Below are 89,093 nucleotides of genomic sequence, written 5' to 3' on the forward strand. Positions count from 1 at the left end.
TATCTGATCGACTGGATGACGGTGAACCAGGCCGTGCGCGACACGGCGCGGCACTATCTCGCCTGGACGGCGCTGACGCCGCTCGCCGGCGTGCTCGCCTTCGAGATGGACGGCGTCTTCATCGGCGCCACCTGGTCGGAGGACATGCGCAACATGATGCTGCTGTCGCTGGTGCTCTATCTCGCCGTCTGGGCGGTGGCCGAGCCGCTCTGGGGCGCGCATGGTCTTTGGCTGGCCATGCTGGTGTTCCTGTCGGCGCGCGGCTTCACGCTCGCCTGGCGCTGCCGCGCCCGCACGCGGGCGGCCTTCGCCTGATCCGGACCGGGAGGGCGGGTGCCTAGGGCGTCTCGCTCGCCCATTTCTCCGTCTCGATGCCGACGGCGTCGGCGATCGACGGGAGGCCGCGGCGGTCGAGGATGCGCGACAGGCCGGCCAGGATCTCGGCCGGCAGGCCCGGGCCGCCATACACGAAGCCCGAATAGATCTGCACCAGATCCGCGCCGGCGGCGATCTTGGCGAAGGCGGTCTCGGCGGATTCGATGCCGCCGACGCCGATCAGCGGCAGGTCCGGCCCGACCAGCTTGCGGAAGCGGGCGAGCTGGATGGTCGAGAGACGGAACAGCGGCCGACCCGACAGGCCCCCGGTTTCCTTCGCCGTCGCCGCGTCGATCAGCTTCGGCCGGCTGATCGTGGTGTTCGAGACGATGACGCCGTCGATCTTGCGGGCGAGCGCCACCTCGGCGACGTCGGCGAGGCCTGCCTCGTCCATGTCGGGCGCGATCTTCAGGAGCACCGGCACGCGCCGGGCCTGCCTGTCGCGCGCCTCGAGCACGCGGGTGAGCAGCTCGTCGAGCGCGCCCTTCGCCTGCAGGTCGCGCAGGCCCGGCGTGTTGGGCGAGGAGACGTTGACGGTGAAATAGGAGGCAAGGTCGGAGAAGGTCTCGATCCCCACGACATAGTCGGCGACGCGGTCGGTCGCATCCTTGTTGGCGCCGATATTGACCCCGACAAGACCCGCCCTGCCGGCGCGCGCGTCGAGACGGCGCCTGGCCGCAGCGTGACCCTCATTGTTGAAGCCAAGGCGGTTGATCACGCCATGGTCTTCGACCAGACGGAACATGCGCGGCTTCGGATTGCCGGGCTGCGGGCGCGGCGTGATCGTGCCGATCTCGACGAAGCCGAAGCCGAGGCGCAGCAGTGCGTCGGGCACTTCGGCATTCTTGTCGAGGCCGGCGGCGATGCCGAGCGGATTGGCGAAATCGAGCCCGAACAGCTTTCGCGACAGGCGCGGATCGCGATCGGGCCTCGCCGCGGGCGTCAGCCCCGACGACAGCACCTTGATCGAGAGGCCATGGGCAACTTCCGGGTCGATCCGGAACAGGATGGGTCGGACGAAGTTGCCGAAGGCGCTCATGCGGCGAGTTCCGGGAAGATGTGGTGGCCGTCATGGCCGACCGGCAGCGCCTTGGTCCAGATCACGGCCGAGAAGTCGAGCGGGCCGTAGAGATGGGGGAACAGCGCGCCGCCGCGCGAGACTTCCCATTTCAGCTTCTCGCCCAGCTTGTCGCCGTCGACGGCGACCAGCAGGAGGTTGGTCTGGCCGCTGAAGTATTTGTCGGCCGTCTCGCGCGTCTGCTCGGCGGTCGAGAAATGGATGTAGCCGTCGGCGACGTCGATCGGCGCGCCGGTGAACACACCCGCGTCCTTGGCCTCGCTCCACAGCGTGTCCGGGGCGATCTTGAAAATGATGGTCATGAGGATCCCTAGCGGTTGGGCGGAACCTAGTCACGGCGAGGCCGCCGAACAAGGGCCGGCTTGCCGCAAGCGTCAAAATGCCGGCGAAGCCGCTGGACATGGTCCGGAGGCGGGGATAAAGCTGATGGAGAGGGATTTATTCCTTTGCATCCGGCTCCCGAGCAGGAGCCGCGCGGGCGGGCGCCCGCATCTGCGGAGGTTCCGCCATGTTGTCGCACGAGCGGATCTGGGCGGCGATCGATCGCCTGGCCGCCCGCAACGAGCTGACGGCCTCGGGCCTGGCGCGCAAGGCTGGGCTCGACCCGACGACGTTCAACCGGTCGAAGCGGGTCGCCGGCGACGGCAGGCCGCGCTGGCCCTCGACCGAAAGCATTTCCAAGATCCTCGAGGCGACGGGCGAGCAGCTCGACAGCTTCATGGGGCTGATGGCCGTGCGGATCACGCCGCCGGAACAGGCCGCCCCGTTCCGCCATGTGCCGCTGCTCGGCTTCGCCCAGGCGGGCGCCGGCGGGTTCTTCGATGATGGCGGCTTCCCGGTCGGGCAGGGCTGGGACGAGGTCGCCATTCCGCAGACGGCGCCGACCGAAGGCGTCTACGCGCTGCAGGTCACGGGCGAGTCGATGATGCCGCTCTATCGCGACGGTGACATCATCATCGTCTCGCCGACCGCCCCCTTGCGGCGCGGCGACCGGGTCGTCGTCCGCACGCAGGAAGGCGAGGTGATGGCCAAGGTGCTGGAACGCAAGACCGCGCGCACCGTCGAACTCCTCTCTCTCAATCCCGAGCATCCGAACCGCCAGATCGCCGCCCGCGAGATCGACTGGATGGCGCGGATCATCTGGGCGAGCCAGTGAGGACGGCGCTCTCGGCGCTTTGTCTCCTGGGCGGGATGGCGCTCGCCATCATCCTCGTCTCGCAATTCGGCGGCCTCGACCGGCGCGAACTCGCCGGGCTGATGGGGGAACCGGCGCCCGAACAGGTCATCCTGCCGCCTCTGTCGGATCAACCCGAACGCCCCATCCGCATGGCGGGCGAGGCGCCGGCCGCGACGATGCCGCCCGTCACCTCGGAGCATCCGGAGGCCGAGCCGGCCGAGCCGGACGCACCGGCGCCGCGCAACGTCACCGCCCCGGGCATGACGCCGGCGCCGACCGGCGACGGGCCTCTCGAACGCGAGCCGGTGTCAAAGCATCCGCCGGCGCCGCCGACCTGGAAGATCTTTTCGCCTGTCATGGTGCGCGAGGCCGGGCTGCTCGACCTCGGACGGCGCAAGGTGCGGCTCGCCGGCATCGTCCCGCCGGATCCGGACCGGCTCTGCCATCCCGGTTCAACCGGCGATCCGAAGGTCGACATACCCTGCGCGCGGCTCGCCATGGTGGCGCTGCGCAGCCGCATCCGCGCCTTCGGCGTTGAGTGCCGGGTCGCGGCCAGGGACCCGGGCGATCCGATCGTCGCGCCCTGCCGGATCGGCAAGACGGATCTGGCGCTCTGGCTGGTCGAACAGGGCTGGGCCGAGGCGGCGGCCAATGCGCCGGACGCCTATGCGGCGGCCGAGACGGAGGCCCGTTGCGCCCGCCGCGGCATCTGGCAGGCTGGCGATCCGCCGGCCGATTGCCTGCAGAACTAGGCGGCGGCTTTCCGCCAGCCGGCGGCCAGCAGGCCGGCGCCCACCAGCAGCCCGCCGCCGGTCCGGTTGACGATGCGCTGCACGCTCGGCTTGCGGATGGTCTTGCGGGCCCCCGCCGCGATCAGCGCATAGCTCGCGGCATTGATCGTCGCCAGCACCAGGAAGGTCACCTCGAACAGGATCATCTGCGGCAGCAGCGGCTGGCCGGCGACGAGGAACTGCGGCAGGAAGGCGACGAAGAAGACGATGCTCTTCGGGTTCAGCGCCGTCACCGCATAGGCGTGCAGGAAGATGCGCAGCGGCCGCGCCTCGCGCGTGTCGACCGCGCCCGGCTCGCTGACCGGGGCGCGCCAGAGCTTGATGCCGAGATAGATTAGATAGGCGCCGCCGACCCATTTCAGCACGGTGAACAGGGCCGCCGAGGTGGCGAGCAGGGCGCCGAGGCCGAGCATCGAGGCGGTCATGGCGGTGAAATCGCCGAGGGCTACGCCGGCGACGGTGGCGCCGGCCGATTTGCGGCCATGGCCGAGCGCATAGGAGATCACGAGGATCACGGTCGGGCCGGGAATGGCGAGCATCACGGCGGAGGCGGCGGCGAAGGCGAGCCAGTGTTCGAAAGTCATGGCGGGTTCCCTGAAAGACCCGGCCATCAATCCACCGAAGCGGTGTCGTTGCAAGCCCTGCCTCTGCAACTCTCGCGGGGTATTCGCCGTCAGCTCTTGTTGAAGACGAGATTGGACAGGGTGGTGGCCGGCCCGTCCGGGCTCGGGCGGCTGATCACCTGGATGCGCAGCGTGCCATTGCCGTCATTGATGATGGTCATCTGGGCCTTGGTGCTGCCATTGACGGGCTTCGGCCAGTTGATGGTGAAGTTCACCCGGTCGCCGTTGCGGCGGCCGAAAATCGCCGCCGGGCCGACCCGCGCGCCGACATAGGTGCCGCTATAGGTGCTCGTCGCCGCATCGTAGCGCACCTTGGCGCCGATCTCGCGCGTCACCACGATGGCGCCCCGGCAATTGCCGTCGATCGCCATGCGGATGGCGGCGCGATCGCCGGCCACCGTGCAGGTGACGTTGAAGATGGGCGATTGCGCATTGCGGCGCACCTGACCGCCGCCCGACCAATTGCCGTCGAATCGGTTCAGAAAGTCCTGTTCGTCGGCATGCGCTACTGCGCAGCCAAGGCCGCCGGACAGTAGGCAAAGCACAAGGGGCCGGGTCCAGATAGAGGGCATGGCTCTTCCTCCCGGGCAAGGAACGACCGGTCAGGGTCCGGAGTTCCCGCCATCCGGGAGAATGCCGATCACGATCCGTTCAAGAGAAGCGGATCGGGTACAGGCCGCCCCTAGTCCTGGGCGAGCTCGCCCTTGAGCGCCTTGGCGATGCGTTCGCGCGTCTCGGGAATGCCGTAGATCGCCACGAACGAGCCGAAACGCGGGCCCTGGTCCTGGCCGAGCAGCACCTTGTAGAGGCCGCGGAACCAGTCGAGCGAAACGCCCGGTGGGTTGCCGTCCGGGCCCTTCTTGGCGGGATCCGGGAAATACTGCCGGCCGATGTCGAAGACGATGGTCTGGATCTCGTCGGCGGTCGCGCCGGCGGGGATCTCGGCCAGCGCCGCGTCGAGGGCGATGAGCGCCTCGCGGATCGCGCCTTCCGGCACGACATAGTGCTTGCCGGACTTCAGCACGTCGTTGAAGTAGCGGATCGCATAGCCGGCCAGGCGGTCGAGCTTCTCATGCGTCGCCGCCGTCAGATGCGGCATGTAGCGCGAGATATACGCCCACAGCACGCCCTTGTCGGTGGCGTCGGAAACGCTGACGAGGTTCAGGAGCATGGCGAACGGGATCGGCGAGCCCTCGGCCGGCGGATGGCCCGAATGGATGTGCCAGGCCGGGTTGCCGAGGCGCTGCTCGACCGGCTGGCGGCCATAGGCGTCGACGAAGCCGAAATATTCATCGACCGTGCGCGGGATCACCTCGAAGGAGAGGCGCTTCGCCGTCTTGGGCTTCGAATACATGTACAGCGCCAGGCTGTCATTGTCGGCATAGGTCAGCCACTGCTCGATCGTCAGGCCGTTGCCCTTCGACTTCGAGATCTTCTCGCCGTTCTCGGCCAGGAAATGCTCGTAGGTGAAGCTCTCCGGCGGCTCGGAACCGAGCGCGCGGCAGATTCGGGTCGAGAGCTTGACGCTGTCGATCAGGTCCTTGCCGCTCATCTCGTAGTCGACGCCGAGCGCGAACCAGCGCATCGCCCAGTCGGCCTTCCACTGGCACTTGACCGCGCCGCCGGTGACGGGAACCTCGACGCGCTCGTTCGTGTCCGGGTCGATATAGGTGATCGTGCCCTTCTCGACATTGCGGTCGACCATCGGCACCTGCAGCACGACGCCGGTGGTCGGCGAGATCGGCAGGAAGGGCGAATAGGTGGCGCGACGATCCGGACCGAGCGTCGGCAGGATGATTTCCATCACCTCGTCATAGACTTCGAGCATGCGCAGCAGCGCCTTGTCGAAGCGGCCCGAGGTGTAATAGTCGGTCGCGCTGGCGAATTCGTAGGCGAAGCCGAAACCGTCCAGGAAGGCGCGCAGGCGCGCATTGTTGGCCGCGCCGAACGAGGGATACTCGTTCGAGAACGGATCCGGCACGCGGGTCAGCGGCTTGCCGATATAGGCCTGCATCATCTCCTGGTTCGGCACGTTGGTCGGCACCTTGCGGAGGCCGTCCAGATCGTCCGAGAAGCAGAGCAGGCGGGTCGGGATCTTGTCTTCAGTCAGGAGGCGGAAGGCGTTGCGCACCATGGTGGTGCGGGCGACCTCGCCGAAGGTGCCGATATGCGGCAGGCCCGACGGGCCGTAGCCGGTCTCGAACAGGACGGGGCCTTCGGGACGGTTCTGCCGCTTCAGCCGCTCGACGATCCGGCGCGCTTCCTCGAAGGGCCATGCTTTCGACACCTGCGCAGCCTGAACGAGTTCGGGCGCAAGATCGAGAACAGGGAGCGTACCGGTCGACATCGAAAACCTCTTCTGGGGAAACGCGCGGGAGACATACGAAAAGCGCGCGTGGGCGCGGACCCTAGGGAGCGCCCGGCGTCGCGTCAATGGCCGGCGTGTTCCCGGCAGCGACAAGGCGCCGGTTGAACGACGAACCAAGAGATCCTAGTTTGGGCAGACCCATCCAGACGGGAATTTGGCCCGCGTGCAGGAGCGTATCGACATGGACAAGCCGACCGGCAGCACGGTCTCCCCGCAGGAGGCCCTGATCTATGCAATGGTGACGTTGTCCGCGGTCGACCGCCAGATGACCGATCGCGAACTGCGCAAGATCGGCGATGTCGTCAACACGCTGCCGATCTTCGGCGGCTTCGACACGGACCGTCTGATCGCGGTGGCGGAAGCCTGCGCCGCGATCACGCGCGAGGACGATGGCCTGCATGCCGTGCTCGCCACCATCGCCACCTCGCTGCCGAAGAAGCTGCATGAGACGGCCTATGCGATGGCCGTCGAAGTGGCGGCGGCGGACCTGCATGTCGAGCAGGAGGAACTGCGCTTCCTCGAACTGCTGCGGGACGTGCTGGATGTCGACGCCCTGACGGCGGCGGCGATCGAGCGCGGCGCTCGTGCCCGCTACCGCACGCTCTGAGATCGTCCGGGGTCGCGTCTAGAAATAGCCGACCGGGAAATAGCGGAGATAGAGTTCCGCGAACGCCCCCTTGTCGTAGAGGCTGTCGAGCGCCCAGTTGAGCGCGAGGCGGAGGTCGGCCCGGTTCGGCGGCAGGGCAATCGCCAGCCCCGGGCCGAAGAATCGCGGCTCGACATAGGCGCCGCCGACGAAGGCGCAGCAATTCGCCGCCGGCTCCGACTGCAGCCAGAACGCCAGTTGCACCCCGTCGCCGAAGACGAGATCGACCGTGCCCGCCTTGAGCGCGTCATTGCCAGCCGCCGGCGTGTCGACGGCGACCGCCGTAGCCTCCGGGAAGAAGGCGGCGAGGTAGGCTTCATGCGCGCTGCCCTTGGCGACCGCGACCTTGCGGCCGGCGAGCGCACCGGTCTCCAGACGCGTGACCGGGCCTCCCTTGCGCGCGACGAAGCGGGCGGCGGGGCGCAGATAGACGTCGGAAAAATCGAGCTTGGCGCGGGTTTCCGGCGTGATCGCGATACCGGCCAGCGCCGCGTCGACGCGACCCGCCGCGACGGTCTCGATCAGTCCGTCCCAGGGCCGCGCCTGGATCGTGCAGGGAACGCTCAGCTCACGACAGATCGCCCGCGCCAGATCGACATTGAAGCCCGTCAGCCGGCCGTCCGGGCTCTTGAAATTGTAGGGCGGGAAATCATCCGTGGTCGTGAAGCGGATGCCGGTCAGTGAGGTGGTCGGAGGCTTGTCCAGCCGGCGGTTGGGATCCCAAAGATTGGGGATGGTGACCCCGGTCGACGACGCGTGAGCCGGTGCCGTCTGGCTCGCGGCGGGCGTGGTCTGGGCGGACGCGGTGGTGGCCGTGCCGGCGAGGCTCGCCAGCATCACGAGGGCCGCCAGCATCGCCAAACCCGTCCTAGTTGCGATGCTTGCCAACTGCAGCCGCATACCTGTATCACTCTCGACTGGTATTTACGTTAGGGAAGCCACGGCGTGGCGTGCGGCGGACTATAGACCATTTGTCGTTCGGGCAGGAGCCCGAAGGACGGGGCGACGGGGTCTGGCTTGACTATCGGGGCAGGGTGGAAACCTCGGGGGGAAGGGGAATCCGACAGCGAGTTGCGCTATGCGCTTCTCGCCGCCCGCCTCGGGCTCGCCTTCGATCCGTCGCCGCGCGGCAGTTGGGAGCGCGGGTGGCTCGCCGACAGGGAGATGGAGGACGTGGCCCATTGCGCCGCCTCCATTCGCGCCGGCCGCGCCGTCCTGATCGAGGATGGAACGTCGCGCCGACTGCTCGTGGCGCCGGAACCGACCCAGGCCGGGCGGTTGGCGGCCATGCTGGCGCGCCAGCCGGCGCTCGCGTCGCGGCTCGTTGTGACGACGCCGGCCGTGATCCGGCGTTGCCTGACCGAGGCGGCCAGCGCGCCCTTGCTGGAGGAAGCGGTGACGGGGCTCGACCGCCGCCGGCCGGAATTCTCGGCCCGGCGCCTGCTGACACCGGCCCAGGCGGTCGCCGGCCTGGTCTTCGCCCTGCTTCTGGCGTTCGCCTGCTGGCAGCAAGGCCTGCTCGTCCTCCAGATCTTCAACATCGTCGCCGGCTTTCTCTTCCTCGCTCTCGTCATGCTGCGGCTACTCGCCGTCAGCATCGTGCTGGAGCGGACATCGCGTCCGGCGCCGCCGCTCGAGGTCGATCGGGATCACCTGCCGGTCTACAGCGTGCTGGTGCCGCTCTATGACGAGGCGCACATGGTCGCCGATCTGGCGCGGGCGCTCGACCGGCTCGACTGGCCGAAGGATCGGCTCGACATCAAGTTCATCGTCGAGGCGCGCGATCGTTCGACCCGCCTCGCCATCGAGCGGCTCGGCCTCGGCGCCCCTTTCGAGATGCTGGTGGTGCCGGACCGGGCGCCGCGCACCAAGCCGAAGGCGCTGAATTTCGCCCTGCCGCTGGCGCGCGGGCGGTTCGTCACCGTCTATGACGCCGAGGACAGGCCCGATCCCGGCCAGTTGATCGAGGCCTATCTCGCCTTTGCCGCCAGCGATGAGCGCCTCGCCTGCATCCAGGCGCCGCTCCTGATCGACAATGACGATACCAACGGGCTGACCGCCTTCTTCGCGATGGAATATTCGATGCAGTTCGACGGGGTGCTGCCGATGCTGGCGGCGCTCGACATGCCGCTGCCGCTCGGCGGAACCTCGAACCATTTCCGCATCAACGCCCTGCGCCGGGTCGGTGGCTGGGATCCCTACAATGTGACCGAGGATGCCGATCTCGGCATCCGCTTCGCCCGTTGCGGCTATCGCACCGGCACGATCACGCGGCCGACCTATGAGGAAGCACCGCGCACGACCAAACTCTGGCTGAAGCAGCGCACCCGATGGCTGAAGGGCTGGATGCAGACATTCCTGGTCCATTCGCGCCACCCCGTCCGGCTCTGGCGCGAACTCGGGCCGCGCCGGACGCTGGGCTTCATCCTGACGGGGCTGGGAGCGATCGTGGCGGCGGCGATCCATCCGCTTTACATCGCCACGGCCTTCGCCCTGCTGATCGACCCCTCGGCGCTCTGGCGGGCGGAATCACCGCTCGGGTCGGCGATGATCTTCCTCAATGTCTTCAATTTCGTCGCCGCCTATGTCGCCGTCGCCCTGCTGTCGCGGGCGACGCTGCGGTTCCGCAGCAAGCGGCGCCAGCCCGGCATCCTCATCTTCCTTCCCGGCTATTGGCTGCTGCTGTCGATCGCCTGCTATCGCGCCTTCCTGCAATTGATCGTCGCGCCGCATCGCTGGGAAAAGACGAAGCATCATGGCCAGGCGGGGCGCAGCCGCGCGCCAGCGTCACCCGGCGCGCCAAGCCTGCCGGCACCGCTGCGCCGCCGTCTCGGGCCAGTCTGAACCGCACTGGGCGGATGCCGTCGCGAGGAGCTTGCGAAGGGCCGCCGCATCCCTAAGCTGGCGGCCAGTCACCCTATGGCGGCGCGGCCCATACCTGGCCGCCGCGATCCGGGGCGGGGAGCCAGACATGCCACTGAAGCCGATCGTCTACCACATTCCGGTCTGCCCCTTCTCGCAGCGGATCGAGATCCTGCTGCAGTTGAAGGGCCATGCCGACGCCGTCGAGTTCCGCGTCGTCGACATCACCCGGCCGCGCGATGCCAAGCTGCTTCGCAAGACGCGCGGCACCACCGCGTTGCCGGTGCTGGAAACGGAGGACGGCCGCATCCTGAAGGAGAGCCTCGTCATCCTGCAATATCTCGACGAGACGGTGGCCGGCGGCTTGAAGCGGCGCGCCGATCCGTTCGAGCACGCCGTCGAGAGGATGCTGATCGCCAAGGAAGGCCCCTTCACTGCGGCGGGCTACACCTTCGTGATGAACCAGGACCGCGCGGCGCGCCGGTCGCATGAGGAGAAATTGCTGAAGCTGTTCGCCCAGCTCGACGATTTCCTGCGCGAGCACAGCCCCGGGGGCGAGTTCCTGTTTGCCGAATTCGGCCTCGCGGAAGCGGTGTTCACGCCGATCTTCATGCGGTTCTGGTTCCTCGACTATTACGAGGGCTTCGAGCTGCCGGCCGAGCCGGAATTCGACAGGGTCCGGCGGTGGCGCGCGGCCTGCCTCGACCATCCCGCCGCCCGCCAGACCTCGCGCGAAGAGATCGTGAAGCTCTATTACGATTACGCTTTCGGAGCCGGCAATGGCAGCCTGCTGCCGGGGCGGACGAAGTCGAGCTTCGTCTTCGAACCGGATTTCAAAACGCGTCCGTGGCCGCCGGCCGAGAAATACGGCCCGCCGGCGAGCGACGCGGCGCTGGGACTGGCGGCCGGATCGGGCGCCTAGGTCCCTGGCCGGACCGCGATCCAGATGACATGCTTGGCGCCGCTGCGGCCGCGATGGGCCTTGACCTTCGCTTCCTCGACGGTGAAGCCGGCCTTGCGCAGGCGCTGGGTGAAGGCGGCGTTCGGGCCGGACGACCAGACGGCGAGGACACCGCCGGGACGCAGCGCCGCATAGGCGGCGCCGAGCCCCTGCATCGTGTAGAGCCCGTCATTCGACTCGCGCGTCAGCCCCTCCGGGCCGTTGTCGACATCGAGCAGGATGGCGTCGAAACCCTTACGGCCAGCGCGAATAAGCGCGCCGACATCGCCGACATGGATGGCCACGCGAGGGTCGTCCAGGCAAGCGCCGAACACCTCGGCCATCGGTCCGCGCGCCCAGGCCACCACGGCCGGGACGAGCTCCGCCACGGTGATCGCGGCGTCCGGACCGAATTCGACCAGCGCGGCGCGCAGCGTGAAGCCCATGCCGAGGCCGCCGATCAGGACCTGCGGCTTGGCCCGGCCGGCGATCTTCGCGGCGGAAAGCGAGGCGAGCGCCTCTTCCGATCCGCTCAAACGGCTGTTCATCAGCTCGTTCGAGCCGATCATGATGGAGAATTCGGCGCCGCGCCGCATCAGCCGCAATTCGCCGCCGCCATCGGGGATTTCTGCCGTGTCGAGCCGGACCCAGGGTATCAAGCGCTCGTTCTTCCGTTGCTGGTGTCAAAGTCGCCGGCACCATACACGCCTCGGTCCCGAGGGGGCAGGGCCGCTGGGATCAGGGATAGAGGTCCTTGGCCGCCCACTCGGCATGCGGCACCCGCCGCTTGACCTCGACCGTGAGCTCGGTCGTGCGCATGTGGTCGGGCGTGACGGTGCAGCTGTAGGAGAATTCGTACCACTCGCCCTTGCGACGGAACGCGCCGCCATCGCCTTGGGCGGTGTCGCCCTCGATATGGGCGCGGTGCAGGGCGTCGATGAAGGCCCGCTCGGTGATGCCATCCTTGCGGCTCGACGTTTCGTCCATCACCGCGAGGTCGCAGACCTGGACGAGGCGCGTCTGCGGATCCAGCCGCTTCAGGCTGGGATCCACGCCGGAGTCCGCTGCGATCGCGGCGGCTGGAAGCGTCGAGATCAGAGCGGACAGGATGAGGCCGTCGAGGCGCATCATGACTTCCTTTCAGTCGGATTGTCGGCTGGGATCAGCGGACCGGCGGGTTCGCGGCGGCGACGGGTCCGGTGTCCGGCCATCTGGCTCCCGGCGCGATGCGCCCGGGGCCGGCGGGGAGGAGCGGGGTGGTCTGGGTTCCTTCAGGCAATGGCGGGGAAAGCTAGTCGCCGGCGAGACGGCGGCCGGCGATGGCGTGGACGGCGTCGCCCAGCATCCAGGCGTGGAAGGCATGGCCATCGAATAGCGGACGGAAGGCGGTGTCGAGGACGTTGAGGCCGCCGGCCAGCGCGCCGAAGGCCGGCATGACGAGGCGGTTGCCGTCGGCGGCGAAGCAGCGTCGACGGATCGAGCGGCCCCGGCCGACGAGCCGGGCGGCGGGGTGGAGATGGCCGGCGATCTCGCCCGGCCGGGCGCCGGCGAGCGGTTCGTGGCGGAAGACCAGCGGGCCGACGGAGAGTTCACTGGTCGCCCAGCCGCCGAGCTCGCGCGGCGGCTCCGGATCGTGGTTGCCGGCGATCCAGATCCATTCGGCCGAGGCGGTCAGGCTCCGCAGCGTGGCGCGGTCGGCCTCGTTGAGGCGCTGGTCGCCGCTCGGATCGTGAAAGCTGTCGCCGAGCGCGATGATGCGGGCAGGCTTCACCCGGGCGATGACGGCGGCGAGGCGCTTCAGCGTCGCCATCGTGTCGTAGGGCGGCAGCATCTGGCCGCGCCGGGCGAAGGACGAACCTTTTTCGAGATGCAGGTCGGCGACGACGAGCGTGCGCTCGTCCGGCCACCAGAGCGCGCCCTCGACCAGCGGGATCAGCGGCACGGAGGCGACCGAAAGACCGGCTGCCGCCGCTTCCGTCGTGTCCAGGGCCGTCGCTGTCCGCTGCATGTCGATCCGGTATCCGCTCGTATCGGGGCCAAGGAATTGAATCGCGCGACCATTCTAGCATCCGTCGCGCTTCGACGTCCTACGCCCGGCGAAAGCGCGATACAATGCCTCGGGTCCTGCCAAGCGCCCGGGAACCTCTGGCGCGCGCCCGCATCCAATGAGCGCCGGTCGATCGCGCTTCGCGGTCGGGGGCGGACCCAGGAGGCAGGAAATGGCCAGCCAGGAACTCGCGCGCATCGAACTCGGGGAGGCCGACCTGATCCTTCGGGCGCTCCGGCATGACGAAGGCGCGATCCGCGCCATCATCCGCCAGAACAACCGGCGCCTGTTCCGGCTGGCGCGCGGCATGACCGGCAGCGACGACGAGGCCGAGGATATCGTGCAGGCCGCCTATGTCCGCGCCTTCACCCGCCTCGCAAGCTTCCGCCGCGAGTCGAGCCTCGCCACCTGGCTGTCGCGCATCGTCATCAACGAGGCGCTCGGCCGCATCCGCCGCGACCATCCGACCGTCGAGCTGACGCCGGTGGTCGAGGCGGAAGCCGGGCAGGCCGACATCATCCCGTTCCCGCTGGCTGCGGCCAACCCCGACCCGGAGAGGAGCATGGCACAGCGTGAAATCCGCCAGCTGGTCGAGGCCGCGATCGACGCGCTGCCCGAGCCGTTCCGCATCGTCCTCGTCGCCCGCCTCGTCGAGGATCTCTCGGTCGAGGAGACGGCGTCGCTGTTCGACTTGCGCCCCGAGACGGTGAAGACCCGCCTGTTCCGGGCGCGCAAGCTGCTGCGGCAGGCGCTGGAAGCCAAGGTCGGCGACGTGCTGGGCGACGCGTTCCCCTTCGGCGGCGCGCGCTGCGAGCGGATGGCCGATCGCGTCGTGGCGATCCTGGCAGCGCGGGAACCTTCGTCAGGCAGCGACATCTAACGTGATGTCGCGGGCCCGCAGGGCCGCCGCATCGACAAGGAGACGAGCATGAACGCGCTGAACAGACTGGGCATCGCCCTCGCCGGGCTGATGCTGACGACGACGCTCGGCCTCGCCGCCGAGAATGCCAAGCCGACCGATCCGCAGATCGCCCACATCGCCTATACCGCCGACAACATCGACATCAAGGCAGCCGAACTGGCCGTGAAGACGTCGAAGAACAAGGCGGTGCAGGACTTCGCCAAGGACATGATCCGCGACCACGAGGCGGTCAACAAGCAGGCGCTCGCCCTCGTGGCCAAGCTCAAGGTCAAGCCGGAGGACAACGCCACCAGCCAGGCGCTGGTCAAGCAGGCTGACGCCACGCAGGCGCATCTTGCAACGCTCAAGGGCGCCGCCTTCGACAAGGCCTATGTCGACAACGAAGTGGCCTATCACCACGCCGTCAACACGGCGCTGGAGACGACGCTGATCCCGGCGGCGCAGAACGCCGAGCTGAAAGAGCTGCTGTCGACGGGCCTGCAGATCTTCAAGGGCCATGAGGACCACGCCCGCATGGTCGCCGGAGAGCTGAAGTGACGGGCGGCCGGGGCCGCCGGCGGGCGTGCGTCGTGTTGGCGCTCGCCGGCGTGTTTCTTCTGCCGGACTTGGCGGCGGCGGAAACGATCACCGTCCAGGTGACCAAGCTTGCCTTTGTCCCGGCCGCCATCACGGCGAAGGTGGGCGACACGGTCGAATGGGTGAACAAGGACTTCGTCGCCCATACGGCGACGGCGACCGACAAGGGCTTCGATGTCAAGCTTCCGGCCGGCAAGACCGGCAGCGTGACCGTGACCAAGGCCGGCACGATCCCCTATTTCTGCCGGTTCCACCCGATGATGAAGGGCGCGATCGAGGTCAAGGAGTAGGGGGCGCGAGCCACCCTCCCAGTCATCCATCTCCGCCGTCATCCCCGCGACGGCGGGGATCCATGCAGCCGAAGCGTTGGTGGTACGAGCCTCCCCAACACCCGGCTGCATGGATCCCGGGTCAGGCCCGGGATGACGGCGAGGTGGGGGACGGCGGAGCCAAAAGCCGAAGGGCTGGGCAGGGGCCTCTGGCCTTGCGCCCGCTCATTCCACCGCCGACGTCCCCACCGCTTCGCCCATCGCCTCGCGAACGAGGTCGTCAGCGTTTTCGCGCAGGATTTCCTCGTTCGCCTGGCCGCCGACCGGCTCCTTGCCGATATCGAGCATGACCGGAACGGCGAGCGGCGAGATGCGGTCGAGCGGCTGGTGCCGGATATGGTCCTTCACCCGCGCCAGCATGTCGGAGAGGCGGCCGACGTCGAGCAGCCCGGTCGCCGCGTCCGCCCAGGTCGCCTGCAGCAGGATGTGGTCCGGTTCGTGGGAGCGCAGCACGTCGTAGATCAAATCGGTCGAGATCGTGACCTGCCGGCCGGTCTTCTCCTTGCCGGGATGGCGGCGCTCGATCAGACCGGAGATCAGCGCGCAGCTGCGGAAGGTGCGCTTCAGAAGATGGCTCTCCGCCAGCCAGGCGTCGAGATCGTCGCCCAGCATGTCCTGGTCGAACAGGTCGCCGACCGAGGGCTTCTTCTTCGCGAAGGCGGCGCCCATGTCGCCGAGGCCCCAGACGGCGAGCGCATAATCCGAGGCGACGAAGCCCATTGGCTTCAACCGCGCCCTCTCGAGCCGCCGGGTCAGCAGCATGCCGAGCGTCTGGTGCGCCAGCCGCCCCTCGAACGGATAGGCGACCATGTAGAAGCGGTCACCGCGCGGAAACGTCTCGACCAGCAGCTCGTCGCGCGCCGGCAGGACGGAGGCCCATTTCTGCAGCGCGAGCCAGTCGGAGACCTGATGCGGCAACCGGCTCCACGCGCGCTCGTCGGCAATCAGCCCGCGCACGCCGTCGGCGAGATAGGTCGAGAGCGGGAACTTGCCGCCGAAATAGGACGGCACCTTGGGCGCCTCGTTGACGGTCCGGCTGACGATCGCCTCATTGTCGCGGATGCCTTCGAGGCGGAGCACGAGGCCGGCGAACAGGAAGGTGTCGCCGGGCACCAGCGTCTCGAGGAAATATTCCTCAACCTCGCCGAGAACGCGCCCGCCCATGCCGAGGGGCCCGCCGCGCTTGCGCGAGGCGAGCCGCACCTTCAGCATCGGATCGGCAACGATGGTGCCGACATTCAGCCGGTATTGCTGCGCGACCGACGGATGGCTGATGCGCCAAAGGCCGTCGACGCCACGCCGTATCTTGGCGAAGCGTTCATAGCTCTTCAGCGCATAGCCCCCGGTGGCGACGAAATCGACGACGCGGTCGAAATTTTCACGCGATAGCGATGTGTAGGGCGCGGCCGAACAGACCTCGTCATGCAGGGTGTCGGCGGAAAACGGCGCGGCGCAGGCCATGCCCAGCACATGCTGCGCCAGCACGTCGAGCGAGCCGGCCTTCGGGCGCGGCGTATCCTGCGCGCCGATCGTGCTCGCCTCCAGCGCCACGGTGCATTCCATCACCTCGAAGCGGTTGGCCGGCACCAGCAGGGCGCGCGATGGCTCGTCCATGCGGTGATTGGCGCGGCCGATCCGCTGCGCCAGCCGGCTGGCGCCCTTCGGCGCGCCGACATTGACGACGAGGTCGACATTGCCCCAATCGATGCCGAGGTCCAGCGTCGAGGTGCAGACGACGCAACGCAGGCTGCCGGCCGCCATGGCACTTTCGACCTTGCGGCGTTGGCCGGCATCGAGCGAACCGTGATGCAGCGCGATCGGCAGGACGTCGTCATTGACCTGCCAGAGCTCCTGGAACACGCGCTCGGCCTGGCTTCGCGTGTTGACGAAAACAAGCACCATGCCGTTCGCCTGGATTGCGGCGTAGATCTCGCCGATCGCATGCACGGCCGAATGCCCGGCCCAGGGTAGGCGCTCCTCGGTGTCGAGGATGGTGATCTCCGGCTTGGCGCCGCCGGCGACGGTGACGAGATCGGACAGGTTGGCTGGTTCGCCTTGTGTCTGCGGCATTAGCCAGGCGCGCAGATCGTCCGGCTCGGAGACGGTGGCCGACAGGCCAACGGCGCGAAGGTCCGGCGCGAGTTTTCGCAGCCGCGCGAGGCCGAGCGACAAGAGATCGCCGCGCTTGGCCGTCACGAGCGCGTGCAACTCGTCGAAGATCACGGTCTTCAGGTCCCCGAAAAAGCGGCCGGCGTCGGGATGTGAGAGCAGCAGCGCCACTTGCTCGGGCGTCGTCAGCAGGATCTCCGGCGGCTTCAGCTTCTGGCGCTGGCGCTTGTGCGCCGGCGTGTCTCCGGTGCGCGTCTCGATCGCGATGTCGAGGCCGATCTCGGCCACCGGCATCTCCAGATTGCGGGCGATGTCGACGGCGAGCGCCTTCAGCGGCGAGATGTAGAGCGTATGCGGCCCGCGCCCGGCCTTGCCGGCGGGAGGGCGGGTGGCGAGATCGACGAGGGTGGGCAGGAAACCGGCCAGCGTCTTGCCGGCGCCGGTCGGTGCGATCAGCAGGGCGGAGCGGTTCTCAGCCGCCTTTTCCAGGAGCGCGAGCTGATGCGGCCGCGGCGCCCAGCCGCGACGGGCGAACCAGTCGGCGAATGCGTCGGGCAGGCTCGCGACAAGGCTTCCAGGGTCGGCTTGGGGGCGAAACTGGTGTGTCACATCCGAGAGGTAGCGCGCGGGATCGTCGTCGCCAAGGGAAATTGGAACAAAACGGGACCGCGGTTAAGCCCGGCAGGGCCATCAGGCCCGTTCGAACCGCATCACCCAGTTCTTTTCCCAATTGTCGCCGCCATCGGCCGAGAACCATTGTTCCCAGACCGGCCGCTCTCCGGCGATCCAGTCGAAGCGCACGCGCACCGGAACCCCGCCCTCCCTATCGTCGCCGAAGAACTGGCCATGCCCGTTCCGGAACTGGCCGATGGTCGGCGGGAAAAGCCGGAAGCTCTTGGTGTCCGACCAGTAGATCGACCAGAGGCCGGAAACGGGATCGAAAAGGCGCAGCGTCATGCCGGTGAAGCCGCGCGCCGGGACGAACATCGTGTCCAGATTGCCGCCATGCTCGTCCGCATGCCTCCCCTCGGGGATCGGCATCACCTTCTCCACGCGGGAGGTCGCCGGGAAAGTTTCCCACTCCGTCGAGCCGACGAGGCGGTGCTTCAAGAATTCGTTGGTGATGCTCCACTCGCCGATCAGGAAGTCGAAGTCGCTGAAATCACTCATCTGCCCCTCCGCGCCATCTGTGGATCATGACGTTGTCCCAGCGAAAAGGGAACGGCAAGGAATCCTCGCGCGGATCTCGCAGGTTCCCCTTTCATCCGGGTAGAGACCACCTAGATTGGAGCCATGCGCCCATCCGACCTGCTGTCCCCCGTTCCGGAAGGCCTCTATTGCCCGCTCGGCGGCTTCCATATCGATCCCGTGCGGCCGGTGGCGCGGGCGCTGATCACGCATGGCCACTCCGACCATGCCCGGCCCGGCCATGGCGCGGTGATGGCGACGCGCGAGACGCTCAAGATCATGGCCGAGCGCTATGGGCCCGATTTCGCCGGCAGCGAGACAGTGGCTCGTTTCGGCGAGGTCGTGACGATCGGCGACGTTACGGTGCGGTTTCATCCGGCCGGCCATGTGCTGGGCTCGGCGCAGATCGCCGTCGAGGCGAAGGGAATGCGCATCGTCGCGTCCGGCGACTACAAGCGCCGGCGCGACCCGACCTGCGCACCGTTCGAGCCGGTGAAGTGCGACGTCTTCATCACCGAGGCGACCTTCGGCCTGCCTGTGTTCCGCCATCCCGATGATGGCCACGAGATCGGCAAGCTGCTCGCCTCGCTCGCCGCCTTCCCGGAGCGGGCGCATCTCGTCGGCGCCTATGCGCTCGGCAAGGCGCAGCGGGTGATCAAGCGGCTGCGCGAGGAAGGCTACGACCGCACGATCTACATCCACGGCGCGCTGGAGCGGCTCTGCCGGCTCTATCAGGAAGAGGGCATCGACCTTGGCCCGCTGGAGGCGGCGACCGTCGAGGCCGGCCGCAAATCCGCCGGCAACACGGATTTCGCCGGCGCGATCGTCGTCGGGCCGCCCTCCGCCTTCGCCGATCGCTGGGCGCGGCGGTTTCCCGATCCCGTCTCCTGCTTCGCGTCCGGCTGGATGTCGATCCGTCAGCGCGCCAAGCAGCGCGGCGTCGAGCTGCCGCTGATCATTTCCGATCATTGCGACTGGGCCGAGCTGACCCAGACGATTGCCGAGATTGCTCCCGCCGAGGTCTGGGTCACGCATGGCCGCGAGGAGGCGCTGGTTCGCTGGTGCGAGCTGGCGGGGATCCGCGCTCGGCCGCTGCACATGGTCGGCTACGAGGACGAGGCGGAGTAGGCGACCTTGGCGCCCTGCTGCCGGCTTTCCCGCCAGAGCAGGAACATCGACGCGCCGACGATTAGTGCCGCACCCGCCCAGAGATGGCTGGGCGGGATCCAGCCGAAGACGAGCCAGCCGGCCAGCACGTTGAGCGGCAGTTTCACATGGTCGAAGGGCTGCACATAGGCAGCGTCGGCGCGGGCATAGGCGAGCGCCAGGAAACCCTGGGCCGCGGCCGTGAGCACGCCGACGGCGACGATCGCGATCCAGGCGTCGCCGGACGGCAGGGCGATGCCGGAGGGCAGCGCCAGCAGCAGATTGACCGGCGCGAGCAGCAGCAGCAGCCAGGCGGTCACCGCCTCGGGGCTGTCCTCGGCGAGCAGCTTCTTCTGGGTCAGCGACACGCCGGCCCAGAGCACCGAGGCCGCCAGCGGATAGAGGCTCGCCGTCGTGAAGGCTTCGGAAAACGGGTCGAGGATGATCAGCCCGCCGGCGAAGCCGACGATCACGGCGAGCCAGCGCTCGATCGACACCTTCTCGCCGAGGAACAGCCCGGCCCCGAGCGTGACGATGAAGGGCGAGGTCATGACGAGGGCGATCGCCTGGCCGATCGGCACGGCATGCGAGAGGCCGAGCACCCAGAATTGCACGCCGATGGCGGCGAGCAGGACACGAAACGCCTGCAGGCCCGGCCGGCGGGTCCGGAGCGACGGCAGGCCGCGCCGCGCCGCCCAGGGCAGGATGACGACAAGCGCGATGGCATATTGCAGGAAGGCGGCCGTCGGTGCCGGCAGATGCAGGCGGACAGTGGCGATCTGTTCGAGAATGTTGACGCCGGCGAAAGCGACGCCGGCCAGCACCATCCAGAGGGCGCCGGCGACCGGCGCTCCGAGAGCGGAAGGCTTGGTGAGGGTAGTCTGACTCATGTTGGTTCCCATCGGGTTCGACAACACGAAATCAGGGCATGAGCAAAAACACGCGCGCCAGCCGCAAAGGCTGGTTCGCTGGGTCTTCGCCGTTCTCTTCCATCCGGACTATGACCGTCGGCTTCGGAATTCAACCGAATCTGCTGACCCTTCCCGCTGGAACGGAAAGGCGCTCGCGGGCTTGAAGGAGATCCTTCTTACCGCCGGTGGGGAGTTACACCCCGCCCTGAGAACGAGGCCCGGCCGCAGGGCCGAGCGATCCACAGTTAGGGGTTCGGGCGCGCCTCTGCAACCCTCCCTGCCGGCGGGGCTTTCCGACCTCGCGGCCAGAACCTAGATTGAGGCCATGCAGGATTTCGCCGCTCTCCTCGATCGCCTGATCCTGACGCCGTCGCGCAACGCCAAGCTGCGGCTGATGGCGGAGTATTTTCGTACGACCCCGGATCCCGACCGCGGCTGGGCGCTGGCGGCGCTGACCGGCTCGCTTGACGTGCCCGCCGTCAAGCCGGCCATGCTGCGGGCGCTGGTCGCCGAACGCATCGACGAGGTGCTGTTCGCCTATTCCTATGACTATGTCGGCGACCTCGCCGAGACCATCGCTCTGGTCTGGGACGAGGGCGGTGTCATTTCCAGATCGTCGGAGCCGGTACCCCTCTCTCCAACTCTCCCCCACAAGGGGGAAGAGGGCGCGCCGGCTGGTGTTCTCGACGTTTCCATAACCGAAAGCCGAAAGCCCTCCCCCCTTGTGGGGGAGGGTTGGGTGGGGGGTACCACCTCGACGCCTGACGCCTCTCTCAAGACAAACACCCCCTCGCTCTCCGCCATCGTCGAGACCCTGCTCGCCTCCTCGCGCGCCGATGGACCGCGTCGCGTCGCCGCCTTTCTCGATGCACTCGATGCCGAGGGCCGCTGGGCGCTGCTGAAACTCGTCACCGGGGGCCTGCGCATCGGCGTCTCGGCGCGGCTCGCGAAGCAGTCGCTGGCCGATTTCGGCAAGGAAAATGTCGAAGGGCTCTTGGTCAACGAGATCGAGGAGCTCTGGCACGGTCTGAAGCCGCCCTATTTGCCGCTGTTCGCCTGGCTGGAGGGGCGGGCGGAGAAGCCGATATCCTCGGCCAGGGCGCCGTTCCGGCCGGTGATGCTGGCGCAGCCGATCGAGGAGACGGACCTGCCGCGCATCGATCCCGAGATATACGCGGCGGAGTGGAAATGGGACGGTATCCGCGTTCAGGCCGTCTCGGACCAGGGCGTCCGCCGGCTCTATACGCGCACCGGCGAGGATATCGGCGACACATTCCCGGACATGCTGGAGGCGCTCGATTTCGACGGCGCCATCGACGGCGAATTGCTGGTCGGTCGCCGCGAGGGCGAGGCGATCCAGCCGGGCTCCTTCTCGGAGCTGCAGCAGCGCCTCAACCGCAAGACCGTTTCCGGCAAGCTGATCGCCAGCCATCCGGCCTTCATCCGCGCTTATGATTGCCTCGTCGACGGCATGGACGATGTCCGGGCGCTGCCGTTTCGCGAGCGGCGGATGCGGCTCGAGGGCCTTGTCGCCGGCTCGCTCGCCAGCCGTATCGATCTGTCGCCGCTGGTCGCCTACGAGACCACCGACGAACTGATGGAAAAGCGCAGCTTGCCGCCTGTGCCCGTCATCGAGGGACTGATGCTGAAACGCTGGGATTCGGTCTATGAGCCTGGCCGGCCGAAGGGGCCGTGGTTCAAGTGGAAGCGCGACCCCTACACGGTCGACGCGGTGCTAATGTATGCGCAGCGCGGCCACGGCAAGCGCTCGTCCTTCTATTCCGACTACACCTTCGGCGTCTGGAAGACGGGCGAGGGCGGTGACGAGCTGGTGCCGGTCGGCAAGGCCTATTTCGGCTTCACCGACGAGGAGCTGGTCGAGATCGATCGCTTCGTTCGTCGCAACACGCTGAACCGCTTCGGCCCGGTGCGCGAGGTGACGCATAGCGCCGCGACGGGTCTGGTGTTCGAGGTGGCATTCGAGGGGCTCAATCGATCGACGCGGCATAAATCCGGCGTCGCCATGCGCTTTCCCCGCATCAGCCGGCTGCGCTGGGACAAGCCTCCGGCCGAGGCCGACCGGATCGAGACGCTGGAGGGGTTGCTTGGCCCGGACGCAGGATGAAACGCCAGCGGTGATTTAGCCGGTTTTCCGGCTGCACCGATCCGCTATCATCCCACCGAATCGAACGCCGGGTCCGTGTCGGGCGCGGTGTCACAGGAGATGACGATGAACGGCCTTCAACGCTTCATGGGCGGCTCGCCCGCCCAGGTCCTGCTCCGGCTGATCGTCATTTCGCTGATCGTCGGCGTCGTGCTTTCGGCGCTCGGCCTGTCGCCCTACGACATCGTCGAAAAGGCCCGGCAGCTGGTCTGGCGCGTCTGGAACATGGGCTTCGGCGCCATTGAGTGGTTCTGGCAGTATTTCCTGCTCGGCGCCGTGATCGTGATCCCGGTCTGGGTCATCATCCGCCTGCTCAATCTCGGCAAGGGCGGCTGAGGCAGCGCTGCCTCAGTCCTTGCGGAAGATGACGCCGGCGAGCCAGCCGGTGAAGATCGCCAGGATCACGCAGAGGACGCCGTAGAGCAGACCCTGATTGTGGGCGAGATCGAAGGTGAACTGCTCGAAGCCCATCTTGGCGATGCGGATCTCCGATTGGTCCGTCGCCAGCAGCGCGCCGTCGCGGAACAGGTAGACGGTCACGACATAGCGGCCGACCGGCACGTTGGCCGGAATGCGCATGGCGGTCTGGAAGATCTCGGTGCCGGGAAAGGTGACGCCATAGGCCTCGCTGCGGAACAGCCCGTCCTGCTGCTTCAGCCGGACGAAAGCCTTGCGGAACTCGTCGTCGGCATTGGCCGTCTCCGCGCCGTCATCGGCCGAGACCGGGAAGACGAGGTTGTCGGCGCCGATCTGGAAGCGCTTCAGGATCTGCGGCGTCGACACTTCCGACAGTGGCCGCGACGAATTGAGGGCATAGAAGGACGGGATGTTGACGAAGGTGCGCGAGGCGCTGTTCAGCCAGATGCCGAGAAAACGGGCCTTCTGGCGTGTCACCACGGTCTCGGGCGGCCCCTTGATGGCGACGACGACATCGTAAAATTCGGCGCGCGAGACGGTCGCCGCGTCGCGCTCGATGGCGCCGAACACGGTGATGCTGGTGCCGGTGAAGTTGGAGGTGATCCGCACCTCCTCGGCCGAGAGGGCGACGATCAGCTTTTCGGCGCGGGCGGGGGACAGCCCCAGGCAGAGGGCGGCGAGCGACAGGAGAAGCGCGAGCCGTCTCACCTTGTATCGCCCGTCAGCGTCGCCAGCGAGAACAACTCGGCCGGCGTGTGCACCAGATCGACGAAGAAGCGGGCGCCGACGGCCAGCACCAAGAGGGCCAGCATGGCGCGCAGCTGGTCGCCGCGGACAAAGGCGCCGACCCGCGTGCCGAATTGCGCGCCGATGACGCCGCCGACCATCAGGATCAGCGCCAGCACGCCGTCGACCGTGTGGTTGCTGGTCGATTGCAGCACGGTGGCGACTGCCATCGTGCCGGTCATCTGGATCAGCGACGTGCCGATGACGATGTTGGTCGGCACGCGCAGCAGATAGATCAGGGCCGGTACCAGGATGAAGCCGCCACCGATGCCGAGCAGCGAGCCGAGCGCGCCGATGCCGACGCCGATCGCGATGATCGGAATGACGCTGATGTAGAGCTTGGAGCGCTGGAAACGCACCTTGAACGGCAGGCCATGCGCCCAATTGTGCTGGCCGGGCTTGCGCAGCGGCGCCGGACGGCCGCGCCGCGCATTGATCATGGCGCGGATCGATTCCGTCAGCATCAGCCCGCCGACGAGGCCGAGGAAGGTCACGTAGCAGATGGCGATGACCAGATCGAGCTGGCCCCAGCGGCGAAGCAGGCTGAAGATGCCGACGCCGAGCGACGAGCCGACCACTCCCGAGGCGACCAGCACGCCGGCGAGCTTCATGTCGATCATTCGCCGCCGCCAGAAGGTGATCGCCGCCGATGCCGACGAGGCGACGACCTGCGCCGTGGTGCTGGCGACCGCCACAGCGGGCGGAATGCCGGAGAAGATCAGCAGCGGGGTGAGCAGGAAGCCGCCGCCGACGCCGAACAGGCCCGAGAGAAAGCCGACGGCGCCGCCCATGCCGAAGATGATGAACATGTTCACCGGCAGTTCGGCTATGGGGAGATAGATCTGCACGACGACAGAACCGCTGGCACAGGGTGACGTTGAGGCAGGCGCCGGCCGCGCCGGGGCGAAGCCAAGACGAAACGATCACAAAGCCTTGTCAAGACAAGGGCATGACAAGGCCACGGATGTTGGGCCGATAAAGCCTCTTGTCCCGCCTGTGTCAACGCTTGTTCCGGCGGCAGCGGTAACGCGCCGGCCGGTCGCCCCGTCTCAGCCGCGCGGCGTCGCCGTCCGGGTCACGTCTCGCATGGTCATCTGCGCGCCGGAGGCCTTCCATTCCGGCTTGATGCGCGGCTCCGAATTGGCGGTGGTGTCGAGCGGCTGCGCCTTGAAGGTCTGCACGCTGGCGCGGGCCGCCGCCAGCGCGTCCGGCTTCATCGCCTTGGCTACTTCGTCGCGCCGCTTGGCGGCGTCGCGGTCGCCCTGCTGGGCGGCGAGCGCGAACCACTTGTACGACTGCACCAGATCGACGCCGACGCCGAGCCCGCGCGCATAAAGCACGCCGAGATTGTACTGGCTGTCGGCGACCCCGAGATTGGCGGCCCGGATGAAATACTGGGCCGCCTTGCCGTAGTCCGGATCGCCCGTCGCGCCTTCGCTCATCAGCACGGCGAGATTGTGCGTGGCGCGGGCATTGCCCTGATCGCTTGCCTTCTCGTACCAGCCCTGGGCGGCGGCGAGGTCGCGCTGCACGCCGTCGCCGCGTTCATAGAGGCTGCCGGTCCGGTACTGCGCGATGGCGAGGCCGGCCTCGGCGGAACGCTGATACCATTCGGCCGCCAGGCGCGCGTCCTTCGGCTTGCCGTTGCTGCCCTCGGCGAGCCGGCGGCCCATCTCGAAGGCGGCGGCCGCGTCGCCCTTGGCGGCGGCGGTCTCGAGGTCCATGCCGGTCGTGGCGCCGGTCGCCGGGGCGCTGAAGCCGGAGGCGGGCGGCCCTTCGGGCGCGATGGCGGCGAAGCGGCTGTCGGTCGCGGCCGGCGGAGCGAAGGCAAGGGCGCCGGCGCCCTCGGCGTTCGGCGCCACCATGGCGTTCGGAGCTGGCTTCGCGGCGGGAGCGGCCGGTGCGGCGGCGGGCTTTGCCGGGATCGAGCCGGTGGCGACGGGATCGGTCGTGCCGTTGGTCGGGGCGCCCTTCGACGCCTGGCGTCCCGGCGGATCGGTCAGCTGCATCGCGCCGATGGCGAGCACGATGGCAGCGATCGCCAGCACGAGCGGCCGCTTGCGGGCGCGCAGTGCGTCGCCGATGCGGGTGAAGGTGCTCGGCTTGTCGCCATGCTTCTCGACCTCGGCCATCGCCTCGGCCGTCTCCGACTGCGCGGCCTGGGCGGCGCGGCGGGCGGCAGCGATGAAATCGGCCTTGCGGTCGCCGGGTCTGGCGGCCGGCGCGGGCGCGGACACCGCCGGCGCGATCTGCGGCGGCACGGGCCGACCGGAGCCGGGGGCGAGCGGACGATGTTCCTCCGGCAATCCCGTGCCGAGCGAGGAAGTCGTCTCCGCAGGTGTCGGCGCGGCGGCGAAGGCGGGGGCGGCGTCGCCCCGTTCCTCGATTTCCAGCTGCGCGATGCGATGCACGACCTTGGCCAGCGTGTTGTGCACGGCCTCGAGCGTATCGTGGGTCTGGCGGTCCGAGCGCTCGGCCGCCGTCTGCAGGGCGCGCATGTCGTCGCGCAGCGCCTGGATCAGATGGTCGTCCGGCCGGCCGGGCAGATTGCCTGCGAATTCCTGGAAGGTCGCGCGGGCGGCGTCGCGAGCCGCCTCGATCGTGTCCTGGCGGCTGTCGCCGAGCAGCGACTGCAGCCGGTCCAGATTCTCCTCGACGCGGGCGAGCGCATGGGGATCGGCGCCGGCCGAGACCTGCTCCGCCAGGGCGCCGACCTGCGCCTCCAGCTGCGCCAGCGCCTGATGGTCGTCCGGGCGCGTCGTCTCGTCGAGCCGGCGGACCAGGGCCTGCATCTGCTGCTCGATCGCGTCGAGGCGGACGGGTTCGCGCGCCGCGAAGTCCTCGCGCAGCTGGCTGATCTCCAAGCGCAGCCCGTCGAAGGCGTCGGGGGCAGCGGGGGCGCGCAGCGTCGGCAATTCGGCCAGGGCGTCGAAACGGCCCGCCAGCGCGTCGATCCGGTCCTCCAGCCGCGACAATGCGGTTGAATCGATGCCGACCGGGCGCGGGTCGATGTCGTCGATGGTCGAGCGGATGCCGGCGATCTGCTTCTCGAGCCGGATCAGCGCCAGCGGATCGGCGCCGCGCGAGAAGCCGTCCATGTCGCGGCGGAGCGAATCGATCTCGCGCTCGATGCCGGAAAGGTCGATGGCGGGCGCCGGCCGGGCGGCGAGCGTGTCGATGGCGGCGTGCAGGCTGGCGATCTGGCGCTCGACGGCGGCGCTGACCGCGTCGGAGCGCGAGATCGACAGCGAGGCGACGGCGTTGCGGATGTCCTCGATCTCGGTTTCGACCTCGCGCGACGGCGCGCTCGCCTCGATCGAGGTGGCGAGCTGGGCGATCTCGCGGGCGAGACGATCGAAGCGATCCGGCTCGGGCACCTGGCGGACGATGTCGTCCAGCCGCTCGATGATGTGGCCATAGCCGGATTCGATGCTGGCGAGCGTCGTCTCGCGTGCCGCGAGCTCGACCGACTGACGGATTTCCGCCAGCTCGCGGCGCAGCAGCTCGACGGCGTCCGGCTCGGGCGACCGCGTCTCGGCCAGCGCCTGGATGCGGGCCGCCAGTTCGTTCTTCAGCGATTGCCCGTTCTCGTCGGTCCGGCGCGCCTCGGCGTTGATGCGACGGCCGAGAATGGCGATGTCGTCGCGCAGCGCCGCGATGGCGTCCTCGATGGCGACGGCGTCGAACTGGTTGGGCGCGCCGCTGGTCTCGCGGTCGATCGCCTGCTGGCGATGCGAGATCTCGGCGATGGCGGCCTGCAGGCTGGCCAGCGTCTCGCCGCGGGCGTGCGACGGCGCGGCAGCCGGCGGCGCCCGGCGAACGGGCGCCGGCTGCGCAGCCTGGACGGGCGCCGGCTGAACCGGTGTGGACTTGGCGGCGGCGAGCTGGTTGGCGAGGGCGGCAAGGCGGGTCTCGATGCCACTCAGCCGTTCCGACTGGCGGTCGTCGAGCTGGCGTCCGAGCGCGTCGATGCGGCCCTCGAGGGCGGCTCGACTGGCATCCGGCTGTGGCGCGGCGGGTTTGGCGGGCTGTTCCACGCGCGGCGCGGGCTGGCGCCGCGAGGAGCCCTCGATGGTATCGATCTGTCGCGTGAGATTGTCGACGAGGGCGGACAGCGCGGCCAGGCGTTCGGCGCCGTCGGGTTCGGTCCGCCGCGCTAAAGCAGCCGGCGAACGCAGCGGAAGGTCCGAACCCGACTGGCCCGCTCCGTAACCCGACCTGCTGCCCGACTTCATGACCTGCAACCCCTGGATGCCCCGACCATCGGCATCGTCCCCATCTGTCATTGTCTCGCTGCCCGCACCGGACCGAATTTCGTCCCCGCGGCGCGGCCCGATTCACGATTCCGGCCTGCGGGGAGCTTCGCGCCGACATGGTAAACAGGCGGTTAACCGATCCGCCTCTCTTACACGCTTCGGTAACGAGGCTTAATGATTTCTGACGGAGAGCCTACGCTTATCGTGCCTCCAACGCGGTTCACCCGGCCCATTTAACAGTTATCGGAGAAGGAAATTTCCGTTACGTGACGCTAAAGCGCTTTACCTGACGCAGCGACACCTGCATGAAAAGGGCATGCATTTCGGCGGCCGCAACGTCGGTTCGTCCGTTTCGGTACAACCAAGAATAAGGATGTGTCCCTCATGAGCATGGCCCAACTTGCGGGGATTTCCCGTGAAGATCTCGACGGTGCCGGTACCCCCGACGGCAACAAGCAGACCACTTTCACGATCGGCGACCTGTCGCGCGAGTTCGACGTCACGCTTCGGACGCTGCGCTTCTACGAGGACAAGGCGCTGCTCAACCCGCGCCGCGAGGGCCTGAACCGCATCTATTCCCGTCGCGATCGCTCGCGGCTCAAGCTGGTGCTGATGGGCAAGAAGGTCGGCTTCTCGCTGACCGAGATCAAGGAGATGCTCGATCTCTACGATCTGAAGGACGGCCAGGTGCTGCAGATGCGGCTTGCCCTGCGCAAGTTCAACGAGCAGATCGAAGTGCTGGAGCGCCAGAAGGTCGACATCGAGCAGGCGCTCGACGAACTTCGCCGCACCGTCGACGTCGTCGCCGGCCTGCTGCGCCAGAAGGAAGCCGGCGCCGCCTGAGCGACGCCCGTCTCGCGAGATTGACTGGCCGCGCCGGGCTTGCCCCGGGCGCGGCTGCTAAGGTCGGCACCCTATTCTCCTCCCTGGGGTGCCGACCTTTCCCGACCCGACCCGTCGCCGGGTTCGCTCCGAAGTCGCCCCATGCTATGGTCGCCGGGGGCCAGAAAAGGGAGCAAGCCGATGCTGCTGACGTTCACCCGAGGGCCGATCGGTCCGACGCCGATGCGCCGCCTTCCCGGGCGAGCCGCCCTCGCGACGGCGCTGCTTTTCGCCGCCGCTCCATTCGGCGCTCAAGCCGAAACCGTCGACCAGCCTCCCGCCGCCGCATCGCCATCCCCGGCCGCCGAAGCCGCCCCCCGCGCCGGCCGCTACACCATGGTCCCGGCCGAAGGCGGGTTCGTCCGCCTCGATACCGAGACCGGCGACGTCTCGCATTGCCAGCGCGGTGCCGCGACCGAAGGCGGAGTCTGGCGCTGTGCTGCCATCCCCGAAAACGTGCTGGCCAAGCCGGCGCCGGCCGCCGCGCCGCCCGGCGGGGATGTCGCCGAGCTCCGGCGGCAGGTCGAAACCCTTCGCGCCCGCATCGACGAGATCGAGCGCCGGACCGAGCCCAAGGCGCAGCTTTCCGGCGATCCGGAGCTCGACCGCGCCATGAACTTCAGCGAGGAGCTGATGCGCCGCTTCTTCGGCATGGTGCGCGAACTGAAGCAGGACGCCGATCAGGGCCGGATCTGAAGCGCCTTCAGGTGGCGCGGGCCTTGAAACGCTCCGTTGCCGCGATCAGCTCGTGGATGTTGCCGGGCTCCGACATGGCATGCCCGGCGTCCGCGACGATTCGCAAATCGGCTTCCGGCCAGACCTTCGACAGATCCCAGGCGATCGCGGCCGGCGTGCAAAGGTCGTAGCGGCCATGCACGATAACGCCCGGAATGGCGGCGATGCGGCCGGCATTGGCGAGGATGAAGTCGTCGCGATCGAAAAAGCCCCGGTTGATGAAGTAGTGGGCTTCGATGCGGGCGAAGGCGAGCGCGTAATAGGGCGAGCCGAAGGCCGAAACCCGCAGCGGATCGGGCATCAGCGACAGCGCATTCCCCTCCCACATGCTCCAGGCGCGCGCCGCCTGGATGCGGACGGCCTCGTCCTCCGAGGTCAGGCGCTTGTAATAGGCGCCGATCATGTCCTGCCGCTCCTCGGGCGGGATCGGCGCCTGATAGGCTTCAAACGCCTCCGGCAGCAGCCACGAGGCGCCCTCCTGGTAGAACCACAGCAATTCGCGCAGGCGCAGCGTGAAGATGCCGCGCAACACCAGTTCGCTCACCCGCTCCGGATGTGTCTCGGCATAGGCGAGCGCCAGGCATGAGCCCCACGAGCCGCCGAACAGCTGCCATCGCCCGATGCCCAGATGGGCGCGGATAGTCTCCATGTCGCCGACGAGATCCCAGGTCGTGTTCTCGCGCAGCTCGGCATGCGGGGTCGAGCGGCCGCAGCCGCGCTGGTCGAACAGGATGATCCGGTAGGCGTCGGGGTCGTGATAGCGGCGCATGTTGGGGCCGCAGCCGGCGCCGGGCCCGCCATGCACCATCAGCACCGGCTTGCCGTTCGGATTGCCACATTCCTCGACATGGATCTCGTGCAGGGCAGACACCTTGAGCCGGTGCACGGCGTAGGGCTCGATCGCGGGAAAGAGCTGCAGGCGGTTCTGGGCGAAGGAATCGGGCGGCACGGCGTGGCTCCGGGTCAGGCGTCGGTCGGGTCGTCGGCGTCGGGTTTGCGCTCATTTTGGGGCGCGAGCTTGGCGGTGAAGACCGGCAGCGCATCGAACAGCGTAACCGGCGTCGTGCTCGACGGCGCCGCGGCGGGCGCTGCCGGAGCGGGCGCGGGCTCGGGTTCGGCCGGGACGGCTACTGGAGCAGCGGTGCCGACGACGGCGGCCGGGGCCGGCTTGGGCGCCGTGAGCGTGAGGAATGTCGATGTCAAAGCCCGCTTCAGCCGGCGGGCGGTGTAGCGCAGGCGGAGCCAGACTAGCGGCCAGTGGATGCCGGGCAGCAGCGAGAGCGCGAGAAGCGTGGCCAGGCCGCAGACAATGCCGATCAGACCTGACAGCCCGACGGGCAGTCCGAACCACCCGGTCGGTCCCAGCACGGTCGGCGTCACCGTGCCCATGCCGAGAAAACGGCCGGCGAAATCCGGCGCGAAGCGCGCGAGCAGCACATTGGCGACCGTTAGCCACAAGCCGACCGCGATGGCGGCGACGGCCGCGACCGGCGTTGCGCGGCGCATGCGCCAGCCGACCAGCAGCAGCGGCGCGAGGCTCGCCGCCGAGACCGACAGGGCGACCCCCGCCAGCATGGCGATGCTGCCGATGGCCATCCGGTTCATGCCGAGAATGGCGAAGGCGACCAGCAGAATCCCGAGGCGGGCGATGAAGATGCGGCGGCCGGCCGGCGCGCCACGTTCCACAAAGGCGCCGTAGAGATCGTGGCCGAGGGTGGTGGCGACGGTGGCGAGGCCCATGGCGATGGCGATCAGCGACGCCGCCAGCAGGCCGCCGATTAACAGCACCGCCGGCATGGCGGAAAGCCCGACCCGGTCGGGGAAGCTCACGACGAGGCCGAGCGGGTCGGTCGTCGCCTCGATTCCCGCCAGCCGGCCATAGACGGCATAGCTGGGCGCTGCCAGCAGGATCACGGCTGTAACAGCGATGCCGAGCAGCAGATGGCGCCGGGCCGGCGGCCGCTTGGCGGTCGACCAGGCCGGAAAGATCAGCGTCGGCATCGCCGCGACGCCGGCGACCAGCGAGATGGCGAAGGCGGTGATCACCAGATCCGGGATGCGCGTCGCGCTGGTCAGCGTCTCCGGCTCGACAAGTCCGATCCAGGGCATCGGCAGCCAGGTCTCGCCGAGCGAGACCGCCGCGACCGGCACCAGGTAGGAGAGGGCGACGATCGGCCCGAGCACGGCGGCGACGGCGATGGCAGCGCGCAGGCCGCCGACGATGCAGCCGAGCGCGGCGAGGCCGAGGATGATGTCCTCGGCGAGTTGCGGCGGCAGGCCGAGCATGCGCGCCGCAACCGTGCCGGCGAGGGCCGCCTCGGCCGCGAGCAGCGGCAGCAAGGTCAGCATGACGGCGATGGCGGCGAGCGCCCGCGCCGGCGCGCCGAACCGCGTGCCGAGCGCCTCGGCCAGGGTCGTCGCATGAACGGCGCGCGCCGAGGGGGCGACGACCAGCGTGGCGAGCGCCAGCCCGGTGACGAAGGCTGCGATCAGGATCAGCCCGCGGCCGCCGCCGAGCGCGGTTCCGACCGGACCGGCGATGAGGACGATGGCCGAGAGCGCGGAGCCGGCGACCGCCCAGCCGACGGCGGTCGACGCCAGGTTGCCGCCCCGCATCAGATCGCCGAAATCGAGCGAGCGCAGGCGGATGGCGACCACTGCTGCGATCGCCAGCGGAACGATGGGGAAAAGGGCTGGCAGCACCGGCCAGGCGCCGAACTGGTCGAGCGCCTCGACGAGGGCGAGGCTCGCCAGAACGATGACGAAGGCGGTCACCGCCATGGTGCCGAGACGCAGCTCTCCGACCAATTCAGCCTCTTTCGGTCCCTGTGGAGGCCGATCGGACAGGAGCTGGTTCGCCTTGTCAACGATGGTTTCCAGCGGCCTCCCAGCCGGTGAGGATTTCCTCCCGTCGGCCGGCGGACCGGTCGCGCGGGTGCATCCGCGGCCGGATCAGGCGGCTCGCCGCCCGCTCGAAGGTCTTCACGCCGCGCTTGAAGCCCATCAGAGGCTGGGCGATCTCGGCGACGGCATGGGCGGCGTCCGTCGCGTCCATGATCACCAGGTCGGCGGGGTTGCCGACCGCGATGCCGTAATCGGTGCAGCGCATCAGCCGCGCCGGCGCCGTCGTCACCATGTCGAGGCAACAGAGCATTTCCGCCCGACGGCCGAGCTGCGCGACATTGGCGTAGAGATTGGCGATGCGGTTGAGCGAACCGTCGCCGAACGGCGTGAACGGGTTCATCACATTGTTGGTCGCCAGCGAGCACGTAACGCCAAGCTCTGCGAGGCGATGAGCCGGCGCGACGCCGCGCGGCACGCTGTGATCGTGCTTTCGCCCCATCAGGAACAGATCCGTCGCCGGCAGCACGGTGACGGCGATGCCGGCAGCGGCCAGCCTTCCGCCGATGGCGGCCAGCGTCGCCGGCGGGATGGCGGATAGCTTGGTCACATGCCCGACCGCGACGCGGCCGCCCCAGTCGGCCTGCTCGGTCGCGGCGATGACGGCGTCGAGATGCATCCAGCCGGGGTCGAGATCGAAGTCGAGATGGAAGTCGACATCGAGATCGAACTGGCGGGCGATGGCGAAGATGCGGTCGATATGGCCCTGCGGATCGGTATCGGTATAGGGGCAGCCGCCGATCAGGTCGGCGCCGGCCCGGCAGGCCGCGACGAGCAGCGCCTCCGCGCCCGGATCGTTGAGCAGGCCTTCCTGCGGAAATACGCAGAGCTTGAGATCGACCGCCCAGGCGTAGTCGCGCTTCAGGCGCTGGAGGGCCGCGAAGGAGCGGAGGCCGATGCGCGGATCGATCTCGACATGCGTGCGGATGCGCATGGTTCCCTGCAGGATCGCCTTGACCAGGGTCTTCTCGGCACGCGCATAGACGTCGTCCTCGGTGAAGTCCCGCTTCAGGCGGGAAACCTCGGCGATCGCCTCGCCGAGCGCGCCCTCGGCCGAGCAGCGATCGAGAATGCAGGACTTGTCGAGATGCAGGTGGCTGTCGACGAAGCCCGGCAGGACCAGTCGCCCCGCCGCCGTTTCCTGCCGTCGGGCGCCGCCGAGATCCGCGCCGATCGCCGCGATGACGCCGTCGACGATACCGATGTCGCAGGGGCCGTCCCGGCGTTCGGGAAGCGTCGCGTCGCGCAGCACCAGATCGAACATGGCCGGGCTCCTGTCGGTCCTGCCTGCGGCGCATCCGGCCCGCGGGCGTCACCCAGCCGATCAGCAAGAGCTATGCCATGGGCGGAGGGAACAGGGCCGGCGCTGCCAGCAGCGGGGAAGGGCGATCGGCTCCATCGCGGGCATGACCGGCCGCTGCCGCAACTTTCATCGCCGGTGCCCGCTCCTGCGCCATTCCGAAAGACTTTCTGGAGAGGATGTCGGGAATTCTTCCCCTTCCGCCATCGGATGACGTAGAGGTTAGCTGTGAATAGAATGATACGGTAAGGATAGAGGCGGGATTCCTTGCTCATGCCTCCCGTTTGGGAAGAGGGCATAAGAACTACAAGCTTGTGGATTTTGGGAGGGGAACAATATGGCGTCGTCGACGACTGGAAAGTTGTCACTCGGGGCGTTGACCGCCATGGTTGTCGGCTCGATGGTCGGGGCGGGTATCTTCAACCTTCCCGGCCGGTTTGGTGCCGCCACCGGTCCATTCGGCGCCATCATCGCCTGGATGATCGCCGGCACCGGCATGTACATGCTGGCGCGTGTGTTCCAGGCGCTGGCCGAGAAGCGGCCCGATATCGACTCCGGCGTGTTCGCCTACGCCAAGGCCGGCTTCGGCGACTATATGGGCTTCCTGTCCGCCTTCGGTTACTGGCTCGGCAGCTGTCTCGGCAACGTCTTCTACTGGGTGCTGATCGGATCCACGCTCGGCCGCTTCTTCCCCGAGATCTTCGGTGACGGCAGCTCGCCGACGGCGATCATCGTTTCGCTGGTCGGCGTCTGGCTGTTCCACTTCATGATCCTGCGCGGCGTCGAGCAGGCGGCCTTCATCAACACGATCGTCACCATCGCCAAGATCGTGCCGATCCTCGTGGCGGTTCTCGCCATGGTCTTCTTCTTCAACTACACGCAGTTTTCGGAGAATTTCTTCGGCGGCGTCGGCATGCCGGACAAATCGCTGGTCGCCCAGGTGCGCGACACCATGCTGATCACGGTGTTCGTCTTCCTCGGCATCGAGGGCGCCAGCGTCTATTCGCGCTTCGCCAAGAAGCGCTCGGACGTCGGCAGCGCGACCATCCTGGGCTTTGTCGGCGTGACCGGCCTGATGGTCGCCGTCACGCTTCTGCCCTACGCCAACATGCCGCGCGCGACGATCGCGGGCGTCGCCAATCCCTCGCTCGCCGGCGTGCTCGAAGTGGTGGTCGGCCATTGGGGCGCGGTGTTCATCTCGATCGGCGTGCTGATCTCGGTGCTCGGCGCCTATCTCGCCTGGTCGCTGATCTGCGCCGAAGTGCTGTTCGCCGCCGCCAAGTCGCAGGACATGCCGAAGCTGTTCGCCGCGCAGAACGGCAACCGCGTTCCCGCCAACGCGCTGTGGCTCACCAACATCGTCGTGTCGCTGTTCATCATCTCGACCTACTGGTCGCGCGATGCCTTCAACTTCATGCTCGACATGACGAGCGTGACCGCGCTGCTGCCCTATCTGCTCGTCGCGGGCTATGGCGTGCTGCTCGCCCGCAGTGGCAAGGGCTATGAAGCGACGCCGAACGAGCGTCGCCGCGATCAGATCTTCGCCTGGATCGCCGTCGTCTACACGCTCGTGATGTTCGTCGCCGCCGGGCTCAAATACGTGCTCCTGGTCGCGGTCCTGTTCGTGCCCGGCACCATTCTCTACGTCTGGGCCCGCCGCGAGCAGAACGCGCGGCTCTTCACCAAGACAGAGCTCATCGTCTTCGCCGTCACGCTGGTCGCAGGCCTGGTCGGGGCTTTTGGCCTGCTGACCGGCACTATCACACCCTGAATCGAAAGGCAGTCACATCATGACGACTGAAAGCCAGTTCGGCGTTCACTCCGAAGTCGGTCAGCTCCGCAAGGTTCTGGTCTGCGCGCCCGGCCGCGCGCATCAGCGCCTGACGCCGAGCAATTGCGACGACCTGCTGTTCGACGACGTGCTGTGGGTCGACAACGCCAAGCGCGACCATTTCGACTTCATGACCAAGATGCGCGACCGCGGCGTCGAGGTTCTGGAAATGCACAACATGCTGGCCAAGACGGTCGCGATCCCCGAAGCGAAGAAGTGGATCCTCGACCACCAGATCGTGCCGAACCAGGTTGGCCTCGGTCTCGTCGACGAGATCCGTTCCTATCTGGAGGGCCTGTCGAACCGCGAGCTGGCCGAGACGCTGATCGGCGGCCTTTCGACGGCGGAATTCCCCGAGACGCATGGCGGCGAGATGCTGAAGCTGGTGCGCGAGGCGGCCGGCGTTACCGAATATTTGCTGCCGCCGCTGCCGAACACGCTCTACACGCGCGACACCACCTGCTGGATCTATGGCGGCGTCACGCTGAACCCGCTCTACTGGCCGGCCCGGCACGAGGAGACGATCCTCACCACCTCGATCTACAAGTTCCATCCCGATTTCGCCGGCAAGGTGAATGTCTGGTATGGTGACCCGCTCGAGGATCACGGCCTCGCAACCCTCGAGGGCGGCGACGTCATGCCGATCGGCAAGGGCAACGTCCTGATCGGCATGAGCGAGCGCACCTCGCGCCAGGCGATCAGCCAGCTGGCGGCCAAGCTGTTCGAGAAGGGCGCCGCTGAACGCGTCATCGTCGCGGCGATGCCGAAACTGCGCGCCGCCATGCATCTCGACACGGTCTTCACCTTCGCCGACCGCGATTGCGTGCTGCTCTACCCGGATATCGTCAACTCGATCCAGGCCTTCTCCTATCGCCCGGACGGCAAGGGCGGCCTCGAGCTGCACAAGGACAAGGGCACCTTCGTCGAGACCGTGCGCGACGCGCTCGGCCTCAAGAAGATGCGCGTCGTCGAAACCGGCGGCAATGACTACATGCGTGAGCGCACGCAGTGGGATTCGGGCGCCAACCTCGTCTGCGCCTCGCCGGGCGTCGTCTTCGCCTATGACCGCAACACCTACACCAACACGCTGCTGCGCAAGGAAGGCATCGAGGTCGTCACCATCATCGGCGCCGAGCTCGGTCGCGGTCGTGGCGGCGGCCACTGCATGACCTGCCCGATCTCGCGCGACGCGGTCGACTACTAGCCTCGTCTGTCGCCGAACGATCCACTGGTTCGGGGCAGTCCATCAGCCCGCCCCGTCGCCGGGGGCTTTTGTTTGCGATTCGTCGGTTGCGTGCGCCGCTCGTGTCGCGCATTGATGGCGCCACCGATTTCGGGCGATCGTGCGCCAGCACGAGCTTGCTGGGCAGGGATCGTCCAGAGGGGAAGATTTCAGGACGATGAGCCGTTGGTTCTTGCGGAATTTGAAGCGCGCTGCGGTGTTGGTCGGCGTGATCGCGGTGACACTGCTGGTGGTCCGTATCGTCGATGTGTCGCGTGGCCCGTCGCTGCAACTCTGGCACAAGCACGCTCCGCCCGAACTCACGGTGAAGCAACTCGATGCCGGATCCTGGAAGGACTATCTGGCGGCCGAGGACGCGGCGTTCGAAGACGTCCGTGTCTCCGTCACGGCCAAGCTGAAGCCGGCGCAGCAACAGGCGTCGAACCGTTATTTTGACGGCAGCCCGCTCTATCCGCCTCGTTTCCAGACCGACTGGAACCGATCCTTCGTGCTCCAGCCGGACGGCAAGCCGATCGGGGCGGTGGTCCTGCTGCACGGGCTGACCGACTCTCCCTACAGCCTGCGGCATATTGCAAAGCTCTACCGCGACCATGGCTTTGTCGCGGTCGGACTGCGCGTGCCGGGCCATGGCACGGTTCCGGCCGGTCTGGCGGCGGTCAACTGGGAGCATTGGCTGGCGGCGACCCGTCTCGCCGTGCGCGAGGCGAGGCGCCTGTCCGGCGGCGACACGCCCCTGCATCTTGTCGGCTATTCGAACGGCGGTGCCCTGGCGCTCCTCTATTCGCTGGACGCGCTGGAAGATCCCGCGCTGGCGCGGCCGGACCGGCTGGTGCTGTTCTCGCCGATGGTCGGCGTCACGCGCTTTGCCCGCTTCGCCGGCCTCGCCGGTCTGCCTTCCATCTTCCCACGCTTTGCCAAAACCGCCTGGCTCGGCGTGATGCCGGAGTTCAACCCGTTCAAATACAACTCGTTTCCGGTGAACGCTGCCCGCCAGTCCTATGAGCTGACCTCCGTCCTGCAGGAGCGGATCACCCGGCTTGCCCGCGACAACCGGCTCGCCGAGCTGGCGCCAGTGCTGACCTTCCAGTCGATCGTCGATTTTACCGTCAGCGCGCCCGCCGTCGTGTCGACGCTTTACGGGAACCTGCCCGAGAACGGCAGCGAGCTGGTGTTGTTCGACATCAATCGAAATGCGGATCTCGGGCCGTTGCTGAGCACGGCCGCCGAGACGGCGGTCGAGCGCATCCTGCCGCCGGCACCGCGCCGCTACCGGACGGCGGTGATCACCAATGCGGCGCCGGACGGAGATCCGGTCGAGGCGCGGGTTGTCGAGCCTGGCCGGACGGAGCCGCAGAAGGAAGCCCTCAATCTGGTCTATCCCGCCGACATCTACTCGCTGTCGCATGTCGCGCTGCCGTTTCCCGTCGAGGATGGGCTATACGGGACGGATCCCGATCCCGCGGATGACTTTGGCATTCGTCTCGGGGATATTGCCTCGCGCGGCGAACGCGGGACGTTGATCGTCGGCCTGGATACGCTGATGCGGATTTCGTCGAACCCGTTCTTTCCCTATGTGGTCGAGCGGATAGAAGCGCTGATCGCGGCACCTATTCCCGTTGCGCCGACGGCGGCAGCGGCGGCACCCTAGATCGTCATTCTCTCCCGCTTCCCGGCGGCGAGGATAGGAGAGCGGAAGGCGCCTCCGCGAATGGGCAGAGGCGCCTGCTGCAGCTTACTGGCTCGGTGTTTTCGCCGGCTTCTTCATCTCCGCCAGGACCTGGTCGAGATTGTAGCTCGCCGGGTCCTGCATCGGCGGAAAGGCCCTGTAGGTCTCCAGTTCCTTCAGCCACAGGATCTGGCCGATCGGCAGGATGTTCCAGTCATAGATATAGGCGGTGCTGGGGGCCGCCAGCGCGCCGCCCATGCCCAGGATCGTCTTGGTGTCCTCCAGCGCGGAGATCTCGAAAGGATCGCGCGCGATGTTGACGATCTGCGTCCAGCCATAAGTGACGTCGCCGGCAAGGCCGCAGGTCGGGCAGGTGCCGGCCATCGTGTAGTAGAACTTCCAGTTCTTGTAGCGGACGGCCGAAGGCTTGGGGCCGGCATAGTAGAAGAACGTGTCGCGCGCTGATTTGCCCTTGCCTTCCAGATAGTCGCGCTGGTCGACACCATCGAGCGTCGTCTTGACGATGCCCGGATACGAGCCGGCCTCGATCTGCTTCTTCAGGGCGTCGCCCTTCGGCCCGCCGGCGATGTCGACCAGGGTCGGCAGCCAGTCGAGGGAGGCGAAGGTCTCGGTCAGGACCGTTCCCGGCTGGATGTGGCCCGGCCAGCGCACCAGCATCGGCGCGCGCATGCCGCCTTCCCAGGTCGTCAGCTTGCCGCCCTTGAAGGGCGTCGTGCCGCCGTCCGGATAGGTGATGACCTCGGCGCCATTGTCGGTGGTGAAGGCGACGATCGTGTTGTCGAGTTCGCCCATGTCTTCCAGCTTCTTGAGGACGACGCCGATATTGTCGTCGAGCTGCTTCATGCCGACCTCGTTGATGCCCCAGTCCTTGCCGCCCTTCTCGCCGAGCATGGCTTCATATTTGGGCGACAGCATCGTCGTGATGTGCATGCGGGCCGGGTTGTACCAAACGAAGAACGGCTTGCCGGTCTTCTCGGGATCGTTGCGGTCGAGATAATCGACGACCTTGCCAGAGATCTCCTCGTCGATGGTCCTGGAGCGATCCAGCGTCAACGGCCCTTCATCCGTGCAGGTCTGGTTCGCGGACGTGCCGTCCGATGACTTGCAGGCGATAACCGGACGCGGCGGGGTCAGGCAGGTCGTCGTCGCGGGATCGACGGCGCCGGGCACTTCGGCAAGGCCGGGGACCGGCGTGTTCTTGCAAGGCGGTGCGACGGCCTGCTCCGTCGGGGATTTGTTGATGTCGGGGAAGCTCACGCCCTGCATGGCGTCGAGGTGGTAGAGATAGCCCCAGAACTCCTGGAACCCATGCGCGGTCGGCAGCGCATCGGTATGGTCGCCCAGATGGTTCTTGCCGAATTCACCGGTGCTGTAGCCGAGATCATGCAGGAACTTGGCCAGAGCCGGCGTGCCGGGACGCAGATAGCTCGGGCTGCCGGGCAACTGCGGCGGGATCATGCCGGTGCGCAGCGGATGCATTCCGGTGAAGAAGGCATTGCGACCCGCCGTGCAACTCTGCTCGGCGTAATAGGTCATGAACTTGGCGCCTTCCCTGCCAATCCGGTCGATGTTGGGGGTCTCGCCGACCGCCAGGCCACCGTGGTAGATGCTGGGCTGCATCCATCCGATGTCGTCGCCCATGATGAACAATATGTTCGGCTTTTCCTGCGCCGATGCGATGCCTGTTGATAGTGCGACAGAGGTGAAAAAGCATGCACTCGCTAAATGTATAAGCTTTCTCATGTGAGTCTCCTTATATATTGGGCGCGCTTGCCTGCGCTATTGTGAGGCTACAGCATTTCTGGGGCTCTCTGCGTCAATGAATGAAGCTTCTTTATCATTGAAATTTGGAGTTTCGATGTGTTCGGCTGCTTTATAGTGGCTTCTCGGAAGCCAGGCATGCTGACGGTGGCCAAGATGTTGGCGCGAGTTGTCCCTGGCCAATCGGCAGCGCGCACGATAGGGCAGCCATGCCTCCTGGGATAATCACAATGCGGTTGTTGCCGATCAACCCGACGCGGGCGGTCGCAGCCGACCGACGATAGCGGGGGCGGCGATTGTCGCGCCCGCCGCATCTTCCGTTTTTCCCCGAGGCGGAGACGGACGGACCACTTGCGAGAGCGGAAATCCCCTAGGAGGGAGATGCTTGGGTCGCGCGCCGTCCGGAGCTCCGACAACCGGCTCTGCGGTCTCTTTTCGCTTCCGACGGAGCCGCCCGCCTCAGCGTACGAAGAAGCCGATGACGAAGGCGTTGGCGATGTCGATGAAGAAGGCGGAGACCAGTGGCAGGATGATGAAGGCCATCGGTGCGGCGCCATGCGTCTTAGTGACCGCGGTCATGTTGGCGATCGCCGTCGGCGTCGCGCCGAGGCTGATGCCGCTGAAGCCGGCCGAAAGCACCGCCGCCTCGTAGTTCCGCCCCATCGCCGGGAAGACGACGAACAGCATGTAGAGCACGGCGGCGAACGTCTGGATGCCGAGGACGAGAACCAGCGACGGGCCGAGGTCGCCGAGTGTCCATAGCTGCATGCTCATCAGCGACATGGCCAGGAAGATGTTGAGCGACAGATCGGAGACCAGCGCCAGAGAGCGCGTGCGGGTCGGCCAGTTCAGCCGCGGCAGCACGCGCGGAATGGTGTTGGTCAGGACGATCGCCACCAGCAGGCAGGCGACGAACAGCGGCAGCTTGATGCCGAACTCGGTGAAGATCTCGTCGAGGGTGAAACCGATCAGCACGGCGACGTTCAGCACCAGGATGGTGCGCATCAGACTGATATGGCTGATGTCGTCCGCATCCACCGGCTCGGCGCTCTTGGGCAGGCCGACCATCGGCTGGCTGCCGGTCGGGCCACTCAAGCCGTAGCGGGCGATCAGCAGTTTCGCCACCGGGCCGCCGACGAGGCTGGCGACAACCAGGCCGAGCGTCGCTGCGGCCACGCCGACTTCCATGGCGTTCTGCAGGCCGAACTCCCGGTTGATGATCGGCGCCCAGGCGATCGTCGTGCCGTGGCCGCCGATCAGCGAGGCCGAGCCGAGCAGAACGGTGATGCCTTCCGGCAATCCCAGGAAGGCGACGCTGCCGGCGGCGATCAGGTTCTGGATGACGAGGAAGATCAGCGTCAGGCCGAGCAGCACCAGCAGAGGCTTGCCGCCGGAGAGGAGATCGTCGAGCCGGGCGTTGAGGCCGATCCCGGTGAAGAAATAGAGCAGCAGCATGTCGCGCGCGGCGAGATTGAAGACGATGCTCGTATCGAAGACGCGGAAGGCGACCAGCGTGACCACCGCTGCCAACAGGCCACCGCTGACCGCCTCCGGAATGTTCCAGCGCCGCAGCGGCGCGACCCAGCGATTGACGCCGGTGCCGACAAAGAAGACGACGATGGCGATCGTCAGGCTGAGGAATCCCGGAACGGCGACGGTCGTCACGTTTGTCAACACCTGTACTAGCGAGCCCGGCGGGCTATGGATCGCGTCTGCGTCGGCTCGGCGCCGTCCCTCGGACGGACCGGAGCGAATCAGCCCCGCGTTCGAAAGACCTACACGGCTGGTCTCGCCGTGGCGATTTCGAAAATGTCCGGACGGTGGTGCAGGAGCTGCGTCGTGCCTGTCATGGTTGATCTGGATCATTGTCACGTAGGATGGGTATTGATAGAAGCGGCTTTTCTTGCGTCTGACGCGGCGTCAGGATCAGGAATGACGGGGATCGCATGACAAGTGTTCCGAAGGTGGCATTGGACGAGGCGATCACGCCGATCCACTTCAGCACCCGATCGCTCCCGGTTCGGGAGCAGTTCGACGCGTGGCGGGCTTTCATGGCGCCAGCCATTGATCTCGACATTCGTGAGTCCCGGATCGCGCCCTTCGAGGCCGAACAGACGGTCTGGGACGTCGGCGGTTTCGCGTTGACGCGCGCCCGCATGCCTGGCGACGGAACCGCGCGCACCTGGCAGCACCACAAGAAGAACGCCCTCGACCATTGGTGTTTCGTCGTCGTCAACGACGGAACGGCTCCAACCGGCGTCCCCGGAAGGCCGGCCCGGCAGCTCTTCTTCCGTTCGCTCGGCGAGCGCTTCGATGGCTCGGCCGCCGATACCAGTGTTCTCAGCCTCTATATTCCGCGCGAATTGTTCGGCGAACGGCTGAACCGCATTGACGGCACGAGCAGCCAGGTTCCCGATACCGGCATCGGCGCGCTTCTCGCCGACTATTTCCTGAGCCTGGAGCAACGGCTCCCCCGCATCCCCAACGCCCAGTTGCCCCAGGTGGTCGAGGCGACGCAGGCGATGATCGCCGCCTGCGTGCGGCCGAGCGCCGAACGGATCGAGGTCGCCCACGATGCGATCGTCGCCACCTTGATGGAGCGCGCGCGACAGGTGGTGCGCCAGAACATGGGCTCGTCCAGTTTCGGGCCCGATCATCTCGCTCAGGCGCTTGGCGTGTCGCGGTCGAGGCTCTATCGGCTGTTCGAGCCGTTCGGCGGCGTCGCCCGCTACGTCCACCGCCAGCGCATGCTGGTTGCCCATGCCGCCCTGTCGGATCCGAGCAATACCAGCTCGGTCATTCGCATCGCCGAGAGCGTCGGCTTCGGCGACGCGTCGGGCTTCAGTCGCAGCTTCAAGCAGGAGTTCGGCTGCAGTCCCAGCGACGCGCGGGCTTCGTCCATCTTCCGCTCGCCGTTCCGGATGCCGCCGTCGCGCGCCGGCGGATCCGCCACGGCGGAGTTCGCCACCGTCCTGCGCCGCCTAGCCGCTTGATCCGTCGAGGCGGTCAAATGGGATTCCGCGCACAGCGTTGGGATGCAGCGCTCATCACAGCGGCGAGACGACTGGCTAAGGTTCGCGCGCGCTCGCGTGCTGACGGGAGCGTTCGGTGGGCGGAAGCCGCGTGATGATCTTGACGGCGCCCGATGCTGCCGTCACACAAGACTTGTATTACGCAAGGTAGCATTTGGATTCCGGAAATGGCGTGGCGCGTGGATAGGCACCCGTGCCGTCAGCTTTCGGGCTTTTTTGGTTTTGGGGGTTTTCGTGACGAAACGGGCCGATAGTCGGACAAGCACGGGCAGTCTTTGGCGAGCCGTCGCGTTCATCCTCGCTGCAGCGCCAGTTCTGGCTGCCTGTCAGCGGGAGACCGAGCAGGCCGCACCGGAAATCCGCCCGGTTCGCACCGTGATCGCCGCACGCGAGAATTCCGGCGAGACGGTGATTCTCACCGGCCAGGTCCAGCCCCGGAACGAAGCCAGCATGGCCTTCCGCATCGGCGGCCGCATGATCGCGCGACCCGTCAATGTCGGTGACCGCGTCGAGGCCGGCCAAGTGCTGGCGACCCTCGATCCCGTCAACGAGTTGAACGCGCTTCGCTCGGCCCAGGCGGCCCTCGCGGCGGCGCAGGGTCTGGTGACGCAGACCCGCAACGCCTTCGACCGGCAGGAGCATCTGCTGCGAAACGGCTTCACCACGCGCGCCAATTACGACCAGGCCCAGCAGGCCCGGAATACCGCGCAGGCGCAGCTCGACGATGCCGAGGCCCAGCTCGAGATCGCGCATGATCGTGTCGCCTTCACCGAGCTGAAGGCCGACGTCTCCGGCACGATCACGGCGCGCGGTGCCGAGCCGGGCGAAGTCGTCCAGGCTGGCCAGATGATCGTGCAGCTGGCGCATGAGGGCGGCCGCGATGCCGTCTTCGATGTGCCGGCGCAGGTGTTGCGCGCGGCGCCGACCGATCCGCTGATCACCGTCCGCCTGACCGACGATCCTTCGGTGAACGCCGTCGGCCGCGTCCGCGAAGTCGCGCCGCAGGCTGACGCCCAGACCCGCAATTTCCCGGTCCGCGTCGGCCTCGACAATCCGCCGGAGGCGCTGCGCCTCGGCTCGACGGTGAGCGGCACGATGATGATGGATACGACGCCGGTCATCGCCATCCCGGCGACGGCGCTCACCACCTCCGAGCAGAGCCCGGCTGTCTGGATTGTCGACCCGACCACCTCGACCGTCGCGCTGCGCAATGTCGATATCGTCCGGCACGACCCGGCGACCGTCGTCGTGTCGCAGGGGCTCGATACGGGCGAGATCGTCGTCACCGCCGGCGTTCAGGCCCTTCATCCGGGCCAGAAGGTCCGCCTGCTCGGATCGACGAAATGAGCGGCATCAATCTCTCGGCCTGGTCGCTCAACCATCGCTCCTTCGTCGTCTACTGGATGATCGCGGTGATGGTGGCGGGCATCGCCTCCTTCATTGGCCTCGGCCGCAACGAAGACCCGCCGATCACCATCAAGACGATGATCGTGCATGCCGTCTGGCCGGGCGCGACGATCGAGGACACGCTCAATCAGGTAACCGAGCGGCTCGAGCGCAAGATCCAGGAGATCCCCGAGGTCGACGACGTCCGCTCCTCGACCAGCGCCGGCAGCACGACGCTGTTCGTCAATCTGCGCCAGGACGTGACGTCGGCCGAGGTGCCGGATGTCTGGTACGAGGTCCGCAAGGGCATCGGCGACATTCGCCAGACGCTGCCCTCCGGGGTTCTCGGGCCGTTCTTCAACGATAGTTTCGGCGACACGTTCGGCATCATCTACGGCTTCACCGCCGACGGCTTCACGCATCGCGACTTGCGCGACTACGTCGAGGCCGCCCGTTCGCGCCTGTTGCAGGTGCCGGATGTCTCGCAGATCGAGATCATCGGCGCGCAGGACGAAAGGATCTATGTCGAGTTCTCGACCAAGCAGCTCGCGGGAATGGGCATCGACCGCACCGCGCTGCTGAATGCGCTGCGCGCTCAGAACGTGGTCAGCCCGGCCGGCGTGCTCGAGACCGGCGAGGAACGCATCTCGCTGCGCGTTTCCGGCGCCTTCGAGACCGAGCAGGACCTGCTCGACATCAACTTCGTCGCCAATGGCCAGCTGGTCCGGCTGCGTGACATCGCGCAGATCCACCGTGGCTATGCCAGCCCGCCGCAGCCGCAGTTCCGCGTCGACGGCAAGCCGGCGATCGGCCTTGGCATCGCGATGCGCGACGGCGGCGACATTCTCGCGCTCGGTGAGAACATCCGGAAGGCCATGGCGGAGATCACCGCAGACCTGCCGCTCGGTATCCAGCCGACGCTGGTGGCCGACCAGGCCGTCGTCGTTGACGAGGCGATTGGCGATTTCACCACCTCGCTCTGGCAGGCGATCGCCATCATCGCGGTGGTGAGCTTCGTCAGCCTCGGCATCCGCGCCGGCACCGTGGTCGCGCTGGCGATCCCGATCTCGCTCGCCATGGTGTTCGCCGTCATGAACATCGTCGGCATCGACCTGCAGCGCATTTCGCTCGGCGCGCTGATCATCGCGCTCAGCCTGCTGGTCGACGATGCGATGACGACGGTCGATTCGATGACATCGAGACTGGCGGCCGGCGAGAGCAAGGAAGACGCGGCGGCGAACACGTTCAAGACGCTGGCGCTCGCCATGCTGACGGGAACGCTGGTGACGGCGGCCGGCTTCGTGCCGATCGGCTTCGCCCAGAGCTCGGCCGGCGAATACACCTTCTCGATCTTTGCCGTCGTCGGCATCGCGCTGGTGGTGTCGTGGCTCGGCGCGGTGATCTTCTCGCCGCTGATCGGCGCCGTCCTGTTGAAGTCGCCGAAGCAAAAGCCCGATCCGAACAAGGTCAGCATCGTCGTGCGGGTGTTCCGTGCGATCCTCTTGACCGCGATGCGGATGCGCTGGATCACCATCGCCCTGACGCTCGCCGCTTTTGTCGGCGCGCTGCTGCTGCTGCCGCATGTGCCGCGGCAGTTCTTCCCGGCCTCCGACCGGACCGAGCTGATGGTCGATTTGCGCCTGCCGCAGAACGCGTCGATCTATCAGAGCGGCGATGTCTCGGCCCGTTTCGACGCCATCATGCGGGACGATCCCGATGTCGAGCGCTGGAGCACCTATATCGGCCGCGGCGCGATCCGCTTCTACCTGCCGCTCAATGTCGAGTTGCCGAACGAGTTCTTCGCCCAGGCAGTCGTGATCGCCAAGGACGTCGACGCCCGGCTGCGGCTGGAGAAGCGCCTCGAAACCGTGCTGGCGGAGCAGTTCCCGGATTCGGTGTCGCGCGTCGCGCCGCTCGAACTCGGACCGCCGGTCGGCTGGCCCGTGCAGTATCGCGTCAGTGGTCCCGATGTCGACCAGGTGCGGGACATCTCGCTGCGCCTCGCCCAGATCGTCTCGGCCAATCCCGACACCAAGCGCGTCAATTTCGACTGGATGGAGCCGGCGCGCATGGTGCGCGTCAAGATCGACCAGGACCAGGCGCGCCTGCTCGGCCTGAGTTCGCAGGCTCTCGCCGCCGCGCTGAACGCGGTGGTGACCGGCACGACGGTGACCCAGGTTCGCGACGACATCTATCTGGTCGACGTGATCGCCAGGGCGACCGACGAGCAGCGGGTCTCGCTCGCCAATCTGCAGACGTTGCAGGTGCCGCTGCCGAATGGCCGCACCGTGCCGCTCAGTCAATTCGCCACCTTCGAGCACGGCCAGGAATATCCGCTGATCTGGCGCCGCGACCGGGTGCCGACGCTGACGGTGCAGTCCGACGTTCGCGCCGGCGGTTCGCCGGAGGCAGTCGTCGCCGAACTGACGGATGAAGTCGAAGCGCTGCGGGCGACCTTGCCCAGGGGCTACGACATCGCCGTCGGTGGCGTCGTCGAGGAAAGCGCCCAGTCGCTGCAGTCCGTGATGGCGGTCGTGCCGATCATGCTGTTCCTGATGGTCTCGTTCCTGATGGCGCAGCTGCAGAGCTTCGGCAGGCTCTTCCTCGTGCTCTGCGTCGTGCCGATGGGATTGATCGGCGTCGTCGGGGCGTTGTTCCTGTTCAACCGGCCGCTCGGCTTCGTCGCCATTCTCGGCATCCTGTCGCTGCTCGGCCTGATCGCCAAGAACGCGGTGATCCTGATCGAGCAGATCGAGGCGGAACGGAAGCGCGGCCTGCCGATCTGGGATGCCGTGGTCGAGGCGACGGTGTCGCGTTTCCGGCCGATCATGCTGACGGCGATCTCGACCGTCCTCGGCATGATCCCGATCGCCGCGACGATCTTCTGGGGGCCGATGGCGTTCGCCATCATGGGCGGCCTGCTGGTCGCGACGATCCTGACGCTGGTGTTCCTGCCGACGCTCTACGTCACCTTCTACCGGGGCAGGGAAGGCGAGGCGGCGCCCGCGGCGGCAACTCCCGCGCCAGTGGCTTCCGCGGCGACCTGAGCGCGCTTGCCGGCCTCTCGAACAAAAGGGCCGCGGTCTTCCGCGGCCCTTTTTGATTTGGCTCGGTGGTCAGGCTCGGGAAGACCTTCGCGCAACACCGTCTTCATCGCTCGGATCGGATTTTGCCACCCTCCGCCGTCATCCCGGCGAAGGCCGGGGATCCAGACGCACCGGCCCGTGGTCGATAGGCCAAGCCAAGCTTTCTTGGCTCGTGTTCATGGGCCCCCGGCCTTCGCCGGGGCGACGGTGCCCGGCCCCATGGGCCCTGGGCTGTGGTCGACGGCAGCAGGCGGCCGGCGGGTGAGGGGACGTCCTCTCCGGATAGGCTCCAACCCCTCTCCCGGCCATTCGAGCCGACCTCTCCGCTGGGAGAGGTGAAGAAAGGGGATCCGTTTTCGAAGATGCTTGCCCAAGCGCGTCCAGGCCGACGCGTGTCGCCCTGCGCCAGCCCGCATCGCTCCTATGCCAGCCGGTTATTTCCGGGCGGCGCTCTCGAAGATCAGGATCGGTGCCGTCAGCACGGCGCCGGCGGCGGAACCGATCACATGGCCGGCGCCCAGCGTCGTCGAGCCGAGCGCGTTGGTGCTGGCGAGGCTCGAATCCGTCACCGATTGCCCCTGGATCAACCGGTCGCCCATCAGCTGCACGACTTCGGGGCTGGTGGCGAACTTGCTGTGGTTGAGACGGTCGCCGTTCTGCAGCGCTGTCAAATCGAGCACGGTGATGCCGGTGGCCGATTCCATCTGCGACAGATAGGGCTCGCGGGTGATGTCGACGGCGCCGAGGCGGGTCATGCGGCCCGATAGCAACCGCGACAGCCGCAGCGCCCGGTCATTGGCCGAGACGAATAGCGTGATGTGCGGGCGCTTCGGCCCCATCTCGATGACCTGCTTGCGGAAGACGTCGATATCGAGGTCGGGCGAGGCGAGGATCAGGTTCGACACCTTGGCGGGAACGCGGCCGTCCTGCAGCGCGATCTGCCGGAGCGCCTCGACGGCGAGCCATCCGCCCATCGAATGCGCCATGATGGTGACGTCCGAGACGGCCGGGCTGGTCGCGGCCGCGCTGATGACGGCGGCCAGTTCGCTGCGCGAGAAATTGGCGCTTTCGCGGTCGTAATTGTAGTCGAAGATGCTGCCGCGCGACGGCCAGGAGAACAGGACGGGCGCCACATTGGCGTCGGTGTCGTGGACGATCTGGGCGAAGCGGAAGACGCTGTCGGCATATTGCGTGTTGAAGCCGTGCACGAAGATCAGCACGCGGCGCTTCTTGCCGGAGGTGCGCTTGAACCAGGCCTTGGCCTCGTTCGGCTGCATCTTCGTCACCTGCGTGGTGACGAAATCGCGGGCCGGATCGCCGGGAACACGGCTCGGCCACTGGATCGAGCCGACCTCGCGCTTCTCGGGGATCGAGACGACCACGTTGCTGAGCGTGAGGTCCGGCCCACGCTCGCCGTTGAAATAAATGCCGGGTTCATCCGTCGGTGCGCGGGTGGTGGCGACCAGAAGATCGACCTTGTCCGTCGACGCCGTGCCCGCCTTGACGGGCGTCAGGACGTCCTGCGGCCGTGACGCGCAGGCGGTGAGAGCGATCGCCAATCCAAGGATGAGCATCGTCCGTGAAAGGACATAAACTACTGACGACACACGTTCCCCGCACGAAAACCCGATCAGCGCGACGTCCAGCTTAGCTGCCGCCCCTGACGATAGTGTTACACTGTGCGGAAGGCGTGGTGAAGCACGGCTGGCGCCGACTTCCCCACTGGCGACACGCTTTGGAAGCCAGGTTCGTCTTTCCGGCCGGACGTGGCAGTTTCGCCGCTATCGGCGGCGCGCGGCGAGGGCGCGCCGCGCGTCAGGGCGATGCGGTCAGTGTCATCTCGGTCACGCCGGCGGCGACGTTGACGCCCAGTTCGCCTTCGACCGAGATCGGCTGCAGCGCGAAGGCCTGGTCCGACCCGCCGACCAGCACATTGGCGCCGAGGCCCGGACCGAAGGCCGCATCGGCGCTGGCGCCGACATATTTGCCGGCAAGCGCGCCGACGGACGGTGCATTGTTGGTCTTCGCGACGACGCCCCAGATGAGATGGCCCTTCTCGACCGCTCCGAGCGTGAGGCCGTAGGTTGCGATCTTGCCGGTGTAGGCGCTGACCGGACCGTCCTTCATCGGCTTGAAGCTGCAGGTCATCGTCTGCTTCTCGACGACGAACAGCCCGACGCCGGACGACACATCGCAGGAAAGCGTGCCGACCTGTGTCGCCGACTGGGCCATTGCGGCCGGGGCGAACAGGAAGGCGGCCGCCAGGCCAATGCCGAGCGCGGGAACACGCAGGGCGATCAGGCTTCTACAATGGAAGACGAACGACATGACATTGCCTTTCCTGATGAGCGAAAGATAAAGAGATCAAAAATGGATGCCGAGGCCGGCAAAGACGCCTTGCTGCGTCATGTCGTAGACAAAACCGTCCTTCTCGTAGTCTGTATAGATGACACGATAGCCGAGTGAGGTCGAGATCGTCTTGGTCCAGTTGTAGCCAACCGCGGCGAAACCCTGCGCCGTGAGATTGGACCCGACATCGAAGCCGCCGACATCGCCGAGGGCATTTATGAACCAGCGATCGTTGATGTTGTAGCGCAGGCTGAATCCGACTGTCGGATCGATCCAGCTCTTGGACCTGTCGACATCAAACGAGAGTTTCGGATCGGCAGCGTCGAAATCCAGCTCGACATCCAGGTGCTGGTAGCGAAAGCCGGCCGTCGCGCTGAGCGCGAGATTGGGTATGTCGAGCGGCAGCCGGTAACCGACCAGGGCGGATGCAGTCAGCTGCTTCTGGACGAAATCGAGCGAGCCGCCATTCTGGCCGACGGACTCGTTGGAGCCGACCTTGGTCCACATCAGATCCGTCAGGAACAGCCAGTCGCCATATTCCGCCCCGAACGATCCCATCAGCGCCCCTTCGAGATCCTGCAGGGCGTCCAGGAAGGTGATGTCGACGCTCTTCGGCGGCAGGCCGAGGACGCCAGTATCGCCGCTGACGCCGGCGGCCCAGCCATAGATCGTGGCCTGGAACCGCCAGCCCTGGCCGGAGGGCGCGACTTCCTCGACCGGCGCCGGCGTGACATCCGCGGCGTAGGCCGGCGAGATCGCCGCCACCAACGCGAGCGGGGCATAAAGACGAAATCGAGTCATGATCCCCTCGTCCTGGCTGTAGCCGGCATCCGCCGCGATCGTCGTCGAGGCCTCCGCCGTCATGCCCCCGATGTGTCGAGCCGATCCCAGGCTTCGACGGAAGGACGGATCCATGAAATCCCGACGTCTGCTTGTGCAGGGAGGACATGGCCTTGTCCCTTACAAAGAGGCTAGTTCCGCTGGGGAATGTGAGCAAGATGGCCAGTCGGATTTCATGCTAGCGTTGCATGGAAGCCAGCATGCAGGGGGCTTGGCAATTTGTGCGAACGAAGAGCGCTCGAAGATAGAGAGCCGAGTCCGTGCGGTCCGCTGCCAGTGTGTTGAGGTCGGCCCAACGAGGATAACCCGGCATGAGTTCGGTGTGGATCGGTCTGGCGACCTTCGTCGCGATCTTCGGGGGCGTGCTGCTGGGGATGCTGGCGGCACACCTGTTGCCGGAGCAGCATCTCGGCACGGAGACGCGAAACGCCGTCACCGTCTCGATGGCGGTGGTCGGCACCTTGTCGGCGCTCGTGATCGGCCTGCTGATTTCCACGGCCAATACGACGTTCCTCGCCAGGACCAATGCGATCGGGGACCTGGCCGTCGACGTCCTGCGCCTCGATCGCTCGCTCGTCCGCTACGGCCCGGAGGCCGTGCCGATCCGCGCGACGATCCGCGATTATGCCGAGGCCAAGGTCGCTGAGCTGTCGACCGGGGCATTGCAGGACAAACTCGGGCTGGTCACGCTGCAGCAACTCGAGGCCGTCGGCGACCAGATCACCAATCTGCACCCGGCCGACGACCGCGAGCGCACGGTGCAGGCGCAGGCGCTGCGGTTTGTCGAGGCAATCGCGAATGCGCGCTGGCAGCTGATGGAAAAGGACAGCAGCGCCGTGCCCGTTCCCTTTCTGATCCTGCTGATCTTCTGGCTCGCCATCCTGTTCGCCAGTTTCGGGCTGTTCGCGCCCCCGAACGCCACGGCGCTGGCGACCCTGTTCCTGTGCTCGCTCGCGGTGGCGGGCGGCATCTTCATGATCCTCGAGCTGGCCGCGCCGGGCCAGGGCCTGATCCAGCCGCCGCTCACCCCGTTGCTGACCGCCATCGCGCAGTTGCGGGAGATGTGAGCGGGGGAGGAGGCGCCTTGCCGAGAAGAACCGGACGCGATGGGCTCTACGATGGGCCCGTCGGCGAGGGGGCTGGTTGGTATCGCCGGTCGGCGCCATTCTGGCGGGCGGAAGGACGTTGCTGGTGCTTCGTCCACGTCGAGGAGCGCCGTTCCAGGGGAGGAAATGCGCGGGAGGAGAGGTGCAGATCGGCGTGGATCGTCCTCCGCGGCGATGACGGCGCCTCAATATTGTGGATAGTGGGGGCAATGCTGGAAGCCCTGGGCTCGCGGGGCCGGGGACTGTGCGGCTGCATCCAGCAGCACGGTTGCACGCGAGGACGCATGATATTGTTGGTGGTCAATCAAAATTATGGGACGGCCTGAGATTCCAATCATTTGGCCATCATGGGCGAGACCGGTGGTGTTTCGGCGTGGTTTTCGGACGCGCTACTGCATTGACAGCTGTCGAACTTTCCCCTCAATCTCATATGGCCATCAATGATATTGGCCGACTGGATGCAGGGAACGCGATCCAGCCGGCTCGACAATGTCGGCGAGGGCAGTGATAGCGAATGCGTCTTATCAAGCTCCAGAGGTTGGATTGATCATGTCTCGTTGGTCTCGTCGTCTCGTCGCGCTGTGTGGCGCTTCCGTTCTCGCGCTCGCCAGCCAGGCGGCGCTTGCCAAGGATGTCTCGGTTGCAGCCATCTCGGGCTATTTCTCCCAGGGCTTCGGCGTCGCCATCGTCGAAGGCCTGAAGAAGGCCGAGGCGGATCTCGGCGTGAAGGTCAAGCTGGTCGACACCGGCAACCGCGCCCTCGACTATGAAGAGCAGTTCAACAATCTCGCCAAGGGCGGCGAGTACGACATCGTCTTCGTCATGGGCTGGGAGCTCGTCGACGCGCTGCAGAAGACGGCTGAAGCCTATCCGAACACCAAGTTCGTCTTCATCGACGGCGTGCTCGATTCCAAGCATGTGGTCTATGCCAACTTCGCCCAGAACGAGGGTTCGTTCCTCGCCGGCGCTCTCGCCGGACTGATGGCCGAGAAGGGCAGCGAGATCGACGGTCTCGGCGACGGCAAGGCGATCGGCTTCGTCGGCGGCCGCGACATCCCCGTCATCCGCGACTTCATGGTCGGCTATGAGCAGGGCGCCAAGGCCGCCGCTCCGGACGTCCGTCTCGACGCCGTCTTCGCCGGCACGTTCGATGATCCGGCCAAGGGCAGCGAGCTGACCATGGCTCTCTACGGCCAGGGTTCGGACATCGTCTACAACGTCGCCGGCCCGACGGGCGAAGGCGTGCTGCAGGCGAGTGCTGCCGCCGGCAAGTACTCGATCGGCGTCGACGTCAACCAGTGCAACGTCGCGCCGGGCCACGTCATGGCCTCGATGCTGAAGAACGCCAACGTCGCTGTCTACGATCTCGTCAAGGACGTCGTCGATGGCAAGACGCTCGAGCCCGGCAGCGTCCACACGGCGAACGTGAAGACCGGCGGCGTCGAGCTGCTGCTCTGCCCCGACGTCGCCGACAAGATCCCGGCCGACGTCAAGGCGAAGCTGGAAGAGCTGAAGGCCGATATCGCCTCCGGCAAGATCAAGGTCGCGACCACCACCCAGTAAGGCGAGGCTCGGCCGGCCGTCCGCTCCTTGGCGGGAGCGGTCCGGCTGGCAAGCCTGGTTCTTCGACCGCATCCTGTCGAGGTGGCGACGCGTCGTGACGTGTCGCCACCTCGTACTGCCGGCGCCTGGCGCGCCGCTGTGGCGCACCGAGAATGCAAGGTCGCGGCACGTTTGATGCGCATCCCCAGCAGGGACATCTGCCATGTCATTAGCCATCGAGCTGAAATCGATCACCAAACGGTTCGGCTCGTTCGTTGCCAATGAGGACGTGAACCTCGCCGTCGAAAGCGGCAAGATCCACGCGATCATCGGCGAGAACGGAGCCGGCAAAACCACCCTGATGAACGTCCTGTTCGGGCTGTTGCAGCCGGACGAGGGCGAGATCTGGATCGATGGTGAAAAGAAGTCCCTGCCCAACCCGGCCGCGGCGATCGCCGCCGGCATCGGTATGGTGCACCAGCACTTCAAGCTGGTGCCGTCGCTGACCGTCGCCGAGAACGTCTTCCTCGGCATGGAGATCCGCAAGGGCGGCCTGATCGACCATGCCGCCCAGATCAAGAAGACCGCCGAGCTTTCCAAGCAGTTCGGCCTGCAGGTCGACCCGAACGAGCGCGTCGGCCTGCTGTCGGTCGGCATCGAGCAGCGCATCGAGATCCTGAAGGTGCTGGCGCGCGGCGCCCGCATCATCATCCTCGACGAGCCGACCGCCGTGCTGACGCCGCAGGAAAGCCGCGAGCTGTTCCAGACGCTGCGCGGCTTCGTCGCCCAGGGCATGACCGTCATCTTCATCTCACATCACCTGGAAGAGGTGATGGAGGTTTCCGATAACGTCTCGGTGCTGCGTCTCGGCAAGAATGTCGCGTCGCGCCCGACCGCCGAACTGACCAAGTCCGATCTCGTCCAACTGATGGTCGGCCGCCTCGTCTCCTTCGATCGCCTGCCGCGCACGCCGACCGCCGGCAAGACCATGCTCGAGGTCGAGGATCTGTGGTGCCGCGACGATCGCCAGCTGCAGGCCTTGCGCGGCGTCTCCTTCGGCGTCCGGGCCGGTGAGATCGTCGGCATCGCCGGCGTCGCCGGCAACGGCCAGACCGAGCTCGCGGAAGTGCTTTCCGGCCTGCGCCCGTCGAGCCATGGCGCGATCCGGCTCGACGGCCGCGCCATCACCGGCCTCACGGCGCGCGACATCCGCGCCGCCGGCGTCGGCCATGTCCCCGGGGACCGGCTGGTGCGCGGCGTCGATCGCAACGCCTCGATCGCCCAGAACATCCTGATGGGCCGGCAGGACAAGAGCCCCTGGTCGAAGCACGGCATCATCGATCGCGGCTACCTGCAGGAGCAGACGCAGACGCTGATCAAGCGCTTCGACATCCGCGCGCAGGGACCGCAATCGACGGCCAAGAGCCTGTCGGGCGGCAACATCCAGAAGATCGTGCTCGCCCGCGAATTCACCGGCGGCGGCAACTGCCTGCTGATCGATCAGCCGACCCGCGGCGTCGACATCGGCGCGCAGGAGCAGATCCACGGCGAGATCATGCGCCAGCGCGACGCCGGCAAGGCGATCCTGGTGATCTCCGTCCAGCTCGACGAGCTGATCCGGCTCGCCGACCGCATCCTCGTCATGTTCGGCGGCACCATCATGGGCGAAATCTCCGGCGACCGTGTCGACGAGGAAGAGATCGGCATGCTGATGGCCGGTGTCATTCCCGAGCCCCGTTCCAACACCGTGGGGGCCGCTTGATGTCGGACCGCTTCGACAGTTTCTTCGGCCAGGCGCTGGCCATCCTGTTCGCCCTCGGCCTCGGCGCTCTCGTCATCCTGACTGTGGACGAGAGCCCGATGCGCGTGCTGGTCACGCTGCTCAACGGCGCCTTTGGCAGTCCCGAGCGGATCGCCGGCACCCTCTTGCAGACGACGCCGATCCTGATCTGCGGCATCGCCGCCTGTATCTCGTTCCGGGCCGGCCTGTTCAACATCGGCATCGAGGGCCAGCTCTTCATGGGCGGCTTCTGGGCCACCTGGGTCGGTTTCTCGTTCAACCTGCCGCCGGCGCTGCATCTGCTGCTCGCCATGGCCGCGGCCGTGTTCGCCGGCATGGCCTGGATCGCGATCCCGGCCTTCTTCCGCGCCCGCTACAAGACCAACGAGGTGGTCTCGACCATCCTCGCCAACTATGTCGCGATCCTGATCACCTCCTATCTGACCATCAACTGGTTCAAGCGCTCGGGCGGTCAGTCCGAGACGCCGCCGATCTTCGAGAGCGCCTATCTGCCTGAGCTGTTCTCGTTCTCGCGGCTGAACTGGGGCCTGATCATCGGCCTGGCGCTGGCGCTCGCCGTGCATTTCTTCTTCACCCGGACCTCGCGCGGCTATGCCATCAGCGAGATGGGCGCCAACCCGAAATTCGCCGAATATGGCGGCATCGACATCAAGAAGCAGACCTTCCTGGTGCTGATCGCCTCCGGCGCGGTCGGCGGCATGGCCGGCGGCGTCGAGGCGCTCGGCGTGCACCACCGCTTCATGGAAGGCTTCGCGCCGGGCTTCGGCTTCGACGGCGTCATCGCCGCGCTGCTCGCCAACGGCAACCCGATCGGCACCATCTTCACGGCGCTGTTCTTCGGCGCGCTGCGCAGCGGCTCGCTGCTGCTCGAAGTCGACACCACGGCGTCGCGCGAGATCATCACCGTCATCCAGGCGCTGATCATTCTCGCCGTCTCTGCCCAGATCACCATCCGCCGCAAGGCATCGGATTCGACCGCGGGAGAGCGTCGATGGAAGTTCTAGAACGTCTCCTCAACGTCACGCTGGTCATCGCGACGATCCGCACGACCGCGCCGATCCTGCTCGTAGCCCTCGGCGGCTCCTTCACCACCAAGGCCGGCATCTTCAACATCGGCCTCGAAGGACAGATGCTGGTCGGCGCCTTCTTCGCCGTCATCGGCACGATCGCCACTGGCTCGCCCTGGCTGGGCGTGCTGTGCGGCATCGCCGCCGCGCTGACGCTGGCACTGATCTTCGCGTTGCTGGTCGTCAGCTTCAAGGCGAACGAGGTCGTCGTCGGTCTGGCGCTCAACATCCTGGCGGGCGGCCTCACCGTCTCGCTGATGAAGGCGATCTTCGGCACGCGCGGCTCGATCTTCGGCCATGGCCTGGTCGGCCTGCCGGCGCTCAAGCTGCCCAATGTCAAGGATCTCGGCTGGTTCGGCCAGATGATCTCCGGCTATACGCCGCTGGTCTACGCCGCCTTCATCCTCGTGCCGGTGCTGATCCTATTCTACAACCGCACCCGGCTCGGTCTCTATATCCGCGTCGTCGGCGAGAAGCCGGAAGCGGCCGAGGCGCTCGGCATCTCGATCACCCGCATCCGCTATGTGTCATCGCTGCTCTGCGGCCTGCTGGCGGGTCTCGCCGGCGCGCATCTGGCGCTCGGCTACACGACCATGTTCACCGAGAACATGTCGTCCGGTCGCGGCTTCATGGCGGTGGCGATCCTGATCTTCTCGAACGGCGATCCGCTGAAGATCCTGCTTGGCTGCCTGCTGTTCGGCTTCTCCGACGCGCTGTCGCTGCGCCTGCAGACGCTCGGCATCTCGTCCTACCTCGTGCTCGCCGTGCCCTATCTGGTCGCGCTGATCGCGCTGTTCGCGCTCTCCTACCGGTCGCGCCCCCGCGTGATCCAGGAGACGCTGGCCAGCATGGGCCGCGCTCTTTCCGTCAAGTCCAACACCGTCAAACCAGCTGCCGCCACGGACGCTTCCAAGCCGTGACAGGGGATACAATGGAACGCATCATTCTCGACGTCGACTCCGCGGGCGACGACATCCTGGCTGTTCTCTTCGCGGCGATCTCGCCGTCGATGAAGCTCGAGGGCATCACCACCTGCACCGGCGCCGCCGGTCCGATCGACCAGGTCACCAATGTCGTCCTGAACACGCTGGCGCTCGCCGGCAAGGGCGACGTGCCGGTGGCCAAGGGTGCCTGGCGCCCGATCGTCGGCAATTCCAAGGAAGACATGCAGGCGCCTGTCCATTTCGAGAAGCGCCTGGTCGCGCGCTTCGGCGACCGGCTTGCCAAATTCAACCCGCCGGCGCCGACGCCGACGCTGAAGGTGATCGACAAGCACGCCGTTGACTTCATCATCGACACGGCGATGGCCAATCCGGGCGAGATCACCCTCGTCGTCACAGGTCCGATGACCAACGCCGCCATGGCGTTCCTGCAGGAGCCGGCGCTCGCCAAGGCGCTGAAGCGCATGGTGCTGCTCGGCGGCAACTTCATCACGCCGGGCAACATCACGCCGCTGTCGGAATACAACATCTGGGCTGATCCGGAGGCCGCCCGCGTCGTGCTCAACCAGGGCGTCGACACCATCCTGGTGCCGCTCGACGTCTGCGAGGACAACCGCGCCGCCGCCTCGATGCTGACGCGTGACGACCTGGCCGACCTCAAGGATGCCGGCGACCATCCGGTCCTCGCCATGCTGCAGGACAGCTTCCCGATCTATATCGACATCTGGCGCGAGTTCTTCGATCTCGTCGGCTTCCCGATGGACGACATCATCACGGTCGCGCTCGCCTTCGATCCGACGCTCTGCACCATGACCGAGCCGCTGTTCTGCGACATCGTGCTCGATGGTCGCGTCGCACGCGGTCAGACGGTCGCGTATCGCGGTCGCCAGCTGCTTCCCGGCGGCGGACCGAAGACGACGCGGATCTGCACCGACATCGACGGCCGCCGCTTCATGAAGCTCTTCAAGGAAACGATCGTCCGCTACCAGACGGCAGCGGCGTAAGGGCACCCAAATGACCACGACCGAAATGACCAGCACCCGCCCGACGCCGATCCTGCTCGATTGCGATCCCGGCCATGACGACGCCATCGCTCTGGTGATGGCGCATCGCTCCAAGGCGATCGACCTCATCGGCGTCACCGTCACCTGCGGCAATGCCGAGCCGGAGAAGACCCTCTCCAACACGCTGCGCATCCTGGAGTTCATCGGCGCGCAGGACGTGCCGGTCGCGGCCGGCTGCGTGCGCCCGCTGGCGCGTCCGCTGGTGCTCGGCACCGCCGACGGCCCGAGCGGCCTGGAGGGTTCGCCCTACCTGCCGCAGGCGACCAAGAAGGTCGAGCCGATGCATGCGGTCGACTTCATCGCCAAGACCCTGCGCGAGCAGGACGAGCCGCTCCGCATCGTCGCGACCGGCCCGCTCTGCAATATCGGCCTGTTCATCCTGAAATATCCGGAGCTTCTTTCGAAGATCAAGGACATCACCTGGATGGGTGGCGTGTTCTGGCGCAAGAGCGAGTACATCACGCCGACCGAATTCAACGCCTTCTGTGATCCGGAAGCGCTGAAGATCGTGCTCGACAGCGGCGTGCCGATCACCATGGTCGGCCTCGACGTCACCATGAAGGTGCTGGTCGAGGAGCTGCAGTACCGCGAGTTCGAGAAGATCGACACCGAGCTCGGCCGTACCGTGCTCGACTGGCTGAAGTTCTACGAGAAGCTGCATCGCAACTCGATGGGTGTTGGCGGCGCGCTGCACGACCCGCTGGCGCTGGCGCTGATCATCGACCCGACGCTGGTCAAGACGCGTCCGGCCCATATCGGCGTCGACCTCTCCGGCACCTACACCTTCGGTGCCACCGTGGCCGACTACTGGAACGAGCGCGGCCTGCCGCCGAATGCCCAGGTTTGCGAGGAGGTCGATTCCGATCGCTTCTTCGAGCTGCTCTACAGCCTGCTCCGGGACTGATCATTCGTCCCAACGGCCCGTGACGTTCAACGCCGCCATCCGGATCCCGGGTGGCGGCGTTTTGCTGAGCTCAGGACTTCGCGAAGCGGTCCAGCACCGCGACCAGCTGGTCGACCGAGTTTGGCCAGTTGAACCGCTCCGTCACCGTTCCGCGCAATTGATCGAGGCCGCGCGGCGGAGCCCCGTCGGAGACTATCCGCCGCAAGGCGCGCGCCCAGGCATGCGGATCATGCGGATCGCAGAAGATGACGCCGGCTTCGATGAGCTCGTTCATGGCCGGAACATTGCTGCAAATCGACGGGATTCCAAGCATGGCCGCCTCGAATGGCGGCAAACCGAACCCTTCATACAGGCTTGGGAAGACAAGCGCCTCGGCGCGGCTAAGCACGTAGCCCAAATCGCCGTCGTCCAGCGCGCCGAACCGGTGGACCCGGCCGGCGAGTCCGTAGACCTTGATCAGCCTGGCCAGGCCAGGGCTGTCGCCGACGAGGGCGAGATCGATGCCGGCGGCGTCGGGAAGCATCAGGGCTTCGAGCACGATCCGAACGTTCTTGTTGTAGTCGTCGGCGCCGACATAGACGACATAGGGTCGGGCCGGCGTTGCGACGCTCGACTCACGATTGACCGCGATCGGGCTGACGCCATTGTAGACGACGCTGATCCGGTCATCGGGAACGCCCAGCACGTCGGAAATGGTCCGTGCGCTGGACCTGCTGACGGTGACGATATGCTCCGCCTGTTCGGCGATCTTGCGAAAGCTCTGGTTCCATTCGTCGATGACCGGCTGCGGGAACAGATCCGGGAACAGCAGCGGCGTCACGTCATGGATCATGACGACGGTGCCGGGCCCGGGGTTTGGCTGGCACCAATGAATGGAGGAGTGGAAACGGATCGTCCGGCGGCGGGCGGAGCTCGCCTCGGGCAGGTTCGTATGTCCTGCGGCGCGCGCGCTCAGGTGTCGGAACTGCTCGCGGGCGATGCGGCCGATGCCGCGTCGATCTGCTAGCGGCCGGTTGGCGAAATGAAGATCGAAATCCGGAAGGCGCAGGACCGTGAAGCCGGCGTCTTCTTCGAGTATCGCGGGCGGGACGGCTCGGCCGCCTGGCTTGGTCTTCCGGATGGGGCGCGTCAGCGTCTTGCCGAATTGCCTGAGCCTGGAGGCCTTGTATCGTTTCCGCGCCCGCTCGATGACGCCAGCCAGCTGGAGCAGACGTTTCGCGGTTCGCGAGGTCTGGGCGAGATGCAGGGCCCGCTCGGCGGCCTCGGCTCGCTGCTCCGCCATCCTGGCCCGGATGGAGAGCGTCTCGGCTGCCTCCTGTGATCGTAGCTGGGCGCTCGGGACGAAATCGTCGAAGATGTTGGGAGGGTAGCGGAACCGGGCGGCCAGGTCTGTCTTCTCGCTGGCGAGATAGAACCGGTTCAGCCCGTCGGCATATACGAATCGATAGTCGGCATCCGTCAGGATCGGCTCCCATTCGGCCTGCCGTTCCTCGCCCGCCGGCGGGGGCGCTGCTTCGACAACGACGATCCAGGGCCTGTTCCGCTTCCAGTTATTGCCGGCCAGCATGGCGCCGTCCTGGTCGCCCGCGTTCACCTTCACTTTCAGGAAGTGCACGAGCTGTCCGGCCGGGACATGTTCGGCCCAGATCGAGGCCAGGGTCCGCATGGCGGCATTGGACGGATCAGGCCTGGCGACGATCGTGCGATCGGTCATGCCGTTGATCGGATCGAATTGTGCCTGCCCATCGATCCCGCCGATGTCCAGCGGCAGGTTCAGGTCGCGAATCCGGTCGCGCTGCAGCAGGCGGAAGAGCGATGGATCAGCTTCGAGATTGATGCCCCGCCAGCCCGCGTCATAGAAGGCCTTGGTGATGGAATGCTGCGTCGGCCACGCTGCGCCGACATCAATGTAGAAGCCCGGCGAAACCTCTTGCAGCCCACGCCAGAGCAGGACGTCCGCGAAATTCCGGGCATAGGAAGCGAACCCCAAATCTATTCCCCGAACACTTCCAGCGCCGCATGTAGCTCGGCCATTAGAGCGGGTTCGGTCCGAATTGGCAAACGGCACCGGCGAGCCAGGCCCGGAGATGGCGAAGCCCTCCTTGGCAGATGCCGGCGCGCGACCCGATCGCGATCTAGCGAGCCGACACGCATGGCTCAGAGCCCGGTGCGACGCGTTGAAAACGCAACCATTGCCGGGCCGATCTCGGTTCGGGGGATGCCCATGCGCTCCACGTCGCGCGGGTCGCCGGCCGAGTCGAACAGGATCCGGGCCGTGCCGATCCGGGATAAATTGCCTTTCGCGACCAGGCGGGAGAACAGATAGAGTCGCCCGTCCTTGCTGCGGATGGCGGAAGGATTGGGCCTCCCTTCCGCCTCGTTCGGCGGTCCGCTGGCGGCTGCATGATGATGCCGATACCGGGTCAGCTCGAGATCCTTCATGGCCGGCTCCGCGGCCCCGGGCAGGCGGTGAAGGCAGTTTTCACTCGTGTTGACTTGTCGGGATCGCGAACCCGGATCGAGATCACGCCCACCTGCTTGGCCGGGGTGTTGTTGCCACTCCTTGATCTTGCAGGTCTATTTCGACCGCGGCTGTCCTATCCAAGCCTAGAACTATCGCGAAACTGTCTAGGTGTAACACCGGCGATTCTGCGGAACGCTCGGCTGAAATGCGCCGGATCCGTGTATCCGGAGGAATACGCGATATCAATGATCTTCGAATTGGTGCTGCGCAATAGCTTGCTCGCGCTCTCATATCGAACGGTATCGAGTATGTCGGAGTAGGAAAGGCCGATATTATATAGCTTTCGTTGAAGTGTCCGCGGACTGACGCCCGCCATCTCCGCGACAACCGCGAGAGTCGGAGGGTTGTCATCCAGATAGGCTGGCAACATCAGCTTTATCAGTTCGACGATGTCGTACCCCGAAGGGACGTCTTCCGTGTCAGACGGGAGAGGGATGGATGCGCTGGCGCGAATGGAGAGACTGAGGTGCGAGATGGGCACGCTGATCCAGGAGGCGTGCTGGCCTGACAGAAACCGCACATTGGGCCAGAGATCCTGGGTCGCACGACTGGGTGTATAGCGGGCTTCAAAGGCAATCGTGGCCGGCATCCAGTCGGGCCCGGCGAATTGTCGAACGATGTAGATGGGAAAGATGAGCTGGAGCCATTGTGCGTGCTCCAGATGCCGGAGCGAACTCGTCCCGGAGAGCCTGCTGCAGATGCGCACGTGATCGACGTGGTGCTCCATCCACAGGCTCAGAATCGTATCCTCCCGCACGGCCCACTTGCAGGCGTGCTGAAGAGCAACGAGCAGCGTGGGAGAGTGCGCGATCAGCGCCCGGGTCTTTTCTCTCAGATGCGAATAGTGCAGCCGCTGGGTAGCCAGAAAGCTGAAGTCCTCAATGCCCTGCGATCTCTGTGCGGCCGCCACGAAGCGGATGGCCGGCAGGAGCGGAATGTAAAGCTCGCTCTTTTCTTCTAGAACTGAAGGAAGTCGAAATTTCTCCAAAGTCGAGCTTATGGGAGCGCCGCTATCGTGAAGAATTCCGACGAAAGGAAGAAGAAACTGGCCTCGCGTCAAGGGGATGGTAGCCACTGGATTTCGCCGCACTCATGAGGTTAGTCCCTGCGCCGGGTTCCGGCACCGGCAAGGTTAGCGATAGGAGGCCGTGATTGGCGCGAAATGGCAAGAATGCGATTTGCCTTTGCCCGAAATGAATCGTGTGCAATTCGCTTGCCGACAGGGAAATCGACCGGTCGCCGGCCGGCCTCCGCGAACGATCCGCCGAAGGGCGGGTGGCAACGTCGCCACCCTGCCTGTCCGTGAGCATAAAAGGGGCTGGGAATATCGATGATCGGGAATGCAGTTCGGGCCGTTGCGGTCTCCATGTCCGCCGTGCTGGGGATGTTCTGGCCAAGTCTCGCTCAAGCAGACGAAGCCCAGCCGGCCGTCACGGATCCGCATTTCAAGGTTGCGCCGGGCTATCTGCAGCGAGCCGATCTGCCGGACAGCCTGATGCTGCTTGGTCCGCCCCCGGCGCCGAATTCGGCCGCGCTGGCCAGAGACGAGGAAGCGCGCAAGGCGACGCTCCCGCTGCGAGACACCGACCGCTGGAAGCTCGCCGCCAGCGATGCCGACCTCACCTTTCCGCAGGCGGCGGACAATTTCTCCTGCGCGATGGGCGTCGGCATCAACCCGACGGAGACCCCGCGTCTCTATGCGATGATGCAGAAGATGCTGTCGGATCTCGGCCTCTCCACCTATGGCGTGAAGAACAAGTACAACCGGACGCGGCCCTTCGTCGTGCACAGCGAAGCGACCTGCCGGGCGGATCAGGAGGCTATTCTGCGGGAGGACGGCTCCTATCCCTCAGGCCACACGGCCGCAGGATGGGGATGGGCCCTCGTCTTCGCCGAGATCAATCCCGAGCGCTCGAACGAGTTGCTCCAGCGCGGTATCGAATTCGGCCAGAGCCGAGTGATCTGCGACGCGCATTGGCAGAGCGACGTCGATGCCGGGCGCATCATGGGCGCGGCGACCGTGGCGCGGCTACAGACCGATCCGGCCTTCCTTGCCGATCTGGAAGCCGCCAAGGCCGAGGTGGCGCTGGCGAAGACGAAGCAGACCCCAGCGCCGGATTGCAAGGTCGAGGCGTCCGCCCTGTCCCAACCCTAAGCTAGTGCGGATCGAGGGTGCACCGCTGTCGGTCCGCCCATCTCAAGCGAGGCGAGCCAAAGCCATGTTTGAAACTGCGCTTGGGGCCCTCTGGCAGGATATGCGGAACGCAGGCGAGGGCTCACGAGCCCGCGGGTCCGGTCCCGGCCTCCCAGCCTCTCCGCTGCACATCGACGAATCGATGCGCCCCTGCCTGTCCAAGGCGCCAGATCTGGCGCGATTCCTCCAGGCCTCCGGTTCGAAACGAGCGCCTTCAACGGGATGACTTGGCCAAGAAATCACGGTCTCTCGCGGAGATCGCAGGCGGAGTGCGGCAAAGCACCTTCGAACTTTACTACCAACCCATCGTGTCGCTGGCTGTCGAACGCGCTCCTTCGCTGAAGGTGCTCATGCGCTGGCGGCATCCGGATCGCGGGCTCCTGTTGCCCGCCGCGTTCCGGAAGGGTTTTGCCGAGCCGCGGATCCACGCGGCTTTTGGCCTGCACATGCTCGATGGGGTCTTCGATGACCTCGCCTTGTTTCATGAACAAGGTCTCCCGCTCGACCGCGTCGCCATCAATATGACCGGTTCCGGCTTGCGGTCACGGGTCGTCCTGGACCGCTTTTTCGAACTGAGCTCAAGAACAGGAATTCCGCCCACGGCCTCTGCGTCGAGATCACGGAGGGCACGCTGATCGGTCGCAGCCAGACTCTCATTCAGCGGGGGGGCTTCGAGTTGTCTGACCGCCAGGCTCGACGCCATGCCGTCGGCTGGGCGTGGCGAACCGCGACGTGTGACTGCCATCCATGGCAACGGCCCGTCTCCGTTGAGCCCGATTGTCGGAAAGCGCGCCAGCCACGGTCCTGACCGGCGCCAGGCATCGAGGCCGGCGCAACCGCGGTCAGCGACGGCACGCCGGCTTCGCCAGAGTGCTTCCAGCCTATCAGTAAGCATTCGAATTTATTGAGGGAAATGGTGCTGCAAGAGGGCAACGTACTGTAATGACATGGTAATTCACGCTGTGTCATCTGCTCTCAGATGCCGCGCCTGCGCTGATTGTTCTTGTTTCGTTCAAAACCATCCCGTATCACTAGACATCACCCCATCGCGTCGCGAAAGGTGGATCGGGAGGTGGATGCAGAATGCCCCGCGGCCTGAACAAGCTCACTGCGGTTTCCGTGCGTTCCCTGCCTGCCGGAAAGTACTCCGATGGCGGAGGCCTGTGGCTGCACAAGCGGCCAGATGGGGGAGGGCAGTGGTTCTTGCGTTTCACCATCCATGGGCGGCGGCGCGAGATGGGCCTTGGGTCTGTTGCGGACGTGTCTTTGAAGGAAGCGCGAGGAGCGGCTGATAGTGCTCGGGCCGTCGTTCGCGCCAACCTTGATCCCATTAAGGAGAGGGATCGGCAGGCTCGCGAGGCCGCCCGCGACGTTCATATGCTTCGGGACATCGCTCTGGATGCATTTGAGAGCCGCAAGGCGGAGCTGAAGGGTGACGGTAAAGCTGGACGGTGGTTCACACCGCTCGAACTGCATGTGCTTCCGAAGCTAGGGAGCGTACCGGTGTCTGATATCGACCAGAAGGACATTCGTGACGTTCTTGCGCCCATCTGGCACACCAAAGCCGATACCGCCCAGAAGGCCCTTAATCGCCTCGGCATTTGCCTCAAGCACGCTGCAGCCCTCGGGTTGGACGTGGATTTGCAGGCCACCGAAAAGGCACGCGCGCTACTCGGCAAGACCCGGCACAAGATCCAGAATATTCCCGCTCTGGCGTGGCCTGATGTCCCAGAGTTCTATGCCTCGCTATCCGATGGATCTGTCACCCACCTGGCGTTGCGGCTTCTCATTCTGACGGGAGTGCGGTCCGGCCCCCTGCGCTTCGCTCGGGCGGATCAGATTGACGGCGATGTCTGGACCATCCCGGGTGAGGCGATGAAGGGGCGGCGGGATGCGACTCCGGATTTCCGTGTTCCGCTGTCCACAGAGGCTTTGGCCGTCGTCGACGAGGCCCGCCGGCTCGCGCGGGGCGGCTTTTTGTTCCCGAGCGTCCGCAAGGGAGTGATTTCAGACGCCACCATGTCTCGTTTCATGGAGCGGAAAGGCATGGATGCTCGTCCACACGGCTTTCGATCCAGCCTGCGCGACTGGCTCGCCGAGACGACAGACGCGCCCCACGAGATAGCAGAGACGATGTTGGGTCACGTGGTGGGCGGCTCGGTCGAGCGCGCCTATCGCCGGACGGATTTTCTGGAGCAACGCCGCATTCTTCTAGAGCGATGGGCGCTTCATTTAACAGGCCGGGGTGGCCTCCTATTCAAGATTGCCGCGAGGTAGAGGGTGTTCTTCATCAAGGGTTGGGTGCCACTGTCTGACGTCGCTCATGCCTTGGCTGTGCGGAGGCGGCTCGAACACAACGAGATGGTGCGAGAAGCGAATGCTGCTCGGCGACGGCTGCTGGACACTATTCCTGATTATCGAGTTGATATCTGGCGCATTTGCGATGCGGCGCCCCGGGTCGGAATTCTGTTGCCACATGGTCGGGTGATTGATGCCTCTCGTCGACTGGTCAAGTGGCCAGGCATTCCCGGGACCTCCAATCGTTTCATGGACTTGATGGTTGGGACGGTTGGCTCCAGCGAGTGGGTCTATGATGATGAAGATCCGGTAACCCAGGACGAACTCACTCGCCAGTTCGGCCCATTCCTCCATTTCCCTATTTTGCTTTCTGAAGTTTGCATGGAAATGGCAACCGGCAAGAGGCCAATTCCTTCAGGGGACGACCTTGAAGAAGCAGAATTTGACGACCAGTCGCCTAGACAGATTGCGAAGCAAATCGTGGCAGCGGTTGATGCGGGGGTGGTGATGTCGAGATCGGAGTTCCAAGCCGAGCACGCGCCCGGCTCTGGAAGAGTATTCCGGCTTGCCTGGGAAATAGCCACTGCAGAGCGTCCGCAACTCTCTCGCCCAGGTCGGAAACGGAACTTGCCATAACCCATATTCGATATCGAAACGCTTTCGCATTCGTGCAGACTATTTGCTCCTAGCCCGAGAAGCCAAATTCACCTCGTATCAACCGAATACGAGGCAGAGCAATGGAACTCATCGATCCTCTTCTGACCGTCCGCGAAGGCGCAGCGGTCTTGCAGATGAGCATCCCGACTTTCTGGCGCCGTGTCGCAGATGGCACTGTACCGAAGCCGCTCAAGATTGGCGGTATATCCCGCTGGCCGCGATCCGAAATTGTCGCAGTCATCGAGAGCGCCAAGGCCGCCCGCACACAGCGCGCCGCCTAAGAAAAAGCCCCGCCAGTTCGGACGGGGCTCAAGGCTATCAGTTTCGCGTATCCGGCATAGCCTCGACCGTCCTCTGGCTCCAAGCCCTGAGGTCCACTCATGAAACCTGCAACGACGATGCGCCCGGACGTGCGGCGCACGCCCCCACGAACGGCAAAGGCCGCGGCTGCTGACACAGCGCACGGCCTTCAGAATATCGATCACCTTGGCGGGCTGATCGGTTCGGAAGATATCTCCACTCCCTCGCTTCGACAAGCTGCCAGTCGCCTGCAAGCGCGCTTCGGCATGTCGTTCTCAACCGCGACGGTCACTGCCATCTGCGCCGGCCTCGCTACCCGTGAGGTCCACCAATGAGCAGCATCGTCAAACTCAAGCTTCGTGTCGGCGGTGAAGATGGCCGTATCCTGATCCTCAAAGGGCGAGTGGCCTGGATGGTTGACCGCCTGATTAAGGCGGGGCCGCTCGGCACCACCAGCGTCGAAAGCCCAGCGCCTCGGGTCAGCCACTATGTCTTCAAGGCCCGGCAGGCCGGCCTGAACATCGAAACGGTTGACGAGGCCCACGCCGGAGCCTTTAGCGGCACCCACGGCCGCTATTTCCTCCGGTCGACGGTTGAGGTTCTGGAAGAGGAGCGCGCGGCATGAGCGTCGTCGTCGATTTTCCGGGCTCCTCCGCAAAACATGCCGCCCGCATCCAGCAGCGCTTGCAAGACCTCTTGGATGAGCAGTCGGCTCTTCTGGTTCAGGCGGGTCGGGACATGGCCGCAATCATCGCGCCCGACGCCTCAAAACTGTCGCCGGCCGATCTGCAGGCTGTCGCGCAGGCCGTGGCTGACGAAGTTAGGCGGCTCAGTCTCGAAGGGGGTGTATCGGCCGAGCGGGCCAACTACTTCGCGGAGACGGTGTTTCTCTCCATCGGCGATGCCCTCCTGGGAGGCGCGGCATGACGGCAACCATCCACCGCTTCCCGCCGCCCAGCGGCTATTCGCTCTGGGGCAGCTGCGACATGGACGGCAAGCCCATCTGGTTTGTCGACCTCTGCGACAGCGATGGCGTCGTGCACGAGCAATGGCAGTTCAACACCAAGGCCGAAGCTGACACCTTCGCGGCCGCGAAAAGAGGAGGCGCCCATGCAGGGCTTCCCCCTCAATGCGCGTGAAGTCGCGGCTGCCTTGGGAGGGGACGTCACAGGAAGAAACAGTGTATCGGCACCAGGCCCCGGGCATTCCCGGGCCGACCGGTCGCTGTCGATAATGATTGATCCGAGGGCGCGCGGCGGCTTTGTCGTGACGTCCTTCGCGGGCGACGACCCGCTAGAATGTAAAGACCACGTTCGGGGACGGCTCGGCCTCGAGGAGTGGCGGCCAACGAGGAAGGACGATGCCGCGCCGATCGATTTCGTCAACCGCTTGGAAGAGCGCGTCAGGAAATCCGTCGGCACAACGTCTCCGAACGCCGGCCCATCTGACCCGGACAGCGACCGGCTCTTTCCCATCGCCATGCGCATGTGGGGCGAGGCGACCACGGCCAAAGGCTCGCTGGCAGAGACATACTTGCAGGCGCGGGGGCTGTGGATCCCATCCGTCGTCCTCGCCGGCGACCAGCTTCGGTTTCATCCTTCCTGCGCCTTCAAGCTGAAGGATGGGGCGCGACTGAATGCGCCCGCCATGCTGGCGCTGATGACGGATGCGGAGACGGGCGAGCCTCGCGCCGTGCACCGGACGGCGCTTTCCCCTGCAGGGGGCAAGCTGGATGACCCTCGGCTCGGCAATCCGAAAAAGATGCTCGGCCGGGCTCGCGGCGCCGTCGTTCGTCTCTGCCCGGCGCCAGGCCCTAACCTCGCCATCGCCGAAGGCATCGAGAATGCGCTGGCGGCCGTCTGCGGGGGGCTTGGCACGGTCTGGGCGGCGGGTATGGCGGCGAACCTTCAAAGCCTGCCAGTGCTCGCCGGAATCGACGCGTTGCGCATTCTCGCAGACGCGGGTGCTGCAGGCGAAAAAGCTGCTTCCGAATGCGGCGGCCGCTGGCTTGAGGCTGGCCGACAGGTCGAAGCCATCTACCCTAAGACCGGCGACTGGAACGACATGATGAAAGGCTCCCCATGAGCGCAACGCCCGAAACAATCGACGAAGGCCGGACCATCTTTCATCCGGAGAGCGGCAACCGCGTGCTGAAGTTCGAGCACGCCATCGGCCGGCGGCAGACATTCGCCAAGGCGCCTAGCCCGAAGACCATCAGCGCCACGCCCTTCGTCTTGCGTGACCCTGCTCTAATCCCGCAGCGCGACTGGCTCTACGGGCGCCACCTGGCCCGCAAGTTCTTGTCGACGACGGTCGCACCTGGCGGCGTTGGCAAAAGCTCGCTTGTCCTCACAGAGGCGCTGGCGATGGCCAGCGGCCAGAAGCTCCTCGGCCAGTGGTGCGCCCCAGGCCTGCGGGTTTGGTTGTGGAACGGCGAAGACCCGGTAGACGAGATGGAGCGCCGCATCGCCGCGACAGCCCTGCACTACGACATTGCGAGCGGTGATATCGCCGGCCGGCTGTTCGTAGACAGCGGACGCGAGATGGAAATCGTGTTGGCGACGCAGACCCGCGAAGGCACAGCCATCGCCGAGCCGGTCGTGGCCGACATGATCGGGACCATCCGCAAGAACCGCATTGATGTCGTCGTCATCGACCCATTCGTCTCGAGCCACCGCGTCACGGAGAACGACAACAGCGCGATTGACCGGGTTGCCAAGACCTGGGGCCGGATCGCTGACGAGACGAATTGCGCTGTCCAGCTCGTGCACCATGTCCGAAAGACCAACGGCGCCGAAATCTCGGTCGAGGATGGCCGTGGGGCTGTCGCCCTTCTGGCTGCAGCGCGCTCGGCCCGCGTGCTCAATGTCATGAACGAGGACGAGGCTGCAAAGGCGAACGTCGAGAACCGCCGGCTCTATTTCCGGGTGACGGATGGCAAGGGCAACATGAGCCCACCGGCCGAAAAGAGCGACTGGCACAAGATGGAGTCCGTCGACCTCGGCAACGGCCATCTGGGCATGGGCGGCGACAGCATCGGCGTCGTCACGACGTGGGAATGGCCTGACGCGTTCGCCGGCATCGAGACGGCGGACCTACTCAAAGCGCAGAAGGCTATCGACGGCGCGCAGTGGCGAGAGAACGACCAGGCCGGGGATTGGGTTGGGAAGCCCATAGCCCAGGCGCTCGACCTCGATATCGGCTCAGGTCGGACGAGCGACCTCACGCGGGCGCAGAAGGCTGCGAAGGCAAAGATCAAAACCCTGATCCGTGTCTGGCTGGGGTCTGGCGCCCTCGTCTTGGTCGAGGGGCAGGACGCAAAACGGAACGCTCGGAAGTTCGTCGAGGTCGGCGAATGGGCGGTGACTGAGACCTTCCGATAAGGGCCCGCCTCACTGCCACACCACGAGGTGAGGCAAGGTGTGGCATCTCCCCATATTTTGCCTCACCACCACCCTTACCCCCGGAGGGGGTGAGTGGTGTGGCAGTGGGGCACGGCAGTCTCGCAGGTGTGGCGCAGAGGATCAGTTTCATGGCCGACGAACTCGCCGTCTATGACGGCCGCGATTTCATCGGGTCCGCGCGTGGCAGGGTCCTCACGACTTGGTGGCGGATGACCCTGGCGTGGACAGGCTGTGCCTTCCCGGACCAGGCGGCTATGCGCCAGATAGCATCTGGCTCTTTTCGCGCTGTAGCTTCAAAAAATGGCTGCGCAATCAGGCAACGTATGGCGCATTTCAAGTAGACTTGGCATTCTCGTCGCCTACGTTCCGGCTGACGCGCAAGGTGGGGAATAGCAGTAATGGTTCTTTTATCGAGATGGGGTTTCAGGGCCCTTGCCGTTCTTGCTGCTATCTCCGCGGGCGTCTGTACCTCCATGCCTGCCGATGCGCAGGAGGTGTCAGTGACCGAAGCGAGAGCCATAGCCAGCGAGGCCTATGTCTACGGCTTCCCCCTCGTAGACAGCTATCGCATCCAATACTCCTATTTCGTGGACACCGCCGGCGCAGAGTTTAAGGCTCCGTGGAACACCCTGAGCAATACGGCGAGGGTCTACACGCCTGACGACAAGGCGATCCAAACGCCAAACTCCGATACGCCATATTCCTTCTTGGGTGCCGATTTGCGGGCCGAGCCGCTGGTCCTGACCGTGCCGGCCGTCGATAAGGCGCGCTACTATTCGCTCCAGTTCATCGATATGTACACGTTCAACTTTGCCTATGTGGGCAGCCGGGCGACCGGAAATGAGGCCGGCCGCTTTCTGCTTGCCGGACCGAACTGGAAAGGCGAGGCCCCGGAAGGCATCAAGGCGGTGATCCGCTCCGAGACCGAATTTGCCTTCGTGCTCTATCGGACGCAGCTTTTCGATGCTGCGGACATCGATAAGGTCAAGGCGATCCAGGCTGGCTACAAGGTCGAGACTCTCTCGACATTTCTTGGACAGCCGGCCCCACCCGCGCCACCCTCCGTCAACTTCATCAAGCCCCTTACCCCAGAGGCAGAGAAGACGTCGCCGGAGTTCTTCAACGTGCTGGACTTCGCGCTGCAATTCGCACCGATCAATCCCGCCGAAACAGAGATAAGGGCTCGCTTCGCTAAGCTGGGCATCACTGGCAATGGGACATTCGACGCCAAGAAGCTGTCGCCGGAGTTGACCCAAGCGGTCGAGGCCGGCATGGCGGACGCCTGGGCGACCTTCAAGACTTACAAGGAGGCGGAGGTCGACACCGGGAAGCAATCCAGTGCGGATGGCTTTGGCACCCGACAGTTCCTGAACGGCAATTATATGGCCCGCATGTCCGGCGCTGTGCTGGGCATCTATGGAAATTCGAAGGATGAGGCGCTCTATCCCGCCTATTTCGTCGATGCCGCGATGAAGCCTCTGACCGGAACGAACAGCTATACGCTGCATTTCGGACCGGGACAGCTTCCCCCGGTCAACGCGTTCTGGTCGCTGACGCTCTACGAACTGCCGTCGAGCTTGCTCTATGCCAATGCGCTCGACCGCTATCTGATCAACTCATCGATGCTGGACAGCCTGAAGCGCGACCCGGATGGGGGCGTCACTCTTTATGTGCAGCACGAGACGCCCGGCCCGGAGAAGGAAGCCAACTGGCTACCTGCGCCTTCGGGACCGTTCTTCGCCATCATGCGGCTCTACTGGCCCGAAGAGGCCGCTCTCGACGGCGCCTGGAAGGCCCCGGCCTTGACCTCAGACAAGTAGGAAAATGCTCATGCGTGCCAGGATTTTTGTATTCTCGCTCACGACATCGATGCTGCTCTGCGGTGCCGCCTACGCGCAGTCGAGCGACACCGTTCCCGTGACCGCCGATAACTTTTCGCGCGCCGAGAGCGACCTGTACTTTGCTGGCATCGTGAAAGATGGGGGCATTGGAACCTTCTTCCATCACCGCGAACCTGCCCCCATCGATAATCAGGCTGTCATTCGTCTGAACCGCGACACGCTCTATTCGGCGGCCGTATTTGATCTTGATGCCGGCCCAGTCACGGTCACCCTTCCAGATGCCGGCAAGCGGTTCATGTCGATGCAAATCATCGACGAAGACCAATATACGCCTGAAGTGGTCTATGACGCGGGCCCTCACATACTCTCCAAAGAGCAGATCGGTACCCGCTATGTGGTAGCTGCGGTCCGTACCCTGGTCGATCCGAATGACCCGAAGGATCTCGACGCTGTCCGCGCACTCCAGGATGCCATCAAGGTCGACCAACCGGGCGGCCCGGGCAAGTTCGATGTGCCGAAGTGGGATCCTGCCAGCCAGAAAATCGTGCGCGATGCGCTGGTAGCGCTCAGTTCGACGCTCCCCGACACCAAGGGAATGTTCGGTCCCAAGGGCGGGGTTGACCCCGTCCGACGCCTGATCGGCTCGGCCTCGGCCTGGGGCGGCAACCCTGAAAAGGACGCGCTCTACCTGAACGTTTTCCCCACCAAGAACGACGGCAAGACGATCTACCGGCTCGACGTCAAGGACGTGCCAGTCGACGGCTTCTGGTCGGTGAGCGTCTACGATGCGCAGGGCTACTATAAACCCAATCCTCAAAACGCTTACACGCTCAACGACATCACCGCCCAGAAGGCGCCGGATGGCTCGGTCGCGATCCAGTTCGGTGGATGCGAGGACAAGGTCGAGAACTGTCTTCCGATCATGGAAGGCTGGAACTACATGGTCCGCCTCTATCGACCTCAGGCCGCCGTTCTCTCCGGCGGATGGAAGTTCCCTGAAGCAGTTCCCAGCCCGTAAGATGAAGCCGAGGCGGGTCCATATGACAGAGGGGCAGCTTAGTTACGTGGTTGTGACGACGTGAGATGTCGTATCCCGAGTCAGGCGAGGCCACTTCCAGCGCGGCGGCATCCGAACAGCCGCTGCCCCCTAAACGCCAGCCAGTGGACTCCGTACACGATTTGCGCCCGTCGACCGGCCGCCCTTACGGGCATGCATGTGCGCGGCGCGCGTGAGTATCGCCGCCGTTGCCCCAGCTGGATAGGGCTGGGGCTTCCTCAATCCGGGTCACGACCCGATTCGAATGCCTTCGGCGGGGCCCATATTTTGAGAGCGCCAATCCGGTCAGGGCTCGACTTCAGTAGATGCAGCTTCCAAACCATCGACGATAGCTGCGGCGCGCAACGCATCGTTCATCCGATCCTGCCAGCCGGGACCGTCTGCCTGGAAATGCTCAAGCACGTCGCGATCAATCCTGAGCGAAACTAGCTCTTTGGCATTCGGAAGCGCATTCGCCTTGATGTCCGGTGCCCGCTTCTTCTTGGAGAACATTGCCTCGGCGGCCGCGAAGGGGTCCTGGGGGCGACGGGGCCTGTCTGACGACATGGTTTTCTTCCTCGGTTTCATTCCGCCATCTGCAAGACGCCAGAGCGATAGCGGCCATGGTATAGTCACCATGACCATGCCCGACTGCATATCAACCTCCAAACTGGTTAGCGCGAATCGTTTTCACTGTCTTGGCTCGGAAACGGCGGAATTCTGCGGCGGAAGGGTATGATTCCACCGCCCCCAATTTTGGGGAGCCCCCCGAACGCAGCGCCGAAGCTCGCCGTAAGGCCATGAATTGACGAGCGGATTGGGAACCAACTGGTGTTCACACCGGCCCCGCGTTGTGACCTCACCAAAACCTTCGCGCATGTGACCAGGGAAAAATCTTCGCGTTCCAGTTTTAGGGCGTCGGAAAACTCGGTCGCGATGTCAGGTTTTGTCAGGTTCGCACCACCGACACGACTGAAGCTTTCTGAAGTCGCAGGGGCAGGCCAGCTAGTGACCTTGGACCCTGTCCCGGATAGCCTCCAGTATCCGGGGGGCACCATGACCAAGTCAGAGCGCATTCGCGAACTCGCAAGCCAAGGGGTTTCAACAGCGGAAATCGCTCGCCGCCTCGGTATCCGCTATCAGCACGCCTACAACGTCATAGCGGCTATCAAGCCCCGCGCCCCTGCCGTTGAGTCCGGTCCCGAGATAGTCGCTCACCTTCAAGATACGCTGGGCAAACAGAGCGCTCAGAAGCCGCCGCTTCGGGTAGACGTCCTGGTCGCAGCCGGGTTCTCTTTCGCCGGGAGATGGGGCCTCTCCGGCTCCGGCGCACTCGCCCCCGACCAGCCAATCTCAAAAGGGATTGGCGTCTATGCCTATGCCAAAGGTGGCACGGTTCTCTATGTCGGCTTAGCCACAATGGGGCTGTCAAAGCGACTCTACTACTACGGTAAGCCAGGCTCCTCTCAGGTGACAAACGTCCGGCTGAATGGAGCAATCAGGCGAGAACTAGGGTCCGGCGCTGTCATCGACATCTACACCGCCGAGCCACCCGCGCTAGAATGGAACGGCCTACCCATCCATGGTGCGGCGGGCCTTGAGATGGGTCTGATCAAGAAATACACGCTCCCTTGGAATCTCCGCAGTAGTGGGGGTGGGGCTGTAGGCGCGGCGCCTCTCGATTTGCCCCAGCCGGCGGACGAGGTCCTTTAGGACATGTGGGAAGCTCGCACTTCACGCAAGCGCCCGCGAATGCCGTTCGCTATCGCTGCAAATCGTCTGCAGGACTCGCTGTCTCGCTTTCCATGTGTGACGGCTATCTCGGCGACGCTCCGAGGCGAAATCGTCGCCAGGGGACTCTGTAGCCGCCGCAGCGGTTAGGGCTAGCTTTGTGGCCTAATCTTCGGGCGGGCACACTCCCAACAACCACGCTGCAATGCTATGGATATGGTCTCCGCCTCGCACCTATTTGGAGTTGTGGCTCAATGGTCTTGAATGTCGCTCCCGGTGAAGGGAGCGCCGAAGCACAGCTTCCTCCCGTCGACGATCTGAACCTCTTCAGTTGTCTATTCGAATTCCGAACGCGAGACAGTCATTCGCCTAGGGAGAATTTCCTAACTGAATCCTTAGTTTACGTGGTCAGGAGAAACCCTGACGCCATGCGCCGATGGCTTGGGCTCCTCGCTCACATCGATGTGGATGTCGGTACGGTTCAGATAAGCACGCGGCTCTCGCACATGGACGAGGAGGCCGGAACGACGATCTACCCTGATGTCCACGTCTCCGGCCTAGATCTGTCTGGCAGCAGCTTCAATCTGATCGTCGAGCACAAATGGGACTCGCCGTGCAGCAAATCTCAGCTCGAAAAGTATGCCCGCATTGCCAAGCACCAGAGCGGGAGTATCTTGGTGTTCGTCTGCGCAAGCACGTCGGAAAGAGCAATCGCCGACCAGTTCGATGCAGGCAGATTCAGCCATCTTTCATACAGAACCGTTCTCTGGCGGGATGTCTTCAAAGCCCTTGCAGACATTCAGTCGGGCGACCGCACATTGGGGGAGTTCTTGGATTTTATGCTGAAGGAAGGTCTCGGGCCAGATCGGGCCATCTCACTTCAAGAGATGCGGGATTTCATGACCTCAATAAGCTTTAAAGAGCGGATTGGGCGATACTGCCAGCGACTATTGAACGAGCAGAGCTGGGACATCATCCCAGAGGAGCTGCGCTCTCAGCCGGTGGTTCAGGACCGCTTTGGGCGGACCGCAATATTGTTCGCGGAACCTGAGTGGAAGTGCGCGCTTTCGATCGGTTTTCTCTACGATCCAAAAGACCATCGAGTGCAACTTTTGGACCCTGATAGCGTCGACCTGATGGTCCGCTTGGAGGCAAATCCCGCCATCAATCCGCAACCTAGCGAAGTACTGAACCAGCTCGAACTACGTGGTGCACAGCTCCGTGCGCTCGGCGCTACGGTCCAAATCAAGACGATTCCGCCGGCAGCGAAGGCTAACAGGCACACCTTGATACTAATTAGGAAATCGCTGCGTGATCTGATTGCCGGAGTGGAAACTGATGATGGCCAGGTAGAGCTCATCTGGCGGCAAATCGATCAGTGGCTACGAGCCCTCTTTCTTGATCGGAGCCTGGGGTCTGCGCTTGCCGAGTTGAGACCCAGCAGGAGCAAGCCCGACTAGGTGCTCAGGAGAAATTCCCGGGCCGCTCTGTAGAGCGCCCGCATCTCCCGCCGACCTTCGATAGCCTCGACTGTGTGGAGCCCGTGACGATAGAGCCCATGGCGCGGACCTCTCGGCGCGCCACCTCGTGCCCCGTGGCAGCGACAGACGCTCCGGCCGCGAACCGCCGGTGCCTCGCACCGAAGGCCTGTCGACTTCGCCTTCGCGGTGCAACGGGGTGCACCACGGGCAGCGGCGAGACGGTCTATGGGGTTATCTCCGATTTCCTTCATCCCCTCCGGCCTCCCCCGTGCACGTCCCCAATGACGGCTTGGCCGCCTTCCTGCACGGTGACGTTCTGGTGCTGGACGCGGATGGTCTGCTCGCCGCTGGACCGATAGCGCTTCATGGCCTCGACCTGGGCCGTGAACGTCCGCTGCATCTTGGTCGCCATGTTGATGTAGCGCTCCTGGGCATCGATGGTGCTGGCCTTCATCGCCGTTGCGAGCAGCCGCACGGAGGCCTCGTGGACGCCAACCATTTGAACCGCAAGCGCGGCCTCGATTTCATCGGCTGGCTTCAGGCCCCCGACAAATGCCAGGGCAGCGTTCATCTCGTCGCGATCCGTCGCGTTGACTGCCGTGCGAACAAGCCCCACTTGCCGCCAAGCGAAGTCGAAAGAGCTACTGCCGAATGTCTCCTTAAGATGGACCGTGAAGCCTGTCGGATCGTCATGAGGGCAGCACATAAGCGGCGTGCCATCCGCCTGGATCTTCATGTCGACGCGAACAGGTTGGGTCCGGTCTATCTGGCGCGCGGCAGCTTGGCTGATGGCCTTCTGAATGCGTTGGCCAGGCGGTGGTCTGTCGGATACCGGGGCGGGGACATCCGCTTCGGGGTGCAGCGGCACCACCTTGGATTTCGTCGACTTGCCCATTTTCACCTCAATGCAGGGTTGGCAGCAGGTCGCGGCCGAATACCTTCCGGCTGGTGGCGAGGGCGAGATTCCGCGCCGCCCTGGCGGCTAGCCCGAGATCCTTTCCATCATTCGCGGCGGAGTGGACGAACTGCGCCAGCCACGTGATGCCCTCGGGGCTGATGGGCACGATGGTTAGCATCCGGTCGCGGGCCACACTGACGTCAGAGCGGGCGACGTAATAGCGCTCGCGGGCGGCCGGCAGGCCTAGTTCATTCTGCGCCCGGATGCCCCGCTCCGCGTCCTGCCGCAAAGCTTCGTGCGCGGCCGCGGCGAAGGCTTCGATGATGGGGGTGTCCGACACTGGGTCGCCATCGCTGCCCCGACGCATAGTCTCGACCGCCTCATCGATTTCTTCGTGGGTGTGCGCGTAGACGGCGACCGCCTTGCCGTCTTCCGTGGTGACGCCAATCAGGGCGCAGCAGGGCCGACGGGCGTCGTCCGGCAGGATGCCGCACAGGCGGTCAACTTCCTTCTCGGCCGCGTCCAGTTCATCGAGCGCTGCCGCGTACTCGTCATAGGCGATGATGAACAGGTCGTCCGGCTCGTCAGCGATCAGGCTGGCATTCGACGGGATGGCCGAACGCGCGGTGCTCATTGCCCGCCCTCCAGCATGTCGGCCCAATTCGCCGGCTGATCTACCGTAACTTTCAGGGGGTCGTTGCGCGACGAGCCGCCAGGCCCCTCGTGGTTTGTTACGGCCGCGCCCGTCATCGCCGCCTGCTTGTACCGCTTGGCGAGCGCGACGGCCGGCCCGGTGCCGGGTTTGAACTGGCCCTTGTAGAGCAGCAGCGCCGCCCGATCCGGATGCAGCATCGCGTCCCGTACCAGATCGTCGACGCTGTTGATGCCGGCCTGTCGCAGCGCCATTACGGCGTTCGTCCCCAGCACAGCCGCGAGGCCGACGCCGATGCCGCTTGCTGCCGTGGCGACACCGCCCGCCAGCGTGGCGACGACAACCTTCGATAGGATTGTCTGTCGGCTATCACCCTTCGCCGCGGCAAGGGTGTCCTGCGTCGTGTTGGAGCCGCCTGGCAGCTTCACCGCCGTGATTGACCGATTGGCCCGCTGCAAGTCGTCCGCGACCGCCTGCATCCGCTGCAATTCGGTTTCGCTGAAGATTCGCTTCAGGATCGGGCTGTTCTGCTTGATGAAGCTCTGGAGCTGATCCGACTTCAGGAGCGTCCGGCTACTCGTGGCAGCTTCCGTGTTCGAGACCAGCCGGCCGAGCATGTGGTCGACGACCGCCTTGCGCAGGCCTGCCCGGGCCTCCGGATTGGAACTCGTCTCGTTCGCCAGGCGAGCCATGACCGCATTGGCATCCTGCCGCCCGAAGACGCTACCGACCATGCGGGTGATGTCGTCCGGATTGTCCGCCCCGATCAGCTTACCGACGAGGCCCTTCTGATAATCGTCGAGCTGCTGCGCCCGGCGCGTGCCGGCCTCGATGGCGGTCTGCGACGCCTTCTCGACATCGGCGAACTTGGCATTGAGGGCCGGGAAGGCTTTCAGGGCTTCGCCGTGCCGGCGGCGCCAGGCCTCGAGGCGCTTGGGGTCGATGATGCCTTCAGGTGTCTCGGCCGTCCGCCGCATCTGCGACACGGCATAGTCTTGCAGGTGGCCCATCGCCTGGTCATCACCAACCGCCTTGCGGAACTTGGCGATGCTCTCAGCCGACTTCCCGCCGGGGAAGAACAGCTTTTCGGGGACGGCAGCATTTTGCAGGCGGTAGGGGCCATCATTGCCGGAGCGACGGAGGATCGAGCCCATCGCGCCGTCGCCGAAGGTACGGGCGCGCTGCTTCGTCGCCTCGGTCGCGGCGGCTAGCCGGCCTCGTGCGGCATCGTCGAAGTTGGGGACGAGGCCTGCATCTGGCGATAGTCCCGGATCGCCCGCAGCGTTTCGAAGTCCTGCGCCGCCCGGGCTCTCTGCTCCGCGAAGGCCAGGAATGCCGGAACGTCCGCCGCCTCGACCCCCGACAGTTGCGCCAGGATTCGCTCCAGCCTCAAGCCCAACCTCTCGGGTGGCTTTTTGGGCGACCCAGTCATTCGACATCCTCTGCCATGCGGCGAGCATCGTGTCTTCTTCGCGCATCGCCCCGCTGGCGACGGCCTCGGCTTCCTGCGCTGCCTTCTGGGCAATCACGCCGTCGATATCCTGCTGGATAGCCCCGCGAACCCGAGACAGCCGAGCATAAGCGGGGCTCTCGCCGTTTGTCATCATCTCCTGGCGCATTTGCGTTGAGACGCGGGAGCGCAGCGCCGACATGGAGGAGAATCCAATCGCGCCCTTGAGCCGGCCGATGATATCAAAGATGGACGATTCCTCGCCCTCCATGGGCCTCGCCGTCTCGGGCATCTCCTTTCGGATGGTTGCCGCGATATCACGCAGATTGTCGGTACCGAGTGCCAGCTTGCCCTCGGGGTCGACCGCCTTCCACAGCACCTTGGCCCGGTCGCGTTCCGCGGTATCCGCAGCCCGCACTACGGAGCGGATGGCGTCGCCTGATGCCTCGGCCGAGACGTTGCCGCCGAGAGCCTGCGTCTTCGTGCGGGCGTTCTGCATGGCGGCCTGCACCATGGCGTCGCCCTGTCTGTCGATGTTGTCGAATTGCGTCCGCAAAGCCTTCGTCAGCGCCTCGGGGTTGCCGGCAGGCTGGACCGTGCCCAGGCTGTCGAGGCGGGCGGCGTTCTGATCGGCGCGACGCTGATTGAACTCGGCCGGGTTTTCAGCTGAGACGCGGCGTTCTAGGGCACCGAGGCCCATGTCGCCCGTCTGCTGGAACGTGGTCGGCCTGGAGCCCGGGACCATCTCGCCCGGCTGGGACAGGGCCTCGGCGACGGCGCGCGGGTCGGTTGCCGCCTCGTTCAGCATGCGGCCAGCCATGCGCTCCTGCCCGCCGCGATGCATCGGGGCAATCCAGTCGCCGGCAAGCCGCACGCCCTCATTGGCAAGGCGAGGAAGGCCGGACGCCAGCGTTCCGACCGCACCGCTGGCCATGCCGCCAGCGAGGCCGGAGAGCGGGTCGTAGCGGTCGGGAGTGGCCTCCATGGCCGCGACAGCGCCACCACCTGCTGCACCGCCTGCGACAGCGTTCCCGGCGACTGCCGCCGTGCTGCTCGGCCAGCCGAGAAGCTGATACGCCTTCGCCGCGGTTTCCGGGGCAAGCGCTCCTGCCTTGGCGAGGCCACCGACTGCCGCCTGGGGTCCGACCGTGTAGCCGATGCCCTCGCCCACGCCGCGCGCGATACGCTCGCCCGTCGTGTTGGCCTGTACGTTGGCCGGGTCATCGACACCGATGGTTCCGAAGGCATTGGCAATCGACTGGCTGCCTCCGATGGGGTCGCGGATTTCGGAGAGCCCGGCGCCCGTCGCGGCGTTGATGCCTCCGATGCCCTTGTTGAGCGCCCAGGTCATCGCATCGACCGGAGCGCCGGCCGTGGCATAGAGCGCACTGTTCAGGCCCGCCGCGACGTTGCTGGTGATACCGGCGCCCGGCCCCTTCGACTGCTGGTGCAGGGCAATCAGGTCGTCATCGCTCATATCCTGCAGCGAGGCGGCGCCTGCCTTCGCCTCAAGACCAGCCTGCAGCTGGGGCCGCTGGGACTGGGCCTCGATGTCGTCGAACACCCTCGCGACGCGACCCGTGCTGCCGGCCCCGACGCTGGGAGGGTATTGCTGATCCTGCTGCGGGCCAGCGTTCGGAATGACACCCTGACTGCCGGGGCTACCGAGCGGGCGCGCCCGCATCGGTTCGAGATGCGACTGGTCTTTGCTGCTGCCGGCTATCGGCAGATGATCAGCCCAAGATGTATCAGGCTCCGGCCCGGCGGGGCCGCCGCCCTGGCTCTGTGCGTACAGCTCGCGGAGTTCGTCGTCAGAGAGCGATTGCAGATCCATTACATGATCCCCCGGCGGCGCATTTCCGCTGCGATGTCCTGAGGCTGGTAGCTCGGCGCCTGCTGCTGACCGCCGTTCCCGCTGGGAGCCCCGCCGATATCGTCGAGGGACATGCCAAGCGCGGCCTCGATAGCTTCCCTCGAATAGCCCTGCTTGGCGTAGGCGGTCGCCATCTTGCGGGCGGCATTCGTGGCAATTTCCTGCTGGCGAGTGAGGTTCTGGCGGATTGCGGCCGGCGTCATGCCGGGATTGACGTCCGCCTTGTCAAACTCGGCCTTTTCCTGGGCCGTGAGTGCGGCGCCGAAGAGCTGGTTGCGGACAAGGTTCTTGCGGCTCTGATAGTCCTGCCACCAGCCGGCCTGTTCGCCGAGACCGAGGCCCCAGTTGCGGCCGACTGCATTGGTGAAATCGCCGGCCAGAGTGGTTTTGTAACCGCTATAGCCGTCCTGGAAACCTTCGGTCAGACGGCCCATGTCGTCGACCGCCTGGCCCTTGGTGCCAAGATCCTTGATGGTCATGGCGGGAAGCGGCCGCCCGGGCTTTCCTTCGTTTCGCACGCCAGCCAAATTGCCGATTACCGATGGGTCGGCCGGGCCGCCGGGGATGAACGTCAGGCCCCCGCCGTCTGGTCGCGGCTGGTATCCATTCGGGATGTTGGCCGTGCTCGTCTTGGCGCCGCCGACAGGCCGGAAGCCAGTCGGGGATTCCGGGTCGTAGATACCCTTCACCTCGCGGCCAGTGTCCGGCTCGTAGAACGTCTCGATGTTCGGTCGGCTGGCGATGATGTCCTGCCGCTCGGCTGTACGCTGCTGCAAACCGAACATCGCATCGCGATAGGATCGATTGTCTTCGCGGGTCTGGGCGAACTGTTCGTCGCCCACCTGGTCGCGCAGTTTCGAGTAGTCGAAGCGCCTGTCATCTCGGGCGTTGCGGTCGGCCGCCTCCTGAAGCTTGGCGGCATAGTTCCGCTTTTCCTGGACAGCGTCGCCAACGCCGCTGAAGGCATCGAAGAGAAAGCGGCTGTAATCGGCCATCAGTTTGCCCTCCCGGCGCGGGGAAGGCGGCGACGATCAATCTCGCGGTAGCTGTCGATGCCAAGTGTCGAGACGATGGAATCGCGGAACACGCGCGCGACGGACGAGCCGCGTCGATCAGCTTCGGCCCGCACTGCTTCGGACAGGTCCGGCGGTAGGTAGATGGAGAATGTCAGCGGCATCTTAGCCTCCAATGAACTGGATTTCAGTCCATCGATTCTGAGCCGACGCGAGTTTTAATGCAAGAAATTACGTAATTGAAACAAGGAGATATGAGGAGATACGAGGAGATACGGGGGAGGTGCGGTTGGATACGACGGATGCGCAGAAGCTGCCTTCATCAAAGAGACCACAGTCCACTGCGCGCGGAAGCCAATAGCGTGTGAACGGGTTATTGATGAATCCTGTCGCATACCCCCTTACAAAGCTGGAGGGGAGCTATGGCAGACAATATTGTCGTTCAATACTGCGCAGTGAATGTCGCTGCGCATCCGCACCCAACGGGCGTATATTTGACCCTTCTCGAAAAGGCTTCCGGGGCGCAGGTCAATTATTGGGGAGACCACTACGCCAAAATCTCGCCGCCGGTTCAGCGAGAAGACGGCTTCTACCAAGGGCGCCTGGTCACATGGACTGAAATCAACCGCGATGAACCGGCGGTTGACACCCAGCGCCTGGAGGAAGTTGCTTGGGAGGACTTGGAGCTCGATATCCCCGAGAACCTCGGTTTCAATGGCCGGATCTTCTTCTACAGCTTTCGGGAGCGCGACCACACGATGTTCGTGGAGGTAAAAAACGAGTTCGGAAAGAGTGTATCGCCGAAGCGTGTCGAGAACATTCTTGCGGGATTGTTTGCGCCAGAGGTGCAGGGCCTCGACGCACCGCTTGTTGAAGTGACCTTGATCCCTGATGAAGACACCCTAAATCGCATCCTCGCCTTGGACCGGCTGAAACGCCTGGAAATTCATTTGGTCCGCCCGAACGCCGATGACCTCGATGTCGAGGACATACTGGCAGAACTTGACGCGCAGAATGCTAAATCATTGGAAAAGGTCCTAGTGGCCGTTCCAGGAAATGAGGGGCTGCAGCCCGATGAGCGAACAACCGTTGAAGCCAAAGTTGCTGAATTCAACGGCTACGTTGTTGGCAACGGCAACGATGCGGATGGCGAACTGGTGCATCTCAGCACTAAGTCTCACCCTCGTATTTTTAAGCGCTTTCTGGGTGAGTTTGGCTCCGCACTCGGTGCGGCTCTTCTCGTCGCTAAAGAGTCGGTTGTCCGGCGCCGGCGCGACGAAGACCTTATCTAGATATTGGGGGCTCTATGGTGGGCGGAGAGCCTTGCTCCGCTCCCCCTATCTCTATGTCGGCCTTGTGGTCACGCTCATCTGTTGGCCATTCTGGACAGAGACTTCAGACGATGGGCCGGCGTGGGCGCAGGCGGCAATCGAAATCGTCCCGAGCCTGCTAGGCTTCAGCATGGGTGGTATGGCCATCATGCTGGCGTTCTCGAATGCCGCCATATTTTCCACCCTCACCCAGAAGGGCAAAGAGAACTCGCTGTTCCTCAAGGTCATAGCGAATTTCTTTCACTTCATCCTGGTGCAGACAATAGCCGTTCTTCTCGCGCTGATCGGCAAGGCGCATGGAAGCCCGGTGATAGGCTTTATTGGCTTCTGGGCAATGACCTATGCCCTGCTGGTCGCGCTTGCCACCGCTGGCCAACTGCTGCGCACTGCCGAGGTATTTAACAAGGTCGGCGGCATCATGGTGCAGACCAAGGCGCCGGATGAGAAAGAAGGCGAATAGGGCCTATCTTGAAGTGATAGCGAGCCCTTGCACAATGCCGTCCACCGCGCCCGCCTATCGTCGTCAAGAGCGCGGCGGATGGCGGCGAGCTTGAACAAGCTAACCGGGCTCTGCCCGTTGCACCCCGTTGCAAGTTTCTTCGTGTTTTTAGCGTTTTAGGCGCCCGCGTTACCCCCACCTAGCCGCACCAGTGCTCGATCCGGCCGGCCTTGGCGGCTTTGCCCGGCCGATACGGTACAGCCAGCCCCTCCCGCACCAGCACGGCCCCGACATCGCCACCAGCTGTTGCGAGGTTCGCCAGCGTGCGGCCGTAGCGGTCTTTGCGACCCGACCGCTCGATATAAACCGTAGCGCCTCGAAGCAGCTCGGCAACCCGCGCCTTGGCTCGTAGCCCGACCCGCCGCTCGTTTTCACAATTCGGCCGAAACGTCTCGGGCGCATCGATGTCGATGAATCGGGTATTCTCAGCGCACCCTCTCGCCGGCACCGCGCACGGTAGGGCAACCGTGTCTCCGTCGATAACGATCATGCGGTTGCCGTCGATAACCTCGGCATTGGCGGGTGCTGCGGCGGCGCTGATCAACGTCGCAAGTGCCAAGACGGCTACGGGCGTCATTGTGACAGGGCTGCGAGAGGCGAAGCGGTCCAAGCCCAGCCATCAGGGCAGTGCCGTGCGACAATCTTCTCGATGGCCGGTCCAGATACCCTAGCCATAATTGCCTTGGAGCCCCTGAGGCGATCCGCCAGCGCCGTCGTTGCACACCACACTTCCGGCGCCTGGAACATCCTGCAGGCTTCGGCCCACGCCCAAGCCTGGATACCGTGACGGTCCGCTAGCCCTTTGTCTTCCAGCCCGTGGCAGAGCGCCTCCGCATCGCGAGAATCCTTCTGAAATCCGCTGGCGGCGCGGCGAGGGTCGTGGCGGATCTCCGCCACTGTTCCGGCGTAAACTCCAACGAGATACTTGAGGGAACCATCAAGGCCCATCTGGTCAATCATGGCAGAGACCAACACGCGCCGGCCTTTCCGCTCTCCCTTGGCTACGTAGTAGCCGAGCACACCATTGATAGCGCCGAACGGGAAGTAGTGCAGTGAGCCAGCAGGCAGTCCGGCTAGCGTGTGGGCAACAGCATGAGCCGCTTCATGGACCGGCGTTACATCCCAATGATGCGCCAGCCCATCGACGACCTGCCCCACGTCGTCAAGCACATACCAGATGTTCCGCGATGCCTCCTGCAGGCGCTCGATAGGGCCCAGGGTTAGCGACGCGTCCGTCAGTCTAGCGAGAGGCGGCAGCTCAGCCATCGTTCTCGCTCGTCAGCTCGTCGGGGCTCCTTCCCTCGTCGACGGGGGCGGCCCGGTCGCGCCAACGCACACCTGCACCGCCACCATTCTCGGGAATGAACTCGATGCCGGCGGCTTCCAGCGCCCTGACTATCGCAGCGAGGTTGTTTGCCACTGGCACGGACCTGCCTGCCTCAAAATTCCGGACAGTGCTCAATCCCACGTTCGAAGCGGTAGCCAATTGAGCCTGCGACCAGTCAGCGAGGCCTCTAGCAGCTCGGCACTGCGCCGGATTCAGTGTCACTCGATCCTCCTATGCAAACGAATTTCGTTACTCATAACACAAAGCGCTTGACTGAACCAATATGGTCATTTAGGTTAAGGTTAACGAAAAGCGTTATCCGGAGCTGCGTCTATGTCCCGTAGCGAAATGATCCAAGCCCTCATCTCCGAGCAAAACCGCATCGCCTGTGCTGGCGTGCCGATCGACATCCTGACCATCACCGGCTTCATGAACACGGCCGAGGTTGAGGCGCACCTGGCGCACTACCGAGCTTACCGACCCAATGCCCGCGCTGGCTAAGCCGGCCAACTAACCCTCTTCCAGTTCCGCACCACGCAAGCGACGGCAACACCCTTGCCGCGAACGGAGAAGCTATGTCCGCCTTCGACCGCGCTGCCATCATGAGAGAAGCCCACGCCACGGCCCGCCGCTCGGCCAAGCCGGGTCAGTACCGCGAGACCTTCGCTTGGGCACTCCGCAACGCCTGGGATGCAGCAAAGAAGCTCGCGGGCTTCCGCGCCATCTGGGCCGCCCAGACACCGGCCGAGCGCCAGCGCATCGACGCTGCCATGGCGATTGAGGCGAAGGACCGCCTTTCCCATTCCGACCGGCACCGGCTCGCCGAGCTGCGCGCCGCCTGAACTGAACTCCGCATCCAATAGGAACGCTGCATGAATGCCCAGACCCCCACCCTCGACGACATCGAGACCGACACGCACCACCTTGGCCATCTACTCGATGCGCTCGTTGAGAACCTGCTGAACGTCACTCATCCCGCCGGCATCGAGGACCTGTCCAGAGCGGTGGCCCTCTCAATCATCGCTCGCGATATGAGCGAAGCAATCGGGCGCGACCTGGAGGCCGTGCACCAAGCGGCAATCACCGGCACCCGACAGACCAAGGCGAGGGCTGCAGCATGACCGACTCTAAGCAATTCATCTCGCGGGCTTTCGAGTTGGCGGGCGAGATGGAAGACCCGCTTATCGCAATCTCTCAGCTCGTGGCGGCGATAGACCTCATTGCCGAAGCGCTCGACGAGGATCCGGCCAGCGGCGCTATCATGCGCATTGCCTGGACGGTCAAAGACCACATCAAAACAGTAGAAAGCCGTCGCCACGAAATCCGACAACTCTCCCGGCGGCTGGTTCACCCTGACGATGGCGCGCGAAATGCGGTGGCAGCATGAGCACCGCGCAGGAACGAGCCGCCGCGCATGTCGAATGGGCTGTAGCTCAAGGCTATTCGATTGTGCTGGTCAGGGGCAGATATCGGGATGGCAAGGACGGCGTGCTTACGACGTTCGACGCGTCCGAGCCGTACCCGCTGGACGCATCAACCGCCGCGATTGCCGAAAGCTACCAGCCCGACAGCGCGAAGGACCGCGCCGCCCTGAAGGCCGAGTTGATCCACAGGGGGATGGTGCAATGAGCCTCCTGCGCCTTGTCTGCCTCCGCATCCTGTTCCGAGTGGCGTTCAAGCTGCTCGACGCCGAAGAGCGCGCCCATGGATTGGCGCCGATAACCAGGGAGCCACGCCGATGAGCATTCGCCCGAACCATCAGCGATTCTCCCTGTTTCACTCGCGAGCCGCTATCGAGCAGGAGGCCGAGCGGCTGGTAGCGCTGCTAGCCGAGACCGAGCGCGGCCTGGCGCGGCTGCTGGCCGTCCTCGACTGGCTGGACGGTGACGCTGACTACGAGCCCGAAGACGGAAGCGAGGATGACGACGCCGAGCCGTCCCTGGGGGCGCCAGAGAGGCATCCGTCACCGCGGGGGCGGGGCAGGGACTACGCCTGCACGCAGATCCCTTGGGCAGTTGGCGGCGATAGTGACCGGGAGGTCGCGGTTGAGGCCTGCTAACCTTTGGCGACAATCCGCTGAATGGCGGCCAATGCGCCATCTTTCAGCGGGTCCAAATCGTCCACGCGTTTGCGCGCCCATTCGAGCCATTCAGACGCTGATTTGCCGTCTATCAGTTCGCCTCCATCGTGGATCCTGGTCGCGAGCTCGTCGATGAAGGAGCGCGCTACTTCGGCCTTGCGGCAGTTGGCGGAAGCTTCGAGCAAAGCATTCCAGCGGGCCACTTCCCGCTCGGCCTCGATGCGAGCGGCTTCTCGCCTTTGAGCGGCTTCAGCTATCCGATCGGCTCTGGCCTCTTGGCTTTGTTTCTCTTTTTGCCGAATCAGCCTCCCTAGCAGGAAAGCGCCCAAGATTTCGGGGAAGTAGTCTTCTATTTGGGCGTCGGCGGCGTCTTCCCACTTTGAGCGCGTCCCAATGCCATAGGTCGTGATTTCAAATGCCAACCGTCCCGTCCGATGGAACACTTGGCGCTTGGGCTGCCACAGCAAACGATAGATCTCTTCGGTAGGCGGTGGGTTTTCAATGAACTCCTGCCGAAGCCGCTCATTCAGCCTGAAGACAATCTGGCCGTCCTCGTAGACGGCGGCAAAGTGGCGTGTCGCCTCCAACTTGATCTGCCAGCCTTGCTTGGCTAGCTGCTTGAACAGAGCGTCAAGAATTCGAAGTCGCCGCTTATCAGTTGCCGTTAGCTCCTCACTACGGACGATTTCCGCCATTGGACCGTTCGCTATCGTTCCGACGTGCTTGAGCCGAAATTCGACGTCATTCTTAAGCCGAGTAATCAATGGGTGCGGCGTCCGGAGCGTTGAGGCGACGGTGACTGAACTCACGGATGCCGCGATTTCCTCTCTGCAGGAGCGTGGCAGGGGTTCCTCTCTCGGCTGGCTCGGCCCAGGAAACTGGGCCCTTTCTATCCCTCTTTTGGATGGTCCAAGCGGCGGGCGGGCAGGAACAGGCCTATCGGCAGCAATTTTGTTCCAGTACCCGCGCGGGGGCAGTGGGATGTCGGCCTCGACGCAAATTTGCTTGAGCCGAGTGTTTGAAATGCCGAGCCTCGCCGCTAAGTGGATCATCGGCGACTGCCAGACTTCGAGGTATAGCTTCTCTCGGCTCCAGATCATTCGCTCGCTCGTAAATCCGCATAGGAAGCCGAGTGGGCATCATTCGGCCCGGCAGCGGCGCCAAATAGGTGGACTGTGAGGTGGATTGGAGAGGTGGCCATCTCAGCATCTCATTGAAAATACATGAGTTTTTGAGATGTAATGGTGCTGCAAGAGAGGATTGAACTCTCGACCTCTCCCTTACCAAGGTTTATCTCGAAACCTTCTTACGCGTTGTTTTAGCTTCGCTTTCTGA

At 65.4% G+C, this 89,093-nt stretch carries 87 protein-coding genes and 1 riboswitch (1 of these 88 only partly in view); of the genes, 50 read left to right on the top strand and 37 right to left on the bottom strand.

All coding sequences use genetic code 11. The annotated features are described in order from the left end of the window. Positions 1-315: the 3' portion of an MATE family efflux transporter gene (locus G342_RS0105230; RefSeq protein ID WP_018182055.1), read on the top strand. Its footprint begins 1,029 nt before the window's first position; only the last 315 of its 1,344 coding nucleotides appear in the window; its start codon lies beyond the left edge, outside the window; it ends in the stop codon at positions 313-315. A 22-nt stretch (positions 316-337) separates the two neighbouring features. Here G342_RS0105230 and G342_RS0105235 read toward each other — a convergent pair whose 3' ends face one another. After that, complete coding sequence (locus G342_RS0105235; protein WP_018182056.1) at positions 338-1,414, bottom strand: quinone-dependent dihydroorotate dehydrogenase; 1,077 nt, start codon at positions 1,412-1,414, stop codon at positions 338-340. After that, complete coding sequence (locus tag G342_RS0105240) at positions 1,411-1,755, bottom strand: DUF952 domain-containing protein (protein ID WP_018182057.1); 345 nt, start codon at positions 1,753-1,755, stop codon at positions 1,411-1,413. The genes G342_RS0105235 and G342_RS0105240 overlap by 4 nt, the downstream gene beginning before the upstream one ends. A 206-nt stretch (positions 1,756-1,961) precedes the next feature. On the opposite strand from G342_RS0105240, the gene G342_RS0105245 reads away from it, so the two are divergent. Together G342_RS0105245 and G342_RS25160 are read left to right on the top strand one after the other, a co-directional pair. After that, positions 1,962-2,609: a S24 family peptidase gene (locus G342_RS0105245; protein WP_018182058.1), complete on the top strand. Its 648-nt coding sequence runs from the start codon at positions 1,962-1,964 to the stop codon at positions 2,607-2,609. A gap of 35 nt (positions 2,610-2,644) precedes the next feature. Continuing rightward, positions 2,645-3,382, top strand: coding sequence for a thermonuclease family protein (locus tag G342_RS25160; RefSeq protein WP_018182059.1), 738 nt, complete (start codon positions 2,645-2,647; stop codon positions 3,380-3,382). On the opposite strand, the gene G342_RS0105255 is transcribed toward G342_RS25160, so the two are convergent. The 3 genes from G342_RS0105255 to G342_RS0105265 form a co-directional block, all read right to left on the bottom strand. Further along, positions 3,379-4,005: a LysE family translocator gene (locus tag G342_RS0105255; protein ID WP_018182060.1), complete on the bottom strand. Its 627-nt coding sequence runs from the start codon at positions 4,003-4,005 to the stop codon at positions 3,379-3,381. The two genes, G342_RS25160 and G342_RS0105255, sit on opposite strands and share 4 nt — an antisense overlap. Positions 4,006-4,094: 89 nt before the next feature. Continuing rightward, positions 4,095-4,616 carry a hypothetical protein gene (locus tag G342_RS23320; protein ID WP_156830812.1) on the bottom strand — a complete coding sequence of 174 codons (522 nt, stop codon included), beginning with the start codon at positions 4,614-4,616 and terminating at the stop codon, positions 4,095-4,097. 110 nt (positions 4,617-4,726) lie between these two features. Then, on the bottom strand, positions 4,727-6,391 hold the full coding sequence (locus tag G342_RS0105265) for a lysine--tRNA ligase (RefSeq protein ID WP_018182062.1): 1,665 nt from the start codon (positions 6,389-6,391) through the stop codon (positions 4,727-4,729). Positions 6,392-6,593: 202 nt separating this feature from the next. Here G342_RS0105265 and G342_RS0105270 point away from each other — a divergent pair, with 202 nt between their 5' ends. Further along, positions 6,594-7,019, top strand: a complete 426-nt coding sequence (locus G342_RS0105270; protein ID WP_018182063.1) for a tellurite resistance TerB family protein — start codon at positions 6,594-6,596, stop codon at positions 7,017-7,019. Positions 7,020-7,037: 18 nt separating this feature from the next. On the opposite strand, the gene G342_RS0105275 is transcribed toward G342_RS0105270, so the two are convergent. Next, positions 7,038-7,913, bottom strand: a complete 876-nt coding sequence (locus tag G342_RS0105275; RefSeq protein ID WP_018182064.1) for a transporter substrate-binding domain-containing protein — start codon at positions 7,911-7,913, stop codon at positions 7,038-7,040. A gap of 216 nt (positions 7,914-8,129) precedes the next feature. On the opposite strand from G342_RS0105275, the gene G342_RS23325 reads away from it, so the two are divergent. Continuing rightward, positions 8,130-9,902: a glycosyltransferase family 2 protein gene (locus G342_RS23325; RefSeq protein ID WP_018182065.1), complete on the top strand. Its 1,773-nt coding sequence runs from the start codon at positions 8,130-8,132 to the stop codon at positions 9,900-9,902. Positions 9,903-10,029: 127 nt separating this feature from the next. Then, positions 10,030-10,842 carry a glutathione S-transferase family protein gene (locus G342_RS0105285; protein ID WP_018182066.1) on the top strand — a complete coding sequence of 271 codons (813 nt, stop codon included), beginning with the start codon at positions 10,030-10,032 and terminating at the stop codon, positions 10,840-10,842. Here G342_RS0105285 and G342_RS0105290 read toward each other — a convergent pair. From G342_RS0105290 to pdeM, 3 genes are all read right to left on the bottom strand, one after another. Beyond that, positions 10,839-11,519 (bottom strand): spermidine synthase, encoded by a 681-nt coding sequence (locus tag G342_RS0105290; protein WP_018182067.1) that lies wholly within the window; start codon positions 11,517-11,519, stop codon positions 10,839-10,841. The two genes, G342_RS0105285 and G342_RS0105290, sit on opposite strands and share 4 nt — an antisense overlap. Before the next feature lie 79 nt (positions 11,520-11,598). Further along, the gene (locus tag G342_RS0105295) at positions 11,599-11,991 is read right to left on the bottom strand and encodes a DUF930 domain-containing protein (protein ID WP_083931095.1); all 393 of its coding nucleotides are present in this window, start codon (positions 11,989-11,991) and stop codon (positions 11,599-11,601) included. 160 nt (positions 11,992-12,151) lie between these two features. After that, entirely contained in the window at positions 12,152-12,868 is a 717-nt protein-coding gene (gene pdeM / locus G342_RS0105300; RefSeq protein ID WP_018182069.1) for a ligase-associated DNA damage response endonuclease PdeM, read from the bottom strand. A gap of 211 nt (positions 12,869-13,079) precedes the next feature. On the opposite strand from pdeM, the gene G342_RS0105305 reads away from it, so the two are divergent. From G342_RS0105305 to G342_RS0105315, 3 genes are read left to right on the top strand one after another with little or no spacing between them, the layout of a single operon-like run. Further along, complete coding sequence (locus tag G342_RS0105305) at positions 13,080-13,787, top strand: RNA polymerase sigma factor (protein ID WP_018182070.1); 708 nt, start codon at positions 13,080-13,082, stop codon at positions 13,785-13,787. A gap of 48 nt (positions 13,788-13,835) precedes the next feature. Further along, a complete protein-coding gene (locus G342_RS0105310) occupies positions 13,836-14,366 on the top strand; it encodes a DUF4142 domain-containing protein (RefSeq protein ID WP_018182071.1) in 531 nt (176 codons plus the stop codon). Positions 14,367-14,398: 32 nt separating this feature from the next. Next, positions 14,399-14,695: a cupredoxin domain-containing protein gene (locus G342_RS0105315; RefSeq protein ID WP_156830828.1), complete on the top strand. Its 297-nt coding sequence runs from the start codon at positions 14,399-14,401 to the stop codon at positions 14,693-14,695. A gap of 204 nt (positions 14,696-14,899) precedes the next feature. Here the strand turns inward: G342_RS0105315 and G342_RS0105320 are convergent, their stop codons facing one another. Together G342_RS0105320 and G342_RS0105325 are read right to left on the bottom strand one after the other, a co-directional pair. Then, positions 14,900-17,452 (bottom strand): ligase-associated DNA damage response DEXH box helicase, encoded by a 2,553-nt coding sequence (locus G342_RS0105320; protein WP_018182073.1) that lies wholly within the window; start codon positions 17,450-17,452, stop codon positions 14,900-14,902. A gap of 81 nt (positions 17,453-17,533) precedes the next feature. Next, positions 17,534-18,013, bottom strand: coding sequence for a hypothetical protein (locus G342_RS0105325; protein ID WP_018182074.1), 480 nt, complete (start codon positions 18,011-18,013; stop codon positions 17,534-17,536). 123 nt (positions 18,014-18,136) lie between these two features. Here G342_RS0105325 and G342_RS0105330 point away from each other — a divergent pair, with 123 nt between their 5' ends. Then, positions 18,137-19,159, top strand: a complete 1,023-nt coding sequence (locus G342_RS0105330) for a ligase-associated DNA damage response exonuclease (protein ID WP_018182075.1) — start codon at positions 18,137-18,139, stop codon at positions 19,157-19,159. Here the strand turns inward: G342_RS0105330 and G342_RS0105335 are convergent. Further along, complete coding sequence (locus G342_RS0105335) at positions 19,138-20,067, bottom strand: DMT family transporter (RefSeq protein ID WP_026304143.1); 930 nt, start codon at positions 20,065-20,067, stop codon at positions 19,138-19,140. The two genes, G342_RS0105330 and G342_RS0105335, sit on opposite strands and share 22 nt — an antisense overlap. Positions 20,068-20,154: 87 nt before the next feature. After that, positions 20,155-20,305, bottom strand: a riboswitch (FMN riboswitch). Positions 20,306-20,413: 108 nt separating this feature from the next. Here G342_RS0105335 and G342_RS0105340 point away from each other — a divergent pair. Together G342_RS0105340 and G342_RS0105345 are read left to right on the top strand one after the other, a co-directional pair. Beyond that, complete coding sequence (locus G342_RS0105340; protein WP_018182077.1) at positions 20,414-22,213, top strand: cisplatin damage response ATP-dependent DNA ligase; 1,800 nt, start codon at positions 20,414-20,416, stop codon at positions 22,211-22,213. Positions 22,214-22,312: 99 nt separating this feature from the next. After that, positions 22,313-22,588: a DUF6460 domain-containing protein gene (locus tag G342_RS0105345; protein WP_018182078.1), complete on the top strand. Its 276-nt coding sequence runs from the start codon at positions 22,313-22,315 to the stop codon at positions 22,586-22,588. A 12-nt stretch (positions 22,589-22,600) separates the two neighbouring features. On the opposite strand, the gene G342_RS0105350 is transcribed toward G342_RS0105345, so the two are convergent. The 3 genes from G342_RS0105350 to G342_RS0105360 form a co-directional block, all read right to left on the bottom strand. Continuing rightward, complete coding sequence (locus G342_RS0105350) at positions 22,601-23,377, bottom strand: TIGR02186 family protein (RefSeq protein ID WP_018182079.1); 777 nt, start codon at positions 23,375-23,377, stop codon at positions 22,601-22,603. Next, positions 23,374-24,303, bottom strand: coding sequence for a sulfite exporter TauE/SafE family protein (locus G342_RS0105355; RefSeq protein WP_026304144.1), 930 nt, complete (start codon positions 24,301-24,303; stop codon positions 23,374-23,376). The genes G342_RS0105350 and G342_RS0105355 overlap by 4 nt, the downstream gene beginning before the upstream one ends. Positions 24,304-24,504: 201 nt before the next feature. Then, complete coding sequence (locus tag G342_RS0105360; RefSeq protein ID WP_040878244.1) at positions 24,505-27,741, bottom strand: SEL1-like repeat protein; 3,237 nt, start codon at positions 27,739-27,741, stop codon at positions 24,505-24,507. A 360-nt stretch (positions 27,742-28,101) separates the two neighbouring features. On the opposite strand from G342_RS0105360, the gene G342_RS0105365 reads away from it, so the two are divergent. Together G342_RS0105365 and G342_RS0105370 are read left to right on the top strand one after the other, a co-directional pair. Continuing rightward, positions 28,102-28,554, top strand: a complete 453-nt coding sequence (locus G342_RS0105365) for a MerR family transcriptional regulator (protein ID WP_040878321.1) — start codon at positions 28,102-28,104, stop codon at positions 28,552-28,554. A gap of 180 nt (positions 28,555-28,734) precedes the next feature. Further along, on the top strand, positions 28,735-29,289 hold the full coding sequence (locus G342_RS0105370) for a hypothetical protein (RefSeq protein WP_018182083.1): 555 nt from the start codon (positions 28,735-28,737) through the stop codon (positions 29,287-29,289). A gap of 7 nt (positions 29,290-29,296) precedes the next feature. Here G342_RS0105370 and pip read toward each other — a convergent pair whose 3' ends face one another. The 3 genes from pip to G342_RS0105385 are packed head-to-tail and all read right to left on the bottom strand — an operon-like array spanning position 29,297 to position 33,493. After that, the gene (gene pip, locus G342_RS0105375; RefSeq protein ID WP_018182084.1) at positions 29,297-30,277 is read right to left on the bottom strand and encodes a prolyl aminopeptidase; all 981 of its coding nucleotides are present in this window, start codon (positions 30,275-30,277) and stop codon (positions 29,297-29,299) included. A gap of 14 nt (positions 30,278-30,291) precedes the next feature. Next, positions 30,292-32,136, bottom strand: coding sequence for a sodium:solute symporter family transporter (locus G342_RS0105380; RefSeq protein ID WP_018182085.1), 1,845 nt, complete (start codon positions 32,134-32,136; stop codon positions 30,292-30,294). Positions 32,137-32,191: 55 nt separating this feature from the next. Beyond that, on the bottom strand, positions 32,192-33,493 hold the full coding sequence (locus G342_RS0105385) for an amidohydrolase family protein (protein WP_018182086.1): 1,302 nt from the start codon (positions 33,491-33,493) through the stop codon (positions 32,192-32,194). Positions 33,494-33,866: 373 nt separating this feature from the next. Here G342_RS0105385 and G342_RS0105390 point away from each other — a divergent pair, with 373 nt between their 5' ends. The 3 genes from G342_RS0105390 (at position 33,867) to G342_RS0105400 (ending at position 38,251) form a co-directional block, all read left to right on the top strand. Further along, positions 33,867-35,300: a basic amino acid/polyamine antiporter gene (locus tag G342_RS0105390; RefSeq protein ID WP_026304146.1), complete on the top strand. Its 1,434-nt coding sequence runs from the start codon at positions 33,867-33,869 to the stop codon at positions 35,298-35,300. 19 nt (positions 35,301-35,319) lie between these two features. Then, positions 35,320-36,564 (top strand): arginine deiminase, encoded by a 1,245-nt coding sequence (arcA, locus tag G342_RS0105395; RefSeq protein WP_018182088.1) that lies wholly within the window; start codon positions 35,320-35,322, stop codon positions 36,562-36,564. A 196-nt stretch (positions 36,565-36,760) separates the two neighbouring features. Next, entirely contained in the window at positions 36,761-38,251 is a 1,491-nt protein-coding gene (locus G342_RS0105400; protein WP_026304147.1) for an alpha/beta hydrolase, read from the top strand. Between the two features lie 84 nt (positions 38,252-38,335). On the opposite strand, the gene G342_RS0105405 is transcribed toward G342_RS0105400, so the two are convergent. Together G342_RS0105405 and gltS are read right to left on the bottom strand one after the other, a co-directional pair. Then, on the bottom strand, positions 38,336-39,910 hold the full coding sequence (locus tag G342_RS0105405) for an arylsulfatase (protein ID WP_425402197.1): 1,575 nt from the start codon (positions 39,908-39,910) through the stop codon (positions 38,336-38,338). A 600-nt stretch (positions 39,911-40,510) separates the two neighbouring features. Continuing rightward, a complete protein-coding gene (gene gltS, locus G342_RS0105410) occupies positions 40,511-41,716 on the bottom strand; it encodes a sodium/glutamate symporter (RefSeq protein WP_026304149.1) in 1,206 nt (401 codons plus the stop codon). A 281-nt stretch (positions 41,717-41,997) separates the two neighbouring features. On the opposite strand from gltS, the gene G342_RS23330 reads away from it, so the two are divergent. The 3 genes from G342_RS23330 to G342_RS0105425 all read left to right on the top strand — a co-directional run bounded on the left by G342_RS23330 (position 41,998) and on the right by G342_RS0105425 (position 47,516). Beyond that, the gene (locus tag G342_RS23330; RefSeq protein ID WP_083931097.1) at positions 41,998-43,044 is read left to right on the top strand and encodes a helix-turn-helix domain-containing protein; all 1,047 of its coding nucleotides are present in this window, start codon (positions 41,998-42,000) and stop codon (positions 43,042-43,044) included. Positions 43,045-43,458: 414 nt separating this feature from the next. Further along, entirely contained in the window at positions 43,459-44,430 is a 972-nt protein-coding gene (locus tag G342_RS0105420) for an efflux RND transporter periplasmic adaptor subunit (protein WP_018182093.1), read from the top strand. Then, positions 44,427-47,516 carry an efflux RND transporter permease subunit gene (locus G342_RS0105425; RefSeq protein WP_018182094.1) on the top strand — a complete coding sequence of 1,030 codons (3,090 nt, stop codon included), beginning with the start codon at positions 44,427-44,429 and terminating at the stop codon, positions 47,514-47,516. Before G342_RS0105420 ends, G342_RS0105425 begins: the two co-directional genes overlap by 4 nt. A 473-nt stretch (positions 47,517-47,989) precedes the next feature. On the opposite strand, the gene G342_RS0105430 is transcribed toward G342_RS0105425, so the two are convergent. The 3 genes from G342_RS0105430 to G342_RS0105440 form a co-directional block, all read right to left on the bottom strand. After that, positions 47,990-49,114, bottom strand: a complete 1,125-nt coding sequence (locus tag G342_RS0105430) for an alpha/beta hydrolase (RefSeq protein ID WP_018182095.1) — start codon at positions 49,112-49,114, stop codon at positions 47,990-47,992. Between the two features lie 256 nt (positions 49,115-49,370). Further along, complete coding sequence (locus tag G342_RS0105435) at positions 49,371-49,883, bottom strand: DUF992 domain-containing protein (protein ID WP_018182096.1); 513 nt, start codon at positions 49,881-49,883, stop codon at positions 49,371-49,373. A 36-nt stretch (positions 49,884-49,919) separates the two neighbouring features. Then, a complete protein-coding gene (locus G342_RS0105440; protein WP_018182097.1) occupies positions 49,920-50,768 on the bottom strand; it encodes an outer membrane protein in 849 nt (282 codons plus the stop codon). 287 nt (positions 50,769-51,055) lie between these two features. Between G342_RS0105440 and G342_RS0105445 the strand changes: the two genes are divergently transcribed. The 7 genes from G342_RS0105445 (at position 51,056) to G342_RS0105475 (ending at position 59,169) form a co-directional block, all read left to right on the top strand. Beyond that, complete coding sequence (locus G342_RS0105445; protein ID WP_018182098.1) at positions 51,056-51,811, top strand: bestrophin-like domain; 756 nt, start codon at positions 51,056-51,058, stop codon at positions 51,809-51,811. Positions 51,812-52,399: 588 nt separating this feature from the next. Beyond that, positions 52,400-53,413 (top strand): BMP family lipoprotein, encoded by a 1,014-nt coding sequence (locus G342_RS0105450; RefSeq protein ID WP_018182099.1) that lies wholly within the window; start codon positions 52,400-52,402, stop codon positions 53,411-53,413. Between the two features lie 202 nt (positions 53,414-53,615). Continuing rightward, on the top strand, positions 53,616-55,154 hold the full coding sequence (locus tag G342_RS0105455) for an ABC transporter ATP-binding protein (protein WP_018182100.1): 1,539 nt from the start codon (positions 53,616-53,618) through the stop codon (positions 55,152-55,154). After that, positions 55,154-56,197: an ABC transporter permease gene (locus G342_RS0105460; RefSeq protein ID WP_018182101.1), complete on the top strand. Its 1,044-nt coding sequence runs from the start codon at positions 55,154-55,156 to the stop codon at positions 56,195-56,197. The genes G342_RS0105455 and G342_RS0105460 overlap by 1 nt, the downstream gene beginning before the upstream one ends. Next, complete coding sequence (locus G342_RS0105465) at positions 56,185-57,180, top strand: ABC transporter permease (protein WP_018182102.1); 996 nt, start codon at positions 56,185-56,187, stop codon at positions 57,178-57,180. The genes G342_RS0105460 and G342_RS0105465 overlap by 13 nt, the downstream gene beginning before the upstream one ends. Before the next feature lie 11 nt (positions 57,181-57,191). Next, the gene (locus G342_RS0105470; RefSeq protein WP_018182103.1) at positions 57,192-58,205 is read left to right on the top strand and encodes a nucleoside hydrolase; all 1,014 of its coding nucleotides are present in this window, start codon (positions 57,192-57,194) and stop codon (positions 58,203-58,205) included. A 10-nt stretch (positions 58,206-58,215) separates the two neighbouring features. Beyond that, on the top strand, positions 58,216-59,169 hold the full coding sequence (locus tag G342_RS0105475) for a nucleoside hydrolase (RefSeq protein ID WP_018182104.1): 954 nt from the start codon (positions 58,216-58,218) through the stop codon (positions 59,167-59,169). 70 nt (positions 59,170-59,239) lie between these two features. Here G342_RS0105475 and G342_RS25165 read toward each other — a convergent pair whose 3' ends face one another. The 3 genes from G342_RS25165 to G342_RS0105490 form a co-directional block, all read right to left on the bottom strand. Beyond that, entirely contained in the window at positions 59,240-61,159 is a 1,920-nt protein-coding gene (locus G342_RS25165; protein WP_018182105.1) for a glycosyltransferase, read from the bottom strand. Positions 61,160-61,326: 167 nt separating this feature from the next. Beyond that, a complete protein-coding gene (locus G342_RS0105485) occupies positions 61,327-61,611 on the bottom strand; it encodes a hypothetical protein (RefSeq protein ID WP_018182106.1) in 285 nt (94 codons plus the stop codon). A gap of 155 nt (positions 61,612-61,766) precedes the next feature. Beyond that, entirely contained in the window at positions 61,767-62,768 is a 1,002-nt protein-coding gene (locus tag G342_RS0105490; RefSeq protein WP_156830814.1) for a helix-turn-helix transcriptional regulator, read from the bottom strand. Between the two features lie 291 nt (positions 62,769-63,059). Here G342_RS0105490 and G342_RS0105495 point away from each other — a divergent pair, with 291 nt between their 5' ends. The 14 genes from G342_RS0105495 to G342_RS0105550 all read left to right on the top strand — a co-directional run bounded on the left by G342_RS0105495 (position 63,060) and on the right by G342_RS0105550 (position 73,405). Beyond that, on the top strand, positions 63,060-63,848 hold the full coding sequence (locus G342_RS0105495; RefSeq protein ID WP_018182108.1) for an acid phosphatase: 789 nt from the start codon (positions 63,060-63,062) through the stop codon (positions 63,846-63,848). Positions 63,849-64,114: 266 nt separating this feature from the next. Continuing rightward, complete coding sequence (locus G342_RS26230; RefSeq protein WP_051094122.1) at positions 64,115-64,522, top strand: EAL domain-containing protein; 408 nt, start codon at positions 64,115-64,117, stop codon at positions 64,520-64,522. 448 nt (positions 64,523-64,970) lie between these two features. After that, a complete protein-coding gene (locus tag G342_RS0105505; protein ID WP_018182109.1) occupies positions 64,971-66,164 on the top strand; it encodes a tyrosine-type recombinase/integrase in 1,194 nt (397 codons plus the stop codon). Positions 66,165-66,167: 3 nt separating this feature from the next. Further along, on the top strand, positions 66,168-66,821 hold the full coding sequence (locus G342_RS25935; protein ID WP_156830815.1) for a hypothetical protein: 654 nt from the start codon (positions 66,168-66,170) through the stop codon (positions 66,819-66,821). Positions 66,822-66,922: 101 nt separating this feature from the next. After that, the gene (locus G342_RS0105510) at positions 66,923-67,123 is read left to right on the top strand and encodes a helix-turn-helix transcriptional regulator (RefSeq protein ID WP_018182111.1); all 201 of its coding nucleotides are present in this window, start codon (positions 66,923-66,925) and stop codon (positions 67,121-67,123) included. Between the two features lie 99 nt (positions 67,124-67,222). Next, the gene (locus tag G342_RS25940; protein WP_156830816.1) at positions 67,223-67,477 is read left to right on the top strand and encodes a hypothetical protein; all 255 of its coding nucleotides are present in this window, start codon (positions 67,223-67,225) and stop codon (positions 67,475-67,477) included. Continuing rightward, a complete protein-coding gene (locus G342_RS0105515) occupies positions 67,474-67,767 on the top strand; it encodes a winged helix domain-containing protein (RefSeq protein WP_018182112.1) in 294 nt (97 codons plus the stop codon). The genes G342_RS25940 and G342_RS0105515 overlap by 4 nt, the downstream gene beginning before the upstream one ends. After that, positions 67,764-68,069, top strand: coding sequence for a hypothetical protein (locus tag G342_RS0105520; protein WP_018182113.1), 306 nt, complete (start codon positions 67,764-67,766; stop codon positions 68,067-68,069). The genes G342_RS0105515 and G342_RS0105520 overlap by 4 nt, the downstream gene beginning before the upstream one ends. Then, on the top strand, positions 68,066-68,281 hold the full coding sequence (locus G342_RS25945; RefSeq protein ID WP_018182114.1) for a hypothetical protein: 216 nt from the start codon (positions 68,066-68,068) through the stop codon (positions 68,279-68,281). Before G342_RS0105520 ends, G342_RS25945 begins: the two co-directional genes overlap by 4 nt. Then, positions 68,253-69,227 carry a DUF7146 domain-containing protein gene (locus G342_RS0105530; protein ID WP_026304155.1) on the top strand — a complete coding sequence of 325 codons (975 nt, stop codon included), beginning with the start codon at positions 68,253-68,255 and terminating at the stop codon, positions 69,225-69,227. Before G342_RS25945 ends, G342_RS0105530 begins: the two co-directional genes overlap by 29 nt. Continuing rightward, positions 69,224-70,525, top strand: coding sequence for an AAA family ATPase (locus G342_RS23345; RefSeq protein ID WP_018182116.1), 1,302 nt, complete (start codon positions 69,224-69,226; stop codon positions 70,523-70,525). The genes G342_RS0105530 and G342_RS23345 overlap by 4 nt, the downstream gene beginning before the upstream one ends. A gap of 149 nt (positions 70,526-70,674) precedes the next feature. After that, positions 70,675-70,887, top strand: a complete 213-nt coding sequence (locus G342_RS0105540) for a hypothetical protein (protein WP_018182117.1) — start codon at positions 70,675-70,677, stop codon at positions 70,885-70,887. A 132-nt stretch (positions 70,888-71,019) separates the two neighbouring features. Continuing rightward, positions 71,020-72,366 (top strand): DUF1254 domain-containing protein, encoded by a 1,347-nt coding sequence (locus G342_RS0105545; protein WP_245557224.1) that lies wholly within the window; start codon positions 71,020-71,022, stop codon positions 72,364-72,366. A gap of 10 nt (positions 72,367-72,376) precedes the next feature. Continuing rightward, positions 72,377-73,405 (top strand): DUF1254 domain-containing protein, encoded by a 1,029-nt coding sequence (locus tag G342_RS0105550; protein WP_018182119.1) that lies wholly within the window; start codon positions 72,377-72,379, stop codon positions 73,403-73,405. A 324-nt stretch (positions 73,406-73,729) separates the two neighbouring features. Here G342_RS0105550 and G342_RS0105555 read toward each other — a convergent pair whose 3' ends face one another. Continuing rightward, positions 73,730-73,990, bottom strand: coding sequence for a BrnA antitoxin family protein (locus G342_RS0105555; RefSeq protein ID WP_018182120.1), 261 nt, complete (start codon positions 73,988-73,990; stop codon positions 73,730-73,732). Positions 73,991-74,479: 489 nt separating this feature from the next. Here G342_RS0105555 and G342_RS0105560 point away from each other — a divergent pair, with 489 nt between their 5' ends. Next, the gene (locus tag G342_RS0105560) at positions 74,480-75,136 is read left to right on the top strand and encodes a GIY-YIG nuclease family protein (RefSeq protein ID WP_156830817.1); all 657 of its coding nucleotides are present in this window, start codon (positions 74,480-74,482) and stop codon (positions 75,134-75,136) included. Positions 75,137-75,408: 272 nt separating this feature from the next. Then, positions 75,409-76,614: a hypothetical protein gene (locus G342_RS0105565; RefSeq protein WP_156830818.1), complete on the top strand. Its 1,206-nt coding sequence runs from the start codon at positions 75,409-75,411 to the stop codon at positions 76,612-76,614. A gap of 268 nt (positions 76,615-76,882) precedes the next feature. Here G342_RS0105565 and G342_RS25175 read toward each other — a convergent pair whose 3' ends face one another. From G342_RS25175 to G342_RS0105590, 5 genes are read right to left on the bottom strand one after another with little or no spacing between them, the layout of a single operon-like run. After that, the gene (locus G342_RS25175; protein WP_018182123.1) at positions 76,883-77,530 is read right to left on the bottom strand and encodes a hypothetical protein; all 648 of its coding nucleotides are present in this window, start codon (positions 77,528-77,530) and stop codon (positions 76,883-76,885) included. Between the two features lie 7 nt (positions 77,531-77,537). Further along, a complete protein-coding gene (locus G342_RS0105575; protein WP_018182124.1) occupies positions 77,538-78,167 on the bottom strand; it encodes a hypothetical protein in 630 nt (209 codons plus the stop codon). Continuing rightward, positions 78,164-81,469: a hypothetical protein gene (locus G342_RS0105580; RefSeq protein ID WP_026304157.1), complete on the bottom strand. Its 3,306-nt coding sequence runs from the start codon at positions 81,467-81,469 to the stop codon at positions 78,164-78,166. The genes G342_RS0105575 and G342_RS0105580 overlap by 4 nt, the downstream gene beginning before the upstream one ends. After that, positions 81,469-82,503: a hypothetical protein gene (locus G342_RS0105585; RefSeq protein WP_018182125.1), complete on the bottom strand. Its 1,035-nt coding sequence runs from the start codon at positions 82,501-82,503 to the stop codon at positions 81,469-81,471. The genes G342_RS0105580 and G342_RS0105585 overlap by 1 nt, the downstream gene beginning before the upstream one ends. Then, positions 82,503-82,685: a ribbon-helix-helix protein, CopG family gene (locus tag G342_RS0105590; RefSeq protein ID WP_018182126.1), complete on the bottom strand. Its 183-nt coding sequence runs from the start codon at positions 82,683-82,685 to the stop codon at positions 82,503-82,505. The genes G342_RS0105585 and G342_RS0105590 overlap by 1 nt, the downstream gene beginning before the upstream one ends. A gap of 258 nt (positions 82,686-82,943) precedes the next feature. On the opposite strand from G342_RS0105590, the gene G342_RS25180 reads away from it, so the two are divergent. Then, positions 82,944-83,813 carry a DUF4747 family protein gene (locus G342_RS25180; RefSeq protein ID WP_018182127.1) on the top strand — a complete coding sequence of 290 codons (870 nt, stop codon included), beginning with the start codon at positions 82,944-82,946 and terminating at the stop codon, positions 83,811-83,813. 31 nt (positions 83,814-83,844) lie between these two features. Then, a complete protein-coding gene (locus G342_RS0105600) occupies positions 83,845-84,312 on the top strand; it encodes a hypothetical protein (RefSeq protein WP_018182128.1) in 468 nt (155 codons plus the stop codon). Between the two features lie 178 nt (positions 84,313-84,490). On the opposite strand, the gene G342_RS0105605 is transcribed toward G342_RS0105600, so the two are convergent. The 3 genes from G342_RS0105605 to G342_RS26550 are packed head-to-tail and all read right to left on the bottom strand — an operon-like array spanning position 84,491 to position 85,900. Further along, on the bottom strand, positions 84,491-84,928 hold the full coding sequence (locus tag G342_RS0105605; protein ID WP_018182129.1) for a thermonuclease family protein: 438 nt from the start codon (positions 84,926-84,928) through the stop codon (positions 84,491-84,493). Then, the gene (locus G342_RS0105610; RefSeq protein WP_018182130.1) at positions 84,925-85,617 is read right to left on the bottom strand and encodes a hypothetical protein; all 693 of its coding nucleotides are present in this window, start codon (positions 85,615-85,617) and stop codon (positions 84,925-84,927) included. Before G342_RS0105610 ends, G342_RS0105605 begins: the two co-directional genes overlap by 4 nt. Beyond that, positions 85,610-85,900 (bottom strand): helix-turn-helix domain-containing protein, encoded by a 291-nt coding sequence (locus tag G342_RS26550; RefSeq protein ID WP_281170436.1) that lies wholly within the window; start codon positions 85,898-85,900, stop codon positions 85,610-85,612. Before G342_RS26550 ends, G342_RS0105610 begins: the two co-directional genes overlap by 8 nt. Positions 85,901-86,011: 111 nt before the next feature. Between G342_RS26550 and G342_RS25950 the strand changes: the two genes are divergently transcribed. The 5 genes from G342_RS25950 (at position 86,012) to G342_RS0105640 (ending at position 87,307) form a co-directional block, all read left to right on the top strand. Next, on the top strand, positions 86,012-86,179 hold the full coding sequence (locus tag G342_RS25950; RefSeq protein WP_018182132.1) for a hypothetical protein: 168 nt from the start codon (positions 86,012-86,014) through the stop codon (positions 86,177-86,179). 74 nt (positions 86,180-86,253) lie between these two features. Continuing rightward, positions 86,254-86,520, top strand: coding sequence for a hypothetical protein (locus G342_RS0105625; RefSeq protein WP_018182133.1), 267 nt, complete (start codon positions 86,254-86,256; stop codon positions 86,518-86,520). 30 nt (positions 86,521-86,550) lie between these two features. Then, positions 86,551-86,799 carry a hypothetical protein gene (locus G342_RS0105630; protein ID WP_018182134.1) on the top strand — a complete coding sequence of 83 codons (249 nt, stop codon included), beginning with the start codon at positions 86,551-86,553 and terminating at the stop codon, positions 86,797-86,799. Beyond that, positions 86,796-87,065: a hypothetical protein gene (locus G342_RS0105635; RefSeq protein ID WP_018182135.1), complete on the top strand. Its 270-nt coding sequence runs from the start codon at positions 86,796-86,798 to the stop codon at positions 87,063-87,065. Before G342_RS0105630 ends, G342_RS0105635 begins: the two co-directional genes overlap by 4 nt. Further along, positions 87,062-87,307, top strand: coding sequence for a hypothetical protein (locus tag G342_RS0105640; RefSeq protein WP_018182136.1), 246 nt, complete (start codon positions 87,062-87,064; stop codon positions 87,305-87,307). Before G342_RS0105635 ends, G342_RS0105640 begins: the two co-directional genes overlap by 4 nt. A gap of 196 nt (positions 87,308-87,503) precedes the next feature. On the opposite strand, the gene G342_RS26555 is transcribed toward G342_RS0105640, so the two are convergent. Both G342_RS26555 and G342_RS25190 read right to left on the bottom strand, forming a co-directional pair. Then, positions 87,504-87,638 carry a hypothetical protein gene (locus tag G342_RS26555; RefSeq protein WP_281170437.1) on the bottom strand — a complete coding sequence of 45 codons (135 nt, stop codon included), beginning with the start codon at positions 87,636-87,638 and terminating at the stop codon, positions 87,504-87,506. A gap of 95 nt (positions 87,639-87,733) precedes the next feature. Next, complete coding sequence (locus tag G342_RS25190; RefSeq protein WP_018182139.1) at positions 87,734-88,453, bottom strand: hypothetical protein; 720 nt, start codon at positions 88,451-88,453, stop codon at positions 87,734-87,736. Positions 88,454-89,093 lie beyond the last annotated feature (640 nt).

The sequence above is a fragment of the Kaistia granuli DSM 23481 genome (assembly GCF_000380505.1).
GTDB lineage: Bacteria > Pseudomonadota > Alphaproteobacteria > Rhizobiales > Kaistiaceae > Kaistia > Kaistia granuli.

Excerpts from the sequence above, each read along its gene's own strand:
- G342_RS23345 (WP_018182116.1), top strand. The coding sequence starts at position 69,224 with ATGAGCGCAACGCCCGAAACAATCGACGAAGGCCGGACCATCTTTCAT.
- G342_RS0105630 (WP_018182134.1), top strand. The coding sequence starts at position 86,551 with ATGAATGCCCAGACCCCCACCCTCGACGACATCGAGACCGACACGCAC.
- G342_RS0105540 (WP_018182117.1), top strand. The coding sequence starts at position 70,675 with ATGGCCGACGAACTCGCCGTCTATGACGGCCGCGATTTCATCGGGTCC.
- G342_RS25175 (WP_018182123.1), bottom strand. The coding sequence starts at position 77,530 with ATGGGCAAGTCGACGAAATCCAAGGTGGTGCCGCTGCACCCCGAAGCG.
- G342_RS0105325 (WP_018182074.1), bottom strand. The coding sequence starts at position 18,013 with ATGAGTGATTTCAGCGACTTCGACTTCCTGATCGGCGAGTGGAGCATC.
- G342_RS25190 (WP_018182139.1), bottom strand. The coding sequence starts at position 88,453 with ATGGCGGAAATCGTCCGTAGTGAGGAGCTAACGGCAACTGATAAGCGG.
- G342_RS0105560 (WP_156830817.1), top strand. The coding sequence starts at position 74,480 with ATGACCAAGTCAGAGCGCATTCGCGAACTCGCAAGCCAAGGGGTTTCA.
- G342_RS0105235 (WP_018182056.1), bottom strand. The coding sequence starts at position 1,414 with ATGAGCGCCTTCGGCAACTTCGTCCGACCCATCCTGTTCCGGATCGAC.
- G342_RS0105360 (WP_040878244.1), bottom strand. The coding sequence starts at position 27,741 with ATGACAGATGGGGACGATGCCGATGGTCGGGGCATCCAGGGGTTGCAG.
- G342_RS0105545 (WP_245557224.1), top strand. The coding sequence starts at position 71,020 with ATGCCTGCCGATGCGCAGGAGGTGTCAGTGACCGAAGCGAGAGCCATA.
- G342_RS0105460 (WP_018182101.1), top strand. The coding sequence starts at position 55,154 with ATGTCGGACCGCTTCGACAGTTTCTTCGGCCAGGCGCTGGCCATCCTG.
- G342_RS0105530 (WP_026304155.1), top strand. The coding sequence starts at position 68,253 with ATGCAGGGCTTCCCCCTCAATGCGCGTGAAGTCGCGGCTGCCTTGGGA.
- G342_RS25940 (WP_156830816.1), top strand. The coding sequence starts at position 67,223 with ATGAAACCTGCAACGACGATGCGCCCGGACGTGCGGCGCACGCCCCCA.
- G342_RS0105425 (WP_018182094.1), top strand. The coding sequence starts at position 44,427 with ATGAGCGGCATCAATCTCTCGGCCTGGTCGCTCAACCATCGCTCCTTC.
- G342_RS23330 (WP_083931097.1), top strand. The coding sequence starts at position 41,998 with ATGACAAGTGTTCCGAAGGTGGCATTGGACGAGGCGATCACGCCGATC.
- G342_RS0105435 (WP_018182096.1), bottom strand. The coding sequence starts at position 49,883 with ATGTCGTTCGTCTTCCATTGTAGAAGCCTGATCGCCCTGCGTGTTCCC.
- G342_RS0105440 (WP_018182097.1), bottom strand. The coding sequence starts at position 50,768 with ATGACGGCGGAGGCCTCGACGACGATCGCGGCGGATGCCGGCTACAGC.
- G342_RS0105565 (WP_156830818.1), top strand. The coding sequence starts at position 75,409 with ATGGTCTTGAATGTCGCTCCCGGTGAAGGGAGCGCCGAAGCACAGCTT.
- G342_RS0105585 (WP_018182125.1), bottom strand. The coding sequence starts at position 82,503 with ATGGCCGATTACAGCCGCTTTCTCTTCGATGCCTTCAGCGGCGTTGGC.
- G342_RS0105610 (WP_018182130.1), bottom strand. The coding sequence starts at position 85,617 with ATGGCTGAGCTGCCGCCTCTCGCTAGACTGACGGACGCGTCGCTAACC.
- G342_RS0105390 (WP_026304146.1), top strand. The coding sequence starts at position 33,867 with ATGGCGTCGTCGACGACTGGAAAGTTGTCACTCGGGGCGTTGACCGCC.
- G342_RS0105400 (WP_026304147.1), top strand. The coding sequence starts at position 36,761 with ATGAGCCGTTGGTTCTTGCGGAATTTGAAGCGCGCTGCGGTGTTGGTC.
- G342_RS0105310 (WP_018182071.1), top strand. The coding sequence starts at position 13,836 with ATGAACGCGCTGAACAGACTGGGCATCGCCCTCGCCGGGCTGATGCTG.
- G342_RS0105265 (WP_018182062.1), bottom strand. The coding sequence starts at position 6,391 with ATGTCGACCGGTACGCTCCCTGTTCTCGATCTTGCGCCCGAACTCGTT.
- G342_RS0105245 (WP_018182058.1), top strand. The coding sequence starts at position 1,962 with ATGTTGTCGCACGAGCGGATCTGGGCGGCGATCGATCGCCTGGCCGCC.
- G342_RS0105505 (WP_018182109.1), top strand. The coding sequence starts at position 64,971 with ATGCCCCGCGGCCTGAACAAGCTCACTGCGGTTTCCGTGCGTTCCCTG.
- G342_RS0105450 (WP_018182099.1), top strand. The coding sequence starts at position 52,400 with ATGTCTCGTTGGTCTCGTCGTCTCGTCGCGCTGTGTGGCGCTTCCGTT.
- G342_RS0105485 (WP_018182106.1), bottom strand. The coding sequence starts at position 61,611 with ATGAAGGATCTCGAGCTGACCCGGTATCGGCATCATCATGCAGCCGCC.
- G342_RS0105330 (WP_018182075.1), top strand. The coding sequence starts at position 18,137 with ATGCGCCCATCCGACCTGCTGTCCCCCGTTCCGGAAGGCCTCTATTGC.
- G342_RS0105550 (WP_018182119.1), top strand. The coding sequence starts at position 72,377 with ATGCGTGCCAGGATTTTTGTATTCTCGCTCACGACATCGATGCTGCTC.
- G342_RS0105520 (WP_018182113.1), top strand. The coding sequence starts at position 67,764 with ATGAGCGTCGTCGTCGATTTTCCGGGCTCCTCCGCAAAACATGCCGCC.
- arcA (WP_018182088.1), top strand. The coding sequence starts at position 35,320 with ATGACGACTGAAAGCCAGTTCGGCGTTCACTCCGAAGTCGGTCAGCTC.
- G342_RS0105495 (WP_018182108.1), top strand. The coding sequence starts at position 63,060 with ATGTCCGCCGTGCTGGGGATGTTCTGGCCAAGTCTCGCTCAAGCAGAC.
- G342_RS0105515 (WP_018182112.1), top strand. The coding sequence starts at position 67,474 with ATGAGCAGCATCGTCAAACTCAAGCTTCGTGTCGGCGGTGAAGATGGC.
- G342_RS25180 (WP_018182127.1), top strand. The coding sequence starts at position 82,944 with ATGGCAGACAATATTGTCGTTCAATACTGCGCAGTGAATGTCGCTGCG.
- G342_RS25160 (WP_018182059.1), top strand. The coding sequence starts at position 2,645 with ATGGCGCTCGCCATCATCCTCGTCTCGCAATTCGGCGGCCTCGACCGG.
- G342_RS0105255 (WP_018182060.1), bottom strand. The coding sequence starts at position 4,005 with ATGACTTTCGAACACTGGCTCGCCTTCGCCGCCGCCTCCGCCGTGATG.
- G342_RS0105285 (WP_018182066.1), top strand. The coding sequence starts at position 10,030 with ATGCCACTGAAGCCGATCGTCTACCACATTCCGGTCTGCCCCTTCTCG.
- G342_RS0105305 (WP_018182070.1), top strand. The coding sequence starts at position 13,080 with ATGGCCAGCCAGGAACTCGCGCGCATCGAACTCGGGGAGGCCGACCTG.
- G342_RS25950 (WP_018182132.1), top strand. The coding sequence starts at position 86,012 with ATGTCCCGTAGCGAAATGATCCAAGCCCTCATCTCCGAGCAAAACCGC.
- G342_RS0105555 (WP_018182120.1), bottom strand. The coding sequence starts at position 73,990 with ATGTCGTCAGACAGGCCCCGTCGCCCCCAGGACCCCTTCGCGGCCGCC.
- G342_RS0105475 (WP_018182104.1), top strand. The coding sequence starts at position 58,216 with ATGACCACGACCGAAATGACCAGCACCCGCCCGACGCCGATCCTGCTC.
- G342_RS0105590 (WP_018182126.1), bottom strand. The coding sequence starts at position 82,685 with ATGCCGCTGACATTCTCCATCTACCTACCGCCGGACCTGTCCGAAGCA.
- G342_RS0105275 (WP_018182064.1), bottom strand. The coding sequence starts at position 7,913 with ATGCTGGCGGCCCTCGTGATGCTGGCGAGCCTCGCCGGCACGGCCACC.
- G342_RS0105445 (WP_018182098.1), top strand. The coding sequence starts at position 51,056 with ATGAGTTCGGTGTGGATCGGTCTGGCGACCTTCGTCGCGATCTTCGGG.
- G342_RS0105340 (WP_018182077.1), top strand. The coding sequence starts at position 20,414 with ATGCAGGATTTCGCCGCTCTCCTCGATCGCCTGATCCTGACGCCGTCG.
- G342_RS0105370 (WP_018182083.1), top strand. The coding sequence starts at position 28,735 with ATGCTGCTGACGTTCACCCGAGGGCCGATCGGTCCGACGCCGATGCGC.
- G342_RS0105345 (WP_018182078.1), top strand. The coding sequence starts at position 22,313 with ATGACGATGAACGGCCTTCAACGCTTCATGGGCGGCTCGCCCGCCCAG.
- G342_RS0105470 (WP_018182103.1), top strand. The coding sequence starts at position 57,192 with ATGGAACGCATCATTCTCGACGTCGACTCCGCGGGCGACGACATCCTG.
- G342_RS0105575 (WP_018182124.1), bottom strand. The coding sequence starts at position 78,167 with ATGAGCACCGCGCGTTCGGCCATCCCGTCGAATGCCAGCCTGATCGCT.
- G342_RS0105270 (WP_018182063.1), top strand. The coding sequence starts at position 6,594 with ATGGACAAGCCGACCGGCAGCACGGTCTCCCCGCAGGAGGCCCTGATC.
- G342_RS0105455 (WP_018182100.1), top strand. The coding sequence starts at position 53,616 with ATGTCATTAGCCATCGAGCTGAAATCGATCACCAAACGGTTCGGCTCG.
- G342_RS0105580 (WP_026304157.1), bottom strand. The coding sequence starts at position 81,469 with ATGGATCTGCAATCGCTCTCTGACGACGAACTCCGCGAGCTGTACGCA.
- G342_RS0105295 (WP_083931095.1), bottom strand. The coding sequence starts at position 11,991 with ATGATGCGCCTCGACGGCCTCATCCTGTCCGCTCTGATCTCGACGCTT.
- G342_RS0105625 (WP_018182133.1), top strand. The coding sequence starts at position 86,254 with ATGTCCGCCTTCGACCGCGCTGCCATCATGAGAGAAGCCCACGCCACG.
- G342_RS0105465 (WP_018182102.1), top strand. The coding sequence starts at position 56,185 with ATGGAAGTTCTAGAACGTCTCCTCAACGTCACGCTGGTCATCGCGACG.
- G342_RS0105240 (WP_018182057.1), bottom strand. The coding sequence starts at position 1,755 with ATGACCATCATTTTCAAGATCGCCCCGGACACGCTGTGGAGCGAGGCC.
- G342_RS0105335 (WP_026304143.1), bottom strand. The coding sequence starts at position 20,067 with ATGAGTCAGACTACCCTCACCAAGCCTTCCGCTCTCGGAGCGCCGGTC.
- G342_RS26555 (WP_281170437.1), bottom strand. The coding sequence starts at position 87,638 with ATGCCTCTCTGGCGCCCCCAGGGACGGCTCGGCGTCGTCATCCTCGCT.
- G342_RS23320 (WP_156830812.1), bottom strand. The coding sequence starts at position 4,616 with ATGCCCTCTATCTGGACCCGGCCCCTTGTGCTTTGCCTACTGTCCGGC.
- G342_RS0105385 (WP_018182086.1), bottom strand. The coding sequence starts at position 33,493 with ATGTTCGATCTGGTGCTGCGCGACGCGACGCTTCCCGAACGCCGGGAC.
- G342_RS0105405 (WP_425402197.1), bottom strand. The coding sequence starts at position 39,910 with ATGCAGCCCAGCATCTACCACGGTGGCCTGGCGGTCGGCGAGACCCCC.
- pdeM (WP_018182069.1), bottom strand. The coding sequence starts at position 12,868 with ATGCAGCGGACAGCGACGGCCCTGGACACGACGGAAGCGGCGGCAGCC.
- G342_RS0105635 (WP_018182135.1), top strand. The coding sequence starts at position 86,796 with ATGACCGACTCTAAGCAATTCATCTCGCGGGCTTTCGAGTTGGCGGGC.
- G342_RS0105510 (WP_018182111.1), top strand. The coding sequence starts at position 66,923 with ATGGAACTCATCGATCCTCTTCTGACCGTCCGCGAAGGCGCAGCGGTC.
- G342_RS0105640 (WP_018182136.1), top strand. The coding sequence starts at position 87,062 with ATGAGCACCGCGCAGGAACGAGCCGCCGCGCATGTCGAATGGGCTGTA.
- G342_RS25945 (WP_018182114.1), top strand. The coding sequence starts at position 68,066 with ATGACGGCAACCATCCACCGCTTCCCGCCGCCCAGCGGCTATTCGCTC.
- G342_RS0105605 (WP_018182129.1), bottom strand. The coding sequence starts at position 84,928 with ATGACGCCCGTAGCCGTCTTGGCACTTGCGACGTTGATCAGCGCCGCC.
- G342_RS0105365 (WP_040878321.1), top strand. The coding sequence starts at position 28,102 with ATGGCCCAACTTGCGGGGATTTCCCGTGAAGATCTCGACGGTGCCGGT.